The following is a 115,343-nucleotide window of genomic DNA, read 5'->3' as shown; positions in this document are numbered from 1 at the left end:
GTTCCATTTCTTTCAGCTTGGCGATCAGTTCTTTGGTCTTCGGCGCTTCGATGCCGAATTTCTCGACAACGATCAGGCGCTCTTGACGTACCAGCTCGGACAGGATGCTACGGATAGCGCCGCGGTACATCTTCTTGTTTACTTTCTGGCTGTGATCTTGCGGCTTAGCAGCAAAGGTCACACCACCGGAACGCCAGATGGGCGAACGGATGGAGCCAGCACGGGCACGACCAGTACCCTTCTGACGCCACGGCTTTTTGCCGCCACCAGACACTTCAGAGCGAGTCAGCTGCGCACGAGTACCCTGACGGGCACCAGCGGCATATGCAACGACGACCTGGTGAACCAGAGCTTCGTTGAATTCGCGCCCGAAGGTAGTCTCGGAAACTTCAAGAGCGCTCTTGGCGTCTTTCATTACCAATTCCATTACTATCTCCTCAGACGTTACGCTTTGACGGCAGGTTTGACGATCACGTTGCCGTTGGTTGCACCCGGTACTGCGCCTTTGATGAGCAGCAGGTTGCGTTCAGCGTCAACACGAACCAGTTCCAGGTTCTGAGTCGTTACACGCTCAGCACCCATGTGACCAGCCATCTTTTTGCCCTTGAATACACGGCCCGGGGTCTGGTTTTGACCGATGGAGCCAGGTACACGGTGGGACAGGGAGTTACCGTGGGTCATATCCTGGGTGCGGAAGTTGTGGCGCTTTACAGTGCCCGCAAAACCTTTACCCTTGGATGTGCCGGTAACGTCTACCATCTTAACGTCAGCGAGAAGATCTACTTTCAGCTCGCTACCAACAGTGAAAGTTTCACCGTTGTTCAGGCGGAATTCCCACAGACCGCGACCGGCTTCTACACCAGCTTTGGCGAAGTGGCCAGCTTCCGGCTTGGTCACACGGCTGGCTTTTTTGGCGCCAGTGGTAACCTGAATAGCGTTGTAGCCGTCGGTTTCTACAGATTTGACCTGAGTTACACGGTTAGCTTCAACTTCGATAACAGTCACCGGGATAGAAACGCCATCTTCAGTGAAGATGCGAGTCATACCCACTTTGCGACCTACAAGACCGATTGTCATTGTTATCAACCTCTTTCCGTAATTAACCCAGGCTGATCTGGACGTCTACACCAGCTGCCAGATCCAGACGCATCAGGGCGTCTACGGTCTTGTCAGTCGGCTCAACGATGTCTACCAGACGCTTGTGAGTGCGGATCTCGTACTGATCACGCGCATCTTTGTTGACGTGCGGGGAGATCAGGACGGTGAAGCGCTCTTTGCGAGTCGGCAGCGGAATAGGACCGCGAACCTGCGCGCCGGTGCGCTTTGCAGTTTCAACGATTTCCGCAGTGGATTGATCGATCAGGCGATGATCAAAAGCCTTCAGGCGGATACGGATTCTTTGGTTCTGCATTGACAGAGCTCCAATAGATAAAAGAACATAAATCAACACCGCCCGACCGAGATTACTCCCGCCAGAGGTGCGATTTTTCACGTTTCCCCCCATATCGGGAGGACTGTATGGCTGGCGACACGTAAACGGGAAGCTCAGCAAGCAGACATATCGTCTGGCATGCCTCATGGGCAAGCGGAGGGCATTATACGGATTTTTTCAATTCGCGCAAGAGAAGGCGGACAGATTGTGCGCAATTTTGTGTGGCGGATGGATCTCGCCGGCGATCGCTCCCCTGCCCGCTACAAGGCGGTAACGACAATGTTGCAAACAGGCTGATAGACTGCCCCCTTGCCTCAGTCAGCGGAACGACCCCGATGCTCAAGAATCAGAAGAAAGCCTATCAATACGGACTCTGCGCCGTCGCCCTCTGGTCGACGGTAGCCACCGCCTTCAAGATATCCCTCGCCTACTTCGAGCCTGTGCAGTTGCTGCTGGTCGCCGCCATCACCTCGACCCTGACCCTGGGGTCCATCGTTGCGATCCAGGGCAAGCTGCCACTGTTGTTGAGCTATCTCAGGGCCCGCCCCTTCTACTATCTGGCCCTGGGGGTGCTGAACCCCTTCCTCTATTACCTGCTGCTGTTCAAGGCCTATGATCTGCTGCCGGCGCAACAGGCCCAGACCCTCAACTACACCTGGGCCATCACCTTGAGCTTGCTAGCCGTCCCCTTCCTCGGCCAGAAACTGCGTCGCCGTGACGGTGTGGCCATCGTGCTTGGCTACTTCGGCGCCCTGGTGATCGCCACCAGGGGAGATGTGTTCGGCCTGCAGTTTGACAGCCCGCTCGGTGTGACGCTGGCCCTGGTCTCGACCCTCATCTGGGCAGGCTACTGGATCCTCAATACCCGCAATCAGGGGGACCCCATCGTCAGCCTGCTGCTCGGCTTCCTCATCAGCCTGCCATTCATCGTGGTGGCGACCTGGCTGCTCGCCGACTTTGCCATGACCGCCTGGCAGGGCTGGCTCGGTGCCATCTATGTGGGGCTGTTCGAGATGGGCTTCGGCTTCGTGCTCTGGCTGATGGCCCTGCGCCACGCCACCAACACGGCTCCCATCAGCAACCTTATCTTTATCTCGCCGTTTGCTTCGCTGGTGCTGCTCAATCTGTTGATCGGTGAGAGCATCCACCCCGCCACCCCCATAGGGTTGGCACTGATCGTCGCCGCCCTGCTGATCCAGCAACTCAAATACGGCAGGCGCTACCGCAAGACGGCCGAGCCACAAGCCTGACAATGCTGAAGGGCGCATCCACGGATGCGCCCTTCGTTCAATCCATCCACTCCAGCGGCTGGTGCTTGGGTAGCCGGATCTCCACCAGCAAGCCTCCCAGCTCGGAGCGGCCCAGCCTGATGGTGCCGTGGTGCTGGGATACTATCTTGGCGACTATGGCCAGCCCCAGGCCACTGCCACCGCCGGTACGTGCCACATTGCCCTGGGTAAAGGGCTTGAGCACCCGGGAGTAGTCCTGCTCCGCGATCCCGGGGCCATTGTCAGAGAGCCGCAGCCGGACCCAGTGACCATCGTCCTTCAGCTCGGCCTGCAGCCGGGTCGCGCCGTAACGCAGCGCATTGCCCGACAGGTTGTTGAGGATGCGACGGATGCTGATGGGATGGCAGGCCACCCGCACCGCCTGCTCCGGCAGTAGCAGCTCCACCTCCAGCCCCTGATCGGTCTGCATCAGCAACGCATCGTGGATGAGCTGGGTCAGGTCGATGGGATGGGCATCCAGTCCCTCGTTCGGGCGTATGTAGTCGATGAACTGATCTATGATGCCGTTCGACTCGTCGATGTCCGCATTGATGCTCTCCTTGAGATACTCATCCCCGGAGGACATCATCTCGGTCGCCAGCCGGATGCGGGTCAGGGGCGTGCGCAGATCATGGGAGACCCCGGCCATCATCAGGTTGCGCTCTTCGATAAGGCCCTTGATGGAGTGCGACATGTGGTTGAAGGTGCGGGTCAGGCGGCGCACCTCCCGCGAGCCGTGCTCTCCCAGAGCATCGGGGAACTGGCCCCGCGCCACGGCCACGGCCCCCGCCTCCAGATCTTCCAGCGGTCGCACCAGCTGGCGGGCAAAGCGCCATGCCGCAAACAGGGTCACCACCAGCAGCACGCTCATGTAGATGATGAGGGGCTCGATGTCGTCATCCTCGATCTCGGTCAGGGGGATGCGCACCCACATCTGGCTGGCCTGGGGTGGCTGGATCCAGATGATGTAGTGATCCTGAATCTCTACCCTCACCTTGGTCTTCCCCCCCAGCTCGCGGCTGATGCTCTCCTCCAGATAGGGGTAGGGTTTGGACTCCTTGAGTCCGTGCTGCTCCGCCTCGGTCTGGGTATAGATGTCACTGCCGGTCGCCACATAGACCAGTGCCTCGGCATCTTCGCTCAGCGCCAGCTGGTTGCTTTCAACCGGAAAGATGAGTTTGACCTGATTGGCCAGCAGATGACTGATCTGCTTGACGGTGGGCGCCAGCAGATAGTTGTAGAAGGTGGCGTAGGAGACAACCTGATAGACCACCAGCACGGCGGCCAGGAACCAGAGCATGCGGGAGAACATGCTACCCACTTTTTTCATTCCCCGTCACCGTCCGGCACGAAGACATAGCCCAGGCCCCACACCGTCTGCAGGTAACGGGGCTGGGCCGGATCCTGCTCCAGCAGGCGGCGCAGACGGGAGACCTGCACATCGATACTGCGCTCGGTGGCGGTGTATTCCCGGCCACGGGCCAGGTTCATCAGCTTGTCTCGGGAGAGCGGTTCGCGAGGGTGGCTCACCAGCACCTTGAGCACGGCGAACTCGCCGCTGGTCAGGGCCACCGGCTCGCCGTCCCGGCTCAACTCCCGGGTCGCCAGGTTGAGCTGATAGGCGCCAAAGCTCACCATCCTCTCGGCGGCGGACGGCGCACCGGGCAGCTCGACGGTATGGCGTCGCAACACGGCGCGGATCCGGGCCAGCAACTCACGGGGATTGAAGGGCTTGGGCAGGTAATCATCGGCCCCCATCTCCAGCCCGACGATACGATCCACTTCGTCCCCCTTGGCGGTGAGCATCAGCACCGGGATCTGGTTGCCGGCCTCGCGCAGACGGCGGCAGATGGATAGGCCGTCTTCCCCCGGCAACATCAGGTCGAGCACCATCAGGCTGAAATTCTCGCGGGTCAGCAAGCGATCAGCCTGCTCGCCATTGGCAACGCCCCGCACCACAAATCCCTGTTCGGTGAGGTAACGCTCCAGCAGGGAGCGTAGTTTCAGGTCGTCGTCGACCACCAGGACCTTGTATTGCTGACTCATTGCCACCTCTCTTCTCTGTCTCCTCCCAATACTAGGGCCCGCTCTGGCAACCACAAAGCATAAATATGTTACCGGTTATTACCCTTGGCCGGGGGTTCCCAGGGACAGGAAGGCTCCCAACGAGCCTCTCACCACGTGTTTCTGCTCGACAGTCAGACGACAATGGCTAAGATCCCGAGCAAGACGACGCAACCCGCCATCCAGGCAGCAGGGACTGATAAGCCCATGAAAACCAAACTCATCACCCGTGAAGGCTACAACCAGCTCCGGCAGGAACACGACACCCTGTGGCGCGAGGAGAGACCCGAGACCACCAAGAAGGTGGCCTGGGCGGCGAGCCTCGGGGATCGCAGCGAGAACGCCGACTACCAGTACAACAAGAAGCGGCTGCGGGAGATAGACCGCCGGGTCCGCTACCTGCGCAAGTGCCTGGAGGAGCTGACCATAGTCGATTACTCCCCCTCCCAGGAGGGCAAGGTGTTCTTCGGCGCCTGGGTCGAGGTGGAGAACGACGAGGGTGAGACCAAGCGTTTTCGCATCGTCGGCTATGACGAGATCTTCGGCCGCAAGGATTACATCTCCATCGACTCCCCCATGGCCCGCGCCCTGCTCAAGAAAGAGGTGGGGGACGAGGCCATGGTGCGAACGCCAGTGGGTGACGCCTGCTGGTACATCAATGAGATCAGCTATCCCAAGTAAGCCAGCGCTGGCCCAGGCTGCCAAATCGGCTGACGAGGCCAAGATGGACAGCATGCTCGGCCACAGGATGCGATTCGTGTCATTTTTGCCGGAGTGGCATCCCGCAGCCCGACCCCATATAGTGCTCACACCCGGCGCCTTGTGGCGCCAACCGGCCCGCGCGACAGTGGCCCGGCTGGTACCTTGAGTACCGCCGGGACAGACCCCCTGCCCGGCGACATCGCCTCGCGCCTGCCCGTTGACCAGGACCCGACCACAGAGACCACAGATGCACAGCCATGTAATTGAGAGACAGATTGCCGGTGAGCTGAATGCCCGCCCGGAACAGGTGCAGGCCGCCGTGCGCCTGCTGGATGAAGGCTCGACCGTTCCCTTCATCGCCCGTTATCGCAAGGAGGTGACCGGCGGTCTGGACGACAGTCAGTTGCGTACCCTGGAGAGCCGCCTCGGCTATCTGCGTGAACTGGAGGATCGCCGTCAGGTGATCATTCGCTCCATCGAGGAGCAGGGCAAGCTGACTCCTGAGCTGGCGCGCGAGCTGAAGGGTGCCGACAGCAAGACCCGGCTCGAAGACCTCTACCTCCCCTACAAGCCCAAGCGTCGCACCAAGGGGCAGATGGCCATCGAAGCCGGGCTGGAGCCGCTGGCCAACCTGCTGCTCACCGACCCCATGCAGGATCCGGAGCAAGCGGCGGCCCGCTTCCTCAATGCCGAACAGGGGATCACCGACAGCAAGGCGGCCCTCGACGGCGCCCGCTACATCCTGATGGAGCGCTTCGCCGAGCAGGCGGATCTCCTTGAGAAGCTGCGGGACTACCTGTGGCAGAACGCCACCCTGCGCGCCCGGGTGGTGGCGGGCAAGGAGCAGGAAGGGGCCAAGTTCAAGGACTACTTCGAGCACGACGAGCCGTTGCACAAGGCCCCCTCCCACCGGGTGCTGGCCATGCTGCGCGGGCGCAACGAGGGGATCCTCAATCTGGCGCTGGTCACAGGTGACGATGAGAGTGCCAGCCCCTGCGAAGGGATCATTGCCCACCACCTCAGGCTCAATCTGCAGAACCGCCCGGCGGACAAGTGGCTGCAGGGGGTGATGAGCTGGACCTGGAAGATCAAGCTGTCGCTCCAGATGGAGACCGAACTGATCGGCCGCATCCGCGAGTCGGCAGAGGACGAGGCGATCAAGGTGTTCGCCATGAACCTCAAGGATCTGCTGATGGCGGCTCCGGCCGGTATGCGCTGCACCATGGGGCTGGATCCTGGTATCCGCACCGGGGTCAAGGTCGCCGTGGTTGATGCCACCGGCAAGCTGGTCGATCACGCCACCATCTATCCGTTCGAACCGAAACGCCAGATTGATCAGAGCCTCAAGACCCTGAGCGAGCTGTGCCAGAAGCATAAGGTGGAGCTCATCAGCATAGGTAACGGCACCGCCTCCCGGGAAACCGACCGGCTGGTGAGCGATCTGTTCGAGCGCTACCCCGCCGCCAAGGCTCAGAAAATCGTGGTGAGCGAAGCGGGGGCCTCTGTCTATTCCGCCTCCGAGCTCGCCTCCCAGGAGTTCCCGGATCTCGACGTCTCGATCCGTGGCGCCGTCTCCATCGCCCGTCGCCTGCAGGACCCCCTGGCCGAGCTGGTCAAGATCGATCCCAAGAGCATCGGGGTGGGCCAGTATCAGCACGACGTCGGCCAGAGCCAGCTGGCCCGCCGACTGGATGCCGTGGTCGAGGATTGCGTGAACGCGGTCGGTGTGGATGTGAATACCGCCTCGGTCGCCCTGCTCAACCGGGTCTCCGGCCTCTCCCAGACGCTGGCCCAGAACATAGTCACCTACCGGGATGAGCACGGCGCTTTCAAGAGCCGCCAGCAGTTGCTAAAGGTGAGCCGGCTCGGCCCCAAGGCGTTCGAGCAGTGCGCCGGCTTCCTGCGCATTCGCGGCGGCAGCAATCCCCTCGACAGCTCGGCGGTGCACCCGGAGTCCTATCCGGTGGTGGAGCGGATCCTCGCCAAGCTGGAACAGACAGTGGAGAGCCTGCTCGGCAACAGCAGCCTGCTGCGCAGCCTGAAGCCGGCCGACTACACCGACGAGCAATTCGGCGTGCCCACAGTCACCGACATCATCGGCGAGCTGGACAAGCCGGGCCGCGACCCGCGCCCCGAGTTCAAGACCGCGACCTTCAAGGAGGGGGTTGAGCAGATCAGCGACCTGGTGCCCGAAATGGTACTGGAAGGGGTGGTCACCAATGTCACCAACTTCGGCGCCTTCGTCGACATCGGCGTCCATCAGGACGGCCTGGTGCACATCTCCTCCCTGACCAACCGTTTCGTCAAGGATCCCCGCGAGGTGGTCAAGGCGGGCGACATCGTCCGGGTCAAGGTGCTGGAGGTGGATGCACCGCGCAAGCGCATCAGCCTGACCATGCGCCTCGACGAGAAAGCGGGACAACCCGCCCGCAAGCCGACGGAATCCCGCCCATCGGGTACAAGCAGCGCCAGACCCAGGCAGGAGCCGAAACAGGGCGCCCCTGCCGGTGGTGCCATGGGCAACGCCTTCGCCGCCGCCCTCTCCAAGATGAAGAAGTGACGTTCCTGAATGACAAAAGCCCCGCGAGGGGCTTTTTACTGGGCGTCAGGCAGGCGACGGATTTTGAATCCACCGGATCCGGCCTCTCAGATGTCCTGGCTGAAGGTCTGACGAGGGGCGGGTCTGACGGCCTGCTGGTAGTGCTGGGCTATCACCTGATTGCGCCTGTCCATGTAGGCGCCAAGCGGCCCAATGGCAGCGCCTCTGGCGTCCATCAGCTCCTTGCGGGCCTGAGCTTCTTTGGCGGTGGCGGCGCGGGCCACGCTCAGATCCTGTGACGAGGGTTCCGCCGGTGCCAGGGCGGCGGCACGCACCTGCTGCATCTTGGCGAGTGTGGCAGCCGGATCGCCATGGACGACACCGATGTCGATGGCCACTTCACCCCCGGTGGCGTAACGCTTGCCATCCGGTCCCTGGGAAAACTGGTAGCTGGGGCTGCCCGCATGCTCGCCGCCTGCCATCTGGTGCGCCTGCTCGTGCTTGCGCACCTCGAGATCCCGCTCCACCAGCGCGGCCAGCTGGCGTTGCTGCCTCTGTTGCTCCTGCTGTTCGGGATCCTGCTGCTGCCTCCTCTGGCTATCCTCCCCCGTGGCCTCGACGAAGCGATGGGACGGGGTCGCCGGGCTGGCCTGTGCATTATCCCGGGTCGAAGCGGCGGGCGGATTGGCCTGGGTTGCTCTGGACTTCTCTTTCTGGGAAGCAACACCGGACTCGGCGTTGGACGCCTCGCTCTGGCGGCTGGGAGGCACCAGTTCTGCGCGGCGGTTATCAGTCTGCGCCGATTCCGTCTGCGGTTGCAGTTGATTCGGAATGATGGGCGGCAGGCTGACGTTGATGTTCATCTCACACCTTGATGTCGATCAGGGTACCCAGCATGTCACTAGCGGTCTGGATCACCTTGGCAGCGGCGCCGGCATGCAGCTCGGCCACCTTGAGATTCACCAGCTCGTCTGTCACCTGTACCTGATCACCCGCCGGGGTGTTGAGGCGGGCGAGCTGACCGGATGCCTGACCGGCCAGTTGCTCGGCCCGCTGGAATCCCTGTACGCCCGTGGTCATGGCAGAATCGATACGCATCGGCTCACTCCTTTCATGGTTGGCTAATTATCCACCACCTCGAGGCGTTATTGAAGCATGTCGCTCAAGGATCAGCCAATGAACTGTCGCAACAGGGTGATGAAAGGCTCTGGATGGGAGATGAAGGGGGCGTGGGAGGCCTTCTCCAGCACCAGGCTGCGGCTCGCGGGATAACGCTCGTCCAGCAGCGGTATGGCCGCCTTGGGCACCAGGGAGTCCAGCCTGCCATAGATGCGCAGCCAGGGCAGATCCAGACCGACCAGCTCATCCCGCAGATCCACGTCGGCCAGCAGGCCGAGACCCGCCTCCAGCGCGGCAAGCCGGGGAGCCGGACGCTCTGCCAGCCAGTGGCGCAACTGGCGAATGTCGTTTCTGGCATGCTCGCTGCCCATGGCCTGGATCGCCAGGAAGCGCTCTATGGTCTGCATGAAGTCCCCCGCCAGCATCTGGTTGAACCCAGCAAGCACCTTGGGGGCTATCCCGGGCCAGTCTTCGCGGGCCATGAAGCAAGGGGAGCTGGCGACAGTAATGAGGGAGTGGAGGCGCTCAGGTCGGGTCAGGGCCAGCTGGCTCGCCACCAGACCGCCGAGGGACCAGCCGAGCAGATGGCATTTTTCCGGCAGGACTGTGGCAACCTGCTCCGCCAGCCAAGGCAGGGTGTACTCACTCCCCTCGTGCAGAGGGCTGTTGCCAAACCCGGGCAAGTCCACCAGGTGCAGCCGATAGTGGGCCGCCAACTGCTGGGCAATACCGTGCCAAACAGCACCATTCATGCCCCAGCCATGCAACAACACCAGGTCCTGACCCTGGCCAAACCGCTCAACCGATACGCTCATCTAGACTCAAGATCCCTGTTCATCTGCTTGGAGCCTGCATGTTAAAGCGGCTGCTCGCCAAAGCAAGTCCGATCCTCGGCAGCCGGTCCGACTGGCTCGGCCTCTGCCTGCTCTGTCGCCAGCCCTGTGATGATCAGCCTCTGCTGTGTAGCTGGTGCCAGCAGTCCCTGCACCAGCCTTGCCGCAAATGCAGGCTGTGCGCGGCCCCCTTGCCAGAGCACCATGCAGGAAACGAGCTGCTGTGCGGACGCTGCCAGCGCAGGCCCCCGCCCTGGGAGCGGCTGCAGGTGATAGGCGACTATCAGCTCCCCTACTCCCTGCTCATTCCCCGACTGAAATACTCGGGCCAGATCCTGCTGGCGCCGTTGCTCGCCCAACTGCTGGCCGACCATCTGGAGGGAGACGATCCTCCCGAGGCCATCATCCCCGTTCCCCTGCACTGGTGGCGCCAGTGGTGGCGCGGCTTCAATCAGGCAGAAGAGATAGGAACCGCCCTCGGCGAGCTCACCGGCATCCCCTGCGACACCCGGCTGCTGCGCAGGATCAGGGCCACTCCGCAGCAAACCCGGCTCAGTGCCGGCCAGCGCCGGCGGAACCTGCGCGGCGCCTTCCAGATAGCGCCCCACCATTACCGTCACGTGGCCCTGCTCGACGACGTGGTCACCACGGGGGCCACCGCAGGTCAGCTCACCCGGTTGCTCCATGAGAGCGGCATCGCCAGGGTAGAGGTGTGGGCCATCTGCCGCACCCTGAGACACATCAAGTAGCCGGGACTGCAACGGGAACGATAGGCGGCGCCCTGCCACCTCGTCACGAGACAGTTACGCTCAAGGCCGGATGCCGTGACCATCGACACGCTACCCAAGCCCCGCCAAGCGAGTTATCATGAATACCCTAGTCGTACACTCAGGTTTATGAGGATAGTGATGATCAGCATTTCCGACACCGCCCAGGCCCACTTCCGCAAGTTGCTGGAAAAGCAGCCTGATGGCACCAACATCCGGGTGTTTGTGGTCAATCCGGGAACCCAGAATGCCGAGTGCGGCGTATCCTATTGCCCACCCGACGCGGTCGATCCGGAAGATCAACACCTGCCCTTCAGCGGCTTCGACTGCCTGGTCGATCCCCTGAGCGCCCCTTACCTGGTCGATGCCACCATCGATTTCGTTACCGATCAGATGGGCTCACAGCTCACCCTCAAGGCGCCAAACGCCAAGATGCGCAAGGTGGCCGACGATGCGCCCCTGGCCGACCGAATCGAGTATGTACTGATGTCTGAAGTGAACCCCATGCTGGCCGGTCACGGTGGCAAGGTGACCTTGATTGACATTACCGACGACAAGCTGGCGATTTTGCAGTTTGGTGGTGGTTGCAACGGCTGTTCTCAGGTGGATTACACCCTGAAAGAGGGGATCGAGAAGCAGCTGCTGGAGAAATTCCCGGGCGAGCTCAACGGCGTGAAGGATGCCACCGAGCACCAGCGTGGCGATCACTCCTACTACTGATTTGTTGCCATTTCGGCGCAAAGAAAAGGCCCCGCCAGCTGGCGGGGCCTTTTGCATTCTGCGGCGGGCTGATCACTCGTCCTTCTTGTCTCGCGACAGCAGGGCGATGGCCGCCTCTTTCGGGTTCTTGCCTTCGTACAGCACCTTGAAGATCTGCTCGCAGATGGGCATCTCGACGCCACAACGGGCCGCCAGCAGATGCACCTCCTTGGTGTTGCGATAACCTTCCACCACCTGACCGATCTCGGTCATGGCGGTTTCCACCGACTTGCCGGCCCCAAGGGCCAGACCGAAGCGACGGTTGCGCGACTGGTTGTCGGTGCAGGTCAGCACCAGATCCCCGAGCCCGGCCATCCCCATGAAGGTCTTGGCATCCGCACCCAGTGCGGCGCCGAGGCGTTGCATCTCCACCAGGCCCCGGGTGATGAGCGCGGTTCTGGCGTTGGCACCAAAGCCCAGCCCGTCGGAGAGACCGGCACCGATGGCGATGACGTTCTTGACCGCCCCGCCCAGCTGCAGACCGATGAAGTCCGGATTGGTATAAACCCGGAACGAGCGGCCGCAGTGCAGCAGTTGCGAGAGATCATCGGCAAAGTCGTCGTGGGTCGACGCAACCGAGATGGCGGTCGGCAGGCCGGCGGCCAGCTCCCTCGCGAAGGTCGGACCCGAGATCACCGCCAGCGGGATAGTCTCCCCCAGCACGTCACGGGCCACGTCCTGCAACAGGCGGCCGCTGTCCGGCTCCAACCCCTTGGTGGCCCAGGCGATACGGGTATCGGGGCGCAGGAAGGGTTTGACCCGGGCCAGCACCTGACCGAACACATGGCTCGGCACCACCAGCAGCAGCACGGGTGCAGCCTGCACCGCCGCTTGCAGATCCGCAGTCAGCTGCAGATCGGCGGGAAAAGGAACATCAGGCAGAAACGCCTTGTTGCAGCGATCTTGTTCCAGCTCGGCGACATGGGCGGGATCGTGACCCCACAGCAGGGTCGGATGGCCGTTGCGCGCCAGAGAAATGGCAAGGGCGGAGCCATAAGACCCCGCCCCCAAGACCGAGATTGCGATCTGGTCGGCCATTATCAGGCTTCCGCAGTCGCCTGCTGGGCCTGAACCTGTGCCATGTGCTGGGCAAACAGGGCGTCGAAGTTGACCGGTGCCAGGTTCAGCTGCGGGAAGGAACCCTTGCTCACCAGGTTGGCCACGGCTTCGCGGGCATAGGGGAACAGAATGTTCGGGCAGAAGGCGGCCAGGCAGTGTGCCAGCTGCGGCTCCGGCAGGTTGCCGATGGTGAAGATACCAGCCTGCTGCACTTCACACAGGAAGGCAGTTTCGGTTTCCAGCTTGCAGGTCACGGTCAGGGTCAGCACGACCTCGTACACGCCGTCAGCCAGGACATTGGTCTTGGTGTCCATGTCCAGCTTGACGTCCGGCTGCCACTCTTTCTGGAAGATGTGCGGAGTATTGGGGGCTTCGAAGGAGACATCCTTGGTGTAGACACGCTGGATGTGGAATTCCGGTTGCACTTCCTGATTGTTGATTTCGTCAGCCATTTCGTTTGATTCCTTTTTAAGAAAATAGGTGGGCGCAGGCCCTTAAATCAGCGTTTTTTGGTCACCGGCAGATTATCTGCACGCCATTGGGCCATGCCACCGCTGAGCACATATACCTGTTTGAAACCGGCCTTGCTCAGTTGGCGACCCGCGCCACCAGCGGTCATCCCCGACTCGCACACCACTATGATGGGGGCATCTTTGTGCTTTTCAACCGGGCCCAGATTGTTCGCCTGGATCTGGGTGAGGGGCAGGTGATGGGCACCGGCCAGATGACCCTTGGCAAACTCATCCTGACTGCGAATGTCCACCACGATGGCATTTTCACGGTTGATCAGCAGGGTGGCGCCGTGATTGTTCACCGCCTTCACCGGAGAAAAACGAGCACGCACAGTGGTATACACCAGGGTGCCTGCCAGGCCGAACCAGGCTGCTGCCAGCAGCGGGTTGCGGGCCGCAAAATCCAAATACTCTTGCATCTTCTACTATCCAGGGACCAAGACAAGGGCCCGAGTATACATGGGGCCCTTGATAAGATCAGCCATCTTGGCGGCAAAGCGAGAGCAAGCTCCCATCAGGGATGGCCCGTCCCAAAACCGGCTTGGGGAAGGGCTGCCACCCGCTTCGGGAGAGAGACGCCAGGGGGAGAACCCTGCACAAAGACAAGCCGGCAACATGCCGAAAACAGTGGGATAACAGGTAAAAACAGAGGTGGAAGAGGGACTTGGCTATCAGGTGACTATTTCGGCAGATGTAGTAATATTACGCTAGTTTCACTTCCCGCAATTCATTCCTATCCGAGAGGACATAGTCTTATGTCAACAGCTAAGAAACCTTTGGTTCTGGTCATCATGGACGGTTGGGGCTACAGCACCAAGCAAGAGCACAACGCCGTTGCCGCCGCCAAGACCCCGAATCTGGATCGCCTGGCCCGTGACTACACCAGCACCCTGATCTCCGGCTCCGGCCTGGACGTGGGTCTGCCGGACGGCCAGATGGGCAACTCCGAAGTGGGCCACGTCAACATCGGCGCCGGTCGCATCGTCTACCAGGAGCTGACCCGCATCTCCAAAGACATTCAGGACGGCGACTTCTTCCAGAACGTCGAGCTGGGCAAGGCTGTTGACACCGCCGTGACCAAAGGCAAGGCCGTGCACATCATGGGCCTGATGTCCCCGGGTGGCGTACACAGCCACGAAGAGCACATCATGGGCATGATCGAAATGGCCGCCAAGCGTGGCGCCGAGAAGATCTACTTCCACGCCTTCCTGGATGGCCGTGACGTACCGCCGCGCTCCGCCCAGTCCTCCATCGAGCTGTTCGACGCCCTGTTCGCCCGTCTGGGCAAGGGTCGTTTCGCCTCCATGATCGGCCGTTACTTCGCCATGGACCGTGACAATCGTTGGGATCGCGTGCAGCAAGCCTATGACCTGATGACCCAGGGCAAGGGCGAGTTCACCGCCGACAGCGCCAGCGAAGCCCTGGCCAATGCCTACGCCCGCGACGAGAACGACGAGTTCGTCAAGGCCACCCGCATCGGTGACGCCGCCCCGATGGAAGACGGCGATGCGCTGATCTTCATGAACTTCCGTGCCGACCGTGCCCGCGAGATCACCCGCGCCTTCGTCGACAGCGACTTCACCGGCTTCGCCCGTGCCGCCACCCCGGCCCTGAACTTCGTGATGCTGACCGAGTACGCGGCCGACATCAAGACTGCCTGCGCCTACCCGCCCACTGCCCTGCTGAACACCCTGGGTGAATGGCTCGCCAAGCAGGGCAAGACCCAGCTGCGCATCTCCGAGACCGAGAAGTACGCCCACGTCACCTTCTTCTTCAACGGTGGCGAAGAGTCCTGCTTCACCGGCGAAGATCGCGAGATCGTCGCCAGCCCGAAAGTGGCCACCTACGACCTGCAGCCGGAGATGAGCTCCGAAGAGCTGACCGACAAGCTGGTCGGCGCCATCAAGAGCGGCAAGTACGACGTCATCATCTGCAACTACCCGAACGGCGACATGGTTGGCCACACCGGTGTGTTCGATGCGGCCGTCAAGGCTTGCGAAGCTGTTGACCACTGCATCGGTCGCGTCACCGAGGCCCTGGCCGAAGTCGGTGGCGAGTGCCTGATCACCGCCGACCACGGTAACGCCGAGAAGATGCTGGACGAAGAGACTGGTCAGGCGCACACCGCCCACACCAATCTACCGGTTCCCCTCATCTATTTCGGTCGCAAGGCCGAGGTGCAGGAAGGCGGCAAACTGTCCGATCTGGCCCCGACCATGTTGACTCTGATGGGTCTGCCTGTCCCGCCGGAAATGACTGGCAAGCCCCTGATGATTCTGAAATAATCCTGCCCCATGCGGGGATGCGAAGTTATTTCACAGAAAACCAGTCGCGTCGGCCTGTTGGCCGGCGCGCTGTTTTTTTGCCTGATCGGCGGCGCCGGCACGGCCCAGGCTGCGAACCAGCAGCTGGGGGCCATGCAGTCCGAGATCAAGGAACAGCAGAAGACCCTCAAGCTCAGCAAGCAAGAGCTTGCCAAGCTCAACACCCAGCTCAAGGCTGACGAGCAGGCCATCTCGGCCGCCGCCGCCAAGCTGGATCAGACCAGACTGCAACTGAAGCAGAACCAGCAGAAGCTGGCCGAGCTGCAGCAGGACAAACTGGCGCTGGAACAACAAGCGAAACACCAGAAACAGTTGCTGGCCAAGCAGGCGGAAAGCGCCTTCCAGGCGGGCAACCACGACTACCTCAAGCTGCTGCTGAACCAGCAGGACCCGGCCAAGCTGAGCCGCTCTCTCGATTACTACGACTACCTCAACAAGGCCCGCATCGAGGCCATAGACGCCCTGCGCGCCACCCGCAACAAGCTGGCGAAAAACCAGCTGGCCACCAAAGAGACCGAGACTAGGCTGCAGACCCTGCTGAGTGAACAGCAGCAGCATCACCAGAGCCTGCTGGCCAGCCAGCAGAGCCGTGCCAAGGTGCGCAACCAGTTGCAGCGGTCGGTGCAAAACGACGAACAGAAGCTCACCAAGCTGGTCAAGGCAGAGAAGGCCCTGAAGGCGCGGCTGGAAGAGCTGCGCCGTCAGCGGGAAGAGCAAGAACGCCGCGAGCGCGCCGAGCGGGAGCGCCTCGCCAAGATCAAGGCCGAGCAGGAGCGCCAACGCCGCCTGGAGGCGCAGCGACTGGCCGCCGAGCAGAAGCGGATTGCCGAGCAACAACGGATCGCGGCACAGCAGCGACAGGCCGGCGAACAGCAAAGGCTCGCCGCCGAACAACAGAGAGTCACCGAACAGCAGAACCGGGTGGCGAAGCAACAAGCCGCCGCACGCAGCAGCAGCACCAAGGCAAGTGGCAGCTACAACGGCCTCAGCACCAACGGCAGCCTGCGCTGGCCGGTACAGGGCCCCATCCTCATCTCCTACGGCTCGCCGCGCACCGCCGAGCTCAAGTGGAAGGGCACCCTGATAGGCGCAAGCGAGGGAACCCAGGTCAAGGCAGTCGCCCCTGGCCAGGTGGTCTATGCGGACTGGCTCGACGGCTTCGGCATGCTGCTGGTGATCGATCACGGCCGCGGCTACATGAGCCTCTACGGTCACAACCAGTCGCTGCTGCGTCAGGTGGGCCAGAGCGTGGAACAGGGCGAACCCGTGGCCCTGGTCGGCGACAGCGGCGGTCAGGACAGACCCGGTCTCTACTTCGAGATCCGTTACCAGGGCGAGGCCATCAACCCGACCAAGTGGCTGGCCAGACGCTGAGCCAGCCCCCTCATCCCCAGCCCTTCTCCCGTGAGGGGAGAAGGGTGCAAAAGTCGGCAACATCGCTTCGTTTACCACTTCACCTAACAGAAAGCCTGCATCTCGCAGGCTTTTTGCTTTACAGGGGAAGAGCAACGCCGCCCACCCCCGTTGATGAAAACTTACCTCTTTTCCACCCCGCTCAGGGGAAGACCACCAGCCCGATCTGCTCCAGCAGCCCCTGCTGCTGCTCTTCATTGATCTGCACGCCATCCAGGTTGACCCGGCGCAGATCCAGCCCGGGCAGGTCGCACTGGCGCAGATCGCAGCCCTGCAGGTTGAAGCTGGTCCAGTCGATCTGACCAAACTCGGAGCCGCTCAGATCGGATCCCGCCAATGAGGCCCCCAGCAGGCTGGCCCCCTGCCAGCGGTTGCCGCCGAGCGCGCACCTCTCCAGCAGGCAGCCGTCGAAGTTGGCGTAGCTGAAGTTGTTGCCGGTCAGATGGGCCTCGCAGAAGTAGCTCTTGACGGTGATCTGGTTGGCAAAGCTGGCGTGGGCGAAGTTGATGCCCATGGCCTGGCAGTCGCGCATCTCCAGCCCCAGGCACTGGCTGCGACTAAAGTCAGCCAGGGTGAGGTCACAGCGCAGGAAGCTCGCCTCCCGCAAATCGCAGCCCTGCAACTGGCAGCCGAGCTCGCGCTCCCGCTCATAGAAGCTGCAGTCGACGAAGCGGCTCTCCCCCAGATCCAGCCAGGAGAAATTGCAGCCGACGAAGCGGCACTCCGAGAACGATTGCCCCTCCACCTCCTGCTGCTCGAACCTTTTCCCCTCGAAGCACTTGCCCTTGATCATCCCCAGCCTCTCCTGTGATGGCGTCATATGCTGACTTTTTTGCGCAAAAACGGTAATGTTACCTGTAACATTCTTTGCCGGATCCCGAGATGAACGACACCCGCAAGCGCCGCCCCACACTGCAGGACATCGCCGACCTGACCGGGGTCACCAAGATGACCGTCAGCCGCTACCTGCGTGACCCGTCCGCCGTGGCCGAAGGCACCCGTGAGCGAATCGCCGCGGCGGTGGAGGAACTCGGCTACATCCCGAACCGGGCACCGGACATGCTCTCCAATGCCACCAGCAAGGCGATCGGCATCCTGATCCCCTCCCTCTCCAACCAGGTCTTCTCGGCGGTGATCCACGGCATAGAGGCGGTGACCCGGCCCGCCGGCTACCAGACTCTTCTGGCCCACTATGGCTACAGCCCTGAGCGGGAAGAGGAGCAGGTCGCCTCCCTGCTCTCCTACAACGTGGATGGCCTCATCCTCTCCGACACCCAGCACACGGATCGCACCCGCAAGATGATCGCCACCGCTGGCATTCCCGTGGTAGAGACCATGGATCTGCCGCTCTCCCCCATCGACATGGTGGTCGGCATGGATCACCGGGCCGCCGCCCGGGCCATGGTAACAGAGATGCTGCGCCGGGGACGGCGCAAGGTGGTCTATCTGGGGGCGCGCCTCGACGTGCGTACCCAGCTGAGGATGGAGGGCTACTACCAGGCGATGGCGGACTTCGGCCTGAATGGCCAGCACCTGCTGACCGAGCAGTCCTCCAGCTTCACCCTGGGGGGCCAACTGCTGGAGCAGGCCATGGCCCGCTATCCCGATCTGGACGGCCTGTTCTGCACCAACGACGACGTGGCGGTCGGTGCCCTGCTGCAGTGCCAGGCCAAGTGGATACCCGTACCCCAGCAGATCGCCATTGCCGGCTGCAACGCCCTCGACATCGGCCACGCCATGACCCCCAAGCTCGCCAGTATCAGCACTCCGCGCGAGGCCATCGGCCGCGAGGCGGCCGCCATGCTGCTGGCCCGGCTCAATGGGCAACCCCAGCCAGAAACCTGCAAGGATATTGGCTTCTCCCTCTATGTTGGGGAGAGTCTGGGATAATCCCCTCCCTCACAGACTAGAGTCACGCCGATAGCAAACAGGCCACCCAAGGGTGGCCTGTTTGGTTTTTCTGCACAACTGATGCTTAGCGTTTAACCATTTCAACCGCTTCGCGGGAGAGACGGGTCACCTCGTCCCAGTTGCCGCTCTTGACCGCATCGGCGGGCAGCATCCAGGAGCCGCCGACCGTGGCCACGCATTTCAGCGCCAGGTAGTCGGCGACGTTCTTCGGGCCTATGCCGCCGGTGGGGCAGAACCGTACCTGGGGCAGGGGGGCGGCGATGGCGGAGAGCGCCTTGGTGCCGCCGTTCGCCTCGGCCGGGAAGAATTTGAGGTGGTCGTAACCCGCTTCCAGCGCCTGCATCACCTCGGACGGAGTGGCCACCCCCGGGATCAGCGGCGCCGTGCTCCTGGCCGCATGGGCCAGCAGGGCCGGGGTCATACCCGGGGAGATGACGAAGCGGGCACCGGCGGCAACGGCGGCGTCAAACTGCGCGCAGTTGAGCACGGTACCGGCACCGACCATGGCATCCGGCATCGCCTTGGCGATCAGAGCGATGGCCTCGAGGGCCACCGGGGTGCGCAAGGTGATCTCGAACACAGAGATGCCGCCGGCCAGCAGCGCCTTGGCCATCGGCAGGGCCTGCTCCAGGTCGTTGATGACCATCACGGGCACCAGGGGGGAGGCGGCAAACACCTCGGCAGGGGTCACTTTCCAGTTCTGCATAGCTCTTCCTCAGTCAAAGATGGTGGCGCCGCACTCGGCGCTCGATACCGCGCGACGCATCACGCTGAACAGTTCACGGCCCCACCCCTCTTGTTCCAGGGTGAGGTCGATCTCGGCCTGGGTACGGCCGCTCAAATCGGTCAGACAGTCGAGGCGACCACTGTCGGCGTCCACCCGCAGCAGATCGCCATCCTGCAACAGGCCTATGGCCCCGCCATGCAGCGCTTCCGGGGTGACATGGATGGCGGCCGGGATCTTGCCGGAGGCGCCGGAGAGACGGCCATCGGTGACCAGGGCCACCTTGTGGCCCGCCTTCTGCAGGTTGCCGAGCACCGGCATCAGCTTGTGCAGTTCCGGCATGCCGTTGGCGGCCGGGCCGTTGTGGCGCACGACGATGACGGCGTCCTGATTGAGATCCCCGGCCTTGTAGGCCGCCTCCACCGCGTGCTGGGAGGAGAAGACCCGGGCCGGCGCTTCAATCACCCGGTATTCGGGGGCGACCGCCGAGACCTTGACCACGGCGCGGCCCAGGTTGCCACTGAGCAGCTTGGTGCCACCTGTGGCCTGAAACACGCTGCCAGCGACGGACAACACGCTCGGATCCGTGCTCTCCCCCACCGGCTGCCACACCAGCTTGCCCTCCACCAGCGCGGGGCGGCTCAGGTAATCCTGCATCTCGCCAAACACCGGGGTGGCATTCAGGTGGATCAGGTCCGCCTCCGCCAGACGGCGCATCAGGCCGGGCACGGCCCCCGCCTGCTCGAAGGCGTTCACGTCAGCCGGGCCGTTCGGGTACATGCGCACCAGCAGCGGCACCACGTCGGAGAGATCGCTCAAGTCGTCCCAGGTCAGCTCCAGGCCGGCGGCGCGGGCCAGCGCCACCATGTGGATGCTGTGGTTGGTGCTGCCACCGGAGGCGAGCAGGGCCACCAGGCCGTTGACCAGGGCGCGCTCGTCCAGCACCTGGCTCAGGGGGCGGTAGGCCGGGGAGCCCGGGATCATGGCGCTGATGCGGCGGGCCGCCTCCTCGGTGAGGGCGTGGCGCAGCTCGCTGTGGGGGTGGACGAAGGCGGAGCCCGGCAGCATCAGCCCCATGGCCTCGAACACCAGCTGGTTGGTGTTGGCGGTGCCGTAGAAGGTGCAGGTGCCGGCCGAATGGTAGGCGCCGCACTCCATCTTGAGCAGGGCATCGCGGCCCACTTCGCCGGCGGCGTACTGCTGGCGCACCTTGACCTTCTCGTCGTTGCCTATGCCGCTCGCCATGGGGCCAGCGGGCACGAAGGCGGTGGGCAGGTGAGCGTGGGAGAGGGCCCCCATGATCTGGCCCGGGGCTATCTTGTCACAGATGCCGAGCAGCAGAGTGGCGTCGAAGGTGTTGTGGGAGAGGGAGACGGCGGTGGCCTGGGCGATGAGATCCCGGGAGAACAGGGACATGTCCATCCCCGGCTGGCCCTGGGTCACGCCGTCGCACATGGCGGGCACGCCGCCGGCGACCTGGGCGCTGTGGCCGAGTCCGGCCAGCGCCCCCTTGATGATGTCCGGGTAGCCCTGATAGGGCTGATGGGCGCTCAGCATGTCGTTGTAGGCGGTGACGATGGCCACGTTGGCGCGGGTCATGTCGAGGATGCGCCCCTTGTCATCACAGCTGGAAGCGGCCACGGCGTGGGCCAGGTTGCCGCAGGAGAGGGAGGCGCGGGTCTTGCCCTGCTCGGCCTGGCGCTGGATGCGGGCCAGGAAGGCCTGGCGGCGAGCGACACTGCGCTCGCGGATGCGGTTGGTCACTTCGGTGATCACGGGATGGGTCATAGGATTGTCTCCAACACGGAAATACGGACGCGATCGACCGGGGCCGGGCGCGCGAAATGGCTCATTGCACCTGTGCCAGGGCGGTGACAGCGCGGTCGACCACCTGCTCGAAGGTGCCATCTATGTCGACGCGAAACACACCGGCCTCACCATCCGGCCGCTCCAGGGTCTCAAACTGACTTTTTACCATGCCTTCCCGCATGAAGTGACCCTGGCGTGCCCGCATCCGGTCGAGAATGAGGGACTGGCTGCCGTCCAGAAACAGGAAGTGCACCGATTCGTTGCCCTCGCGGATCTGGTCGCGGTACTGCTTCTTGAGGGCAGAGCAGACGATGACGCCAAGCTCGTTCTTCTGCTCCAGGCTGTAGGCCGCATCGCGGATCCGCTCCAGCCAGGGCGCCCTGTCTTCGTCGTTGAGAGGGTTGCCGCCCGCCATCTTCTGGATGTTGGCGCGGGGATGCAGATCATCACCGTCGATGAACTTGGCGCCCAGGGCGCTGGCCACCTTGAGGCCTATGCTGGACTTACCACTGCCACACACACCCATCACGATAATGCTCTTGCCCGTCATTATTTGACCTCTCTCTCACTTTTCAAAAAACGTTTGTCTGATGGGTTCTAAGTTATCACGTTACCGGTAACATGTTACCGGTAACGTTGTGCAATGTGAAGTGGAGCACAGAAATGTGCAGAACAACTACTAGAACCATTTGAGGACATTTTATGGACGGAGCGATGAACACACCCGATGTCGCCTACCTGCTCTCGGTAGCCGCTGGCGCTATCGTCATGCTGCTGGTGCTGATCATGCGATTCAAGGTACATGCCTTCGTGGCATTGACCCTGGTCAGCATGCTGACGGCCCTGGCCACCGGGGTCACCTATGACCAGGTGATCCCCACCATGCTGACCGGTTTTGGCGGCACCCTGGCCTCGGTCGCGCTGTTGGTCGGCCTCGGGGCCATGATAGGCAGGATCCTGGAGATGACGGGGGGCGCCAAGGTGCTTGCCGACACCCTGATCAACCGCTTTGGCTCCCACCGAGCACCCTTCGCGCTGGGGGTCGCCTCCCTGCTGTTCGGCTTCCCGATCTTCTTCGATGCCGGCCTCATCGTCATGCTGCCCATCATCTTCAGCGTGGCCAAGCAGTTCGGCGGCTCAGTCCTCAAATATGCCCTGCCCTCCGCCGGTGCGTTCGCGGTGATGCACGCCTTCCTGCCACCGCACCCGGGCCCGGTGGCCGCCAGCGAACTGCTGGGTGCCAACATAGGGCTGCTCACCATAGTGGGTCTGCTGGTCGCGCTGCCGACCTGGTATCTGGGTGCCTATCTGTTCGGGCTCTGGTCCGGCAAGAAGTTTGAGCTGCCCCTGCCCCCGAGTTTCACCGAGACCGCCGAGCGACTCTCCGACAAGGCGCCGAGCTTCGGCCAGGTGATCTCCATCCTGCTGCTGCCGCTGGTACTCATCTTCATGGATACCGGCCTCAACACCCTGGGCGTCATGGGTGTCATCGACAAGGGTGCGGACTGGGTCAACGTGCTGCGCATGGTCGGCAAGACCCCGGTGGCCCTGCTCATCACTGTGCTCTATGCCCTCTGGCTGTTCCGTCAGACCCAGGGCAAGGTGCAGCTCGAGAAGTTCTGCAACGACGCGCTGGCCCCGGTCTGCGCCGTCATCCTGGTGACGGGTGCCGGTGGCATGTTCGGCGGCGTGCTGCGTGCCAGCGGCATCGGCACGGCCCTGGCTGACGTGCTCTCCGACACCGGCATGCCGGTGATCCTGGCCGCCTTCCTGGTTTCCACCGCGCTGCGGGTGGCCCAGGGGTCTGCCACTGTAGCCCTGACCACCACGGCCGCCCTGATGGCGCCGACGGTCGCGGCCACGGCCGGGCTGAGCGATCTGGACCTGACCTTCATCGTCATCGCCATCGCCGGTGGGGCAACCGTGCTCTCCCACTTCAACGACTCCGGCTTCTGGCTGGTCAGCCGCTTCCTCAACATGGACGAGAAGACCACCCTCAAGACCTGGACCGTGATGGAGACACTGCTCGGTACCATCGCCTTCCTCATCGTTGCCATGGCAAGCATCGTCTTCTAAACCCACCATATCGGGGCCGCATCTGCCGGCCCCGATATGGCGTTGCATCGACTTTTTACGGATTCTTGCTTGGGCCCGTCGCCACAGATTGCTAGAATTGCCTATTCATCGCCCCGAGTGGAACGCTTCATCCCGTGATTTCAGGCTTCTCTATGCATTCATCGGCACATTATCGACAGTTGCTGGCACGTTTACCCCAGATCGCGGTTGCCGCAGATCAGTTCCAGGTACTCAACAGCGCCAAGGATTTCAAGAGCCGTATTCTCTCGCTCATCGCGGGCGCGACCCAGCGTATCTATCTGATCGCCCTCTACCTGCAAGATGACGAGGCGGGACGGGAAATCCTCTCCGCCCTCTACGCCGCCAAGCAGCGCAACCCCGCCCTCGACATCAAGGTCTTCGTCGACTTCCACCGTGCCCAGCGCGGTCTGATCGGCAAGGGCAAACAGGGGGGCAACCACCTGATGTATCAGGCCATGGCCGCCCGCCATGAACACCAGATAGAGATCTACGGCGTGCCGGTCAAAGGCCGCGAGCTGCTCGGCGTCCTGCACCTCAAGGGCTTCATCTTCGACGACATCCTGCTCTACTCAGGTGCCAGCCTCAACGACATCTATCTGCACCAGCAGGAGCGCTATCGCTTCGATCGCTATCACCAGATCCACAGCCAGGCCCTGACCCGCAGCATGGTCAACTACGTGGATGACGTCTTCCTCAAGAGCGAGGCCGTGCAGCGGCTGGATCGCCCTGGTATCCCGGGCGCCAAGCAGCTCAAGGGGCAGATCCGCCGCTTCAAGCACAACCTGCGCACCAGCCAGTACCGATTCGAGAGCATACCGGCCAACAGCCAGGAGATCGCCATCACCCCCATGGTGGGCCTGGGCAAGCGCGGCAACCAGCTCAACCGGATGATCCGCAACCTGGTGCGGGCCACCGAGCGGGAGATCTTCATCTGCACCCCTTACTTCAACCCCCCCAAGGAGTTGAACAAGGACGTGGAAGCGCTGCTCAAGCGCGGCTGCAAGGTGACCATAGTGGTGGGCGACAAGACTGCCAACGACTTCTTCATCCCGCCGGAGGAGAAATTCTCCACCATAGGCGGCCTGCCCTATCTCTACGAGACCAATCTGCGTAAGTTTGCCGAGCGCAACCAGCACCACATCGACAGCGGCCGTCTCAATCTGATGCTCTGGTGCTGTGACAAGAACTCCTATCACCTCAAGGGGATCTTCGTGGACGAGGAGTGGGCCCTGCTCACCGGCAACAACCTCAATCCCCGCGCCTGGGCGCTGGATCTGGAGAACGGCCTGCTGGTGCACGACCATCACCACCACCTGCGCACGCGCTTCCAGGAGGAGCGCGACTGCATCCTGGCCCATACCCGTCGCATCAGCCACTTCGATCAGATCGAGCAGATCAAGGATTACCCCGAGCAGGTACGCAAGCTGCTGGCCAGGATCCACAGGGTCAGGGCCCATATTCTGCTCAAGCGGATCATCTAAGCCCTGTCCGCCTCCCCTGTCTGCCCCTCCAAAGGCCTCCCGTGTTCGGCAGGCCTTTGTCGTATGCGCCCTCTCGCCCCGCCCGGGGAGCCCCTGCCGCTGCAACGCGGCTTGCATCGAGGCAGCAACAACCCCTATCATCTGGACATATTTACAGTGTTTTCGGGCATCTAATTGATGAAATTGGATAAAATTCCTCTCGATAGCCTCAAGGGTGTCGGCAGCAAGATGCTGGAGAAGCTCGAGCGGCTGGGGCTGGCCACGGTACAGGATCTGCTGTTCCACCTCCCCCTGCGCTACGAGGACCGCACCCAGGTGTGGCCCATCGGCGATCTGCCCCCCGGGCTGCACGGCGCCGTCGAGGGCGAAATCCAGGACACCCAGCTGGTCATGGGGCGCCGCCGCATGCTGGTGTGCCGCATCAGCGACGGCACCGGCAGCCTGACCCTGCGTTTCTTCAATTTCACCGCCGCCCAGAAAAACAGCCTGGCCCAGGGCCGCCTGATCCGCTGCTTCGGCGAGGCCCGTCCCGGCAAGTACGGACTGGAGATGGCCCACCCCGAGTACAAGCTGCTCGGCGAGGAGCAGGCCGGCCAGACCGAAGAGGCGCTCACCCCCGTCTACCCGACCACCGAAGGCTTGCGCCAGCTCAGCCTGCGCAGCCTCACGGATCAGGCGCTGGCCCAGCTCGACCTCTATGGCGTCGAGGAGTTGCTGCCCGCCGGCCTCTACCCCCAGCAGATCGATCTGGCCGCCGCCCTGAAGCTGCTGCACCGCCCGCCCCCCTCGGTGGCGCTGGCCCTGCTGGAGAGCGGTCAGCATCCGGCTCAACAGCGACTGGTGCTGGAAGAGCTACTGGCCCACAACCTCTCCGTCCTCAAGGTGCGCGCCCAGGCGCAGACCCAGCTGGCCCGCACCCTCAAGCCGGCCCCGGCTCTGGTGGAAAAGCTGCTAAGCGCCCTGCCCTTCACCCCAACCGGCGCCCAGAACCGGGTGGTGGCGGAGATAAGCCAGGATCTGCAACGCAGCCATCCCATGATGCGGCTGGTGCAGGGGGACGTGGGCTCAGGCAAGACCCTGGTGGCGGCCTTGGCGGCCCTGCAAGCCATAGGCAACGGCTGCCAGGTGGGGCTGATGGCGCCGACCGAACTCTTGGCCGAACAACACGCCATCAACTTCGCCCACTGGCTGGAACCCCTCGGCATCAAGGTGGGCTGGCTGGCGGGCAAGCAGAAGGGCAAGGCGCGGGAGGAGGCGCTGGCCGCCATTGCCGACGGCAGCGTCAAGATGGTGGTGGGCACCCACGCCATCTTCCAGGAGCAGGTGGTGTTCCAGCGCCTGGCCCTGGTGATCATCGACGAACAACACAGATTCGGGGTGCACCAGCGCCTCGCCCTGCGGGAGAAGGGGGAGCGGGAGGGGGTGCATCCCCATCAGCTCATCATGACCGCCACCCCTATTCCTCGTACCCTGGCGATGACCGCCTATGCGGATCTCGATACCTCCGTCATCGATGAACTCCCCCCCGGTCGTACCCCCATCACCACGGTCGCCCTGCCCGACAGCCGCCGTCAGGATGTGATCGAGCGGGTCAAACTCGCCTGCGAGGAGGGCAAGCAGACCTACTGGGTCTGCACCCTGATCGAGGAGTCCGAGGTGCTGGAGTGCCAGGCCGCCGAAGACACGGCCGCCGAGCTGCAAGCCAGGCTGCCCGGCCTGCACATAGGCCTGGTCCATGGCCGGATGCGCCCGGTCGAGAAGCAGAGGGTGATGGAGGAGTTCAAGGCGGGCATATTGCAACTGCTGGTCGCCACCACCGTCATCGAGGTGGGGGTGGACGTGCCCAATGCCAGTCTGATGATCATCGAGAACCCGGAGCGGCTGGGGCTGGCCCAGTTGCACCAGTTGCGCGGCCGGGTCGGCCGGGGGTCTGTGGCCTCCCACTGCGTGCTGCTCTACCATGCCCCCCTCTCCAAGACGGCCCAGAGCCGGCTCGGGGTGCTGCGGGAGACCAACGACGGCTTCCTGATCGCCCAGCGCGATCTCGAGCTGCGCGGCCCGGGGGAACTGCTCGGCACCCGCCAGACCGGGTTGGCGGATCTCAAGATCGCCGATCTGGTGCGGGATCAGCCGCTTATTCCCCAGGTGCAGAAGATGGCACGCTTCCTCATGGACCGTCATCCCAACCATGTCGAACCGCTGATCCGCCGCTGGCTCGGCCTGCGGGATCACTACTCAAACGCCTGACAACACACCCCAAAACAGGAGGAAAGCATCCATGAATTCCTGGCTACGCGCCCTGCTCTATCTGTTTGCCTTCCTGCTGCTATTCGTCTGGGTCGGCCTCGGTCTGTTCGACGCCGAACGGGCCAAGGGCCCCATCGCCGGCTGGATCAGCCAGCAGACCGGCGTGCCTGTCACCATAGGCCGGCTGGTGTTCAACCCGCTTCACCCCTACACCCTGCTGGCGGAGCAGGTGCAATACGGGGATGCGGTGCAGCTGGAGAAGATCTATCTGGAGATAGACAACATCGACTGGCTGAACCGGGACGTGCGCATCGCCCACCTGGATCTCATCCGCCCCGTCATCAAGCTGCCGCTGCCGAACCAGCTGCCGACCCTGCCGGTGCACTCCCTCACCATCAGCGACAGCACCATAGACAACCTGAGCCTGTACAGCGAGGCCCTGAACCTGCGCGGCCTGAGCGCCACCCTGAGCGACTGGGAGCTGATCGATCCGAAACGCCAGCCCCAGGCCAACCTGACCCTGGGCATCAACCAGCTGGAGACGCCGCAGCTCACCCTGGCCCGCCTCAGCCTCAAGGGGCGACTGGAGGGGCAGGTGCTGAGCACGGACAAGCTGACCACCAACCTGTTCGAGGGTCTGCTGGAAACCGGCATGGTGCTGAACTGGCCAGAGCGCAGCCTGCAACTGCACGATCTGAAGGCCCGTGGCATGCGGGTAGAGCTCGGCGATCTCCCACAGGGTGAGTTTCCCCTGCGCCGCATCACCCTGGACCGGGGCCAGCTCGATCGGATCAGCGTCAATGCCATAGAGCAGGAGCTCTCCATCAACAACTTCAGCGGTCAGCTCACCGCCTTCGACTGGCAGGCCGGCAACCAGCCAAGCGGCTATCTCTCCGGCACCCTGGCGGATCTCGGCCGCGGCCTGTTCCAGCTGGAAGCCATCGAGGGCAAGCTCGCCTTCTCCCCCCGGCAGATCGATGCCGAGCTGCAGGGCAAGGCATACGAAGGGGAGTTCAATGTCGAGTTTGCCCTCGACACCCAATTGCAAAAGCTGACCCTCAAGGACATGGCCCTGAGCGGCATGGACATCAGCCTGCCGGAAGGATGGTGGCAGGAGTGGCAGGGCTGGCGCCCCCAGCAGATCGACGTGCGCAAGCTGGCCTTCGACAAGCTCAAGGTGCTCTCCTTCGACGATGCACTGCCCCTCTCCCTGACTGGCTGGCAGCTCTATCTGAGCGATCTCAGCCTGCGAGGCACCCAGCCGGGCCCGCTGCTCGGCCGTACCCGCATCGAGAGCAAGTGGTTCGAGCTGGTGTGGGACGGCTTGAGTGCCCGCAACGGCGTGCTGGACGGGGAGCTGACCCCCAGCACCTGGCAGCTCAACAGGCTAAGCAGCGAGCTGCCGGATGAGGGCTCCCTCAGCCTCAGCGGCCAATGGGGCAAGGTGCCCGGGCAGGAGAGCCGCCTGCAACTGCAGGGCAAGCAGCTGGATCTGGAGAAGTGGGGCGAACTGCTCCATGCCCCCGTCTCGCTGGCGGGCAAGGTGGATCTGGAGACGGATCTGCAGGCCGATCTGGCCCCCCAGCCGGAGCAGACTCCCGGCAACTGGCGCCGCACCCTGCAGGGCAGCCTGAGCCTGGAGGCCAGGGATCCCTTCTGGGACAAGGTCGGGATAGACCCGCTGCTGGACAACTGGTTCAAGGAGGCGACCCCGCCCACCCTGACTCCCGAGACCCTGTGGCAGGCGATGCAGCAGGGGGATACCCCCTTCTACCACATCAGGCTGAAGGCCAGGGCTGAGCAGGGCAAGCTGCAGATCGAGCAGGGCGGGGCTTCCACCATCACCCACCTGCTCGGGTTGCAGGGCGGGATCGATCTGGCCAGCGACCAGTGGCAGCTGGATCTCGGCGTGCTGAACAAGCGGCGCTGCGCCGAGCTGCTGGCGCGATGGCGAGGCCCCCTTGAGAGCCCGGCCCTTGAATGGCGATTCCCGACCCAAGAGGCATACTGCGACTGGGAGGCGGGCGTACGCTACCCGGCCCAGGGACGCAGCGGCCCGCTTTGGCGTCCACCACAGCCCAAGCCGGCAGCGCAATAACGAACAAGGCCTCATCATGAGGCCTTGTTGCTAACGGATGCCAGACGACGGGGTCAGTGCCCCGCCCGCTTGATGGGCAGCACCACGTACTGGCCGACAAACTCCACCGCCAGCTTGCGGCCGCTGAACAGCTGCACCCGCAGGCTGAACTTGGCGGACTCCCCGTTCTTTAGCGGCGCCAGCACGGCGGGCATCCCCTCCCGGGCGACCCTGGCCTCAGGCTCCTCGCTCACGGGTCTGTAGTATTTGATGTTGCCCTCCGCCAGCACAGTATCCCCGCCCAGACCGGCCTCCTTGAGTTGCAGCCAGATGAGGCCCCAGCCCGCCAGCACGCACTGGCTGTAAATGCTGCCGGCAAACATGGTGTCGTGGACGTTGAGGTTGGCCGCCAGGTTGGCCTTGAGGTGGAAGGTCTGGCCATCGTAGTGGGTGATGTGCACCCCCATCTTCTCGCTGATGGGGATCCCTCTCGACCAGCGGGTGGTGAGATCCTGACACCACTCGGGGCGATACTGTATGGTCTGCAGCGGACTGATGGATTTGATCATCTGACGATGGGGAATGCGGCCGAAGGAGACGGGCCCCTCACCCACCTCGAGAAAACCGCACCTGCGATAGAACTCCACCGCCTCCTGGCGGGCGTTCATCACCAGCCGTTTCACCTTCTCGTCACGGGCCAGCTGTTCGAGATCCTCCACCATGCGGGCTCCCAGCCCCTGACCGCGAAACTCCGGACGCAGCGCCATAAAGCGGATCTGGGCCTCGTCACCCCCGATGAAGAGGCGGCCGACGGCGATGGGGGTGCCGTCTTCGGCCAGCATCAGCCGATGAATGGCGACGGTATCGTATTCGTCACGCTCGGAGCCCACGGGCAGATTGAAAGGCTTGCGCAGTAGTTCCCAGCGCAACTGGTAGTAGGCATCCAGCTCCGCTGGTGTTTCTGGGGTGACTACCCGGTACATAAAGAGATCCTTGAGTTTGCGCCGACGGGCAGATTGAAGGGCTTGCGCAACAATGCCGCCCGGCGCAGCGGGTAGCAAGCATCCAGCTCCGCTGGTGTTTGAGGGGTGACCACCCGGTACATAGCGACATCCTTGAGTTACACTGGTCGAAAGCCATCTTGCCGTGCAAATTCATGGACTTCAATCTGCAAGCGTACCAAGCCGATCACTTATTGCACCTCAGCGCCAAACCCGAACGCCGCCTCTCCATCCTGGAAAATGCCCGCCACCGCTGGCTGGAAATGGACGGCGTGGTGCAATCCGCCATGAGCCTGAGCCAGCCGGAATACCTCTGCCTGCCCCATCAGCAGAGCATCGCCGAGCGGCTGCCCGCACAGGCGAGCCGGATCCTGGAGCTGGGGTTGGGAGGCGGGGATCTCACCCGTCATCTGGCGGTGCGCTGGCCGAAGGCACGCCACGACTGCGTGGATCTGGACGCCGAGATCCTCACCCTGTTCCAGCAGTTTTTCCTGCCCTCGACTGGAGGTGCGCCACGGTTGCACCACGCCGATGCACTGCACTTCCTGCTGGAGAGTCGGGAGCAGTACGACCTGGTGCTGCTGGACCTGTTCAGCCAGGACGGCAATCCCCTGCTGCTGTTCCAGGCTCCCATCTATCAGGCGCTGGCCAACTGCCTGTGCGGCACCCTCATCATCAATCTGCTGCCACGGACCCATCTCGAACTGGCGCAGGCCAAAAAGCTGGCCGAGGAGTGGATAGGCCCCACCACGGCCCACGGGGTGCCGGGCTATCGCAACGTCATACTGCACGCCACCAATCTAGGCACCTAGGACCTGCTGCGAGCCCTCACTCTTGCTGGCGGGTCGCCACGAGAGCCCTCGGCAGGGTGAACAGCTAGCGCAACCCGGGCGCCAGCAATGACGCCTACACCTGCAGCCAGAAGGTCACGGGACCGTCGTTGAGCAGCCTGACTTTCATGTCGGCGGCAAAGCGTCCCGTCTCGGTCGGCACGCCGCTCTCCCTGGCCCGGGCAACGAAGTAGTCGTAGAGCCGCTCGGCATCGCTCGGGTGGGCTCCGCCGGAGAAGCTGGGTCGCATCCCCTTGCCGGTCTCCGCCGCCAGGGTGAACTGGGAGACTACCAGCAAGCTGCCCCCGACCTGGCCCACATTGAGGTTCATCTTGCCCTCTGCATCGGAGAAGATGCGATAGCCACTCACCTTGTGCAGCAGCTTGTCGGCCTTGGCCTCATCGTCCCCCTGCTCTACCCCGAGCAGTACCAGCAGCCCTTGCCCTATGGCCCCGGTCACTTCTCCCTCGACGGTCACGCTGGCCTCGGATACCCGCTGAATCAATGCAATCACATCCCTCTCCTCTCAAAACAGAACGACCGCCGCCGTCGTCATGACGGGAGCGGTCGTTGATGCTACCAATAAATACCCTGCCCGGGCCAACGCCTTTCCCACCCGGGGTCCGGCACACGATGGAAGGCAGGCCTCAGGCCAGCTCCTCTGCTCCCGGTTTCTCGTATTCCCCCAGGCAGGCGGTGGTCTCGGCGCCGAGCAACACCACCAACCAGCTCAGATAGACCCAGACGAACAGAATGGGGATGGTCGCCAGGGCGCCGTAGATGGCCTGATAAGAGGGAAAGTTGGTGATGTAGATGGCGAAGCCGCGCTTGGCCAGTTCGAACAGGGTTGCCGCCACCAGGGCGCCGATCAAGGCGTGGGTCAGCCGCACCTTGCAGTTGGGCACCACAGTGTAGATGAGCAGGAAGCCGAACACCGAGAACAGGAACGGCAGGCTGCGCAGCACCAGATAGCCGGCGCCAAACAGGCTGTCAGCGGCAAACAGCTTCAGCGACAGTATGTAGGAGGAGATAGCGAGACTGGCCCCGATGAGCACGGGGCCTAGGGTCAGGATCATCCAGTACATGGCGAAGGCCTGAGCCAGCGGTCGATTCTGGGTCGAGCGCCAGATGTAGTTGAGGTTCTTGTCGATGGCCGAGATCAACATCAGGGCCACCACTATCAGGGCGCCGATGCCGACCGCAGTGGTGTTGGTGGCATTGGCCACGAAGCCGTCTATGTATTCCTTGAGCATCTCGCCGGCGGTGGGCACGAAGTTGTGATAGACGAACTGTTCCATCTGCTGTTTCAGGGTCTGGAAAACCGGGAAGGCCGACATCATGCCGAACACCACGGCAACCATGGGCACCAGAGAGAGCAGGGTCACATAGGCCAGGTAGCCGGCGGTGACCGTCAGCCTGTCCTGCTGGAAACGGCCCCAGACAAACTGGGCGAAATGGGCACCATCGTGGCGCAAGAAGGAGAGTGCGTGGGCCAGGCGGCCGCGGATTTGCTGCTGCATCTTGATTCTCGTAAGCGTCATCATGCAGATATTGTGTCAGATAGGGTGCCCATCTGACCACCCATGAGCCGGTTCGGTGTCATCCCGGAGGCGAGAAGCTACCACGCGACCATAAAAAAAGAGGCCATAAGGCCTCTCTTTGGTCTGTCGATGAACAGCTATCGATCAAGCACGACCGGCGCGCTTGCGATCCATCTCGGTCAGCAGTTTCTTGCGGATACGGATGGCCTTCGGCGTGATCTCGACCAGCTCATCGTTGTCGATGAACTCGAGAGCCTGCTCCAGGGTCATGCGGATCGGCGGAGTCAGCACCTGGGCTTCGTCGGTACCGGAGGCACGCATGTTGGTCAGCTGCTTGCCTTTCAGGCAGTTGACGGTCAGGTCGTTGGAACGGGAGTGGATCCCGATCACCTGGCCTTCGTACACTTCGGTCGCGTGACCGATGAACAGACGACCACGGTCTTGCAGACCGAACAGGGCGAAGGTCAGGGCCTTGCCGGTAGCGTTGGAGATCAGCACGCCGTTCTGACGCTCACCGATGCTGCCACCCTTGTGCGGACCGTAATGGTCGAAGGTGTGGTACAGCAGACCGGTACCTGAAGTCATGGTCAGGAACTCGGTCTGGAAGCCGATCAGACCACGGCTCGGGATCATGAAGTCGAGACGGACACGACCCTTGCCATCCGGGGTCATGTTGGTCATCTCGCCCTTACGCAGGCCGAGTTGCTCCATGACGGAACCCTGGTGGATCTCTTCTACGTCCACGGTAACGGTTTCGAACGGCTCGTGCAGAACGCCGTCAACGGTGCGCAGGATAACTTCCGGACGGGATACCGCCAGCTCGTAACCTTCGCGACGCATGTTTTCGATCAGGATGGACAGGTGCAACTCACCACGGCCGGAGACGCGGAACTTGTCCGGATCTTCGGTCTCTTCCACGCGCAGGGCCACGTTGTGGACCAGCTCCTGGTTCAGACGCTCCAGAATGTTGCGGGAGGTCACGAACTTGCCTTCTTTGCCGGCGAACGGTGAGGTATTGACCTGGAAGGTCATGTTCACGGTCGGCTCGTCAACGGAGAGCGGCGGCAGGGCTTCGACGGCATTGTTGTCACAGATGGTGTCGGAGATCTTCAGCTCGCCCAGACCTGTGATGGCGATGATGTCGCCCGCTTGCGCGTCGGCCACTTCGGTACGGGACAGACCCAGGTAACCCAGCACCTGACCAACCTTGCCGGTACGGTTCTTGCCGTTGGCACCGACGATGGTGACCTGCTGGTTGGTCTTGACGCGACCACGGGTGATGCGGCCGATACCGATAACACCCACGTAGGAGTTGTAGTCCAGCTGGGAGATCTGCATCTGGAAGCCACCGGCGGGGTCACCCTTCGGCTGCTCGACGTTGTCAACGATGGCCTGGAACAGGGGTTCCATGTTATCGGACTCGACGCTCTGGTCCAGGGTGGCCCAACCGTTCAGTGCAGAGGCGTAAACAACCTTGAAGTCCAGTTGCTCATCGGTGGCACCCAGGTTGTCGAACAGGTCGAATACCTGGTCCATTACCCAGTCAGGACGCGCACCCGGACGGTCGATTTTGTTGATGACAACGATAGGCTTCAGACCCTGGGCGAAGGCTTTCTGGGTCACGAAACGGGTTTGCGGCATCGGACCGTCAACGGCGTCGACCAGCAGCAGCACGGAGTCAACCATGGACATGACGCGCTCAACTTCACCACCGAAGTCGGCGTGACCCGGGGTATCGACGATGTTGATGCGGTAGTCATTCCAGCGGATCGCAGTGTTCTTGGCGAGAATGGTAATACCACGTTCCTTTTCCAGATCGTTGGAATCCATCAGACGCTCTTGACCATCAGTGGTACGGTCCAGGGTTCCAGACTGCTGCAGCAGCTTATCAACCAGGGTAGTTTTGCCGTGGTCTACGTGCGCAATAATCGCAATATTGCGTAAATTCTCTAACATTCTCGCCTCAATCACCGGGTAAAATTGGGCGCTAATTGTACTCTCGCCTTTGTGATCTGCCTAGCATAATTGCAGACCATTCGCGCACAACAGGGGATCAGGATCATAGACCCCATGCTGAAAGCCTGCTTAGATGGTGGCTGATCGTGCTGGCGCACCACGATGGTGCACCAAAACGATCCAAGGTTGCACCACTTTGAAGCGCAACCAAGCATGAAAGCGGGTGTCCCGGCAGCCTGAAACGGTGCAAATGCCCTGAAATCAAGCTGTCACAAACTTGGCACGATACTGGCTTATGTGAATGTGATGACGCATTCACCCAAAGAGTTTTAACACCGGAGGTTACTTAGCATGTCAGCCCAGAACGTTTTGGCCCTGATCCAGGAACACGAAGTCAAGTTTGTTGATCTGCGTTTTACCGACACCAAGGGTAAAGAGCAGCACGTATCCATTCCCTCCCACCAGGTCGACGAAGACTTCTTCGAAGACGGCAAGATGTTCGATGGCTCCTCCATCGGCGGCTGGAAGGGCATCAACGAGTCTGACATGGTGCTGATGCCGGATCCGGCCTCCGCCAAACTGGACCCGTTCACCGAAGAGACCACGCTGAACATCGTCTGTGACGTGCTTGAACCTGCCACCATGCAAGGCTATGACCGCGATCCGCGCTCCATCGCCAAGCGTGCCGAAGATTTCCTGAAAGCCAGCGGCATCGCTGACACCGTGCTGTTCGGGCCGGAGCCGGAATTCTTCATGTTCGACAACATCACCTTCTCCAACACCATGGGCCACAGCTTCGTGAAGATCGAATCCGAAGAAGCTGCCTGGAACTCGGGTACCGAGTACGAGCACGGCAACAAGGGTCACCGTCCCTTCGTCAAGGGTGGTTACTTCCCGGTTGCGCCGGTTGACTCCTCCCAGGACATCCGCGCCGCCATGTGTCTGGTGCTGGAAGAGATGGGCCAGGTCGTTGAAGCTCACCACCACGAAGTGGCCACTGCCGGTCAGAACGAGATCGCCACTCGCTTCAACACCCTTACCCTGAAGGCCGACGAAGTGCAGGTCCTGAAGTACGTGATCCACAACGTGGCCCACGCCTACAACAAGACTGTCACCTTCATGCCGAAACCCATGTTCGGTGACAACGGCTCCGGCATGCACTGCCACCAGTCCCTGGCCAAGAACGGCGTCAACCTGTTCGCCGGCGACCTGTACGGCGGTCTGTCCGAGATGGCACTGCACTACATCGGCGGCATCATCAAGCACGCCAAGGCCATCAACGCCTTCGCCAACCCGACCACCAACTCCTACAAGCGTCTGGTGCCGGGCTATGAAGCCCCTGTGATGCTGGCCTACTCTGCCCGCAACCGCTCTGCCTCCATCCGTATCCCGGTGGTGCCGAGCCCGAAAGCTCGCCGCATCGAAGTCCGCTTCCCGGATCCGGCTGCCAACCCCTACCTGGCCTTCGCAGCCCAGCTGATGGCCGGTCTGGACGGCATCATCAACAAGATCCATCCGGGCGATGCCATGGACAAGAACTTGTATGACCTGCCGCCGGAAGAAGCCGCAGAAGTGCCGACCGTTGCCGGTTCCCTGGACGAAGCCCTGTCCGCACTGGATGCTGATCGCGAGTTCCTGACCCGTGGCGGTGTGTTCAGCGACGACTTCATCAACTCCTACCTGGAGCTGAAACAGCATGACGTGGATCGTGTCCGCATGACCCCGCACCCGCTGGAGTTCGAGCTGTACTACTCCGTCTAATCCGGTGTCCTTGCTTCATCATGATAAACCCGCCATCTGGCGGGTTTTTTATCTAAGGGGCTGAAATATCATGACTCATGGCATGATGCCTCAGAGTCGTCCGGCTCATCGAGTCCATGCTTCACCGCACATCCGACAATAGGCCCGACATTTTTTTCTCTGATAGGATTAAGGTGAACCCCGTCAAGGAGAGATGGATGAAAAAAGTACACCCGACATGGACGCTGGGCCTCTTGCTGATGATCTCCTGCACCGCCCAGGCGGCCAGAGTCTATTCCTGGATAGACTCCCAAGGGGTGACCCATTACACAGACGCCCCTCCCCCCGGCAAGAACGCCAGGGAAATCGACCTGCGGGTCTCCCCCCTCATCGGCACCTCACCCCATTCGGTTCAGGTTGATGATTTCAACCATCTGACCGGTGTCGATGCAAGGAAGGCCCTGGAAGCCGCCCCTCTGGAGATAGAGCTGCTCTCCCCCGAGCCGGGCAGCACACTGCGCGACAACACGGGCAACATCGTCTTCCAGGCACAGGTCCATCCCCAGGCGCCGGTGCAATATGACGTACGCCTGCTGCTGAACGACAAGGCCATTCCCCTCGTTCACAACAGCCTGGCCATCCGGGTGGAGAACCTGGATCGTGGCGCCTACGAGGCGCGGCTCGAGCTGCTCGCCAAAGACGGTACGATCCTTGCTAAATCCAAAGCAGCCACCTTTTACCTGCATAGAACGACTGTGAATCAGGCTCCCAAAGCCACCCCCAAGGCCAATTAGGGGTGATGTGACGCACCGATGCGGGTAAACTCAATGCACCATATCGGTGCACAATAGGTGTAAAGCACCGTTTTAGGGAGAAACCTGTGCCAACCCGCCTGGATCACGCCAAGACACTCTTGGACAACCTGCTGACCGCCGTCATCCTGATGGATGAACGGCTCTGCATTCAATTCGTCAACCCGGCGGCCGAACAGCTGCTGTCCCTCAGCGAACGGCGACTGATCGGGATCGAACTGCCCCATCTGCTGGAGCACATTTCCCTCGACCTGCAACGATTCAAACAGTGCCTCATTTCAGGGCAGGGCTTCACCGACAGCGAAGTCACCCTGGTGGTGGAGGGAGAGCCCAGGCTGGTGGAGATCAGCGTAAGCCCCATGGCCGACCACGAGCAGCGGTTGATGGTGGTGGAGCTGCGCAAGATCGATCAGCAGAAGAAGATCAGCCAGGAGCTGCAGCAACATGCCCAGCAGCAAGCCGCCAAGGAGCTGGTGCGCGGGCTGGCCCACGAGATCAAGAACCCCCTCGGGGGCCTGCGCGGCGCCGCCCAGTTGCTGCAAAAGGAGTTGCCGGACCCCGCTCTGCGCGAATACACCGGCATCATCATAGAGCAGGCCGACCGCCTGCGGGTGCTGGTCGATCGTCTGCTCGGCCCCCAGCGGCCGGGACGCCATCAGATGCACAATGTGCATTCGGTGCTGGAGCAGGTGCGCCGCCTGGTGGATCTGGAACTGCCGCCCCAGATCCGCATCGAGCGGGATTACGACCCCAGCATTCCCGAGTTCGAAATGGAGCCGGACCAGCTGCAGCAGGCGTTTCTCAACATAGTCCGCAATGCCGCCGAGGCCCTCGGCGATCAGACCGGGCTCATCCGCATCAAGACCCGCACCGCCTTCCAGATCACCATCCACGGTCAGCGCTACCGCCTGGCCGCCGAGATCAAGATCATCGACAACGGTCCCGGCATTCCCGATGCCATTCGCGACACCCTCTTCTACCCCATGATCACCGGCAAGGAGGGAGGCACAGGCCTCGGCCTCTCCATCGCCCAGAATCTGATCGATCAGCACAAGGGACGCATAGATTGCATCAGCTGGCCCGGCCACACCGAATTCACCATCTACCTACCACTTCGCAAGTAAGGGAACCTCATGACAGCAAAAGTGTGGATCGTCGATGACGACAGCTCCATCCGGTGGGTCCTGGAGCGCACCCTTGGCAGCGAAGGCTTCGAATGCGAGAGCTTTGCTGACGGCGAAGCCCTGCTGAGCTCGCTGGAGATGCGCTCACCGGACGTGATCCTCTCCGATATCCGCATGCCCGGCATCGACGGCCTCAGCCTGCTGGAGCAGATCCATCGCCGTCAGGCGGATCTGCCCATCATCATCATGACAGCGCATTCGGATCTGGACAGCGCGGTCAACGCCTACCAGCGCGGCGCCTTCGAATACCTGCCCAAGCCGTTCGACATCGACGAGGCAGTCACCCTGGTGCGCCGCGCCGAAAATCATCTGAAAGAGCAGCGTACCAAACGCAAGGCGCGCCAGCAGGAGGCCACCACCACCCCGGAGATCATCGGTGAGGCCCCCGCCATGCAGGAGGTGTTTCGCGCCATCGGCCGACTGTCGCGCTCCAGCATCTCGGTGCTGATCAACGGCCAGAGCGGCACCGGCAAGGAGCTGGTCGCCCATGCTCTGCACAAGCACAGCCCGCGCGCCCACAAGAATTTCATCGCCCTCAACATGGCCGCCATCCCGAAGGATCTTATCGAATCCGAACTGTTCGGCCATGAGAAGGGGGCCTTCACCGGCGCCAACAACATACGTCACGGCCGCTTCGAGCAGGCAGACGGCGGCACTTTGTTTCTCGATGAGATAGGTGACATGCCCCTGGACGTCCAGACCCGGTTGCTGCGGGTGCTGGCGGACGGCCAGTTCTACCGGGTAGGCGGCCATCAACCGGTGCAGGTGGATGTGCGGATCATCGCCGCCACCCACCAGAATCTGGAGAAGCGGGTCGCCGACGGCGAATTTCGGGAGGATCTGTTCCACCGCCTCAACGTCATCCGCATCCACATTCCAGCCCTCAAGGAGCGACGAGAGGACATACCTCAGCTGGCCCAGCACTTCCTGCTCAGAGCCGCCAAGGAGCTGAACGTGGAGGCCAAGAGCCTGCACCCCGATACCCAGACCTACATCAGCCGCCTGCCCTGGCCGGGCAACGTGCGCCAGCTGGAGAACGTCTGCCGCTGGCTGACCGTGATGGCGTCGGGCCAGGAGGTGCTGGTCGGCGATCTGCCCACAGAGCTGCTGACCCCCATTACCAGCACGGCGGAACCAGGCCAGCCCGCGCTGACCGGTGGCTGGCAGCAACAACTACAGGACTGGGTGGGCGCCAAGCTGGCGCTGGGGGAGACCGACATCCTGGCCGATGCCATGCCCCAATTCGAGCGGATCATGCTGGAGACGGCGCTGGAGCACACCCATGGCCACAAGCAGGAGGCCGCCCGCCTGCTCGGCTGGGGTCGCAATACCCTGACCCGCAAGCTCAAGGAACTCGACATTCCCTGAGTTCTCGGGAAAAACGATTCCCATCACGCCTTGAGGGAAAGCCTGACCAATCACACCCCGTTTGCCCGCAAACGGGGTATCTTTTTCAAGATCCCCGCCTAGAATGACAGGCTTTCCAACCCGACTCGCAGAAGGCGCCACCATGATTGACAGATCCCTCCCCCTGACCGACCTGCACCGCCATCTGGATGGCAACATCCGTCCGCAGACCATTCTCGAGCTGGGTCGCCTGCACAACATCCCGCTGCCAGCCGATGAGCTGGAAGCCCTGCGCCCTCACGTGCAGATCGTCGAGAACGAGCCGAGTCTGGTGGCCTTCCTGAAGAAACTGGACTGGGGCGTGGCCGTGCTGGCCGATTACGACGCCTGCCGCCGAGTCGCATACGAGAACGTGGAAGATCTGCTGCGTGCGGGTATCGACTATGCCGAGCTGCGCTTCAGCCCCGCCTACATGGCGATGGCCCACAAGCTGCACCCGCAGGGGGTGGTGGAAGCCATCATAGACGGCGTGGCCACCGGCAGCCGCGACTTCGGCATCAAGACCAACCTGATCGGAATCATGAGCCGCACCTTCGGCACCGAACAGTGCAACAGGGAGCTGGCAGCCTGCCTGGCCCATCGCGACAAGCTGGTCGCCATCGATCTGGCCGGTGATGAGCTGGGCTTCCCGGGGGAACTGTTCACCGACCACTTCCGCAAGGTGCGGGATGCGGGCATGCGGGTGACGGTGCACGCCGGTGAAGCGGCCGGCCCCGAGAGCATGTGGCAGGCCATTCGCGATCTCGGCGCCGAGCGTATCGGTCACGGCGTCAAGGCCATCCAGGACCCGGCCCTGATGGCCTATCTGGCGGAGCACCGCATCGGCATCGAGTCCTGCCTTACCTCCAACATCCAGACCACCACGGTCGCCAGCCTCAGCGATCACCCGATCCGCCAGTTCCTGGCCGCTGGCGTGCTGGCCTGCCTCAACACAGACGATCCCGCTGTGGAAGGCATCGACCTGCCCCACGAATACGAGGTGGCCGCCCCGGCCGCCGGTATGACTGCGGATGAAATCCGCACCGCACAGCGCAATGGTCTGATGTTGGCCTTCCTGAGCGAGGCCGAGAAGGCCGAACTGAGCGCCGGCGCGGCTCAGCGCTGAGTGCTGGCAAGCCAAATAAAAAAACCGCCGAGAGGCGGTTTTTTTATGTTCAGCGCCGACCAACGGCTTAGATTACCCGGGAGAACTGCTGCTGACGCGCCTTGCTGCGCAGGTAGGCGTCGAAGCACATGCAGATGTTGCGAATGAGCAGCTGACCGGTGGAGACCACCTCCAGTCCGTCGTCGTTCATACGCACCAGGCCATCATCGATGAAGGTCTGCAGCAGCTTGAGGTCCTCGGCGAAATACTCCTTGAAGACCAGGCCATGGGCCTGCTCGACGGCGGCGAAGTTCAGGGAGAAGTCGCAGATGAGGCGTTTGATCACCTCGCGGCGGATCAGATCGTCCCGGTTGAGGGAGCACCCCTTCCACTGGGCATGGCCCAGCTCGTCAACCTGGGCGTAATAGGTTTTGAGATCCTTCTGGTTCTGGGAATAGGCATCCCCCATCATGCTGATGGAAGAGACCCCCAGCCCCAGCAGATCGCAATCCCCCTGGGTGGTATAGCCCTGGAAGTTGCGATGCAGCTTGCCCTCGCGCTGGGCCACCGCCAACTCGTCATCGGGCTTGGCGAAGTGATCCATGCCGATGAACTGATAACCCTGACCGGTGAGGAAGGCGATGGTGTCCTGCAGCATGGCCAGCTTCTCCCGGGGGGCCGGCATGTCTTCCTCCTTCAGCTTGTGCTGGGCGGCGAAGCGGCTCGGCAGATGGGCATAGTTGAAGATGGAGAGGCGAGCCGGATCCGTTTTGAGCACCTCCTCCAGAGTGTGGTGGAAGCTCTCCCGGTTCTGGTGCGGCAGGCCGTAGATGAGGTCGAGATTGGTGGAGCGGAACCCCAATGATCGGGCGCGCTCCAGCATGGCGCGGATGAAGTCGTTGTCCTGCTCACGGTTGACCGCGACCTGGACCGCCTTGTTGAAATCCTGCACGCCGAGGCTGATGCGGTTGAAACCGAGCTCCCGCAGCACATCCAGCATGGAGAGTTCGATCTCGCGCGGGTCGACCTCGATGCTGATCTCCCCTGCGTCCGCAAACTGGAAGTGCTCCCGCAAGATGGCCATCAGGCGACGGGTTTGCCCCTCGTTCAGGTAGGTGGGGGTACCGCCGCCCCAGTGCAGCTGGGTCACCAGCCGGTCCTTGAACAGGGGGGCCTGTGCCTTGATCTCCTGCTCGAGGTAATCGAGGTATTGATCGGCCTTGTGCTGGTGACGGGTGATCACCTTGTTGCAGCCGCAGTAGTAGCACAGCTTGTGGCAGAAGGGGATGTGCACGTAGAGCGACAGATTGCGCGCCGGATACTGGCCCGCGGCCTGGACGAAGTCCGGATAACCGAAGCCCTCGTTGAACTCCAATGCGGTGGGATAGGAGGTGTAACGTGGGCCGCTGTAGTTATATTTCTCGATCAGGGCCTGATCCCACACAATCTGTTCTGCTTGCACGCTTGCTTCCTCTTTCTTTGTTATCCAGGGCTCACCGGCTTAACTGAAAGTCCTTCAGTCGGGCGACATCCTTGAGGATCTGCGCCTCCAGCTCGGCCTCGTAGCCGCTGCGCTCGAGATCCATCTTCATCACTTCGTTGCGCTTGAGGGCTCGCCTCGCCTCGTGAGTCGGCATCTCCTTCACCTTCTCGTAGAGGCCATAGAGACCGGGGAATTCACTGGCGAAGGCTCGCCCTTCCTTGATCTGCAAGGCATCCAGCAGGTTGGTCAGCCGGATGGCTCCCTCCGAGTAGTCGCACTGACCATCCCGTACCGCATGGGCGATCACCCTGACGCTGTCGAGGATGCGCTCGTTGCGGGCCGCAATGGCCTGTCGCTGCATGTTGTGCTGACGCTTGAGACGCGCCAGCAGGGTGCCGGCATAGACAGCCAGCCCCAGCAAGACAAGGCCCCCCAGCAGGGCGGCCAGCATCCATCCACTCATCACTTCTTCTTCGGCTCGGGCTTGGGTTCAGGCTGATAGTCAACCTGGCTGAAACGCTCCCACAGCTCCTCCTCGGAGGCCGGCTGTCTCGGCTCTTCATACTCGACGTCATCAAAATCACCGTCGTCATCTTCGTCGGTGTCTATGATGCCGAGCTCGTCCATCAGCTCCTGATAGCGATCGACACGCTGATCGACCCAGGCCTGCTCGGCCGCTTCCAGGGTTTCACCGGCATCAAGTCGATCCAGCAGATCGTTCAGGCGATCATCATTCTCGATGGAGGCCAGCTCCTGCTCGGGTGTCATCACCAACCTCTTCTCTTTTTGCGGCTTGGGGGCCACCGGCTTGCTCTGCTTCTCTTCCACGATCAGCACAACCGGCTTGCGGGAGCCGATACGCGGATCCTTGGCCTGCTTGCCATTGCCGCCCTTGTTGCCCTGCTCGACCTGCTGACGGGAGCCCGCCTTCAAGCCCTTGCGCTTGGCGGCGCGTTTGCGCTCACGGCCTTCCAGGGCACTGGCATCTGATTCTTTACGCTTGCCGGTAGGCTTGCGGGTGGGTTGTTTGGCCGACATGAATGACTCCGACAAATAACTGGATTGAAACCCCCGGGATTGTTTCGTCCGGGGAGGATGCTGAAGCGGGGAACAGTAAATCTGGAACAAGAGTGGGATCCCGCACCAATTCGACCATATTGGGTCACTGAACACCGCAGGATCGGCATCCTCTGGGCATGTTGCTGGTATTTTGACACAGAATGCCTTGGCGGGTTAATGACTCAACAGAAAAAAGGCAGCCTAAGCTGCCTTGATCCTGTCATGCGAGTCCCATTTCCTTGCTGCAAATCGCCTTATCCCTGGGCGTACCTCTGCGCATCATGTCGTTGGGTCTTCCTGACCCTTGTTGCTCGATCCTGAATGTGCGTGTGCTTGTCTAACCCATGCTGACAACATCCGGTCATCTTTCTGGGGTGGTTGCCTCCCGCAGCCCCGCTCATCCCTGGCGGTCACCATCCTGGTCTTTGACTCCGTAGCTCATCACTTGCCTGCTGAGCCGACTCCCTGTCCACCCCGGCACGAACCGACAGCTCGTCCGGTCATTCCATACGCTCACTGTAACAATTTCGCAGTAGGGCTCAATCCACTCGGCATTCTTTCAAACGAAGATAAGTGGCCATCTCATTTTTAACGTATTGAAAGTTATAGCTTCTGCATCGAAGGCTTAACACTGTTTCAGCCCCGACCGGACTCGGAAATGGGGGATCTCTTACAACAATGCAGGGCATTTGCAGACATGGCGCCGGAAGTCCCAAAAAATAACAGGGAACCTTGATAGTTCCCTGTTATTTTCAACAAGATAGATTCAGGACCCTATCAGTGCAGACCCGCCACGTATTTGGAGAGCGCCTCGATGTCCTGATCCGTCAGCTTCTTGGCTACATCCCGCATCATGCCATTGGGGTCATTGTCACGGGCTGCCGCACGGAAGGCAGTGAGCTGCGCCTTGATATAGGCAGGGTGCTGCCCGGACAAGCTGGGATACTTGGCCTGCTCGACGCCGGAACCGCGCGGACCATGGCAGGCGGTACAAGCGGCCAGACCACGTTCCATGTCGCCTCCCATATAGAGCGCCTTGCCTGCGGCAACCACGTCATCGGGCACGGCAACCGGAGTCACCTTCTGGCTGGAGAAGTAGGCGGCCAGGTCGTCCATGTCCTGATCGGACAGAGGCAACGCCATGGGTCCCATGATGGGAGCAACCCGACCAGTTTGGCCAGAAGCTGCAGCCTTCAGTTCAACTAATTGTTTTTTGATATATGATGCGTGCTGACCAGCAATCTTGGGATACATGTCGACTGGGCTGTTGCCGTCCGGTCCATGACAGGCCGCACAGACGGCAGCCTTGGTTTGTCCCGCAGCGGCATCGCCCTTGGCTTGTGCCATCCCAGTTACGCCAACCATCAGAGCAAGTGTAATGACTAGGTTCTTCATGGCGTTCCAACTTTCTCGTTATTAGACTTCCAGATCCCATGCCGCTGAAGGCATGTTAAAATAAACGCGTTTAAGCGACGCCATTTTACACGATTTCACAAAAAAGTAACTCTATAACCCTCTATCTCTATGGGGAATTTACGTTGGATACACAAACTCTGAATTTCAATAAGGTGCATTTTGTGACCAGCGCACCCGACATCCGTCACCTGCCAAATGATGGGGGTGTCGAGATTGCGTTTGCCGGGCGTTCCAACGCCGGTAAATCATCTGCATTGAATACCTTGACCAAACACAAGAACCTGGCACGGACCAGTAAGACACCGGGTCGTACCCAGCTGATCAACCTGTTTGAACTGGAGCCGGGCAAGCGCCTGGTCGACTTGCCGGGCTACGGTTATGCGCAGGTTCCGCTGGAAATGAAGCTCAAGTGGCAGAAGTCACTGGCTGAATACCTGCAGCGCCGCGAATCCTTGAAAGGTCTGGTGATCCTGATGGACATTCGCCATCCGCTCAAAGAGACCGACATGAACATGCTGGAATGGAGCTCACACCGCGAATTGCCGGTGATGCTGCTGCTGACCAAGGCAGACAAACTGAGCCCGGGTCCCCGCAACAATCAGGTGATAAAGGTGCGCCAGGCAGTAGCCGAACTGGGTCCGCAGATCCAGGTTGAAGCTTTCTCCTCCCTCAACAACATAGGTGTCGAGAAGTTGGCCCAGACTCTGAGCGGCTGGTATCTGTCCAATGCCGAAACCACTCAGACCGACATAGAAGAAGACCACCAGATCGAGGAGTAAGTCACTCCTCTTCTTGCTGCAATGAGCGGAGTTGGCCCTCCGCTGATTGAAAGACTTTCAGTTTTCTCCTGCCCGGGCTAGCCCCCACGTCCCCTTCTGTTACAACCCATCCCTATAGCTTATAAGTCTTTTTAATCAGAGAGATAGAAATTAGGCTGTTGTAAAAATTAACTTTCCCCCTCCTTGACACCGTTTTCTTTGTTCCCGCCAGACAAGCCGGGAATAATACCGAGCATCAACAAAACTGAAAATTTATTACAAGAAAGGAATAGGAAGGGATAAAAATGAGGCCAGTCTCGCTGTCGCGGGCCGGCCTGAAGAAATGAGTTCAAAAAATTGGGAAAAAGCGAGTTCTCGAGAACAAAGACGATTGGTTTCCCTCAAGAAACATCCCTATTCTAACAAAAGATTACTCAATTTAAAGCATTTACTCTAAAAGATTTGCATAAAAAAACACCCCGACGATGACTCATCGGGGCTGCTATTCAGCCACATTCAATTACGTGAAATAAAAGGTCTGAAAGATAGAACATCTTACCTCTGTACCCTACGCTGATAACTGTACAGCAAAGCAGCAGAAAGTGAAAGTAATTTATGTAATTTAGTTTCACTTAAAATGGGCGGGGGTAAATTTCTATATTTTTCAAATGGATAAAAAAATCCCCAGTATAAATACCGGGGAGTTATAAAGGTGACTAGCTAGCACTTCCTCAACTATCTAGTTAGTCAGCACCATTTCGCACAAGTTCCGCTGCTTTGAGAAAAAACTTGATAACCGCGAACGATGCAAGCTTGAAAGCACAGTAACCCATTGTTATTTATCGATTTAAATCCCACTTAAAATGGTGACAACTTCACGCCCCTACCTGCGGGGAGCACTCTCCCCGAGGAAGAGAGATGTTCTGTTCAGAAACCAGAGGGTGAAGTTGCCAGAGCCCGTCTGCCGGACTGCACATTCACGGTTGTTCCACTCCCCACCGGATTGATAAGCGAACCGACCTACAAGGTGCCCAGGTTGCGCTTCAGCTCTCTCAACACCTGCTTGGTACCAGGCCGGATGCCGCGCCACACGGTAAAGGCTTCGGCGGCCTGTTCCACCAGCATGCCGAGCCCATCCATGGTCTGACGGGCACCATGCTGCTTGGCCCAACCGATGAAGGCCGTGTCCGTCGCACCGTACATCATGTCGTAAATGGCGATATCAACGTGGATCAGGGCAGGCGCCAGCGGTGGCAGCTCCCCTTGCAGACTGGCGGAGGTGGAATTGATGATGAGATCGAACGGCCCAGTCAACTGCTCATAGGTCTGGGCGGTCACGGGCCCCAGATCGTGAAATTCGGCAGCCAGCTGCTCCGCTTTTGCGTGCGTGCGGTTGGCGATGACCAACTCGCCCGGCCTCTCCGCCAGCAGTGGCGCCAGTGCACCGCGAGTCGCACCGCCGGCCCCCAGCAACAGGATCCGGCTGCCTGCCAGCGTCACCCCATGGGATTTGAGATCGGCTACCAGCCCGGCGCCATCGGTGTTGTCCCCCAGCAGCACACCATCATCCGTCAGCTTGATGGTATTGACCGCTCCTGCCCGCTTGGCCCTTGGACTGAGTCGATCGACCAGGGCGAATGCCTGCTCCTTGAAGGGCACTGTGACATTGCACCCCTTGCCTCCCTGGGCAAAGAAGCTGCGCAGGGTAGCAGCAAACTCGTCGACGGCGGGCTCGGCCAGCCCATACTCCAGCTCTTGCTGGGTCTGTCTGGCGAACAGGGTATGAATGAAGGGGGACTTGCTGTGGCGCACCGGGTGGCCAAAAACCAGATAACGATCCATCAAAGAGTTCCATCAGAGGGTCATCACCCGATTTAACGGGTTTTCTCAGTCGGGAACAAGCCGAATATCGGCCAGTAAAAAGGGGCCCGTCATGGCCCCTTGAGTCACAGCCACTCTCGTGGTGTGAGGTAGTCGGTATAGAGCAAGGCCTCGGGGCTGCCCGCCTCCGGCTGCCAGTCATACTCCCAGCGGGCCAGGGGTGGCATCGACATCAGGATCGACTCGGTGCGTCCACCAGTCTGTAGCCCGAACAGGGTGCCCCTGTCATACACCAGATTGAACTCCACGTAACGACCGCGGCGATAGAGCTGGAACGCCCGCTCTCGCTCGCCATAGGGCAGCGCCCTGCGTTGCTCGACGATGGGCAGATAGGCATCGAGATAACCCCGACCTACTGCCTGCATAAAGGCGAAGCAGTCGGCAAAGGGCCAGCGGTTCAGATCATCGAAGAAGAGGCCACCCACCCCCCGGGTCTCGTTGCGATGCTTGAGGAAGAAGTAGCGATCGCACCAGGATTTGAACTCGGGATAGATCTCCGCACCAAAGGGATGGCAGAGATCACGGGAGACCTGATGCCAGTGCTGCACATCCTCGGCAAACGGATAGAAGGGTGTCAAATCGAAACCGCCGCCAAACCACCAGATGGGCGCCTCGCCCTCTTTCTCGGCGATGAAGAAACGGACGTTGGCATGGCTGGTCGGCACATAGGGGTTGTGTGGATGGATCACCAGCGAGACCCCCATGGCCTCGAACTTGCGGCCAGCCAGTTCGGGGCGGTGAGCGGTCGCCGACGCCGGCATGGCATCGCCATAGACATGGGAGAAGTTGACCCCGCCCTGCTCGATCACAGCACCATGGCGTAGCACCCTGGTACGGCCTCCACCACCGCCTTCGCGGCGCCAGGCATCCTCCACAAAGTGTCCGGCGCCGTCAGCCTGCTCCAGTCCCCGACAGATCTCGTCCTGCAACTGCAGCAGGAAGGCCTTGACCTGGGCTACATCCGGTTTGCTCATCTTGTCTCCAGTCAGGCAGGATCTTGATCGTCCCGTCCATTTTATATTGTGGTGTCACGCCATGAGCACATCGCCCGTCATGACTGCAAATCAGGCACTTGCCACCCCTCAGGAGGGACGAATGATGGCGCCGGTACGGGCGTCCTTGATCTCGGATGGATTGGCCTGCCCCCCTACCTCACCGGGCAGGATATAGGCCAGCTGACTTGCCAACGCATCACCAATGTCCACGACCCGACGGGCAGGCTCCTCGCCGGTCAGGTTGGCACTGGTAGAAACCAGTGGCTTGCCAAAGGCACGGCACAGGGCCTGCACCTGAGGATGGGCCGTAACGCGCACAGCCAGGGTATCGAACTGACCCGTCAGCCAGGCCGGCGTGGTCGCACGGGCAGGCATGATCCAGGTGAAGGGGCCGGGCCAGCTCGCCTGCACACGAGCAAGCTGCTCGCTGCTGAGCTGACTCAGGTCGATGTAATCCTGCAGTTGGGTCAGATCGGCGGCGATCAGGATCAGGCCCTTCTCCACCGGACGCTGCTTGATGGCCAGCAGGCGCCGTACCGCAGCCTCGGAGTCGGGATCACATCCCAGACCAAAGACGGCCTCGGTGGCATAGGCGATCACCCCTTCGCGGTGCAGGGCGGCCATCGCTTGTTCAAATTCGTTTGGCATAGAAAAAATGCGACAGCCGGGCTGCCACCTCTCATCACTAGGTTGTAAGTTGAACCGACATGAGGGCACCCTGGTGCCCTCACCTCTTCAGTACATTCGGACGTCTGACCCGCCAGAGCGCCAGCTCATCACCGGCCACTGCAACGCCTGTGATACCGAGCCACATGCGCAGGCCAAGAGGCTGGCGGCGAGGATCGGCGCCCAACGACACGGCCGTAAAGGGGCGGTTCACGGCAAGGTGATAAATCCAGATGAAACACTCCCTTGCCAGCAAGCTGCCTGCGGGCTTATGGCGGCAGGATTATACCCGCTCAATCTGATGACAGCATTTCTTTTGCGGGCAGACCCAGCGCAGACTCCCTCTCACTTTCTTCTCAATCATGATGCCCCAGCCACACTCTGGGCAGGGCATGGGAACAGGCTTGTCATTTACCACGTACTTGCAGTGAGGATAGGCATCACAGGAGTAAAACTGTTTGCCATAACGGGAGGTGCGGCTCACCAGATGGCCCTTGCCACACTCTGGGCAGAGGATCTGGGTATCGTCGCTCTCCTGCAGGGACTCGATATGCTGGCAGGCCGGATACAGGGTACAGCCCACGAACAGGCCGTAGCGCCCCTTCTTGATTGCCAGTGGCTGGCCACAATCTGGGCAGGCCGATCCTTCGAGCACCTTTTCGATGTCGCGGCCGGAGGACGTCAGGGAACGAATAAAATCACAGGAGGGGTAGGCCGAACAGCCCAGGAAGGGGCCATGCTTGCCCTGACGGATCACCAGCTCGGCACCACACTGCGGGCACGGCTCGCGCTCGAATGCATGTTCGTGGGCAGAAAAGAGGTGATGATCGATTTTTGACATGGGCCGCGCCTTGGAATCCAGATGGCCTGAATTCTACCAGCGCGGCACCGGACTGTCAGTGAATGACACCGTCTGACTCGTCAAACACCAGCTCCTCCATCTGCTGGTAGGCATTCTCACTGCCCGGGACGTTGAACAGCACCATCATGACGACCCACTTCAGGTCATCCAGCTCGATATCCGGCTTGTCCAGCTCCAGCAAGCGCTCGATACAGATCTCGCGAGTTTCGGCGTTAAGCACCTGGGCCTGTTCCAGGAACAGCAGGAAACCACGGCACTCGGTGCTGAGGCGAGCCAGCTCTTGCGGGGCGTAGATCCGCATCGAACCTTGCGCACTGGCGGTGACATACACCTCCCGCTCGCTATCATGCAGATTGGCCAGTCGTTCCAGCCAGTTGAGCGCCTTTTCAATCTCCTCCTGATTGAATCCGGCCCGGCTGAGTTCGTCGGTGAGTTCATCCTGCTCGACCATCACATCTGCATCGCTGTGGATGTAGGTCTCGAAAAGGTACATCAATACATCAAACATGATTCGCCCTCCTCGCTCTGACGTATCCACCGGCTACCGCCATCACTGCACCGGCCAGCTCCAGCTCTACCAACCTGCCCAATACCACTTCGACAGGAAGCTGGGCCCGCTCGGCCACGGTATCCACGCTCGTGGTCTCATAATCTACGTTATCCAACAAATCAGCATAAGGCAATTCGCTATTATGCAATGGCTCGGGAGAAGGGTTCGCCAGCCTCTTTAATGGCACAAGGGCAGGCAGCTCTTCCATGACATCAGCCGCATTCAATACCAGCTTGGCCCCTTGCTGAAGCAGACGATTGCACCCCGCGGCCTGGGTATTTTGCGGCGCACCCGGTACGGCAAAGACCTCACGGCCCTGCTCCAACGCATAGCGGGCCGTGATGAGTGAGCCGCTTTGTTCGGCCGCCTCCACCACCAGCGTGCCCAGCGACAGGCCACTGATGATGCGATTGCGGCGAGGGAAATGTTCAGCCAGCGGTCCCTGGTCAGGCGCCAGCTCGGAGACAAGCAGGCCGCCGTGCTCGAGGATCTGCATCGCCAGGCCCTGATGGCGCTTTGGATAGAGACGGTCAAGCCCGGAGCCCAGCACCGCCAACGTCACACCGCCCGATGCCAAGGCCTGCTGGTGACAGATTCCATCGATACCTAGCGCCAATCCTGAGGTGATCGCCAGGCCGTTTTCCACCAGTTTGGCGCACAAACGGGCGGCGTTGTCCTTGCCGGCATAGGTGGGATGACGGGTACCTACCATCGCCAGCTGTGGCAGGGAAAGGGCTGCGAGATCCCCACGGCAATAGAGCAGCAAGGGGGCGGCGGGGATCTCTTTGAGCAAAGCAGGATAGGCGGGGTCATCGAGACAAAGGAGGTGATTGCCAGGCGTTTCGGCCCAGTTCAGCCCCTGCTCCACCACGGGTGACGGCCATCTCAGCTGCCGGAGTTGGGCAGATTGCAGGCCAAGCGATCTCAGTACACCATCATCACAGCCAAACAGGGCGTCGATGTCGCCGTCGAAATGCGCTAGCAGACGGGAGGCGGTGACCGGACCGATACCGGTCACCGCATCCAGCGTCAGCCACAGCGACAGCCGCCCGAGTGGAAGTGGCACGTCAGAAATTGCTGACCTGATAACCCGAGCTGACCAGATCCTGGCTCTGCAGGATGAGGCCATAACTCAGCTTGTCATACACCTTGAACAACATGACCCGGGCAATCGCTTCGGCAGGCAGGGTCGATTTGCCAGCTGAGTGAAACGCCTTGTCATAGACGGAAGCATATTCCCGATATGAGACCTTGCCATTCTTGTCCACCATCTCGGCACCGGGACGCAGGATCTCGAGCACATCGCCAGGAGCTATCTGATCGCGCGACCCCTTGTTGATGAGGACAATGTCAAACTTGCCTCCCCCGCGCACCTTGCTCGGCAACTCGATCACATAACCGGGGGAAATAACCGGCGCCGCCTTTGGCATAAAGACGGCAGAGAGGCTCTCCTGCGGTGGCAACGGGATGACCTTGTCTCCCTGATACACCTCGCGCCTGCTGTGCGTCAGAGTGACTCTGGTGCTGTCGTTCGCCAAGCGGTCCTCCGCGCGCGCAGTACCGACGAAAATCGCCTCCTGACCGAGCTGCTCGCCGGTCAGTTTGTCCTTGTAAGTCACCCCAGGGCGATAGATACCATAACTCTGACCCAGATTCAGCGCCCCCTGCACATAGAGGGTGTCCCCCTCCAACATGCCGATATGCTTGTCGTTATTGCCAAGCACATAGGGCAGATCCTTGCTCTGCTGGCTGTCGGCCAGAATGTGATCGGTCTGCAGGAAGGGCACTATCTCGCTGAGAGGCAGGGTCGGAATGGGGTTGGCCTTGTTCTCGTAGCGATTCCTAGGGGACAGGCGAATAACCTGCTTGCCGCCCTGGCTGGCCTTACCCAGACGCGGCTCGCCATTGACCCAGCTCAGTTGCAGCACGTCACCTGGGTAAATCCAGTGTGGATTGGCAATCTGGGGATTGATGTTCCAGAGCCGTGGCCAGAGCCAGGGTTCGGCCAGATACTGACCCGAAATATCCCAGAGAGTATCCCCCTTCTGCACCACATAACTCTCGGGATAGCCGGATTTCAGTGTCAACTGCTGTGCCATGGCACCATTGGCCAGGGCTGTCGCCAGGCAGGCGAGGATGATTTGCTTCAGATGCATAACACTCCCTGTTACTTCTGCACGCAAAGTGTTGCTGTTTTTTGTCGACGTAAATGACTAGAATTACGTCAATATTGACTGCGTTTATATGAAACTAAAGAAAAAACTATGGCCATTCTAGATGTATTGCGTTTCCCCGATGAGCGCCTGCGTACAGTCGCAGCCCCTGTCGAGACCATTACACCCGAGTTACAACAGATTGTAGATGATATGTTCGAAACCATGTACGCGGAGGAAGGCATAGGCCTAGCCGCGACTCAGGTCGACATTCATCAGCGCATCATCGTCATCGACGTCTCTGAAGACCGTGAAGATCAGCTGGTGCTGATCAACCCCGAGATCCTCGAGCAGTCAGGCAGCACCGGCATAGAAGAGGGTTGCCTCTCCGTGCCCGGCAGCCGGGCTCTGGTGCCACGCGCAGAGTGGGTCAAGGTCCGGGCGCTGGATCGCCATGGCAAGCCATTCGAGCTGGAAGCGGACGATCTGCTCGCCATCTGCATCCAGCATGAGATGGATCATCTGGTCGGCAAGCTGTTTGTGGATTACTTGTCCCCGCTCAAGCGCCAGCGCATCCGTCAGAAGCTGGAAAAAATGGCCCGTGAAGATCGCAAAGTCCTCTGAGGATCTGCACCATTGAACAAGCTGAAACTGATTTTTGCCGGCACCCCCGACTTCGCCGCCCGTCACCTGGCGGCGTTGTTGTCTTCCGACCATGAGGTCGTTGCCGTTTACACCCAGCCCGACAAGCCGGCTGGCCGTGGCCAGAAACTGACCGCCAGCCCGGTCAAGGAACTGGCGCTGGCCCACGCTCTGCCTGTCTACCAGCCGGCGTCCCTGCGCAATGAAGAGGCGCAGGTCGAGCTGGCCGCCCTCGGCGCCGACCTCATGGTGGTGGTGGCCTACGGCCTGATCCTGCCCAAGGCGGTACTCGACACCCCGCGGCTGGGCTGTCTCAACGTGCACGGCTCCCTGCTGCCACGCTGGCGTGGTGCCGCACCTATTCAGCGCGCCATCTGGGCGGGCGATGCCGAAACCGGCGTCACCATAATGCAGATGGATGTGGGGCTGGATACCGGCGCCATGATCCGCAAGGTGAGCTGCACCATCGCCAGTGATGAAACCTCCGCCAGCCTCTATGACAAGCTGGCCGAGCTGGGCCCGCAGGCGCTGGTCGACACCCTCGATGCCATGGCCGCCGGCAACACCGCGGCCGAGGTGCAGGACGACGCGCTGGCCAACTACGCCCAGAAGCTCTCCAAGGAAGAGGCCCGCATCGACTGGTCCATGGAGGCCGTCGCCATCGAACGCTGCATTCGCGCCTTCAATCCCTGGCCCATCAGCTGGTTCGAGGTCGCGGAACAGACCATCAAGGTGTGGCAGGCCGAGGTCATCGACAGCGACCATGGCCAACCCGTCGGCACCCTGCTCAAGGCCGACAAGCAGGGGATCGACGTCGCCACCAGCAAGGGGGCGCTGCGTCTGCTGACCCTGCAACCGCCCGGCAAGAAGGCCATGTCCGTCCCGGATCTGCTCAACTCTCGCCGCGACTGGTTTGCACCCGGCACGCAATTGAACTGAATTGACACAAGCGGGGCCCAGGCCCCGACTTGCGCATCTAAGGTAACGCTATGAAAACACGTGCACAGGCTGCTCTCGTTATTCAACAGGTGCTGGATCAGGGCCAATCCCTCTCCGCTGTTCTGCCTGCTGCCCAGGAGAAGGTGGCGCCTCGCGATCGCGCCCTCCTGCAAGAACTCTGCTACGGCACCCTGCGCTGGCTGCCTCGCCTCGATGCGGCGGTGAGCGAGATGATGGACAAGCCGCTCAAGAACAAGAGTCGCATCTTTCACTATCTGATCCTGGTCGGTCTCTATCAGCTCATCTACACCCGCATTCCGGCTCATGCCGCTGTGGCCGAGACCGTCAATGCCGTCAAGCTGCTCAAGGGCACCTCACTACGTGGCCTCATCAACGGCGTGCTGCGCAACTTCCAGCGCAGCGCCGAAGTCATATTGCTGCGCATCGACCGGGTTCCCAGCATTCGTCTTGGTCACCCCGAGTGGCTCACCAAGCGCCTGCGTCAGGCCTATCCCGACGATTGGGAGTTCATCATGGAGGCCAACAACCAGCGCCCTCCCATGTGGATCCGCAACAACAGCCAGCGCCAGAGCCGCGAACAGATGCTGGCCCGCATGGCCGAAGTGGGCATCAATGCGGTGGCAGGCGAAGAGGGGGAGGATTGCATCCTGCTGGAGCGCCCCTGCGATGTGACCAAGCTGCCCGGTTTCGAAACCGGTGACTGCTCGGTACAGGACGGCGCCGCCCAGCAGGCTGCCCGCCTGCTCGATCCCCAGCCGGGTGACTGGGTGCTGGACGCCTGCGCCGCCCCCGGCGGCAAGACGGCCCACCTGCTTGAGCTGCAACCCGCCCTCGCCGGTGTGGTCGCCGTGGATGCCGACGAACACCGCCTCACCCGGGTGCAGGAAAATCTGGACCGCATCGGTCTCACCGCCCGGGTGATCCACGGGGATGCCAGTACACCGGATCTGTGGTGGCCCGAGGGCCAGTTCGACCGCATCCTGCTGGATGCTCCCTGCTCCGCCACCGGCGTCATCCGCCGCCACCCCGACATCAAGTGGCTGCGCCGGGATCAGGACATCCGCGAGCTGGCCGAGCTGCAGCGCCGCATCCTGAGCGCCCTCTGGGGCAAGCTCAAAAGCGGCGGCACCCTGCTCTATGCCACCTGCTCGGTGCTGCCGGAAGAGAACCGCGACCAGATCCGCGCCTTCCTGGCTGACACCAAGGACGCCCGTCTGGTGCCGCTGCACGAGCAGGACAACCCGGATTGCCCGGGTCGCCAGTTCCTGCCCGGCGAGGCGGAGATGGACGGCTTCTATTATGCCAAGCTGATCAAGCTGTAGGCCGTGCAGCCGGATGATGAGTCCGGGCGACAGGCTGGCTTGCCTCGTTTCGAAGCAACAATCTTGAGTAAGATGTCCATATGAAAATCATCATTCTGGGTGCAGGTCAGGTGGGTGGCACGCTGGCGGAAAACCTCGCCGGCGAGAACAACGACATCACCATAGTCGACACCGACAGCGACCGCCTGCGGGAGCTGCAGGACAAGTTCGACCTGCGGGTGGTGAACGGCCACGGCGCCCACCCCAGGGTGCTGCGCGAGGCGGGGGCCCAGGATGCGGACATGCTGGTCGCCGTCACCAACAGTGACGAGACCAACATGATCGCCTGTCAGGTGGCCTACTCCCTGTTCAACACCCCGAACAAGGTGGCGCGGATCCGCTCCCCCGCCTATCTGGTGGAACGGGATCGCCTGTTCTTGCCGGAATCCGTGCCGGTAGATCACCTGATCGCCCCCGAGCAGCTGGTGACCGACTATGTGCGTCGCCTCATCGAGTATCCGGGCGCGCTGCAGGTAGTTGACTTTGCCGGTGGCAAGGTGGGTCTGGTGGCCGTCAAGGCCTACTACGGCGGCCCGCTGGTGGGCAATGCCCTCTCCACCCTGCGGGATCACATGCCGAATATCGAGACCCGGGTGGCCGCTATCTTCCGCCAGGGCCGCTCCATCCGCCCCCAGGGCACCACCATCATCGAAGCGGATGACGAGGTGTTCTTCGTCGCCGCCGCCGGTCACATCCGCGCCGTGATGTCCGAGCTGCAACGCCTCGAGAGCCCCTACCGTCGCATCATGATCGTCGGTGGCGGCAATATCGGTGCCGGCCTCGCCCGCCAGCTGGAGAAGCGCTACAGCGTCAAGCTGATAGAGCGCAACCAGAAACGGGCGGAGCAGCTCTCGGAGATCCTGGAGAACACCATCGTCTTCTGTGGCGACGCGGCGGATCAGGAGCTGCTGGCGGAGGAGCATATCGACCAGATCGACGTCTTCATCGCGGTGACCAACGAGGACGAGGCCAACATCATGTCGGCCCTGCTCGCCAAGAAGATGGGTGCCAAGAAGACAATGGTGCTGATCCAGCGCGGCGCCTACGTTGACCTGGTGCAGGGAGGCTCCATCGACATCGCCATCTCGCCCCAGCAGGCCACCATCTCGGCCCTGCTGACCCACGTGCGCCGTGCCGACATCGCCAACGTCTACAGTCTGCGCCGCGGCGCCGCCGAGGCCATCGAGGCCATCGCCCACGGTGACGAGAACACCTCCAAGGTAGTGGGCAAGACGGTGGGTGAGCTCAAACTGCCGCCCGGCACTACCATAGGCGCTGTCGTGCGCGGAGATGAGGTATTGATCGCCCACGATCGCACCCAGATCCAGCAGGATGACCACGTGGTGATGTTCCTGGTGGACAAGAAGTACATCCCGGAAGTGGAACGCCTGTTCCAACCCAGCCCTTTCTTCCTGTAAGCCCTACATGCAACAGGCAACGACATTCAGACCCGGACATTTCCCAGAGGGAAGGTCCGGGTCTTTTTTCAATCAACGACCAGGTTATCTTGCATGATCAAGCTGCGTCCCATCGTCTTCACCCTCGGGCTGGTGCTCTCCAAGCTGGCCCTGTTCATGTGGCTGCCCACCCTGCTGGCACTGCTCACCGGCTCAGAAGGCTTCGTCGAGTTTCTCAAATCCGTGCTGATCACCCATGGCGCCGCCCTGATCTGCCTGCACTACGGGCGCAAGGTGGAGTTTCATCTCGGGGTACGGGAGATGTTCCTGCTCACCACCTCGGTCTGGGTGGTTGCCTGCATCTTCGGCGCTCTGCCGTTCGTCTTCATCACGCACATCAACTTTGCCGACGCCTACTTCGAGACCATGTCCGGCGTCACCACCACGGGATCTACCGTGCTGTCAGGGCTGGACGGCATGGCCCACAGCATACTGCTGTGGCGCTCCATCCTGCAGTGGCTGGGGGGCGTGGGCTTCATCGTGATGGCGGTGGCCGTGCTGCCCTACTTAAACGTCGGCGGCATGAAGCTGTTCCAGACCGAGAGCTCCGATTGGTCCGACAAGAGCGCGCCGCGCGCCAAGACGGTCGCCAACAACATAGTGGTGGTCTATCTGGTGCTCTCCATGCTCTGCTTCCTCGCCTACTGGGTGAGCGGCATGACGCTGTTCGAGGCGGTCAACCACGCCATGACGACGCTGAGCACCGGGGGATACTCTACTTCGGATCAGTCCATGTCCCACTTCTCCAACTCGGCGCACTGGATCGGCACCCTCTTCATGTTCCTCGGCGGCCTGCCCTTCCTGCTCTATGTGCAGGCGCTCTCCCGCCGTGACAACAGCCTGCTGCGGGATGCACAGGTGCAGGGCTTCTTCTGGCTCATCGTCTGGGTGACGGTCGTCGTCACCTTCTATCTCTGGGTAAGGGATATTTACGGCTTCATGGATGCCTTGCGCATCAGCAGTTTCAACATCGTCTCCGTGCTCACCACCACGGGTTATGGCCTCGGCGACTTCGGCACCTGGGGGCCCCTCACCAGTATCATCTTCATGATCCTGCTGGCGCTCGGTGCCTGCTCCGGTTCCACCTCCGGCGGCCTCAAGATCTTCCGGGTGCAGGTGGCCTTCGCCCTGTTCAAGAAGCAGATGCGCCAGCTGATGCACCCCTCAGCCGTGTTCCCGCAAAAATACAACGGCCGCCCGGTCAACGACGCCATCATCCGCTCCATGATCTCCTTCGTGCTGGCCTACTTCGCCATCATCTTGCTGATCGCCGCCCTGCTGGCCGCCATCGGCCTGGATCCCCTCACCGCCATCTCGGGCTCCATCACGGCGGTGGCCAACGTGGGCCCCGGCATGGGACCGGTCATTGGTCCCAGCACCAACTTTGCCAGCCTGCCGGATTCGGCCAAGTGGATACTGTCGTTCGGCATGTTGTTGGGACGGCTCGAGATCCTGACCGTGGCGGTGATCTTCTTCCCCTCCTTCTGGAAGCAGTAGGACCTCACCGGCACGGGACGACAAAAAGGGCAGACCGCAGGCTGCCCTTTTTGTCTGCTTTCGACCACCTCAATCGGCGGACTCTTCCCGCTCCAGCGCACGGTTGACCAGGGACTCAGGCAGGGGCTTGGTGACCTCGACTCCCAGCTCGCGAAAACGCTCGGCCTGGGCGATCAGGTTGCCACGGCCGTTGACCAGTCGCCCCATCGCCTTGTCGTAGCTCTCCTGCGCCTTGTGCAGGCTGCCCCCCATCTGCTGCATCTCCTCCACGAACAGCCGCAGCTTCTCGTAGAGGCGACCGGCCCGCTCCGCTATCTGGCGCGAGTTCTGGTTCTGCCGCTCGTACCGCCACAGGTTCTCTATGGTGCGCAGCGCCACCATCAGGTTGGTGGGGCTCACCAGCAGGATGTTGTGATCCAGCCCATAGCGCACCAGGGAGGGGTCCGCTTCGAGGGCGGTGAGGAAGGCAGGCTCCACCGCCACGAACATCAACACATAGTCGAGGGTGCGCACCCCGGGCAGTTGCTGGTAATCCTTGCGGCCCAGCTCGCGGATGTGGTTTCGCACCGAGGTGACGTGCTCCTTGAGCGCCACCGCCTTCTCAAGCTCGTCATCCGAGTTGTACCAGCGCTCATAGGCGGTCAGCGACACCTTGGCATCGATGATGATGTCTTTGTCCTGGGGCAGGTGAACGATGACGTCCGGCTGATAGCGCTTGCCCTTGTCCACCTCGATGTTGACCTGGGTGTGGTACTCGTGGCCCTCCCGCAGGCCGCATTCGCTGAGGATCCGCGCCAGCACCACCTCCCCCCAGTTGCCCTGCTGCTTGCTGTCCCCCTTGAGCGCCCGGGTCAGGGCCGCCGCCTCTTCGGTCATGCGGGCGTTAAGCTCGGCGAGGCGCTCCAGCTCGAACTTGAGGCTGTGACGCTGGGCCGTCTCCTGGGCGTGAGTCTCCCCCACCTGGCGACGAAAGCCCTCGAGCTGCTCTTTCAGCGGTGTCAGCAACAGATCCAGGCTGTTCTGGTTCAGTTCGCGGAAGTTACCTGAGTTTTGTTCGAAGATACGATTGGCGAGGTTTTCGAATTGCTGGCTGAGGCGAGCCTCCGCCTGCTGCTGTAGTTGCAGCTTCTCGGCGCTGGCGATGCGCTCGCTGCGCAGGGTGGCTTCGGCATCCTTGAGGCGGGCGGTGAGCTTGAGCAGCAAGGCCTGCTGCTGCTCCAGCTTCTGCTGGCCCAGCATCTTCTCATCCTGCAGTTCGTCGAACCTGTCCTGCAGCGCCTGATGACGCTCCTCGGTCAGCAGGGTCTCCTCACGGGCTGCGCGACGCCCCGCCAGCCAGCCGAGGAGCAGGGCGAGCAGACCCGCCAGCAACGCAGGCAGCCAGGTCGTCATCGGGATCATCGCCGGCTCCGCTGACGCAGAAAGAGTTCGAGGTAACGGTTGAGCAGCAACCAGAACAGGACATAGATGAGATAGGCGGCCAGCACCACCCACTTGTGACTATTGACCCCGGTGTCGAGCTCGGTGAACTCGATCTCCTTGATGCGGCAATAGGCCCACATCAGCAGGGGGAAAATATACAGCAGAGAAGCACGCCACAGAAATAACCACATGAGTTCATCAGATCCCGCAAAAAGACTCGCCTAGCTTACACAAGGGCAACCCGGCTTGCGATCCTGACCAGCGCTATTCTCTGGCTTGCCGGCAGAAAATTGGCTAAAATTAACCCCTAATAGGTATAGAGGTGGGCATGACTCATTTTTTCTGTCGCTGGCTGACGCACGCACTGGGGGGGCCCCGCAAACCGGACATGGTTTGCCACGAAGCGCGCCCGCCCTGGGCCATCGAAGAGTCGCAATTCCTCTCTCTCTGCCGCCGCTGCGGCGAGTGTTTCAAGGCCTGCCCCAACGGCCTGCTCAAGCCTGCCGACCAGCCCGAATATGCAGGCACCCCCATCGCCGGCACCCCTGTGCTGGATCTCGCCTGTGGCCAGTGCAGCTACTGTGGCAGCTGCGCCAGAGCCTGCCCCACCGGGGCGCTGGATCTGCGGCTCGGCCGCCAGGTACAGACCCGAGTGCGGATAGAGGCGAGCTGTCAGGCCCGTAAAGGCTTCTACTGCCTGCTGTGCGAGGATGCCTGCCCCCAGCAGGCGATCAAGGCCAGCAGCGAGGGGGTGAGCGTCAACATGGCGGCCTGCGACGGTTGCGGCGCCTGCGGCCTCGCCTGCCTGCACGGCGCCATCACTCTGATCCCCCAGCTCTGACGGCTCCGGCATCCCGACGCCCCCACATCCGTCCCCAGCATGCATGCCAGACAGCAAAAAGGCCCCTCGGGGCCCTTTCACCGTCATGACCCTCAGGCCATGGTCAGGATGTTATCCTGCTCTATCCCCAGCAGGTGGCACAGCCGGGTCGGATCCCGCACCGCATCCGCCAGGGTGTATTCCCCCAGCACTTCGAGGAAGGCGTTCATGGCGCGGCGCAAGATGCCCTGAATGCGGCAGCCGCCGGAGAGGCGGCAGTTCTCGCGCTTGCAGTCCACCGGGCATAGCACGTGCTCCATGTCCATCACCACATCGCGCAGGTTGATGGAAACGGCGGAGCGGCCGAGACGGATGCCGCCATGCTTGCCACGTACCGTTTCGATGTACCCCTTGATGCCGAGCTGATGCACTATCTTGACCACGTGGTTGCGGGAGATGGCGAAGGTGTCGGCCACTTCCGTGATGGTCGACAGGCGATCACCGGGCTGGATCGCCAGAAACGTCAGGGTACGCAGGGCATAGTCGGTAAATCGTGTGAGTTGCATGGTCGCACTTGCCTCTTACTACAAGCCAGAAATCAGGACGACAGCCAGTGGCCAGAGAGGTGAGACTGCACGTGCGCCCGCACAGGTGTCGCGTCTTCAGCCGGGTCGTGGAGTGACAAGGTTAAGAGCAGCTCTGGCGGGTGTCGACGAAGATGTACATAAATCGACACTTTCTTTGATTGATCGCAAACTTGCCGGCTCGGGGCGGGGTTTTGGCCATTTCCGGCGGCTAAATTCCATTGGCAGGCACAGGGCTACAGTCCGGCGAACGGGACGGTTTGCGGCTGTCAGTGGGGATGCTTCAGCCAGGTTTTCAGGGCCTGGGAGGGGATGGAGCTTTCGGAGGCCACCGCGAAGGCGCCCCAGTCCACCGCGCACTGCAGGGCATCCCTCATCGCCATGCCGCGGGCCAGACCGTGGATAAGGCCGCCGGCAAAGGCATCCCCCGCCCCCGTGGTGTCGACCACGGACACAGGCCGCGCCGCCACCCGCACCTGCTCCTCGCCGTGGATGGCAACGGCCCCTGCCTTTCCCTCGGTCAGCACCAGCCATTCGAGCTGATCCCCTGCGAGTTGGCGGGCATGCTGCCAGGGGTCGCCCACCTCGGCGAGATCGGCGCGGGAGGCCACCAGCACATGGCAGGGGCGGCGAGCCTGCCCGCCCTTGGGATACTGGGCCACCACGAAACTCTTGCCCAGCATCTGGCGCATGTAGCCGATGATGGCGGTGCCGGGGTAGTTCACATAGAGGCAGTCCACCCCCTCCAGCGGCATGTCGCCGGGCAGATCCGGGCGACGTGGCCGCCTCAGAATGGTCCGCTCCCCGGTGGAATCCACCAGCACCAGCAGTTCCCCCGTCTCGCCGCCGAAGCGCTCCACGTGGGAGCAGTCCAGCCCATGGCCCGCCGCCTGCTCCAGCAGCCAGTCGCCTGTATCGTCCAGCCCGATGCGGGAGGCAATGATCACCTCGTGCCCAGCCCACACCAGCCCTATGCCGGTGTTGGCGGCGCCGCCGCCGAGCCTGCGCCCCTGATCCACGTATTGCAGGCGCGCCCCGGCCACCAGGGGTTCGGCCAGGGAGAGCACATGATCACAGTTGAGATTGGCAAGCAGCAGGATGCGGGACATGGGGACCTCGGCAGGGCGGGCAGGATCCGGCACCCAGCGGCACCGGATCTGTCACGGAAGACGACTCAGTAGACGGGCAGCTCCACCCCGACCAGCAGTTCGTCGATGCGCGCCTGGGTCGGCTGCTGCATCACGTTCTGGATCATCTCCTTGGTGAGATGGGGGGAGAAGGAACTGATGAAGTCATACATGTAGTTCTGCAAGAGGATGCTCTTGCTGAAGCAGAGCTGGGCCGGGCAGGGCTCGAACAGGTGCTCCAGATTGATGGCCACTAGGCCGGGGGCATCGGTGTCGTTGGCCACCAGCGACGAGATGATGCCGATGCCAAAGCCCAGCTCCACGTAGCGCTTGATGACCCCCGCATCCATCACCGTCATGTAGTAGTTGGGACTGAGGCCGGCCGCCTGGAACACCCTGTCCTGCACCTGACGCCCGGTGGCGCCACTCTCGTAGCTGAGGATGGGGTACTGGCAGAGCTGCTCCAGGGTCGGTTTCTTCACCTTGGCCAGGGGGTGATCCTGGGGCACCACCAGCGACAGGGTCCAGAGATAGGCGGGCAGCGCGATCAGCTCCTTGTCGAAGCCTATCTCGTGGGCAACGATGGAGAAATCCGAGTAACCCTTGCTGATCTGCTCCTTGGTAGCCGACATCACGGGGTGCAGGTGGAACGAAATCTTGGGGTACTTCTTGGTGAAATAGGTGACGCTTTTCGGCAGCAGGTAGCGGGCTATGGTGTGGGTGGTGTGGATGTTGAGGGTGCCCACCGTCGGGTCCAGATACTCCCGGGAGATGGCCTTGATCTTGCTCTCTATGTTGAGCATGGCCTCGGCGCACTTGATGATCTCCTCCCCCACAGGGGTGATCCTGTGCAGGTGCTTGCCGCGACGCTCGAAGATGCGCACCCCCAGCTCGCTCTCCAGCAAGCCGATCTGCTTGCTCACCCCAGGCTGGCTGGTATAGAGCGCATCGGAAGCGACGGAGACGTTGAGATTGTGGTCCCGCACCGCGATCAGATACTTCAACTGCTGTAGTTTCAAGGTTGCACCCTCACAGGCTGGCGCGGCTGTCGTCAGATGGACAAGGCCGCCACAAATGGCGGCCAGTGTACCATCCGAACTCGGCATATCACCGCTTGATCCTTCATTTTGCCACAAAATCTAGCATCTGCAGGGTGGTTATGACAAACGGACGCTCAGCGCACGGCAGGCCCGACCGGCAGCATGCCGAGGAACTGCAGCAGCCACTGCATCATGGTGGCCGAGTCCACTTCTCCCTCCAGGGAGGAGAGGCTGCTCTGGTAGTGTTCGTCGGGCAACCGATCCCGCCGCCGCTCGATCAGCGCCCGGTTGTACTCCACCGAAAACTCCGGATGACCCTGGATGGCGACTATGTGATCCCCCTGCAGGAACATGAAGTTCGGGCAGAAGTCGTTGCCCGCCAGCAGGGTCGCCCCCGGGGGCAGCTGCGCCACCTGATCCTGATGACTGGCCAGGATCCGTATGGTTTCGAGCCCCGGCTGCATCCAGGGTTTCGCCTCCTGCATGGGGTGAACCGAGACACCCAGCCCCCAGCCCTTGGTGGACTTCACCACCTCTCCCCCCAGCGCCTGGGCGATCACCTGATGGCCGAAGCAGATGCCAGCCAGCTTGACGTTGGCATCGTGGGCCCGCCGGATCCAGTCGCGCAGCGCCAGGATCCAGGGGATGTCGCTGTAGGCATCGTGGCGCGAGCCTGTAATGAGCCAGGCATCGCACTCGTTCAAGTCGCTCGGCAGCTCGCCGTCGAGTGCCGACCAGACCCTGTATTCCAACGCCGGGGCCAGGGCCCGGAATCCCTTGATAAACATCTCGGAGTAAACGGGGCCAAAACTCCCAACCAAGTCGGGGTCCAGCCGGTCACAATCGAGAATTCCCAGTCGCATCTGTTACTCCTTCACAGGGATAGCGAGACACGCCGGCGGACTCCTTCCGCCGGGCCATGCCAGGGCTAGCTGCTGCATGTTGATCATTTCATGGTCGGCATGGAGAACTCGGCACCGGCCCGCAGGCTCTGGGGCCAGCGTGCTGTCACTGTCTTCATCCGGGTATAGAAGCGCACCCCGTCCGGCCCGTGCATGTTGAGCGGCCCGAAGATGGACCGCTTCCAGCCACCGAAGCTGTGAAACGCCATGGGCACCGGAATGGGTACGTTCACCCCTACCATACCGACCTGAACCCTTGTGGTGAAGTCCCTTGCGGTATCCCCGTCGCAGGTAAAAATGGCGGTGCCGTTGCCGTACTCGTGTTCGTTGATGAGGCGCAGGGCCGTCTCGTAGTCCGGCGCCCGCACGATGGCGAGCACGGGGCCGAAGATCTCCTCCCGGTAGATGCGCATCTCGGGGCCGACCCGGTCGAACAGACTGCCGCCGATAAAGTAGCCCTCACCGTGACTGACACCGCGACCATCGACCACCAGTTCAGCCCCCTCTGCCACCCCCTGATCCACGTAGCCGCGCACCTTGGCCAGGTGTTCGCGGCTGATGAGCGGCCCCATCTCGTTCTCCGGGCTCTGACCCAGACCGGGCCCGACCCGCAGGGCCGCCACCAGAGGCGAGAGTTTAGCGACCAGCGCATCGGCGGTGGCATCGCCGACCACCAGAGCCACCGAGATCGCCATGCAGCGCTCGCCGGCCGCACCGTAGGCCGCCCCCATCAGGGCGGAAACCGCCTGATCGAGATCCGCATCCGGCATCACCAGCATGTGGTTCTTGGCACCGCCCAGGGCCTGCACCCGCTTGCCGTGGGCCGAGGCGGTGGCATAGATGTACTGGGCGATGGGGGTGGAGCCGACGAAAGACACCGCCTGTACCCGTGGGTCGGTCAGCAGCACATCCACCACCTCCTTGTCGCCGTTGACCACATTGAGCACCCCGTCCGGCAGACCCGCCTGCTTGAGCAGTTCGGCCATGCGCAGGGCCAGAGAGGGATCCTTCTCTGACGGCTTGAGGATGAAGCTGTTGCCGCAGGCCAGCGCCACCGGGAACATCCAGAGCGGCACCATGGCCGGGAAGTTGAACGGCGTGATGCCGGCGCAGACCCCCACCGGCTGCATCATGGAGTGGCTGTCCACCCCCCGGCCTACGTTGAGGGAGTGCTCCCCCTTGAGCAGATGGGGAATGCCGCAGGCAAACTCCACCACCTCCAGCCCCCGGGTCAGCTCCCCCTGAGCGTCGGAGAACACCTTGCCGTGCTCGCGGCTGATGAGGCGGGCCAGCTCGTCCCTGTGCTGCTCCATCAGCTCCTTGAAGCGGAACATCACCCGTGCCCGCACCAGCGGCGGGGTCTGGGACCAATCGGCGAAGGCGCGCTCGGCGCTGGCGATGGCATCGAGGCACTCGGCAGCGGTGGAGAGGGCCACAGTGCCCTGCTGCTGGCCGGTGGCCGGATCGAAGATGGCGCCGAAACGCTCGCTGCGGCTCTCTGTGGTTTCGCCGTCGATGAAGTTGTCGATCCTGTAACTCATAAATCCTCCGTGATGGGTCATTCGCGTCATTCCTGCGCGCGGCCGTGGGCATCAGGCACAGGAAGAGGGCGCCCGACGGGCGCCATGCAATCGGGTGAAACGTTATTCCTGGGTCTGCAACACGTCCTGCAGCAGGGTGAAGAGGTCGTCAATCTGGCTGCGCTCGATGATGAGGGGTGGCGACAGGGCTATGATGTCGCCGGTCACCCGGATAAGTGCCCCCTTCTCGAAGCAGCGTACAAACACCTCGTAGGCGCGCTTGCCCGGCGCGTCTGGTAGGGATTCGAGCTCTATGCCCGCCACCAGACCGTAGTTGCGCACATCTTTGACATGCTTGCAGCCCCTGAGGGAATGGGCCGCCCCCTCCCAGTAGCCGGCCAGATCGGCGGCGCGAGTCAGCAGATTCTCGTTGCGGTAGATCTCGAGCGTCGCCAGACCTGCGGCGGCGGCCACAGGGTGACCGGAATAGGTGTATCCGTGGAACAGCTCGATGGCCCCCTTGCCTGCGGCCATCATGTCGTCATAGATGTGGTTCTGTACCAGCACCGCGCCCATGGGAATGGCGCCGTTGGTGAGCCCCTTGGCGCAGGTGATAAGGTCGGGGATGACGTCGAACTCCTGGGCGGCAAAGGCGGAGCCTAGGCGACCGAAGCCGGTGATCACCTCGTCGAAGATCAGCAGGATGCCGTGTTTGGTGCAGATCTCCCTCAGCCGCTTGAGGTAGCCCTTTGGCGGCATGATGACGCCGGTGCTGCCAGCGATAGGCTCGACGATGACGGCCGCTATGTTGCTGGCGTCATGGAGGAAGACGATCTTCTCCAGCTCGTCGGCCAGGGTGAGATCTTCCTCCGGCAAACCCCTGGTGAAGGCATTTTTCCCTATGTTGAGGGTGTGGGGCAGGTGATCCACCCCCCCAAGCAGGGAGCCGAACCACTTGCGGTTGCCGGGAATGCCCCCCACCGAGATGCCGCCGAAGCCGACCCCGTGGTAACCGCGCTCGCGGCCGATCAGCCGGGTACGGGTGCCCTGACCGCGGGCCCGCTGCCAGGCCAGCGCTATCTTGAGCGCAGTGTCGACGGATTCGGAGCCGGAGTTGGTATAGAAGACGTGGCCGAAACCCTTGGGGGCTATCTCCACCAGCCGGTTGGCCAGCTCGAACGGCAGAGGGTGTCCCATCTGGAATGTGGGGGCGAAATCGAGATGGGAGATCTGCTGGGATACCGCCTCGGCAATCTCGCGTCGACCATGGCCCGCGTTGCAACACCAGAGCCCGGCAGTGCCATCCAGTATCTTGCGGCCATCCTCTGAGTGATAATACATCCCCTCTGCCGACTTCAGGATGCGCGGCGCCGCCTTGAACTGCTGGTTGGCGGTGAAGGGCATCCAGAAGGCGGACATGTCGGGGGTATTGATGTCGCTAATCGGTTTCATGGTCACCTCATCCTTAAGGCGTTTAGTAACACTTGGCTGATGCCTATTAAATTAAACACCTGAGTTCCTAAAAAGGGGCGGTTTATCGCCCCTGCTTGGTGTCACCCCCTCGGGGTGGTATAAGATATTTAACACAATTTTAATAATAGTAAACAGTCAAGGAGTGTCTATCGATGGATATCGGTCACCGCCTCAAGGCGGTTCGCACCAAGGCGGCCCTCTCCCAACGCGAGCTGGCCAAGCGCTCCGGTGTGACCAACGGTTTTATCTCCCAGATCGAGAAAAATCAGGTGAGCCCCTCGGTCGCGTCGCTGCGCAAGGTGCTGGAAGGCATCCCCATGTCGCTCGCCAGCTTCTTCACCGATGAGACGGAGATGGATTCCGAGGTGATCTTCCGCGCGGATGACATGCCGGATCTCGGCACCCACCCCATCAGCTATAGATTGGTGGGCCACAGCCGGGCCAACCGCGCCATCGGCATGATGCAGGAGGTACTGCCCCCGGGGGCCGACACCGGCGACGACATGCTGAGTCACGAGGGGGAAGAGTGCGGCATCGTCATCAGGGGACAGGTGGAGGTCACCGTCGGCGAGCAGGTACACCTGCTGGCCCCCGGGGATGGCTACTACTTCGACAGCCGCACCCCGCACCGCTTCCGCAACGTGGGGGAGCAGGAGTGCGTGCTGATCTCGGCCAACACCCCGGCCAGCTTCTGATCCCCATGGGTGGCCAGGGCCGCTCGCCCCTCCACGAGACGGCCCTGCAGCCTGGGTAAGGTCCGCCGCAGATCGGGGCCTTTTCTCGAGCACGGAGCGGCAAGTGTTTAATGAATTGTTACAAGATGGATTTACAAGCGGCAGGATGTTTAGCATATTGATACGCGAAGACGTTTTTTGCCGGTTCAAGGAGTGAACATGAGTGACCTGACCCTGGCCCAGTGGCAACACAAGGCCGCCCATCTGACCCTGCCCTCGCAAGCCTTTATCGATGGCAGCTACCGGGATGCCGTCAACGGCGCCACCTTCGATTGCATCAACCCGGCCAACGGCCAGTTGCTGACCAAGGTGGCCTCCTGCGACGCTGCCGACGCCGAGCTGGCGGTGCAGGCCGCCCGCGCCGCCTTCGATGACAAGCGCTGGAGCGGGCTCTCCCCGAAACAGCGCAAGCTGATCATGCAGCGCTTCGCCGAACTGATGCGCCTCAACCAGGTGGAGCTGGCCCTGCTGGAGTCCCTGGACATGGGCAAGCCCATCGGCGATGCCATGGGCTATGACGCCCCCGCCGCCGCCAACTGCATCGCCTGGAACGCCGAGGCCATCGACAAGATCTACGATCAGGTCGCCCCGGTGGAAGAGTCCGCCCTGGCCCTGGTGACCCGGGAGGCGCTCGGGGTGGTGGCCGCCATCGTCCCCTGGAACTTCCCCCTGGTGATGGCCTGCTGGAAGCTGGGCCCGGCGCTCGCCACCGGCAACTCCGTCATCCTCAAGCCGTCCGAAAAATCCCCCCTCACCGCCCTGCGCATCGCCGGCCTAGCCAAGGAGGCTGGCATCCCGGACGGCGTCTTCAACGTGCTGCCGGGCTTTGGCCACACAGTGGGCGAGGCGCTGGCCATGCACATGGACGTGGACTGCATCACCTTCACCGGCTCCACCAAGATCGGCAAGCATCTGGTGCAGTGCTCCGGCAAGTCAAACCTCAAACGCGCCTTTATGGAGTGCGGTGGCAAGAGCCCCAACATAGTGCTGGCGGACGCGCCTGATCTGGACGCCGCCGCCAGGAGTGCCGTGGGCGCCATCTTCTACAACCAGGGCGAGGTGTGCACCGCCGCCTCCCGCCTGCTGGTGCAGAACAGTATCAAGCCGCAATTCATGGAGCGCCTGCTGGCCCATGCCCGCGAGTGGATAACCGCCAACCCGCTGGATCCCGCCACCCGCATCGGCGCCATGGTGGACGGCATTCAGATGGAGCAGGTGCTCAACTACATCGCCATCGGCCAGCAGGAGGGCGCCAGACTGCTGCTGGGGGGCAAGCGCACCCACACAGAGAGCGGCGGCTTCTATATCGAGCCCACCATCTTCGACGACGTAACCCCGCAGATGCGCATCTTCCGAGAGGAGATCTTCGGCCCTGTACTGGCGGTGACCGGCTTCGACACGCTGGAAGAAGCCATCGCGCTGGGCAACGACACCGACTACGGTCTGGCCGCCGCGATCTGGACGGCGGATCTCAACAAGGCGGTGAAAGGCTCCCGCGCCCTGCGCGCCGGCACCGTGTTCGTCAACAACTGGGATGGGGGCGACATGACGATGCCGTTCGGCGGCTTCAAGCAGTCCGGTAACGGTCGCGACAAGTCACTGCACGCCCTGGAGAAATATACCGAGCTGAAAAGTACCTGGATCCAGCTCGATTAACGTCGAATATGACGAGATCAGGCAATAAAGGGGGAGAAATCCCCCTTTTTCATTTTTACCCTTTCCTCAACAGCTTCAATCGATATAATCATCAAATAGACAAGCCCTTAAATATAAAGATAAAAATGCTGTTTTTTCTGGGAAGTGTACTGTTTCTGGTGGTGGGCCTGCCGCTGCTCTTCTTCATGCTGGGCGAGGGTGAGGCCTATGTGACCTGGGGTCCCTGGATCTCCGCCATCGCACTCATGCTGTGGCTGCTCATGGATGTAGAGAAGATCCGCCGCGGCGGTCGGCGCTGAGTCGATTCCATGCTGTAAAAATCTCGCCAAACGGCATTTATTAACTTCTTTCCCCCCAAAAGGATCGCTACACTGACTTTTTGCGATGTTTTCCAACATCCGACTCTCCAGTGAAGGTTATCCGCATGCAGCAACAGATCCAGCGCCAGGGCATCATCTATGCCCTGTGCGCCTATACCCTTTGGGGCCTGGCGCCCATCTATTTCAAGACCATTTCCGCCGTCCCGGCCGCCGAGATCCTGACCCACCGCATGATCTGGTCCTGCGCCCTGCTGATGGTGCTGACCCTGATCGGCCGCCAGTGGCACAAGGTGCAGGCGGTGTTGCGCCAACCCAGGGTGCTGCTCACCCTGGCCTTCACCTCGGTCACCGTCGGCGGCAACTGGCTGCTGTTCATCTGGGCCATCAACAACGGTCACATGCTGGATGCCAGCCTCGGCTACTACATCAACCCGCTGTTCAACGTGCTGCTCGGCATGGTGTTTCTGAGCGAGAAGCTGCGTCGCCTGCAGTGGTGGGCGGTGGGACTGGCGGTGATAGGGGTTGCCGTCCAGCTCATCGCCTTCGGCTCCCTGCCCTGGATAGCCCTGGTGCTGGCCTCGAGCTTCGCCATCTATGGCCTGATCCGCAAGAAGCTGGCCCTGGATGCCCTCACCGGCCTGCTGATCGAGACCATGATCATGTTGCCGCCGGCCGCCATCTACCTCTGGGGATTCGCCGACAGCCCCACCAGCCACCTCACGCAAAACGACTGGCACCTGAACCTGCTGCTGATCGCCGCCGGGGTCGTGACCACGGCGCCCCTGCTCTGCTTCACCGCCGCCGCCACCCGGCTCAAGCTCTCCACCCTGGGCTTCTTCCAGTACATAGGCCCCAGCCTGATGTTCATCCTGGCGGTCACCCTCTACGGGGAGGCGCTGGCGCTGGACAAGATGATCACCTTCGGCTGCATCTGGAGCGCTCTGATGCTGTTCAGCCTGGACGGGTTGCGCAGCGGCAAGCGGCGTCAGGGGGCCGGTTGAGCAGCCGAATGCCCGGCCACTGCAATAATCTACAAGCCAGGAGTCGGCTTTCGGGTTATCAATAGGCCATGAGCGCCTCTCCATCCCGCATCCATTACTGGCAATCCCGGCTGCTGCCGGGAGTTGAACTCTCCCACTCCCATCACAGGGAGTTCAGCTATGGCCGCCACGTGCACCTGGACTACCACATAGGTCTGGTGCAGCAGGGCGGCCAGAAGTTCATCCACAAGGGCAGCAGCCACAACCTGGTGCGCGGCCAGCTCTCCACCGTCAACCCTGACGAGATGCACGACGGCCTCAGCCTGCTGCCGGAAGGGTACGAGGTACGGGTGTTCGCCATCGCCCCTGAGCAGCTGGCCCGCTGGCTGCCGGACAGCCCGGAGCCCTTCTTCGATCAGGGCTTGCAGCGCCGACCCGACCTCTATCAGGGCTTCGCCCGGCTGCACATGTATCTGGATCAACCCGAGCCCGATGCCCTGCTGGCGGAGAGCCAGCTCTTGGCCCTGCTCGGCGAGCTGCTGCACCTGGCACCGGAGCGCCATGCCCTGGCGGATCCCCAGATAAGGTTCCTGCGCGACCATCTGCTGGGCCAGCTGGACGGGCACCACAGCCTGGAGGATCTGGCCGCCCTGTTCGGGCTGGATCGCTTCGCCTTCCTCCGTCAGTTCAAGAAGAAGACCGGCATGACCCCCTACGCCTGGCTCAAGCGGCTGCGTCTCGAGCGCGGCAAGCTCCTGCTCGCCCGTGGCCTGCCGGTGAGCGAGGTGGCACTGGCGGTCGGTTTCTTCGATCAGAGCCACTTCCACCATGGTTTTCGCCAGGCGTTCGGGCTGACCCCGGCGGACTACCGTCAGCAGATGCTCCCCAGCTGACCAACCCCACTGCAATCTTTTACAAGCCAGACCCTGCCCCCATCCCCCATGCTGCTGCCTCATCTTTGTAGCGAGGTATGCCATGCTCACCAGCCTGTTTCTGACCATAGGTCTCATCCACCTGATCGCTCTGGCGAGCCCGGGCCCGGATTTCGCGCTCATCCTGCGCACCAGCCTGCACAGGCCCACGGCGCTCGGGGCCGCGCTTGGCATCGCTATCGCCATCCTGCTGCACGCCACCCTCAGCCTCACCGGCATCAGCCTGCTGATCGCGAGCCAACCCTGGCTGTTCCTGGCGGTGAAGGTGGTGGGTGCCCTCTATCTGGGCTGGCTCGGCTGGGGAGCAATCAAGGCTGCGCGCCGCAACTCCGCCACCCAGGCACTGCGGGCTGGCGGTGAGTTGCAGGGCTGGAACCGGGGGCTCAGAGCCGGGATCGCCACCAACCTGCTCAACCCCAAGGCGCTGCTGTTCTTCATGGGATTGCTGGCGGCCATGGTGACACCCCAGGTGGATGGCCTGACCCGGGGCCTGCTGATCCTGGAGCTCTTCCTGCTCTCCCTGGCCTGGTTCGGGCTGCTGGCCTGGAGCCTCTCCACCGCCCGGGCTCAGCACCTGCTAAGCCGGGTGCAACGGCCCCTGAACCTGGTCACAGGGCTGCTGTTCGGCGCCGTCAGCCTCTCCATCCTGGTGGAGCTGGCCGGTGAGGCGAGCGCCTACATCTGAGCAATGCAAGCCACCCCCATCCCCGAGCGGGGCGAGCAGCGGCTCGGCCGAGTACAACGGCCTGCTGTTCGGTATCACCGGCCCAGTCTCTCCATCCTGGAGGAACTGGCCGGGGAGGTGAGTGCCTACATCTGAGCCATGCGGGCCAAGCCCGCCGTCAAGCGGGGTGGTATCGGACTCATTGTGGGATTAGGATGCACGCCTTCACCACAATAACGTTACGGATGTATCGGCATGACTCGACAATGGTCGCTTCCCATAGTGGCACTCGCGGGGGGAGCCTTGCTCTGGCTCGGCACCACCTTCGACATGAAGTGGGCCCTGATGGCCCTCATCGGCTTCGGTTTCGGCTTCACCCTCTCCTTCAGCCGCTTCGGCATTGTATTCGGCTGGCGCGAGATGCTGACCAGGCGCAACAGCTACTACGTGCGGGTGCACCTGCTCACCATCGCCATCGAGATCCTGCTGTTCACCACCTTCCTCTCCTTCACTCACGCCCTCTTTGGCGATGCCATGGTGGGCAACGTCATGGCCATTGGCGTCCCCTTCATCGTCGGTGCCTTCCTGTTCGGCATCGGCATGCAACTGGCGGGGGTCTGCGCCACCGGCACCCTCTACTGCTGTGGCGAGGGGCAACCCCGTTTCTGGCTGGTGCTGGTCTGCTACGGCATAGGCACCCTCATCAGCAACCAGTTTCGTCCCGAGCTGGAGGCCAGCTTCTCCAGCCAGGTGGTGCTGGCCCGGGATCTGACCGGCAATCTCTGGAGCGGCATGCTGCTCAACCTGGCGCTGGTCGCCCTGCTCTTCCTGCTGTTTCGCAAGAGCGAACTCAATCGCACCGGTGAGGTGAAGCCCATCTTCGGCGGCGGCAACCTGTTCTGGCGCGACGGCCGCTTCACGGTGCTGACCGGCGGCATCCTTATCGCCCTGCTCAACTCTGCCGTGGTGGCCCTGCACGGTTCGGCCTGGACCATCACGGGCGCCGTCTATGACATGGCGCTGCGCGGCGCCTCCCTGTTCGGCCTGTTCGAGGGCAACCCCAAGCTGGCCCAGCCGCTCTTCATCAACCCCATGGTCGGCATGTTCTGGCTGGGGATCCTGGGGGCGGCGCTGGCCCGTTGCCTGAGCGGCGGCGGCAATCACACCCCGATCCGCATAGGCAACAGCCTGGCGGCCATCATAGGTGGTCTGTTGATGGGGATGGGGGCCATGTACAGCGCCTGCAACCTGGGCGGCTTCTTCGACGGCACGGCGTCGGGCAGCCTGCACGGTTGGGTCTGGATGCTGATGGCCCTGGCGGGCAGCATCATAGGCATACGTCTGCGGCCCCTGTTCAAACTCTGATGCAGTAACGGGATGGCGCGGTTGACGCCATCCCGTCAATCTCCCTCCCCTTTATCCCGCCAATTACGGCGCCAGAGGCTGGACACGCCGCCCTGGTCACTCCCCCCGTCGCTTCACCTTGCGCAGGTAGAGATATCCCTCCCCCGGGCTGCCCCAGCGCTGGCGGGCGCCGTTGTCATAGGCCCTGTCCAGCAGCCTGACGCTGTTGGGGCCTATCCAGAGGTACTGCACCAGGGTAGTGGCGCCGCCAAAGTCGGTGGCACAGCTGCCGACCTTGCTGTGGCCCGCGAACTCTCCGCTGGCCTGACGGGTCAGCCAGATCTCGCAGCCCTGGCGCAGGGAGAGTTGTTGCGGGGTGAGGGAGTCGAGCAGTTCGGGCTGACGCCAGGCGCCGGCGAAGTCGGTGGCCCTCGGCATGGTCAGCTCGGCCATCAGGATGCGGCCATCGGGCAGCGGGGAGAAGCGGTAGATGCGCTGACGGAACGGGCGCACCGCCCGCTCGCTCAGGAACTGCTCGGCATAGACCCAGCGAAAGGGGCCTTCCCCGGGCCAGATCTCCACCAGACGCAGCTCGGCGCTGGTGAAACGCGGGTCGTAACCGGCCTGCTCCTGGCTGGAGAACTCACCGGTAAACCAGGAGAGAAGCGGCTCCATCTTCCCCTGCACCGGCGACGAACTGGCCACGAAGGGAACGGGGTTGGCCCACACCAGGCAGGCGTAAAACAACCCCAGCAGGGCCACCATCAGCTTTGTCATCGAATCCTTCCGAGTCGCTTGCATGGCGGCGATTATATGAGCGAACGGCGACAATAACCTCAACCTTGATCAACTCCTTACCAATACGCTGAAAAATCACTGTGTTAGCGAAGAAGTGCGACGCAGGACCGCGATCATGGCCACGGCAAGGCCAGAGCCCGAAACGTCCCCCTCCCCCTGCCACCTTACGCCGTTTGTCCCCGCTGAGAACGCTCCGCTGTGCCAGACTTGACGGTGGCTGACTGGCGCATCGGGTCTCCTTGATCTTGCACTGGGCCGCTTCCATGCTCATGTTTCAACGTGCATCCAGAGAACCACCTATGAACTCACCCCGTTTTTCCCCCATAGATCCCATCTCCCGCTACTCGGAGATCCTGTTCGGCCTGCTGATGGTGCTCACCTTTACCGGTTGCTTCAATGCGTTCGAGGCGGGGCGCGCCGAGGTCAGGGATCTGCTGATCGCCGGCATCGGCTGCAACATCGCCTGGGGCATTATCGATGCCATCGTCTACCTCATCACCACCCTGACCGAGCGGGGCCGAGCCCTGCGGTTGTTGCAGCAGTTGAGCCTGCTGACACCCGGTGATGAGAGGGGCATAACGGCGCTGCGAGACGCCCTGCCCGGCCCGCTGGCGGCGATCTGCCGCGACCCTGAGCTCAGGGACTGGCAGGTGCGTTTGCAGCAACACCCCGAACTGGGCCAGGGGGGCATCTGGCGCTGGAATGACCTGCTCAACAGCCTGGGGGTCTTCTTCATGGTGTTCCTCTCCACCTTCCCCGTGCTGCTGCCCTTCTTCTTCATGCAGGATCCCGTTCCGGCCCTGCGCCTCTCACACACCATCGCCCTGCTGATGCTGATGGGAATTGGCTACGGGCTGGCCCGCTATGCCGGTTCACCACGCCCCCTGCTGATCGGCGTGATCTTCGCAGTCGCGGGCGTCGCCATCGTACTGCTCACCATCGCCCTGGGCGGTTGAGGAGAAGCGCGGCGGGAGGCTTGCCCCTTGTTCCCCATCCGGCCAGCGGCCAACTTCGGCATGGGCGACTATTCTTGCTGCGGACCAACCGAGGAGGAGCCCCTCATGACGACAGGAATTGTGACCCTGCACCGCGTACTCAAGGCCCCGCCGATGCGGGTGTACAGAGCCTTTATCGAGGCGGACGCCCTGGCCAAGTGGCTGCCGCCCCATGGCTTCACCTGCCGGGTAGAGCAGCTGGAGGCCCGCGTCGGCGGCACCTTCAGGATGGCGTTCTTCAATTTCGGCAACGGCCACAGCCATGCCTTCGGCGGCGAGTATCTCGATCTGGAACCGGGCAAGCGCATCCACTATACGGATCGCTTCGACGACCCCAATCTGCCGGGGGAGATGCACGTCACCATCACCCTCACCCAGGTGCTGTGCGGCACCGATCTCGCCATCGAACAGGCAGGGATCCCGGCAGCTATACCGGTCGAGATGTGCTACCTCGGCTGGCAGGAGTCCCTGACCCAGCTCGCCGCCCTGGTCGAACCCGAGATCCCGAACGAATAACCCGGCACCATCCCGGGGATGTCGGGCCCGCAAAAAAGCAAAGAGCCTGCCGGATGGCAGGCTCTTTTCATGTGCAATGCCCAGCACTCATTGCAGGTTCAGGCCGCCCAGGTAATCCCGCTTGCCCAGATCCACCCCGGCCTGGCGCAGCAGGGCATAGGTCATGGTCAGGTGGAAGTAGAAGTTCGGGATGCCGTACTCGTGCACGCAGCTGTGACCGTCCATCCCCTTGCCACCGGCCCAGTAGGGGTAGTAGTGGCCACTCGCATACTGGCTGAAATCAGCCTCCAGCTTGCTCTGCAGATAGACGATGGTCTTGGCCACGTGGGCGCGCAGATCCGCCATGGTTTTGGGATCATCCCCCAGCACCGGCGGCTCGCTCAGGCTGGCGGTAGCGACCACGGCGCGAGCGCTGTCACAGCAGATCAGCACCTGCTTGGCCAGCGGCAGCATGTCGACGATGAGGCGCTCATTGAAGAAGTTCTCCACATTGAATTTCTTCGCCTCGGCGTGGGCCTCGGCCTTGGCCAGACACTGGTCCAGGTTGGTCAGCATCTTGATGAACTGGGCGGCGATATCACGATTCATAATGCACTCTCGGTTGGTTGAAGGCGGTAAAACGAGCGACTCCACTATAGCGCATCCCCCTCGCAGTTCGAGCCCGGAGAGATGAAAAGCGGGGGCACCCTCCCCGCCCTGCGACAGGCAGTGGCGGCCTCGGCGAGGCACCCGTTGCCAGCGCACCCGGGCTGCCCGCCACCCCGAGTCCCTCTTTCCCCTTTTTTTGATCTGTGACAGGCATCTCGTTTTTCGATGGGCGTAGTCTGGAGCCCGTTGCCCCGGCACGGGCCGGGGCGCCAATCCCACAAGGAGAATGCCATGAAGATCTACGATCGAAACCGCAATGTGCTGACCCTGGGCCAACGGGTTATGATTGCCGCCACCGGTGCGGTCGACACCCTGAAGGAGGCGCACACCGACAACCTGACCCCCTATGAGGCGGAGCATGAGAAGTGCGTGCTGCTGGCGAACAGCCAGGAGCGTTACGCCCCCATCGAGTTGATTAGACTAGGCTGATCCCGCTTTCCGTCACCCTACTCTTTACAATTCACCCGGCCGCCGCGCCCTGTCGGTGGCCGGGTTTCTGACTCCCATCTGTTTCTTCGAGATGTGCTCGCGTCATATTCCCGTTATCTGGCGTCGATGGCTTATCCAACAGAGTGGAGGCCCCAGCTTCCCCGCTCCCCAGGATGTTGCCCGCCACCGGACGGCACGAGTCACTTGCATAATGGAAGTAAGGACCGTATGGTTACTTCCATTATGCAAGTAACCTGATGGCACAACATGCGCAAGAAGAGTCTGAGTGAACAGCAGTGCCCCATCGCCCGCAGCCTGGATCACGTCGGCGAATGGTGGAGTCTGCTGATTATCCGCGATGCCATGCATGGCCTGTCGCGCTTCGATGAATTTCAAAAGAGCCTTGGCATCTCCCCCAACATACTGACCCGACGCCTGACCGCCCTGGTCGAGGGGGGCCTGATGGAGAAGCGGCTCTACTCCGAGCGCCCCCCTCGCTATCAATATGCACTCACCCCCCGCGGCCAGGATCTCAGCGCCGTGCTGATCGCGCTGCTCACCTGGGGCAACAACCACCTGGCGCCCGAGGGGGCCAGCATCCAGCTGAAGGATGCCCAGACGGGCGAACTGGTCGAGCCCATGCTAGTGGACAGGCGCACCGGCCAGGAAATTTCACCCTCGCGCCACACACTGGTGCCGGGACCGGCCGCCAGTGACGGCATGAAGCAGCGTCTGTGCCATGGCAATGGCGTGATGAGCGGCGATAACCCTTCGAGACAGGAATCAGAGTCATGAACGCACATCGTATCGTGGTGACGGGAATGGGAGCGGTGACCCCGCTTGGATATGGGGTGGAAACCGTGTGGCAGCGACTGCTGGCGGGCCAGTCCGGCTTGCGCCGCCTGCCGGAGGTCTTCACCGAAGGGCTGGCCGCCAAGGTGGGCGCCATGGTGCCGACCCTGGCCGAGGATCCCCTGGCCGGGTTTGACCCCGATGCCGTGGTGTCGACCAAGGAGCAGAAGAAGATGGATCGCTTCATCCTGTTTGCCATTGCCGCAGCCAAGGAGGCCCTGTCGCAAGCCAACTGGGCCCCCGAGACGGCGGAGCAGCAGGAGCGCACCGCCACCATCATCGCCTCTGGCATCGGCGGCTTCCCCGCCATCGTCGATGCGGTGCGCACCACGGATGAGCGGGGACCGCGTCGCTTGTCCCCGTTCACCATCCCCTCCTTCCTGGTCAACATGGCGGCGGGCCATGTCTCCATCAACTTCGGCTTCAAAGGCCCGCTCGGAGCACCGGTCACGGCCTGCGCCGCCGGGGTGCAGGCCATTGGCGACGCCGCCCGCCTCATTCGCTGCGGTGAGGCCGACATCGCCATCTGTGGCGGGGCCGAGGCCACCATAGACCGCGTCAGCCTGGGCGGGTTTGCCGCGGCTCGCGCGCTGTCGTCCGCCTATGCTGATGACCCCGAAGCGGCCTCCCGCCCCTTCGATGTCGACCGCGACGGGTTTGTGATGGGCGAAGGGGCCGGGATCCTGGTGATTGAGTCCCTGGAACACGCCCTGGCCCGGGGCGCCACCCCCATAGTGGAGCTGGTGGGGTATGGCACCAGCGCCGATGCCTATCACCTCACCGCCGGCCCGGAGGATGGAGACGGCGCTCGCCGCGCCATGATGGCGGCCCTGGCTCAGGCCGGCATCCAGGCTGCGGATGTCCAGCACCTCAATGCCCATGCCACCTCGACCCCGGTGGGTGACAGGGGGGAGCTCGCCGCCATCAAGCGCGTATTTGGTGACAACAACCAGATAGCGGTGACTTCCACCAAGTCCGCCACCGGCCATCTGCTGGGGGCCGCCGGGGGGATAGAGGCCATCTTCACCGCGCTTGCCATTCGTGATCAGAGAGTGCCTGCGACCCGCAACCTGCAACAAGCCGACCCCCTCGCCGACGGCGTGGACATAGTGCGGGGCGCGGCCCGTGACATGGGGATCGAGCACGCCATCTCCAATGGCTTCGGTTTTGGCGGCGTGAATGCCAGCGTGCTGTTCAAGCGCTGGCAGGGGGCCTGATCTCGCCGGCGACTGGGCAGCTTGCCGTTGACTGACCTGTCGGCGAACGCCTCGCCGACACTCTTCATCTTGGGACACCCACCTTTTTGAGCTCGACCGCCAACCACTGCAACACGCACAACAAGATGGGTGTCCCAGATTTCCTGTTCAAAAAGATGGGAGACCCGGACTTCCGCCTCCCAGATCTCCTGCCATAAAAAGACCCAAACTGAAGGGCTCAGTCTGGGTCAGGTTGCGAGTCAGTTGACTAGCAGAGGGTCATCATTTGCTGCTGATATCGTCCAGGATCAGCAGCTCGGGATCCACACCACCGACACTGTCAGACAGGGCCGCGGCTGTCAGCACCTGACCATTGACCAGGGTGACCGGCAGGGGACCGATGACCGGGGTCTTGTCACCCGAGGCCGTGACGGTGACATAGTAATCCCCGGCAGCAAGGGCAAGATAACCACTGTCAGCCTTGAAGGGTACGGCGCTGAGCGCCGGTGACGCACCGCTGATGTCCGACCCCGCAGTCAGGTAGACGTCCACCGCCGGTGCCGTGGGGGCGGCATGGAGCACACGCAGTTGTGCCTCTGTCGCCACCACACGACCGCTGTCGGTCAGCAGCAAGGGCTCTATGGTTTCACCGGATGGGTCCAGCAACTGACCCACGGCAAACAGGGAGTAGCGGGCACCCGCCTTGAGCGGCACGTCGCTGGCATTGATGACTTCCGGTGTAGTGGCTCCGGTTGGCGTGACCACAAAGTCATAATCGCCGGCGGCCAGGCTCAGGTAGGAGGTGTTCGCCTTGAAGGCCAGTCCTTGCAGCGGGGCCGCAGTCGGCGCAACGCCTTTCACCCAGATATCGACGGCAGGGGCATCAGCGACGGCATGGACCCCCCTCAGCTGAGCCTGCTCATCGGTAGACAAGATGGGGGTGGCGCCAGCATCACCGATGGCAAGCAGTTGTACCGGGCTTGGCCCCGCCCCCAGGTTGTCGATCGCCGCCATCAGCAAGTCGGTACCCGCGTTGAGCGTCAGCGGGCCAGAGTCATACACCACATCGCTGCTGCCCGGTAGCGTCAGCCTGATCTGGTATTCGCCTGCTGGCAGGGTGAGGGGGTCGCTATAGGTCTTGAACGGTATATTGGCCAGCGTCGGACTGGTCAGGGTGGCCCCCGGCGCGGTGACATGGATGTCGACGGCCGGTGCACCGGGTGCGGCATACACCACCTGCACACGAATATCGCCTCCCGTTGGTGCCTGGTTCGGCCGCTCAATCACCAACGGGCCGAAGGCGGTATCCCCGCTCCCCGCCAGTTTGCCCACCGCCAACACGTCGTACTGAGTGTCGGGTTTGAGGTCGAGGGACACCGGGCCTATGACGGTCGAGGTGCCGCTCGGCAAGATCCCGTCCACCGCCACCTCGTGGCTGCCAGCGGCAACCGGCTTGAGCCCGCTGCTTGAGCCATAGTCGACGGCCGTCAGGAAGGCAGCCCCATCGACATTGACATTCACCTTGGGGGCATCAGGGGCTAAGTGGCTGATCCTGATGGCGGCATTGGGCGGACTGCTGTCATTTTCACTGCCTCCGCATGCGGCCAGACCCAATACCATAGCTAGTGCGGCACAACGTCGAATCCATTTCATCTGGTCATTCTCCATTGGTTGGTCCCCACGGGCATATGCAGCTCGCTAATGACTGGATCATCACCCTTTGCTTTTTATTTGCTCAGGCGGTGGCGCGGCATGGACGGCAGACATCCCCTTCCCCGCTCCAGGCCCTGTCACGCCAGCAGAGAGCGCCTCGCTCACATAGCGGGAGTTCCTGCCCCCTCTCCCCCTACCATTCATTACTGCCAGTGAATTTTCATATCAACCGAGTGCCATTTCAGTGAACACCCCACCGCCCTAGACTGTTTCTCGAACCTTAACGAGGAGTCTTGTATGAAACTCACCCATATCCCGTTGCTGGCTGGCACCCTCGCCTCGGCCTTCTCTTTCAACACCTTCGCCGGTGACCTTGTCTCGGTGCAGTTCAGCAACTCTTTTTCTTGGGACACCCACCTTTTTGACAGCGCTTTACCTCTGTTCTTGACTGAAAGGGAAATCGCAGGAGGTTGCCATGACCATTGCCCGTTCCCGTCAAATCAGTCTGCAAGATACGCCCTACTACCACGTGGTCAGTCGCTGCGTGCGACGGGCCTTCTTGTGCGGCGAAGATGCCCATTCCGGCCAGAGTTACGAGCACAGGCGCCAATGGGTGGTCGACAAGCTGGGGCAGTTGTCACGGCTGTTTGCCATCGGTGTCTGTGCCTACGCGGTGATGAACAATCACTATCATCTGGTGCTCAAGGTTGAACGAGATATCGCCATCCACTGGAGTGAGCAGGAAGTGGCCGAGCGTTGGGCCGCACTATTTCAGTGGCCCCTGCTGGTGCGACGCTGGTACCAAGGAGAATCCCTGATTGAACCGGAGCTGATGGTCGTACAACAGCTAATCGCCCAATGGCGTGAGCGACTGCATTCCATCAGCTGGTTTGTTCGGTTGCTCAATGAAAACCTGGCCCGCCAGGCCAATCAGGAGGATGGTTGCAAGGGCCATTTCTGGGAAGGGCGCTTCAAGAGCCAGGCCTTGCTCACCGAGTCAGCCCTGCTGGCCTGCATGGCTTACGTCGACCTCAATCCGATACGGGCAGCGATTGCCGACAGACCCGAAGAGAGCGACTACACCAGCATCAAGCAGCGCCTCGTGGACCAACAACCTGCAGCATCGTTGCCACCTCTGTTGCTGCCGTTTTCCAGCCAAGGCAAGCCAGATGACCTGCCCTATGCCTTTCTCGATTATCTGGCGCTGGTCGACTGGACAGGGCGAGCCATCAGAAGCGACAAGCGCGGTCATATTCCGGTTCACCTTGCGCCCATACTGGTGCGGCTGGGGTTGGATGAAGCTCGCTGGCTGAAACAGGTGACACTGTTTCGGCGGCAGGGCATCAGAGTGGTGGGTGACAGAGAACATTGCCGGCTGTTCGCACAGCACTGCGGCCAGCGGCGATGTCACCAGCTACCTGTTTGAACTGTTTGAATCGCTAGTTCCCGCGTCACATCACACCCCGGCATGTCACCCGATGCCGGGCATGACATTGCCTGAACAAGAGGCTTTTTAGCCCAGAACAGCCACCTTGTTGCTCCCGCTCCAACCCTCAAGCCAACTATCCGTCATCGCATCACCAATCTGGATACGGCTTACTCAAAAAGGTGGGTGTCCCATATTTTTTCTCAAAAAGGTGGGTGTCCCAAATTTCTGCCGTTCGCACAGCACTGCGGCCAGCGGCGATGTCACCAGCTGCCTGTTTGAATCGCTAGCTCCCGCGTCACATCACACCCCGGCATGTCACCCGATGCCGGGCATGACGTTGCCTGTTTAGGCCAGAACAGCCACCTTGTTGCTCCCGCTCCAACCCTCGAGCCAACTATCCGTCATCGCATCACCAATCTGGATACGGCTTACTCAAAAAGGTGGGTATCCCAGATTTTTTGGCTCCCGCTCCAACCCCCGAGCCAACTATCCGTCATCGCATCACCAATCTGGATACGGCTTACTCAAAAAGGTGGGTGTCCCAGATTTTTCTCCCGATCCAACCCTCGAGCCAACTATCCGTCATCGCATCACCAATCTGGATACGGCTTACTCAAAAAGGTGGGTGTCCCAGATTTTACTGCCATCGTTATGTGGCGAGTGGCATCTATCCACCAGATTGGTGCGGGTCGGTGGATGGGCCGTTGGGGGGATTGGAGTAAACCCTGAAAAGAAATTTTCCATCGAGATCATCCAATTACTCTTTACTAATTGAATATATGTTCTTATTTAAGGATATATGGCCTGTCTTTTGTTAAATCGAATAAATTAATAAAAAAAGGACCATCTATATTTCTCTCAATGCCGATTTTAATGCCGGAGGAATTTGTACAAAAAAAGTCAAAGTGATAGCGCGGATGAATCTTTGCATTAGAATTAACAACATCATCATCAAATCTAAAGTATCCGTGCTCTTTTAATAGAAGCGATGATAGCATGTCTGAATATATTATAGCCTCATTAAAGTCAAGACCAAAACTCTCATGAAGAGAATATACCACGCTGTCATTACAGTATGTCCCTTCTCGACAAGTATTTATAGCATTTCTTAGATAAAAGATTGTAGCAGTGTCCATAGTCAGCCCAAATTCATCATAATTAAAAACAATGTTATAACCATGATCAATTAATTGAAAAGGTAAGCTCATGGTAAAGAAACCATCAGGTTTCCTTACCAATACCCTCTTAACATCCCCGGTGAATATTGCTAAATCAAAACCCATTGAGTTATCAACACGAGAATCAGGGCTACTATTTATTATGTCTATAACATTTAATAAGTTTTCTAAATTACTATAAGTATCTCTCACGGCAACAAACCGTGTCATGTGAGATTGAGATATACCACCAAAGAAATATGTACTCATAACACTTTATTCCTTTGATATTCAAGTTCGATTAAACCAAGAACATATTCAGTATCATAGTCATCAATTTCTGACAGCATTGCTGAGACACGGCTTATTATTTTGGCGATAAGTCTTGGTGTTGACTTACGTCCAGAACAATATTTTCTAACAAGTGTCTCTAATGAAAGCGCTTCATCTAAGACAATGAAATCTTTTTGTTTTTCTATCTCTTCTTGAGTTGGAAGCCTAACATCCATATAGTTATTTTTGGTTAGAAAATCCAAGCCATCATTAATGTTTTGCAGCACAACCTTGTCTGTGGCATTACCAAGAATCAAGTGGCTCTCCAAGAAAGAGCGAGCCATCATTGTGTACAATGCATTTCTAAAAGAAGAGCTTCTACTCAGATTTTTTGCAAAGCAAATAACAAAAGGAAACTCCAATCCTTTAGCATTATTTATGTTGGATATGAAAAACTTATTAGCTTGTCTTGACTTGCTCTCAAATGAAACATTGGAATCCCACCCAAGACTTGATTTTACCTTCCTAACAAGCTTGGAAACCTCATCATAAATATATCTTTCTGTATCTAAAAATATTACTGCAACATCCCCTTGTGTTAATGTAGGATGTCTGATTTTTATTCCATTTATTATCTCAATGAATTTATTACATAAATCATCGTCACCATCAACTCCATGTAATGATGTACTCTTAAAGTCCTGTGGTATGTCTTCAAAGCGTCTTAGAGGATCCCGCGAAAGATGAACACGCCCATTAAGCTCTCTATGGTTATAACCACATGCATCCCATTCAGGATTTTTTAACCAACGAAGTACCGGTTTTTCATACAGCCCCATACCTAATGCATGTGAAAACATGAGGTTTTTAGGGTCAGTTCTATAGCATTTTTTCAACACCATATCTGCACGATTAACATTGTCTGCTATTGGTCTAAATATATTCTGGAAAACATCGCCTGCGATAAAAACTTTTTTCTCAGTAACTAATTCACACAGTTCAATAAAACTTTGTGGAAAATCTTGACTTTCATCAATAAAAATATAATCGAAAGCCTTCTCTTTGTCCCATCTCTTCGCTTTAATATCATCAATGGCTTTGTTACAAAGCCATTCAAATGTCCCAGATGAAAATGTTCCAAAAGGAATGTCATAATAATGACAGATGTAGCGATACATGCCTGAACTAGGATCCCTCCCACTCCCCCAAGAATGGAAACAAAAAAGTTTATTGCCCCAATCTATTTGTCTTTCGACTCTCATAAAGTCAAAAAACTCAGGTATCCTACTTTTCATCGTAGATGCTAAAATTTTATTAAAACACGTAAATGCAATTTTTGCTTCAGAGTGCTTTGAATATATTTCTTTAAGCTTGTGGAGTAACAGCTCTGTTTTTCCTGAACCAGCAAGCCCCTGAATAACATATTTTTTGCCAAATCCAGCCTTGAATACGAAACTTGTCTGGTCTGTGTCAAATAGAATTATCTTTGATTTTACAGAGTCTAAAATGTTATCTGCATCCAAATTAACCTTAGACATATCATTAATACTTCCCACTATTAATGATATAATTAAGTCTACAATCCGAGCTTCCTTTTTATCTAACTTTAAATTTTCAAATGAAAAACCCTGAAGTTCTACCGCCTCAAACAAATCCTCCCACTTTTTCTTTCTACCTATCTTATCTCGGTATTTAAATTTTTCAGATAGATATGCGACGTCCTCAAGAAAATCATCCACGTACTCTTCAAACGCATCCTTATTACCATCAATATTTACAAAGCAGGGCTTAATACCGGCAGAAAAAATTACAATTGCGTTTTCATAATCATAACTGGAGTCATCTTTTGAAAGAGGACGACAAAGGACATATGTTTGCTTTTTCTTAGACTTGGCATAATGGTCAATTACAGATTTAATACCTGATTTTTCTGCAAGAACTAAAGCTTCATCAGAATAAAAACAATAATTAGACATGAGTTAAGCCTTCCTGTTAAGAATCCCTTGGTCTTATCAACTAAGAGTATCAATAAACAACATCAATAATCTAGAGTCGTAAGATCGAATAGCGAAATACATTCAAACGATCGCTTTCATTAAGAATGTCGCAATGTTCGATAGATCAAATCAACCCAGCCTAAAGCCGGGTTGGTGTAGTTAAAAGGCAAAAAGATCAGAACGCGTTCCATCTGGCGTAGGCTGTCACCAGCCGCTTAGCGCCGACGTCATCGAACTGGCTCTGCTGCACTTCGTTCTGACCAAAGCGACCATACAGGATACCTCCAACTCAAAGGCAGGCACGGTTTTGATCCCCCTCCTAACCGCCGAGGATCAGAGGCAACGTCAGGGACGCCATCAGGGATGATGGCGTAGCCGCAGCCGGCACAGGGATGTGCCGTCTGCGGCGGCCCGTCCGACGTTGGCTCTGAACTGAGGGCACTGGCGAAGCCAGCGGATTGGCGGGGGTGGCCTTTCTTTTGGTGACTTTTCTTTGGCCACGCAAAGAAAAGTTACTCGCCCCAGCCCGAAGGGCGGGCGAAACCCTGTCGAGGGCCACGCCCTCGCGTCCTGCACGGCGCCAGCCGTGCTGCCAACAGCCAGCCATACCATATACCCATGACGCGAACGTCCGATTACGCTTCGCTAATCGAACCTACAGTCCTGACAAAAAAGGAGCCATCGGCTCCTTTTGCTATTGATGGCGGGTGCGCTGCGCCTTACAGCGCCTCAAGGCGGGCATACGCCGTCACCAGCCACTTGGCGCCGACGTCGTCGAACTGGATCTGCACCCGGCTCTGCTGGCCGACCCCTTCGAAGTTGAGCACTATGCCTTCCCCGAATTTCGGATGGAGCACCCGCTGGCCGAGCTTGATGCCGCTGGCGTCGAAGCTCTGCTGCACCTCGTTCTGGCTGAAGCGGCCGTACTGGGTGGGGCGGCTGACCTGGGTGCGCAGCCGGATCTCTTCCAGACACTCGGCGGGCATCTCGCGGATAAAGCGGCTCGGCTTGTGGAACATCTCGCGGCCGTAGATGCGGCGGCTCTCCGCATAACAGATGTAGAGCTTCTCCATGGCGCGGGTCATGCCCACGTAGCAGAGGCGCCGCTCCTCCTCCAGGCGGCCCGACTCCTCGGTGGATTGCTGGCTGGGGAACATGCCCTCTTCCACGCCGACCAGCAGCACCAGGGGGAATTCCAATCCCTTGGCGCTGTGCAGCGTCATCAGCTGCACCGCATCGGCGTATTCGTCCGCCTGATTCTCGCCGGACTCCAGCGCCGCATGGGCGAGGAAGGCCGACAGATCGCTCATCTCCTCCAGCTCGTCCGGGCGCTGGTACTGGCGGCAGGCGGTGACCAGTTCGTCCAGGTTCTCTACCCGCGCCTGGGACTTCTCGCCCTTCTCCGCCAGGTACATCGCCTTGAGGCCGGAATTCTGGATGGCGATGTCCGCCTGCTGGTGCAGGGGCAGCATGCCGACCTGTTCCTCCAGCGCATCGATGAGATCGACAAAGCCGCGCACCGCGTTACCGGCGCGACCGGTCAGCACCTTGTCGTTGAGCAGGGTCTTGGCGGACTGCCACAGGTTCTGGCCCTGATCGCGAGCGTTGTTGCGCAGAATTTCCAGGGTGCGATCGCCGATGCCGCGGGTCGGGGTGTTGACGACCCGCTCGAAGCTGGCGTCGTCGCCTCTGTTGTTGATGAGGCGCAGGTAGGCCATGGCGTCTTTGATTTCCTGGCGCTCGAAGAAGCGCAGGCCGCCGTAGATGCGGTAGGGCATGGCGTCCTGCATCAGCGCCTCTTCCAGCACCCGGGACTGGGCGTTGGAGCGATAGAGGATGGCGCAGTCGGCGAGCAAGCCGCCTTTTTCTTTCCAATCCTTGAGGCGGCCCACCACGAAGCGGGCCTCGTCCACCTCGTTGAAGGCAGCGTAGAGCGAAATCGGCTCGCCCTCGGCGCCCTCGGTCCACAGCTCCTTGCCGAGCCGCTCCGAGTTGTTGGCGATGACGCTGTTGGCGGCTTTCAGGATATTGGCGGTGGAGCGGTAGTTCTGCTCCAGGCGTATGGTCTGCGCGCCCTCATAGTCGGTCAGGAAGCGCTGGATGTTCTCTATCTTGGCGCCGCGCCAGCCGTAGATGGACTGGTCATCGTCGCCGACGATCATCACCCGGCCTGTGTCGCCAGCCAGCATCCGCAGCCAGGCGTACTGGATGCCGTTGGTATCCTGGAACTCGTCCACCAGTATGTTCTGGAAGCGGTCGCGGTAGTGCTCGAGGATGTGCGGCTTGTTCAGCCACAGCTCGTGGGCGCGCAGCAGGAGTTCTGCAAAGTCCACCAGCCCGGAGCGATCGCAGGTCTCCTGATAGGTCTTGTAGATCTGCTGATAGGTGCGGGTGACGGGGTCGCCGTAGAGGTCGATGTCGCCGGGGCGCAAGCCTTCGTCTTTCTTGCCGTTGATGTAGCCCATCACGGCGCGCGGGGCCCAGTGCTTCTCGTCGAGGTTGAGCGCCTTGATGACGCGGCGGATCAGGCGGTACTGGTCATCGGAGTCGAGGATCTGGAAATCCTGCGGCAGACCCGCATCCAGATGGTGAGCCCGCAGCAGGCGGTGGGCGATGCCGTGGAAGGTGCCTATCCACATGCCGCGCACACCGTCACCTATCACTTTTTCGACCCGGCCGCGCATCTCGGCCGCCGCCTTGTTGGTAAAGGTCACGGCGATGATGGAGAAGGGTGAGCAACGCTCCACCTGCATCAGCCAGGCGATACGGTGCACCAGCACCCGGGTCTTGCCCGAGCCGGCGCCCGCCAGCACCAGCAGATTGCTGCGAGGGGCCGCCACCGCGTCTCTTTGCTTGTCGTTGAGCCCGTCGAGCAGGGTTGAAACGTCCATCACCACTCCTGTTTATTTATACAGGCGGGGATTATACGGCCTGAGGCGTCAGAGACCAAGTCGAGGTGCGGCACCGGCTCGCCCCTGCCGACAGAAGCGGTCTGGCCGCTGGATTTGGTGCCGATAGAAACCACTTTTTTCATCGAAAGAGGAAAACGCTTGCGCATAACCTCATGAATAGAAACACAAATGTCGTTTGAAGCCTATTAATCACAGCATTTAACTCTGCAAACAAACCTAAAAACAAACACTTATAAAGCAATTTGCTTATATTTCAAACCGTTAACGCAAACGTTTTTCCTCTATGATCCCCTTGACCCACAGGCTGGCTCACTTACAGTTAGCCAGCGTGCTTTATGACCTGCCAAGACAGGTTGTGGACCCTCACATAACAATCAAGGATACGATCGTGACTAAAGTGCTCAAGCTGGCCACCGTGGCCGCCCTCACCCTCGCTGCCCTTTCTGCCCAGGCAGCCTCCGAGCCCGCCGTCATCTATGACACCGCTGGCAAATTCGACAAGTCCTTCAACGAAGCCGTGTTCCGCAACGGCGTCGAAGTCTACAACAAGGACAAAGGCGTCAAGGTCAAGGAGTTCGAGCCCCAGAACGAAGCCCAGCGCGAGCAGGGTCTGCGTCGTCTGGCCAGCCGTGGCAACGGCCCCATCGTCGCCGTCGGCTTCAACATGGGTTCCGCGGTAGAGAAGGTGGCCACCGAGTTCCCGAACACCCAGTTCACCATCATCGACATGGTGGTCGACAAGCCGAACGTCCAGTCCCTCATCTTCAAGGAGCATGAAGGTTCCTTCCTGGTGGGTGCCCTGGCGGCCATCGCCTCCAAGAGCGGCAAGGTCGGCTTCGTGGGCGGCATGGACATCCCGCTGATCCGCAAATTCCAGTGCGGCTACGAGCAGGGTGCCAAGTACATCAATCCGAAGATCGACGTGTACCAGAACATGACCGGCTCCACCCCGGCGGCCTTCGCCGACCCGGCCAAGGGTGCCGAGCTCGCCAAGTCCCAGTTCGCCAAGGGCGCCGACGTTGTCTATGCCGCCGCCGGCGGTACCGGTATCGGTGTCTATCAGGCTGCCAAGGATGAAGGCAAGCTGGCCATCGGCGTGGATTCCAACCAGAACCACCTGCAACCGGGCACCATGCTGACCTCCATGGTCAAGGATGTTGGCCTGGCCGCGTACAAGAGCTGGGATGACGCCGCCAAGGGCAGCTGGAAGCCGGGCATCCAGACCCTGGGTCTGGCCGAAGGCGGTGTTGACTGGGCGCTGGACGAAAACAACGCCAAGCTGATCACCCCGGAGATGAAGGCCAAGGTCGAGAGCATCAAGGCCGACATCATCGCCGGCAAGATCAAGGTGCACGACTACATGAGCGACAACTCCTGTAAGTACTGATACTGCGAGTACCAAGTCTCTGCTACGACTCTCAACCCAGACCGGCCCGCACGGGCCGGTTTTTAGTCTCTACTTCATGACCCGCAAGGACTGCATCATGGACCAGACAGATCGCTATGCCATCGAATTAAGAGGTATCGATAAGCGCTTTGGCGAGGTTTACGCCAACAAGCAGATCGACCTTCAGGTTCGTAAAGGCAGCATTCACGGCATCGTCGGCGAAAATGGCGCCGGCAAGTCGACCCTGATGAGCATCATCTACGGTTTCTACCACGCCGACAAAGGCGAGATGCTGATCGACGGTAACCCCTTCAAACCCCATGGCTCCCAAGATGCGATTGCCGCAGGGGTGGGCATGGTGCACCAGCACTTTATGCTGGTGAACAACTTCACCGTGCTGGAGAACGTCATTCTCGGCGCGGAAAACGGCTGGCACCTGGGCAAGAGCCTGGCGGCGGCCGAGAAACTGCTCGGCGAGCTGGCCCGGGACTATGGTCTCGAGGTGCCGCTGCACGAGAAAGTCGAGGATCTGCCGGTGGGCCTGCAACAGCGGGTCGAGATCCTCAAGGCGCTCTATCGCGGCGCCCGCATCCTGATCCTCGACGAGCCCACCGGGGTGCTGACCCCGCAAGAGGCGGATCACCTGTTCGAGGTGCTGAAAAAGCTGCGGGATCAGGGCGCGACCATCATCCTCATCACCCACAAGCTGCGGGAGATCCTGGCCATCACGGATCAGGTCTCCATCATGCGCCGGGGGGAGATGGTGGCCCACGTCGCCACCAAGGATACCGACAAGGAGCAGCTCGCCGAGCTGATGGTGGGCCGCAAGGTGCGCCTCAAGGTCGACAAGGGCACCGCCCAGCCGGGCGAGGCCAAACTCAAGGTCGATGGCCTCTCTTATGTCGATGACGCCGGGGTGGAGCGGGTCAAGTCCGTCAGCTTCGAAGTGCGCGCCGGGGAAGTGGTCGGCATCGCCGGGGTCTCCGGCAACGGCCAGTCCGAGCTGCTCAGCCTGCTCGGCGGCATCCTCAAGCCCAGCAAGGGCAGCTTCACCATCGCCGGAGCCCAGAGCCACGAGGTGAGCCTGAGCCATCCGGCCGATCCGGAGCGGGTGCGCAACTTCGGCCTCGGCCACATCCCGGAAGACCGCCACAAGATGGGGCTCATCAATCGCTTCGAGGCGAAAGAGGCCTTCATCCTCGGTTATCACCGCCGCCCGCAATACAACAAGGGCTGGCTGCAGGACAAGGAGGCGATCCGTCAGGATTGCCAGGCCAAGATGGAGAAGTGGGACGTGCGCCCGCCGAGCCCGGAGCACAAGACCGCGAACTTCTCCGGCGGCAACCAGCAGAAGCTGGTGATCGCCCGGGAAGTGGAGCAGGACCCGGATGTGCTGCTGGTCGGCCAGCCGACCCGGGGCGTCGACATCGGCGCCATCGAGTACATCCACCAGCAGATCATCGCCATGCGCGACAAGGGCAAGGCGGTGCTGCTGGTGTCGGTGGAGCTTGACGAGATCATGAGCCTGTCCGACCGCATCCTGGTCATCGCCGACGGCCGCATCGTCGGCGAGCTGGACGGCGCCAAGGCGGATGAGCGCACCATAGGGCTGATGATGGCTAACATAGTGCCTGACGAGATTGCCAAGGAGGCCCACTGATGAGCCAAGTACGTATTCCTGCCTGGATCTCCGTGGGCGTGCTGCCCGCGGTCAATATCCTGCTGGCCTTCCTGGTGTCGGCCATCCTGTTCTACTACCTCGACATCAACCCGGTCGATGCCGCCGAGATCATGTGGTACGGCGCCTTCGGCACCGGCGAGGGCATAGGCTTTACCCTCTACTACGCTACCGGTTTCATCTTCACCGGTCTGGCGGTGGCGGTGGCCTTCCACGCCGGCCTGTTCAACATCGGCGGCGAGGGCCAGGCCTATATCGGCGGCCTGGGTGTGGGGCTGGTCTGTCTGCTGCTCGGGGACGTGCTGCCGTTCGCCCTGCTGCTGCCGCTCGCCATCATAGCCGGTGGCCTGTTCGGTGCGGCCTGGGCCTTCATCCCGGCCTGGCTGCAAGCCAAGCGGGGCAGCCACATCGTCATCACCACCATCATGTTCAACTTCATCGCCGCCTCCCTGATGGCCTACCTGCTGGTCGACGTCTTCAAGCCGCCAGGATCCATGGCCACAGAGAGCAAGGTGTTCGCCGTGGCGAGCTGGCTGCCGAAGATGAGCGAGCTGGCTGCCGGGTTCGGTGTGGAGATGCCGAACAGCCCCCTCAATATCAGCTTCGTCTGGGCGCTGATCTGTGCGGCCCTGGTGTGGGTCTTCATCTGGCATACCCGCTGGGGCTACGAGATCCGCTCGGTCGGCGCCAGTCAGAGCGCCTCCGCCTATGCGGGCATCTCCTACCCCAAGGTGGTGATCCTGGCCATGGTGATCTCCGGCATGCTGGCGGGCTTCTTCGCCCTCAACGTGCTGCAGGGTGAGCTGCACCAGATCAAGCTCAACTTCGTGGAAGGCTTCGGCTTCACCGGCATAGCGGTGGCCCTGATGGGTCGCAACCACCCGGTCGGCGTCATCATCGCCAGCCTGCTGTTCGGCTTCCTCTATCAGGGGGGCGCCGAGCTCAGCTTCGAGTTCGGGGTGGATCGCAACATAGTGGTGGTGTTGCAGGGTCTGGTGATCCTGTTCTGCGGCGCCCTCGAGCACATGCTGCGTCCGCGCATCGAGCAGGCCTACCTGGCGTTTGCCAACCGCTCAACCGCACAAGTGAAGGGAGTCTGATCATGTTCGAAATGCTGATCCTGATGCTGGACGCGACCATACGTACCGCGCCGCCGCTTATTCTGGCGGCCATGGCAGGCATGTTCTGCGAGCGCTCCGGGGTGGTCAACATCGCCCTGGAAGGCAAGTTGCTGGCGGCGGCCTTCGCCAGTGCGGCCGCGGCCGCCATCTCTGGCTCCGCCTGGATTGGGCTGGGTGCCGGTGTGGGGGTTTCCATCCTGTTCGCCCTGCTGCACGGCTTCGCCACCATCACCCACCGCGGTGATCAGGTGGTGAGCGGCATGGCCATCAACATACTGGCGGCCGGTCTGACCGTCACCCTGGGCCGTTACTGGTTCGATCAGGGGGGCCAGACCCCGGCACTCTCCGGCGATGCCCGCTTCGCCCCCATCGACCTGCCCTTCGCCAAGGAGCTCTATGACGTGCCCGTCATCGGCCAGCTCTACAGCGAGCTGCTGAGCGGTCACTCCCTGCTGGAGTACGTGGCGTTCGCCGCCGTGCCCCTGGCCTGGTGGGTGCTGTTCCGTACCCGCTTCGGCCTGAGGCTGCGGGCGGTGGGCGAGGCCCCGGCGGCGGTGGATACCGCAGGTATTTCCGTGGTGCGGATGCGCTACACGGCGCTCATCATCGGCGGCCTGCTGGCGGGGATCGGGGGCACCTATCTGGCGGTGGCCCAGACCGCCCAGTTCATCCCCAACATGAGCGCGGGCAAAGGCTTCATGGCGCTGGCGGCGCTGGTATTTGGCAAGTGGCGCCCCTGGAACGCCATGGCGGCCTGCTTGCTGTTCGGCTTCCTCGATGCTGTCGCCATCCGGTTGCAGGGGGTCAGTATCGGCGACTTCCCGATCCCGGTGCAGGCCATAGAGGCGCTGCCCTACATCCTGACGGTCTTCCTGCTCGCCGGCTTCATCGGCAAGGCGGTGGCGCCCAAGGCGCTCGGCACCCCCTACGTCAAGGAGCGGGAATAGCGTTCCGCCCATACCAAAAATGCAAGAAGGCCCACGAATGTGGGCCTTTTTTTGTGTGGTTCATCGCGCTTTGGCGCCTCAGTTTATCTTGCCCATCTCGATGGCGAAGCTGGTGGCCAGCTGGGCGAACTTGAGGGCGTGGGCAGCCGAGGGATCCGAGTTCTGCAAGGTGTCCTGGGCGGTGTGGATCTTGGGGTTGTAGTCGTTGAAGCGCGACTCGAACGGCATGGCGGCCGGGTAGCCCTGATTGTGCCAGGAGGCGTGATCCGAGCAGCCATAACCGCAGCTGTCATAGCCGTAGCGGATCTGGGGCAGATAGGCGTCGAGCAGCTGGGCCAGATAGCCGGTCAGCCCCTGGTCGGCGTAGTCGGTCATGAAGACGATGTCTTCCGCTGAGCCCTGGTAGTTGGTCATGTCCAGTTGCAGTGCCGCCAGCACCTTGGTGTTGGCCGACTTGTAGCGGGTGGCGATATCCTTGGAGCCGCGCAGCCCCACCTCTTCCGCCGCATAGCCGATGAACTGCAGGGTGCGCTCCGGCTGGCGACCCTGCTCGGCGATGACCCTCAGCACCTCGGTCAGGGTGGCGATGCCGGAGGCGTCATCGTCGGCGCCCGGTGCCAGGGTGCGGCTGTTGGGTGCGGAGCCTGCGGTGGAGTCGAGGTGACCGCCGAGTACCACCACTTCGTCCGGGTAGCGGCTGCCCTTGAAGGTCAGCACCACGGATTGCTGCGGATAGCCGCTGTGCTTGACCCGGCTGACGCTGGCCCAGGGCAGAGTCGCGCTCAGGGTCTGCCACTGACCGGCTACCCAGTCCGCCGACTGCACCCCTGTGGTGGTGGTGTAGTAGCGGTTGCGCCAGCTCGAGAGCTGGCTGATGGTGCCGACTATCTTGCCCTGATCCAGATGGGGCAGCAGCCGGTTGACGCTGGCCCCCTGGGTCAGCGGCGGGGCGCTGAACAGGTTCTGGCTGATGGGTTGGGCCATGCTCTGCAGGGCGTCGGCCAGGGTGCTGTGCACCACGTAACCGCCGCAGCGCTGGTGCCCTTCGTGCATCAGGTGGGAGAGGGTGCCAAGCTCGCTCGCCTCGACCTGGGCCAGCTGGATAGGGGCGCCGCTGGCGCTGAACAGGGGGGCCAGCCTGGCCTTGACCTGTTTGAGTTCGACGCCGCTGTCGGCACCGACCGTGATCCAGACGGGTTCGGCGGCCTGTGCGGCGAAGGGCAGCAGGGGGAGCAAGAGGGCGGTCAACAAGGGTTTCATATCGGATCCTTCCAGATAGAGTGGCGGGCAAATGTGCCAAATGGGTGTCATAAGACGACCGGTCCAGTCTAGCCAAGGAGGCTGAGCGGCGAATTTGCCCGTCTGGTGCGGCCGTCCCCCCGTCCGGTGGGGGCCGCTGCAGGATCTGCTGTCTACTGCGCCGGTACCGGGGGGGCGGACGGAGCTTTGTGCTGGCGAGGGGGTTCCATACGGAGTGCTCGCCGGACAGGACGATGACAGCCCAGGCTGGGGGGCTGACAAAGGGAGTCAAACTGTGCCATATCGGCGCGGATAGCCGAGGGGGCATCCATGATGACGCCCCTTGCAGTGATGACCTGCTTCAGGACTGTCCTTCCAATACCCAATGGAGACAGCGCCTTTTTTATGAGGCGCGTGTTGTCATCCGGGCGTCAGCCTATGGGGCGCACCAGCGCCGGCTGGGCGGGATCGCTGAGCCGTTCGGCGAGGTAGTCCACCAGCAGCCGCACCTTGGGGGAGAGGTGGCGATTGTGGGGATAGAGGGCCCAGATCCCCTCCTCTGGCGCCCGCAGCTCCGGCAACAGTTCGATGAGATCCCCCCGGACGAGGTGGTCGCTCACGTAGTAGTCCGGCAGCTGGATGATGCCGATCCCCTTGAGCGCCGCGTCCAGCAGGGCGTGGCCGCTGTTGCAGTGGAGCAGGCCGCGCACCCGCACGCTGTGGGGACGACCGTCCAGGGTGAAGTGCCACTCGTCGCCGTTGCCCACCAGACAGGTGTGACGGGCCAGCTCCGAGAGGCTGTTGGGGATGCCGTGACGGGCGGTATAGGCGGGGGAGGCACACACATAAGGCACCCGCTGGGCCAGCTTGCGGGCCACCAGAGTCGAGTCCTTGAGGTGGCCGAGACGGATCGCCAGATCGAACCCCTCGTGCACCAGATCCAGCAACTGGTTGGTGAGGTTGAGGGTCACCTCCAGCTGGGGGAAGCGCACCATGAAGTCGTTCACCAGGGGGGCGATGCGACTCTCGCCATAGGAGACGGGGGCCGTGATGCGCAGCGACCCTTGCGGCACCGCCTGATGGCGCCCCAGAGCCAGCTCCGCCTCGTAGAGGTTGTCCAGCAACTGACGACAGTGGCGAAAGTAGATCTCGCCGAGCTCGGTGAGCCGCACCTGACGGGTGGTGCGCAGCAGCAGCTTGGCCTGCAACCTGTCTTCCAGCTGCGCCACCTGACGGCTGACCTGCGCCACCGACACCCCCAGCTTGCGCGCCGCCGGGGTAAAGCCCCCCTGCTCCGCCACGCTGACAAATTCACAGACCCCTTCCCAGCCGAACATTATTACCTGTGTGTAAAAGTGATTTGATATTTAGCCTTATTATCACCAAATCGGCGGGAAACTACACTGAATGTCCGAACTCATTTCCGTTCACCCACACAACCACGAGGACATCATTCATGGCACAGGTTCAGAGCATCAAGTGTAAAGCCGCCATCGCCTGGGGACCGGGTCAGCCCCTCTCCATCGAAGAGGTCGAGGTCATGCCGCCCCAGGCTGGCGAGGTGCGGGTGCGGATCGTCGCCACCGGCGTCTGCCACACCGATGCCTTCACCCTCTCAGGGGAAGATCCGGAAGGGGTCTTCCCCTGCATCCTGGGCCATGAGGGGGGTGGCATCGTCGAGTCCGTCGGCGAGGGCGTCACCAGCGTCAAGGTCGGCGATCACGTGATCCCGCTCTACACCCCCGAGTGCGGCGAGTGCAAGTTCTGCAAGTCCGGCAAGACCAACCTGTGCCAGAAGATCCGCGCCACCCAGGGCAAGGGGCTGATGCCGGACGGTACCACCCGCTTCTCGAAAGATGGCCAGCCCATCTATCACTACATGGGCACCTCCACCTTCAGCGAATACACTGTGCTGCCGGAGATCTCCATCGCCAAGGTGGATCCGGCCGCCCCCCTGGAAGAGGTCTGCCTGCTGGGCTGTGGCGTCACCACCGGCATCGGCGCCGTGATGAACACCGCCAAGGTGAAGGAGGGTGAGAGCGTCGCCATCTTCGGGCTGGGAGGCATAGGCCTCTCCGCCGTCATAGGCGCCCGTCTCGCCAAGGCCGGCCGCATCATCGCCATCGACATCAACGAGAGCAAGTTCGAGCTGGCCCGCAAGCTGGGCGCCACCGACTGCATCAACCCGAACGATTACGACAAGCCCATCCAGGAGGTGATCGTCGAGATGACCGACGGCGGCGTCGACTTCTCCTTCGAGTGCATCGGCAACGTCAAGGTGATGCGCGCGGCGCTCGAATGCTGCCACAAGGGCTGGGGTGAATCCGTCATCATAGGTGTGGCCGGTGCCGGCCAGGAGATCAGCACACGTCCGTTCCAGCTGGTCACCGGCCGGGTCTGGCGCGGCAGCGCCTTCGGCGGAGTGCGCGGTCGCAGCGAACTGCCGAGCTATGTGCAGCGCTACATGCAGGGGGAGTTCAAGCTGGACGACTTCATCACCCACACCATGGGGCTTGAGCAGATCAACGAGGCGTTCGATCTGATGCACGAAGGCAAGAGCATCCGCACCGTCATCCACTACTGATCCCATGAGAGCCCCGCCCATCGATGAATGTGCGGGGCAGAGGAGTTCGTCGATGAATCTGGACATCATCAGCAGCAACAAGAGCTTCGGTGGCTGGCACAAGCAGTATCGCCACCGCTCCACCGTACTCGACTGCGAGATGCGCTTCGCCATCTATCTGCCGCCCCAGGCCCTCACCGGCCAGAAAGTGCCCGTGCTCTACTGGCTCTCCGGCCTCACCTGCACCGACGAGAACTTCATGCAGAAGGCGGGGGCCCAGCGCATCGCCGCCGAGCTCGGCATCGCCCTGGTGGCGCCGGACACCAGTCCGCGCGGCGAGGGCGTACCGGACGACCCCGGCTACGATCTCGGCATGGGGGCCGGCTTCTATGTCAACGCCACCCAGCACCCCTGGCGGGCGCACTACCAGATGTATGACTACGTCACCCGGGAGCTGCCCGAGCTCATCGAGACCCACTTCCCGGTCTCGACGAGGCGCGCCATCAGCGGCCACTCCATGGGGGGCCACGGTGCGCTCATCGCCGCATTGCGCGAGCCCGGCCGCTACCGCTCGGTGTCGGCCTTCAGCCCCATCAGCCACCCGAGCCGCGCCCCCTGGGGCCAGAAGGCGCTCGGGGCCTATCTCGGCAACAACCCATTGCTGTGGCAGGAGTGGGATGCCTGCCAGCTGCTGCGCCACCACGACTGCCAGCCCTTGCCAACGCTGGTGGAAGTGGGGCTGGACGATCCCTTCCTGACGGAACAGCTCGGCATCGATGCCCTGGCCGAGATAGCGGCCGCCAAGGCCTGGCCCCTCGAGCTCCATCGCCATGCCGGCTATGACCACAGCTACTACTTCGTGGCGAGCTTCATCGAGGCGCACCTGCGCTTTCACGCCAGCCACCTCGGCGACCCGGCCCGGGAGTGATGCGAGCCACAGGCCTGCCAAAACACATCAAAAAAGGCCCTGCGGGGCCTTTCTTCTATTGCTGGTTTTCATCGCCGGAGCTCAGCTCCCCAACCGGCTCACCTGACCCGAGCCCGCGATCTCGCTCTTGAGCTCGGGATCCCCCCAGTAGCTGACCGAGCCAGAACCGGCGATCTCTATCTTGAGCCGCGACTGGGCACGCACCTCGACCTCGCCACTGCCGGCGATACTCACCTCAACCTCCTCGCTGGCGAGCCCGGCTCCCTTGACGCCACCGGCTCCCGCGATGTTCAGCTCCATGGCCCTGACCGAGCCCTCCCCCAGATCCAGATTACCCAGACCGGCGATGTTGCCCTCCAGCCGGTTCAGCACCAGCCCGCTGGCGACGATATCACCCGTGCCTGCCACCGACAGCACCAGCTCATCCCCCTTGAAGTCACGCAGCTCGCCATTGCCGATGCCCGCCAGCGCCAGCTCATGGAGCTCGGGCAGGGTGATGGTGATCTCCAGCGGCTCGCTGGGGGCCAGTCGATAACCCTCCTTCACCTCTATCTCCAGCTTGTCGTCTTTCTCGCTCAGCGTCAGGTAGGGCAACAGGTTCTCCTGCCCCCGGATATGGATGCCGCGCGCCTCCCCCGCCACCAGCTGGATGTTGGCAGGCACCCCCGCCAGTACCCGGGTCACCTCCCGGCCCAGGGGGTGCTGCTGCTCCACCAGGGCCCCGGCCCCGCTCACCTTGACGTCATCCTGCCAGCTGCAACCACCCAGCCCCAGGGCCAGCACGGCTCCCATCATCCATTTCATCGCCACTCTCCTCGTTGTATGTTGGCAAACGCGATTCTTGGTCCGCGCAGCCCGGTGAAGGGGCAATTGCAAACCACATGCCACAGATCCAAGGCTATGAATTTCAACTGAAAATCAGATTTCATGTTCACTACACCCTTCATCTTTGAGAGCCATTCAGACCATATGTTGGTCAAACTCACCATACCCGAACGGGGGGATCCTGCCTGCTGACAGGGTTGCCCACAGCCGGGAGAGGAAGTTTTTGGTTGCCGCCCCGGTCTGTTGAGCCAATAGTGATACCTTGTGCGTATAGAGCTCTCCACCGATGCATTTGTCACTGCCTACAAGGAGTCAGAGCGTGACCCAAGTCAGCCACCCATTCGCCAGCCCAGGCGGCCTGCCAGCCCCGACCCGTACCCTGCGGCTCGACGGCGACGATCCCGAGCACAAGCGTCACGAGCTGCTCAACTACTTCTGTCAGACCTTCGATCTCTACGACAGCCTGTTTGACTGCCTGGCCGATGAGCGGGCCTGGTTCAACAAGGCGATCCCCCTGCGCCACCCCCTCATCTTCTACTACGGCCACACCGCCGCTTTCTTCGTCAACAAGCTGCTGGCGGCGCGCCTCATCGAGAGCCGTCTCGATCCACGCATCGAGGCCATGGTCGCCATCGGCGTGGACGAGATGAGCTGGGACGATCTGGACGAGACCCACTACGACTGGCCCAAGGTCACCGAATTGCGCAGTTATCGGGCCAAAGTCCGCACGCTGGTTTGCGACTTCATCCGGCGGATGCCGCTCACCCTGCCCATCGACTGGCAGAGCCCGGCCTGGGTCATCCTGATGGGGATAGAGCATGAGCGCATCCACCTGGAGACCTCCAGCGTGCTGATCCGCCAGTTGCCGCTGGCCTGGGTGCAGCAACAACCTTATTGGCCCGCCTGTACCGAGGCACGCCATCGGCGTGACGAGGTACCCACCAACGGCTTGCTGCCGGTGGCGGGGGGCAGGGTGCGCCTCGGCAAACAGGATGCCACCTACGGCTGGGACAACGAATATGGCGAGCGCCACATCGAGCTTGCCCCCTTCCAGGCCAGCCGCATGCTGGTGAGCAACGCCGAGTACTTCGAATTCGTGCAGGCGGGTGGCTATGAGACCCGGGCCTGGTGGGACGACGAGGGCTGGGGCTGGTGCCAGTATGCCAGGGCGCGCATGCCCAGCTTCTGGGTCGGCGACCCCGGCGAGCCCGAGCAACTGCAACTGCGGCTGATGACCGAGCAGGTTGCCCTGCCCTGGGACTGGCCGGTGGAGGTGAACCAGCTGGAAGCTGCCGCCTTCTGCCGCTGGAAAGCGGCCCAGACCGGGCTGCCCATCCAGCTGCCGAGCGAGGGAGAGTGGGCGCTGCTGCGCGAGCAGGTGCCCGGGGATCAACCGGACTGGCTGGAGGCCCCCGGCAATATCAACCTGGCCCGCTTCGCCTCTTCCTGTCCTGTGGATGCCTTTCCGCAGGGCAGCTTCTTCGATCTGGTGGGCAACGTCTGGCAGTGGACCAGCACCGCCATCGACGGCTTCGAGGGGTTCAAGGTGCATCCGCTCTACGACGACTTCTCCACCCCCACCTTCGATGGCAAGCACACCCTCATCAAGGGCGGCAGCTGGATAAGCACTGGCAACGAGGCGCTCAAGTCGTCCCGCTACGCCTTCCGCCGCCACTTCTTCCAGCATGCGGGCTTCCGCTATCTGGTCTCCCGTTATCAGGAACCCGTTATCGTGAATCCTTATGAAACCGACGCGCTCGTGGCGCAATACCTCGACTTCCAGTACGGCCCGACCCACTTCGGGGTAGCCAACTACGCCAGCACCCTGGCCAGCCTTGCCAGCGAGCTGTGCAGCAACCACCAGCGCGCGCTGGACATCGGCTGCGCCACCGGCCGCGCCAGCTTCGAGCTGGCCCGCCACTTCCAGCACGTGGACGGAGTGGACTACTCGGCCCGTTTCATCGACGTGGCGCTCGCACTCGCCAATCAGGACAGCTTCCGCTATACCCTGCCCCTGGAGGGGGAGCTGGTGGAGTATTGCGAGGCACGCCTCTCCCGCCATGATCTCGGCCGCGAGCAGGCCGAGCGGGTCCACTTCAGCCAGGGGGATGCCTGCAACCTCAAGCCCAGATACGATCACTACGATCTGGTGCTCGCCGCCAATCTGATAGACCGGCTGCGGGAGCCCGCCCGCTTCCTGCGCGACATTGCTCCCAGACTGCGCAGCGGCGGCCTGCTGGTACTCACCAGCCCCTACACCTGGCTGACCGACTACACCCCCAAGGCGAACTGGCTCGGCGGCATCCGGGAGAACGGCGAGGCCCTCTCCACCCATCAGGCGCTGCAACGGCTGCTGGCAGCGGAGTTCGAGGAGCTGTGCCCACCGAGAGACGTCCCCTTCGTCATCCGCGAGACAGCGCGCAAGCACCAGCACACGGTGGCCCAGCTCACCGTCTGGCGTAAACGCTGACTACGCTGCAAACGAAAGAGGGAGGCCCATGGCCTCCCTCTCTTTTATCCGGGTATCTTATCCCTCCTGGATCTGGGGCAGGGCCTCCTGCTCGCGGTAGCGGCGGGCCAGCACGGCGCAGACCATCAGCTGGATCTGGTGGAAGATCATCAGCGGCAGCACCATGACCCCGACGCTGGCGGCGGGGAACATGACGTTGGCCATGGGCACACCATTGGCGAGGCTCTTCTTCGAGCCGCAGAAGACGATGGTGATCTCGTCCGCCCTGTTGAAACCGAGGCGGCGGCTGATCCAGACGTTCCAGCCCAGTACCAGGGCCAGCAATACGCAGCTCAGCAGCACTATGCTGGCCAAGTCATACCAACCTACTTGATGCCAGATCCCCTGCACCACGGCCTCGCTGAAGGCCACATAGACCACCAGCAGGATGGAGCTCTGATCCAGCTTGCCGATCAGCGGCCGATGGCTGTCGACCCAGCGGCCGATGAGGGGCCGCGACAGATGGCCCACCACGAAGGGCAGCATCAGCTGCACCATGATGGCCTGAATGGAGTGCCAGGTGTCGACCCCCTCCCCCTGCACCTGGATCATCAAGCCCACCAGCACCGGCGAGAGGAAGATGCCGAGGATGCTGGAGGCCGAGGCGCTGCAGACCGCCGCCGACACATTGCCCCCCGCCATGGAGGTGAAGGCAATGGCCGACTGCACGGTGGCGGGCAGGGCGCACAGATACAAGAAACCGAGGTAGATGGCCGGACTCAGCCACTGGGGCACCAGCGGCGTGAGCAAGAGCCCGAGCAGCGGGAACAGCAGGAAGGTGCTCGCCATCACCACCAGATGCAGCCGCCAGTGACCGAGCCCTGCCAGCAGGTTCTGGCGCGACAGCTTGGCGCCATGCATGAAGAACAGCAGCGCCACCGCCAGCTTGGTCAGCAGCGCGAACCAGACGGCCACCTGGCCCTCGCAGGGGAAGAAGGAGGCCAGGGCGACCACCACAATCAGTACAGAGGTAAAGGGATCCAGACGCACGAGCGGTCTCCGGTGAAAGCAGATCCCGTCCCCTCGCGGGGCCGGTGATCGGGGACGACAGGAAACACAACAGGAGCTGTGGCACAGCTCCTGTTGAAACGAATCCCCAGCTTACCCCGATAAAGGGGAGGCGCAAAGTTGAGCGACTCCCCTTTATCTGCCGGAAATTAAGCAAGCCCGGCTGGCCACCGGATCCGGCCAGCCTTGTGCTTCAACTCTGCTTGGCCAGCTTGCCGCCAGCTGTTCCGGTTGCCTGCTTGCAGGCTTGGCGCTTCTCGAAACGGGAGATCCACCAGTAGGCCAGCGCCGAGAAGACCGCGGTCATGAAGACGTTGATGAAGAAGGCGCGCACCAGATCCACCCCGCTCGGGAAGGCAGAGGCGCTCATGCTCACCACGAAGATGGCGATCAGCACCGACACCACCGCCATGCCGAAGGTGCGCGATCCCATGCGGAAGTCGCGGGGGGTGTCGTCATGTTTCCAGCGGAACACGAAGTAGGCCACCATGATGAAGATCGGCGGCAACATGGCGGTACCGGCGGTGAGGTTGATGGCGGTGTTCATCATCTGTTGCACCGACTCGGAACCGAAGCCGTTGACCACCAGCATCGCGAACACGAAGGCAAACTGCCACCAGGCGGCGCGCACCGGCACGCCGTGCTCGTTGAGCTGGGTGGTCTTCTCGCCGTAAACCCCCTGCGGGATCTCGGAGAAGTGGATCTTCACCGGCGCCGAGGTCCACATCATCATGGAGCCGAACATGGCGATGAAGAGCACCACCCCGACTGCGCGGCCCACCAGGGTCTCGGAAAGCCCGAAGTACTGGGCCATGCCGGTGAAGATCTCCACCATGCCGCCAGCATAGGTGAGGCTCTCGCGCGGCACGAACACGTTCACCAGCAGGGAACCCAGCGCATACATGGCACCGATGACGATACCGGCGGTGATGATCACCTTGATAAAGGACTTCTGACCGCCCTTCACGTCATTGAGATAAGCCGCTGCTGTTTCGGCACCGCCCGCCGCCTGGAAGATCCAGCACATGATGCCCAGCGTCGCCCAGTTGACGGTGGGAGTCATGGCCTCCAGCGTGATGGGCTGTGCCGCCACATGGTCACCACCGAGGGCCATCAGGGCACCCAGCACATAGATGGCGAACAGGGCAAAGACGCCGTAGGCCACCAGTTCGGCAATCTTGCCAAGCCAGCTCGCCCCCTTGGTGGAGATGTGGGTCGCCGCCGCAAACAGCACGATGGAGATGATCGAGGTGACGGTCGGCGAGAAGCTGTACTCATATCCCAGCATGGCGTAGGAGGCGTAGGCGATGACGTTGGGCAGCAGGGAGACAAACCAGAACAGGTTCACAAACCAGTAGAGGAAGGAGCCCAGATAGGCCATACGGGTACCGAGGGGCTTCTTGAGCCAGTCGTACATCCCCGACTCGGAGTTTTTGTTGGCCGAGACGAACTCGGCGATGATGAAGACGAAGGGGATGAAGTAGACGAGGGTCGCCAGCAGGAAGATGGGGGCCGAGCTGAGCCCCAGCTCGATGTTGTTGTTGACAATGTTGCGCACGTTGAACACGGCGGCAAAGGTCATCGACAACAGGGCAAACTTGCCTATGGTGCCGCGTACGGATTCAGACATATGTCCTCCAATGGACTCGCGCTCCCTGCGGGTAACGCTGTGACTCTGTGATGTGTTCGGCAAGGGTCTGTCGGCCCCGCGCTTTACTCTCTTGTTATGATCGGGCCGTTTGGACGGCCTCGTTGGTGAACCGGTGCAGTCTCCCGTACCGGCTCGCAATACCAGTCAAACGATGGGGGTGCCCGGCGCCATGGGCACCCGGGGCTGCAACAGCACGCTCTGGCTCTCGTCCGGGGTCTCGGCGCAGAGCAACATGCATTCGGATCGCTCGCCGCGCATCTTGGTCGGCTTGAGGTTGGTCAGCACCACCACCTCGCTGCCCATCAGCTCATCTTCGCTGTAGTAAGGCACCAGACTGGTGACGGTCTGCAGTGGCCGCTCGCCACCCACGTCAATCTGGACGATGTAGAGTTTGTCGGCACCGGGGTGGCGCACCACCTCCAGCACCCTGCCCACCTTCATCTCGACCCGTTTGAATTCGGCAAACTCGATCGTCTCGCTCATGCTCTTCTCCTTTTCTGGTTCAACAGTTTGCGGGTGGCCAGTGGCCACCCGGTTTGATGAGGAGCCAATGCAGTGCCTATGGCGTCTGGATGACGGCCTGCGCCGCCGGCTGGGCCTCTTTCGCGCGCGCGTCAGCACTCAGGGAGGCTTCGTAGCGGTTGTATTTCCACCAGGCGAAGCCGAGGAAAATCACGATCCCGCCGACGTTGTAGAAGATGATGGTCATGATGTCGGCGCCGGTCGGGAAGGTGGAGGCGAGGAAGCCCACCGAGAAGATGGCGATCAGCACCGACACCACGGCGATGCCAGTGGTGCGCGAACCCATCTTGAAATCCCGTGGCAGGTGATCCAGCTTCAGGCGCAGATTGAGGTAGGCCAGCATGATGAACAGCGGCGGCAGCATGGAGGCGGCGGCGGTCATGTTGATGACGGTGTTCATCAGATCCTGCGCCGTGTTGGAGCCCAGGGTCGGGATCACCATCAGCGGCAGCACGATGAGGTACTGGATCCAGGCTGCGCGGGCGGGCACGCCGTTCTCGTTCAGCTCGACCGTCTTCTTGCCGAAGATGCCGGCCGGAATTTCGGAGAAGAAGATCTTCACCGGGGTCGCCGTCCACATCAGCAAGGAGCCGAACATGGCGGTGAAGGAGACCAGACCCACGAAGCGATTCATCAGCACGGTGGGCAGACCGAAATGGGCCGCCAGCCCCTCGAACACCTGCACCGAGCCACCGGTAAATTTCAGGGTGTCGCTATGGACAAACACGTTGATCAGCAGGGAGGCGATGGAGTAGAGCACACCAATGAAGAGCCCGGCGACGATGATCACTTTCACGAAGGATTTGGAGCCCCCTTTCACGTCATTGACGTAGACCGCCACCGACTCGGCGCCACCGGCCGCCATAAAGATCCAGGTGGTGATGCCGAGGAAGGCCCAGCTGAAATCGGGGACCATGGCCTCTACCGTGATGGGGTCAGCCGGTTGTACACCACCGACTAACGCCACACCTGCCAGCAGAATGTAGGAGAGGGTCAGCAGCAGCATCAGGGACGAGGTCACCGAGGTGATGGGGCCAAGCAGCTTGGCGCCATTGGTGGAGACATAGGTGGCAAAGGCAAACAGCACCATGCTTAAGAAAGTGGTCGCCAGCGGGGTGAAAATGTATTCGTAGCCGAGGAAGGCATAGGAGGCGTAGGCGATGACCCGCGGCAGCAAGGAGGTGAAGAAGAACAGGTTCACGAACCAGTAGGTGTAGGCGGAGATAAAGGCCCAGCGACCGCCGAGGGAGCTCTTCACCCAGGCATAGACGCCCGCTTCGGAGTTCTTGTTCAGTGATACGAATTCCGCAATGATCAGACAGAACGGAATGAAGTAAAAAATGGTGGCCAGAAAGAACATCGGGGCCGAGGCCAGACCGATTTCGATGTTGTTGTTGATGACGTTGTTGAAGCTGAATACCGCCGCGAAGGTGAGCGACAGCAGACCAAACTTGCCTATCGTATTGCGTTTGGAATCAGACATGGTGCATCTCCAGACCTGTAGTTATCTCAGCGAAAGAGCGGGGCGTGGTTTGTAGGGTGTGCCCCGCCCTTCCGGCTTTTATCAGTGCAGAACCAGCGGCTTGTTATTTGTTCTTGAAGTAGCCGCCTTCGACGGTGACCTTGATGATCAGCTTGCGCACCGGCCCGTCGCCGACGAACCGGTAGGCCTCGTCGTTCTCGAAGATCACCACCTGACCGTTGCCGACTTTCTGGCGCTCACGCACCTCACCGGCCAGCCACTCGCGATCCGTGGTGTCGTCATAGCCCTGCTCGACACCCAGCTCGCGCTTGGCAGCCCACTCCACCGTCTCTGTCCCTTCCAGGTAGTAGTGAACGTCGAAGTAGCGGCGCTGCCCCTCAAACAGGGAGGTGGCCGGGCTAGCCCCCTCCTGCAAACGGTAGGTGAGGGAGTCACCGATGGAGTGGCAGATGCCGGGCTTGAGGTTGGCCAGGTTGTTGATGGCCTCCACGCAGCGGCCCCACTTCTTGCCCTCCCGGTAGATATTTTTGAACAGGGTCAGGTTGTCCAGGGTGATCATGCGAGGTTCCTCCCGCCGTTGATGGTGAGATCGAGCCCGGCCAGCGCAGCCGGATTGAGGTTGCCACGGTCGATGGGCAGCAAAGTCAGGCCGAAGCTGAACGGCTCGAAGCGCACCCGCCAGGAGTCCAGCACCTCGGAACCCCAGGAGTTGGAGCCGAGCCCCAACACCTTGTGATCCAGATTGAGGGTGAGATAACCGCTCGGCTCCAGCTCGTTGATGTGCTGCGCCGCATGGATATGCTCCCAGCTGTAGGGCCAGACGCTCAGGTTGATGGGGGCATCGGGCCGCACGTAGAGACCGGCGCCGTGGCGGTTGGTCAATGTTGCCCAACGCACCTGCTGGCGGTTGCCGTTGTCCTGCGGGAAGGGGTAGTGCTCCCACATCTCGCCCACCGTACTGTTGAAGCGGTCTATCCAGTTGCTCTGGCGGCTGTCCTGATAGTTTTCACCCGGTCCCATGCCGTAGTAGTGCACCCGGTCGAGATCCTGACGAATACCCAGCTCGAAGCCGATCTTGGGAATGATGTCGTCATAGCCGCCGTAGGACTGACCGGAGAGTGCCACATGCAGCTGGCCGTTCGGGCTCAGGGTGTAGACGTAGCGGCAACTCATGCCGAAGTCGAACACCGGGGGCGCGATCAGGCTTTCCACTGTCACCTCGACCGCATCACCCAGCTGACGCCAGCTCAGAGTGCGGAAGTGCTCCTGCATGATCTGCAGGTGGTTCGGGTGCCACAGGCTTTCGTACTCCTGCTTGTGGTTGTCGATCATCGGCTTGAAGAAGGTAAGGCGCGGCGACCGTTCAATCAGCTCGATACCGTCCTGCTGCCAGCTCACCAGCTTGCCGTCGAGGCGCGAGAAGCGCAGGGCAAAGCCGCTGCCGCTCAGGGTCAAATCGATCCGCTCATCGACAATCTGCAACGCAGTGGCGTTGGGATTGGCAAAGGGCTGCAGCTGACGAGTCGATGCCTTCAGCTGGAACTGATACTGGCCCAGCTCGTGCTCCGCCGCGCTGTAGCGGGTGGCGGTGGCCTTGATGACCCGCAGCTGGACGAAGGTTTCCCGCCCATCAAGTGTGGGCAGTTCAAGCTGCAGTTCGGTGATGGCACCGGGAGCCACCCCTTCCAGCCGGATTTGCTGGCTCGCCAGCAGCTCGCCCTCGGCCTTCACTTCAACCAGCAGACGGATATCGTCGAGAGTGGAGAACCAGTAGCGGTTTTCCACCGCCAGCTTGCCGCTGACCAAATCCAGCGCCCGCACCTTGACCGGGCAGATCACCTGTTTGTACTCGCGCAGGCCCGGCCCCGGGGTCTGATCCGGATAGATGAGGCCATCCATGCAGAAGTTGTAGTTGTTGGGGTAGTCGCCGTAGTCGCCACCGTATTTGTAAACGGCACGCCCCTGCTCGTCCTGATCCAGAATGCCGTGATCACACCACTCCCAGATGTAGTGGCCCTGAATGTGGGGATGGCGGTCGAACACCTGCTGGTATTCGCTGAGGCCACCCGGACCGTTGCCCATGGCGTGGGCGTATTCGCAGATAATGCGCGGCTTCTCCATCGGGAACTCGCCGAAGCAGTTCATCTGCGAGACGCGGGAGTACATGGTGCTCACCACATCCACCACCTCGGCATCGCGATCCTCTTCGTAGTGCACCAGTCGGGTCGGGTCGATCGCCTTGCAGCGCTGGTACATGGCTCTGATGTTGCAGCCATAGCCGGACTCGTTACCCAGCGACCAGATGATGATGGAGGGGTGGTTCTTCTGGGCGTGAACGTGGCGCTCGATGCGATCCACGAACACCGGCTCCCAGAAGGGGGCGTCGGTAATGCGGCTGAGATCGCCGACGTTGGCAAAACCGTGGGTCTCCACGTCGGTCTCAGCCATCACGAACAGACCGTACTGGTCGCACAGCTCGTAGAAGCGCGGGTCATTCGGGTAGTGGGCGGTGCGCACCGAGTTGAGGTTGTGCTGCTTCATCAGCACGATATCGCGTTCAACACGGTCCATACCGACCGCTCGGCTCTTGAGGTGATCGTTGTCGTGACGGTTCACCCCGTGCAACTTGAGGTAGTGGCCGTTGACGTAGAAGAGACCATCCTTGACCTTGATTTCACGCACCCCAACCCGCTGCGGGATCACTTCCAGCAGCTCGCCCTGACCGTTGTAGAGGGAGAGTTGCAGCTGATAGAGGTAAGGGTCTTCGGCGCTCCACAGATGGGGGTTGGCCAGATCCAGCGTGAAGCGGCAATCACACTTGCCGTCGATGGAGAGATGGTCGAGCGAGCCGCTGGCGATCTCGCGGCCCTTATCCAGCAGCGACCAGACCAGACGGTGATCACGGGCGGGCGCCCCCAGATTTTCCAGCTGGATGTCGCAGCTCAGGGTGGCGCTTTGATTATCATCGGCCAGCGCGGTGCGAATGAAAAAGTCCTGCACATGGGCGGCCAGTTTGCCCACCAGATAGACGTCGCGGAAGATCCCCGCCATCCACCACATGTCCTGATCTTCGATGTAAGTGGAATCGGCCCACTGCATCACCCGCACCGACAGCAGGTTCTCGCCAACCTTGGCGTAGGCGCTGATATCGAACTCGGCGGTGAGGCGGCTGCCCTTGCTGAAGCCAACGTAGTGACCATTCACATAGACCTCGAAGTAGGTCTCTACCCCGTCAAACTTGATGATCACCTGCTCGCCATCCCAGGCCGGGCTCAGCGTGAAGCTGCGCTGATAGGCGCCGGTGGGGTTGTTGGTCGGCACGAAGGGCACGTCGATGGGGAAGGGAAAACCTTCGTCGGTGTACTGCAGATTGCCATGCCCTTCCATCTGCCACATGTTGGGTACGGTGATCTGGCCCCACTCACTCATGGGGCTGTGGTAAAAGGCCTCCGGCACCTGCAGGGGGTGGTCGAAGTAGTGGAACTGCCACTGACCGCTAAGGCTCAGAAAACGGCGGCTCAGCTCGCGCTGCATGGTGGCCGCCAGCGCGTGGTCGGCATAAGAGAAGAAGTAGGCACGCGGAGCCAGTCTGTTTTCACCAACGAATTGGACGTTTTCCCAGTTATTCACATGTCCTCCCGGAACAAGGCAACTTTGACTGGGTGAACTCTAGATAAACATTTACTAAATATCAGTTTTGGATCGGTAAAGTTTTAACCTAATCACAATGGCTGGATGGTTTTGTGAGTGAGATCAGAATCGGAGGATAAAAGGGGATAAGGCAGGCAGCGATGGCATGGATGTTGATAAATGCAGGCAAAAAATGGCTGAAACCACCGTAAAACAATGCATTATGAATTTATCAGTAGAAATAAGAGAGAGAGTTATGAAGGGATGAGGCCGCGCCACCGCAAGATGACGCGACTAAAACAGAATTTATTTTACTAAAATCAACGAGTGGTGCCACGCAGGGTCAGGCGGCTCGGCACCAGTACCCGAAGAGGAATATCACGTTCGTCACGCAGCCGTTCGACCAGCAGATTGACCCCCTGGGAGCCCATCAACTCGGAGTGGATCCGCACAGTGGAGAGCGGCGGGAAGGTGAACTTGGCGGTCGGAATGTCGTTGACGCTGATCAGCTCAATCTGCTGGGGAATCGCCAGCCCCCTCTCGTGGATGGCCCGCAGCACCCCAATGGCGATGGAGTCGGAGGCGACGAACAGCGCCTTGGGCCAGTCCCCTGCCAGCATCTCTTTTGCCAGTCGGTAGCCGGAGGCGCTGGAGAAGTCCCCGCGATAGAGATCGCTCTCCTGCACCACCCCCAGCCGCTGACCGTAGTCGAGGAAGGCCAGTTCACGGAGATCCGGCGCCTCATCCTGACCCCCTATATAGCCGATGCGGCCATGCCCCTGGGCGATGAAGAAGTCCACCACCTGCTGGCTGATGAGCGCCAGATCCACATCCACGGAGTCACATTCCCCCTGGGAGCGGCAATCCACGAACACCAGCTGGGCAGAGAGAGAGTGGAGCGCTGCCAGGCGCTCCTCAGGCAGGTGGCCGATAACCAGGATGCCGTCGACGGCGGAGAGCTCACGCCCCTCGGCGCCGTTGTAGAAATGGGTCAGCTCTATGTTGAAGCGGGCGCACTGGGTCTCGATGCCATAGCGAATGGCGAGATAGTAGGGGTCGTTGACCTCTGTGCTCTGGGGGTAGGCATAGACCGCCAGAAAGTGCAGCTTGCTCTTGTGCACCCCCTTGCGGGCGCTACTGGTCTTGTACTCCAGCCGCTCGGCAATCTCGAAGATCTTCTGCCTGGTCTCTTCCTTGACACTCAGCGTCGGATCTTCATTGAGCACCCGCGACACAGTGGCCTGGGACACCCCCGCCTCCTGTGCAATTTCCTTCAACGTGGCCATGCATACTCCTCTGGCGATGACTCCCGACAATACCTGACCAAGAGTAACGGGCAAGCCGCTGACAGCCCAGCATTTTTACTAAAAGAAGCCGGACTGCATCGAAAAAATCCCAAAGCAAAAAGGCCTCCCGAATGGGAGGCCTCTTCTAAATAGGTGCCTGACAGTGTCCTACTCTCGCATGGCGAATGCCACACTACCATCGGCGCTACCGCGTTTCACTTCTGAGTTCGGCATGGGATCAGGTGGTTCCACGGCGCTATTGCCGTCAGGCAAAAGCTGTATTACTTAATAATGGTGCTGATACCCAGAGTCGAACTGGGGACCTCATCCTTACCAAGGATGCGCTCTACCAACTGAGCCATATCAGCACACTAACCGGTAAAGACCGCACTGTGTGCGCTATCTAAATCTTTTGTCCAACACAACCTGACGTTGTATCGCGACCAACTACATCGCTGTAGTTGCTTAATTGAAGCCTGGCAGTGTCCTACTCTCGCATGGCGAATGCCACACTACCATCGGCGCTACCGCGTTTCACTTCTGAGTTCGGCATGGGATCAGGTGGTTCCACGGCGCTATGGCCGCCAGGCAAATTCTTAATCTAGAAAGCTGACGTGAGTAACGACACGGCTGGTTTGCCTTGTCATTATCACTGAATTTGTAAGTAGTCTCGCACTTGCTACAAGGCCCAGAACACTTCTTGGGTGTTGTATGGTTAAGCCTCACGGGTAATTAGTATGGGTTAGCTCAACACGTCGCCGCGCTTACACACCCCACCTATCAACGTTGTGGTCTCCAACGGCCCTTTAGGACCCTCAAGGGGTCAGGGATGACTCATCTCAGGGCTCGCTTCCCGCTTAGATGCTTTCAGCGGTTATCGATTCCGAACTTAGCTACCGGGCAGTGCCACTGGCGTGACAACCCGAACACCAGAGGTTCGTTCACTCCGGTCCTCTCGTACTAGGAGCAACTCCCTTCAATCATCCAACGCCCACGGCAGATAGGGACCGAACTGTCTCACGACGTTCTGAACCCAGCTCGCGTACCACTTTAAATGGCGAACAGCCATACCCTTGGGACCGACTTCAGCCCCAGGATGTGATGAGCCGACATCGAGGTGCCAAACACCGCCGTCGATATGAACTCTTGGGCGGTATCAGCCTGTTATCCCCGGAGTACCTTTTATCCGTTGAGCGATGGCCCTTCCATTCAGAACCACCGGATCACTATGACCTACTTTCGTACCTGCTCGACCTGTCCGTCTCGCAGTTAAGCTGGCTTATGCCATTGCACTAACCTCCTGATGTCCGACCAGGATTAGCCAACCTTCGTGCTCCTCCGTTACTCTTTGGGAGGAGACCGCCCCAGTCAAACTACCCACCAGGCACTGTCCGCGAGCCCGATTCAGGGCCCTGCGTTAGAACATCAAACATACAAGGGTGGTATTTCAAGGACGGCTCCAGCGCAACTGGCGTCACGCCTTCAAAGCCTCCCACCTATCCTACACATGTAGGTTCAATGTTCAGTGCCAAGCTGTAGTAAAGGTTCACGGGGTCTTTCCGTCTAGCCGCGGGTACACCGCATCTTCACGGCGAATTCGATTTCACTGAGTCTCGGGTGGAGACAGCATGGCCATGGTTACACCATTCGTGCAGGTCGGAACTTACCCGACAAGGAATTTCGCTACCTTAGGACCGTTATAGTTACGGCCGCCGTTTACCGGGGCTTCGATCAAGAGCTTCGCTTGCGCTAACCCCATCAATTAACCTTCCGGCACCGGGCAGGTGTCACACCCTATACGTCCACTTTCGTGTTTGCAGAGTGCTGTGTTTTTGATAAACAGTCCCAGCCATCTGGTCACTGCGACTCCCAACTGCTCCATCCGCAAGGGACTTCACTGTCAAGAGCGAACCTTCTCCCGAAGTTACGGTTCTATTTTGCCTAGTTCCTTCACCCGAGTTCTCTCAAGCGCCTTGGTATTCTCTACCCGACCACCTGTGTCGGTTTGGGGTACGATGACTTGTAATCTGAAGCTTAGAGGCTTTTCCTGGAAGCAGGGCATCAATGGCTTCACCACCGTAGTGGCTTCGTCTCGTGTCTCAGTGTTGTGTCTCCGGATTTGCCTAGAAACACCACCTACGCACTTTCACCAGGACAACCGTCGCCTGGCCCACCTAGCCTTCTCCGTCCCCCCATCGCAATTACAAGTCGTGCAGGAATATTAACCTGCTTCCCATCGATTACGCCTTTCGGCCTCACCTTAGGGGTCGACTCACCCTGCCCCGATTAACGTTGGACAGGAACCCTTGGTCTTCCGGCGAGGAGGCTTTTCACCCCCTTTATCGTTACTTACGTCAGCATTCGCACTTCTGATATCTCCAGCATACCTCTCGATACACCTTCGCAGACTTACAGAACGCTCCCCTACCACTCACACATAAGTGTGAATCCGCGGCTTCGGTGCCTGGTTTGAGCCCCGTTACATCTTCCGCGCAGGCCGACTCGACTAGTGAGCTATTACGCTTTCTTTAAATGATGGCTGCTTCTAAGCCAACATCCTAGCTGTCTGAGCCTTCCCACATCGTTTCCCACTTAACCAGAACTTTGGGACCTTAGCCGGCGGTCTGGGTTGTTTCCCTCTTCACGACGGACGTTAGCACCCGCCGTGTGTCTCCCGGATATTACTTACTGGTATTCGGAGTTTGCATGGAGTTGGTAAGTCGGGATGACCCCCTAGTCCAAACAGTGCTCTACCCCCAGTAGTATTCGTCCGAGGCGCTACCTAAATAGCTTTCGGGGAGAACCAGCTATCTCCGAGTTTGATTGGCCTTTCACCCCCAGCCACAGGTCATCCCCTAACTTTGCAACGTTAGTGGGTTCGGTCCTCCAGTTGATGTTACTCAACCTTCAACCTGCCCATGGCTAGATCACCCGGTTTCGGGTCTACACCTTGCAACTAGACGCCCAGTTAAGACTCGGTTTCCCTACGGCTCCCCTATACGGTTAACCTCGCTACAAAATGTAAGTCGCTGACCCATTATACAAAAGGTACGCAGTCACCCCGAAGGGCTCCCACTGCTTGTACGTACACGGTTTCAGGTTCTATTTCACTCCCCTCACAGGGGTTCTTTTCGCCTTTCCCTCACGGTACTGGTTCACTATCGGTCAGTCAGGAGTATTTAGCCTTGGAGGATGGTCCCCCCATATTCAGACAGGATGTCACGTGTCCCGCCCTACTCGATTTCACTTCAAGGTCGTTTTCATGTACGGGGCTATCACCCTGTATCGCTGGCCTTTCCAGGACCATTCCACTAACTTCCAAGAAACTTAAGGGCTAATCCCCGTTCGCTCGCCGCTACTGAGGGAATCTCGGTTGATTTCTTTTCCTCGGGGTACTTAGATGTTTCAGTTCTCCCGGTTCGCCTCGTTGCACTATGTATTCATGCAACGATACCTAGCTTATGCTAAGTGGGTTTCCCCATTCGGAAATCTGTGAGTAATAGCGTCTCTTACCGACTTCTCACAGCTTATCGCAGGTTAGTACGTCCTTCATCGCCTCTGACTGCCAAGGCATCCACCATGTACGCTTAGTCACTTAACCATACAACCCCAAGAAGTGTCGTCGAAACGACGCGACTTGTTGTTGTACAACAAGGACCAAAATAAATTTTGGTTTTCGCCAAGAAGTTTCCAAAGCACTTGTAACAAATGTTTGAGAACTACTTTTTAAATCAGCTTTCCAGATTGTTAAAGAGCATGTT

Annotated in this window: 99 protein-coding genes, 1 tRNA gene, 3 rRNA genes and 1 pseudogene (1 of these 104 cut by a window edge); 45 read left to right on the top strand and 59 right to left on the bottom strand. The window is 61.0% G+C overall.

Annotation, left to right across the window (positions count from 1 at the left end; genetic code table 11):
- The 3 genes in view from rplD to rpsJ are tightly spaced (at most 22 nt apart) and all read right to left on the bottom strand, a layout consistent with a single transcriptional unit that may run on beyond the window.
- Positions 1-427, bottom strand: the 5' portion of a protein-coding gene (rplD, locus tag KI797_RS01045; RefSeq protein ID WP_025325386.1) for a 50S ribosomal protein L4. It extends 179 nt beyond the left edge of the window; 427 of the gene's 606 nt are visible here — the first part of the coding sequence; its start codon is at positions 425-427; its stop codon lies off the left edge, out of view.
- A 17-nt stretch (positions 428-444) separates the two neighbouring features.
- On the bottom strand, positions 445-1,077 hold the full coding sequence (gene rplC, locus KI797_RS01040; RefSeq protein WP_025325385.1) for a 50S ribosomal protein L3: 633 nt from the start codon (positions 1,075-1,077) through the stop codon (positions 445-447).
- Positions 1,078-1,099: 22 nt separating this feature from the next.
- Positions 1,100-1,411 (bottom strand): 30S ribosomal protein S10, encoded by a 312-nt coding sequence (gene rpsJ / locus KI797_RS01035; protein ID WP_005307944.1) that lies wholly within the window; start codon positions 1,409-1,411, stop codon positions 1,100-1,102.
- A 356-nt stretch (positions 1,412-1,767) separates the two neighbouring features.
- Between rpsJ and KI797_RS01030 the strand changes: the two genes are divergently transcribed.
- Positions 1,768-2,682, top strand: coding sequence for a DMT family transporter (locus KI797_RS01030; RefSeq protein ID WP_161506797.1), 915 nt, complete (start codon positions 1,768-1,770; stop codon positions 2,680-2,682).
- 37 nt (positions 2,683-2,719) lie between these two features.
- On the opposite strand, the gene envZ is transcribed toward KI797_RS01030, so the two are convergent.
- Both envZ and ompR read right to left on the bottom strand, forming a co-directional pair.
- Positions 2,720-4,030 (bottom strand): two-component system sensor histidine kinase EnvZ, encoded by a 1,311-nt coding sequence (envZ, locus tag KI797_RS01025; RefSeq protein WP_161506796.1) that lies wholly within the window; start codon positions 4,028-4,030, stop codon positions 2,720-2,722.
- Positions 4,027-4,746, bottom strand: a complete 720-nt coding sequence (gene ompR / locus KI797_RS01020) for an osmolarity response regulator transcription factor OmpR (protein WP_043133193.1) — start codon at positions 4,744-4,746, stop codon at positions 4,027-4,029. The genes envZ and ompR overlap by 4 nt, the downstream gene beginning before the upstream one ends.
- Positions 4,747-4,971: 225 nt before the next feature.
- Here ompR and greB point away from each other — a divergent pair, with 225 nt between their 5' ends.
- Both greB and KI797_RS01010 read left to right on the top strand, forming a co-directional pair.
- On the top strand, positions 4,972-5,445 hold the full coding sequence (greB, locus tag KI797_RS01015) for a transcription elongation factor GreB (RefSeq protein ID WP_043133195.1): 474 nt from the start codon (positions 4,972-4,974) through the stop codon (positions 5,443-5,445).
- A 268-nt stretch (positions 5,446-5,713) separates the two neighbouring features.
- Positions 5,714-8,026 (top strand): Tex family protein, encoded by a 2,313-nt coding sequence (locus KI797_RS01010; protein ID WP_226171077.1) that lies wholly within the window; start codon positions 5,714-5,716, stop codon positions 8,024-8,026.
- Between the two features lie 86 nt (positions 8,027-8,112).
- Here the strand turns inward: KI797_RS01010 and KI797_RS01005 are convergent, their stop codons facing one another.
- The 3 genes from KI797_RS01005 to bioH all read right to left on the bottom strand — a co-directional run bounded on the left by KI797_RS01005 (position 8,113) and on the right by bioH (position 9,939).
- Positions 8,113-8,868, bottom strand: coding sequence for a putative metalloprotease CJM1_0395 family protein (locus KI797_RS01005; protein WP_226171074.1), 756 nt, complete (start codon positions 8,866-8,868; stop codon positions 8,113-8,115).
- 1 nt (position 8,869) lies between these two features.
- Entirely contained in the window at positions 8,870-9,103 is a 234-nt protein-coding gene (locus KI797_RS01000; RefSeq protein WP_005328516.1) for a flagellar hook protein FlgE, read from the bottom strand.
- A gap of 71 nt (positions 9,104-9,174) precedes the next feature.
- Entirely contained in the window at positions 9,175-9,939 is a 765-nt protein-coding gene (gene bioH, locus KI797_RS00995) for a pimeloyl-ACP methyl ester esterase BioH (RefSeq protein ID WP_005328517.1), read from the bottom strand.
- Between the two features lie 38 nt (positions 9,940-9,977).
- Between bioH and KI797_RS00990 the strand changes: the two genes are divergently transcribed.
- A complete protein-coding gene (locus KI797_RS00990) occupies positions 9,978-10,706 on the top strand; it encodes a ComF family protein (protein WP_005328520.1) in 729 nt (242 codons plus the stop codon).
- Between the two features lie 159 nt (positions 10,707-10,865).
- The gene (gene nfuA / locus KI797_RS00985) at positions 10,866-11,444 is read left to right on the top strand and encodes a Fe-S biogenesis protein NfuA (RefSeq protein ID WP_033129997.1); all 579 of its coding nucleotides are present in this window, start codon (positions 10,866-10,868) and stop codon (positions 11,442-11,444) included.
- Between the two features lie 72 nt (positions 11,445-11,516).
- Here nfuA and gpsA read toward each other — a convergent pair whose 3' ends face one another.
- Genes gpsA through KI797_RS00970 form a run of 3 tightly spaced genes read right to left on the bottom strand, consistent with a single transcriptional unit; the run spans position 11,517 to position 13,473 of the window.
- A complete protein-coding gene (gene gpsA, locus KI797_RS00980) occupies positions 11,517-12,521 on the bottom strand; it encodes an NAD(P)H-dependent glycerol-3-phosphate dehydrogenase (protein ID WP_025325374.1) in 1,005 nt (334 codons plus the stop codon).
- A 2-nt stretch (positions 12,522-12,523) separates the two neighbouring features.
- Positions 12,524-12,994, bottom strand: a complete 471-nt coding sequence (gene secB, locus KI797_RS00975) for a protein-export chaperone SecB (RefSeq protein ID WP_005328525.1) — start codon at positions 12,992-12,994, stop codon at positions 12,524-12,526.
- 47 nt (positions 12,995-13,041) lie between these two features.
- The gene (locus KI797_RS00970) at positions 13,042-13,473 is read right to left on the bottom strand and encodes a rhodanese-like domain-containing protein (protein ID WP_005328526.1); all 432 of its coding nucleotides are present in this window, start codon (positions 13,471-13,473) and stop codon (positions 13,042-13,044) included.
- A 336-nt stretch (positions 13,474-13,809) separates the two neighbouring features.
- On the opposite strand from KI797_RS00970, the gene gpmM reads away from it, so the two are divergent.
- Positions 13,810-15,339 carry a 2,3-bisphosphoglycerate-independent phosphoglycerate mutase gene (gene gpmM / locus KI797_RS00965; RefSeq protein WP_226171071.1) on the top strand — a complete coding sequence of 510 codons (1,530 nt, stop codon included), beginning with the start codon at positions 13,810-13,812 and terminating at the stop codon, positions 15,337-15,339.
- Positions 15,340-15,348: 9 nt separating this feature from the next.
- Entirely contained in the window at positions 15,349-16,752 is a 1,404-nt protein-coding gene (locus KI797_RS00960) for a peptidoglycan DD-metalloendopeptidase family protein (protein ID WP_226171069.1), read from the top strand.
- A 181-nt stretch (positions 16,753-16,933) separates the two neighbouring features.
- On the opposite strand, the gene KI797_RS00955 is transcribed toward KI797_RS00960, so the two are convergent.
- A complete protein-coding gene (locus KI797_RS00955) occupies positions 16,934-17,584 on the bottom strand; it encodes a Qnr family pentapeptide repeat protein (protein ID WP_226171066.1) in 651 nt (216 codons plus the stop codon).
- Between the two features lie 89 nt (positions 17,585-17,673).
- On the opposite strand from KI797_RS00955, the gene KI797_RS00950 reads away from it, so the two are divergent.
- Positions 17,674-18,681, top strand: coding sequence for a substrate-binding domain-containing protein (locus KI797_RS00950; RefSeq protein ID WP_226171063.1), 1,008 nt, complete (start codon positions 17,674-17,676; stop codon positions 18,679-18,681).
- Between the two features lie 85 nt (positions 18,682-18,766).
- Here KI797_RS00950 and KI797_RS00945 read toward each other — a convergent pair whose 3' ends face one another.
- From KI797_RS00945 to KI797_RS00935, 3 genes are all read right to left on the bottom strand, one after another.
- Complete coding sequence (locus KI797_RS00945) at positions 18,767-19,408, bottom strand: bifunctional 4-hydroxy-2-oxoglutarate aldolase/2-dehydro-3-deoxy-phosphogluconate aldolase (protein WP_043133215.1); 642 nt, start codon at positions 19,406-19,408, stop codon at positions 18,767-18,769.
- 9 nt (positions 19,409-19,417) lie between these two features.
- Entirely contained in the window at positions 19,418-21,214 is a 1,797-nt protein-coding gene (gene edd, locus KI797_RS00940; RefSeq protein ID WP_226171060.1) for a phosphogluconate dehydratase, read from the bottom strand.
- A gap of 61 nt (positions 21,215-21,275) precedes the next feature.
- Positions 21,276-21,785 (bottom strand): gluconokinase, encoded by a 510-nt coding sequence (locus KI797_RS00935; RefSeq protein WP_226171058.1) that lies wholly within the window; start codon positions 21,783-21,785, stop codon positions 21,276-21,278.
- A 164-nt stretch (positions 21,786-21,949) separates the two neighbouring features.
- Between KI797_RS00935 and KI797_RS00930 the strand changes: the two genes are divergently transcribed.
- The 4 genes from KI797_RS00930 to KI797_RS00915 all read left to right on the top strand — a co-directional run bounded on the left by KI797_RS00930 (position 21,950) and on the right by KI797_RS00915 (position 29,158).
- A complete protein-coding gene (locus tag KI797_RS00930) occupies positions 21,950-23,311 on the top strand; it encodes a GntP family permease (protein ID WP_226171055.1) in 1,362 nt (453 codons plus the stop codon).
- Between the two features lie 152 nt (positions 23,312-23,463).
- Positions 23,464-24,813 (top strand): CDP-diacylglycerol--serine O-phosphatidyltransferase, encoded by a 1,350-nt coding sequence (gene pssA / locus KI797_RS00925; RefSeq protein WP_161506781.1) that lies wholly within the window; start codon positions 23,464-23,466, stop codon positions 24,811-24,813.
- Positions 24,814-24,990: 177 nt separating this feature from the next.
- A complete protein-coding gene (recG, locus tag KI797_RS00920) occupies positions 24,991-27,060 on the top strand; it encodes an ATP-dependent DNA helicase RecG (RefSeq protein ID WP_226171052.1) in 2,070 nt (689 codons plus the stop codon).
- 31 nt (positions 27,061-27,091) lie between these two features.
- Positions 27,092-29,158: an AsmA-like C-terminal region-containing protein gene (locus KI797_RS00915; RefSeq protein ID WP_226171049.1), complete on the top strand. Its 2,067-nt coding sequence runs from the start codon at positions 27,092-27,094 to the stop codon at positions 29,156-29,158.
- A gap of 53 nt (positions 29,159-29,211) precedes the next feature.
- Here the strand turns inward: KI797_RS00915 and KI797_RS00910 are convergent, their stop codons facing one another.
- Both KI797_RS00910 and KI797_RS21185 read right to left on the bottom strand, forming a co-directional pair.
- Positions 29,212-30,120: a bifunctional GNAT family N-acetyltransferase/hotdog fold thioesterase gene (locus KI797_RS00910; RefSeq protein ID WP_161506778.1), complete on the bottom strand. Its 909-nt coding sequence runs from the start codon at positions 30,118-30,120 to the stop codon at positions 29,212-29,214.
- 17 nt (positions 30,121-30,137) lie between these two features.
- Positions 30,138-30,242 (bottom strand): annotated as a pseudogene (locus tag KI797_RS21185) (GNAT family N-acetyltransferase); the annotation flags it as partial.
- A 51-nt stretch (positions 30,243-30,293) separates the two neighbouring features.
- On the opposite strand from KI797_RS21185, the gene KI797_RS00905 reads away from it, so the two are divergent.
- The gene (locus tag KI797_RS00905) at positions 30,294-30,950 is read left to right on the top strand and encodes a spermidine synthase (RefSeq protein ID WP_226171047.1); all 657 of its coding nucleotides are present in this window, start codon (positions 30,294-30,296) and stop codon (positions 30,948-30,950) included.
- Between the two features lie 94 nt (positions 30,951-31,044).
- Here KI797_RS00905 and dtd read toward each other — a convergent pair whose 3' ends face one another.
- The 3 genes from dtd to typA form a co-directional block, all read right to left on the bottom strand.
- The gene (dtd, locus tag KI797_RS00900; protein WP_226171045.1) at positions 31,045-31,482 is read right to left on the bottom strand and encodes a D-aminoacyl-tRNA deacylase; all 438 of its coding nucleotides are present in this window, start codon (positions 31,480-31,482) and stop codon (positions 31,045-31,047) included.
- A 133-nt stretch (positions 31,483-31,615) separates the two neighbouring features.
- Positions 31,616-32,488, bottom strand: coding sequence for a virulence factor BrkB family protein (locus tag KI797_RS00895; protein WP_042648881.1), 873 nt, complete (start codon positions 32,486-32,488; stop codon positions 31,616-31,618).
- A gap of 165 nt (positions 32,489-32,653) precedes the next feature.
- Complete coding sequence (gene typA, locus KI797_RS00890) at positions 32,654-34,465, bottom strand: translational GTPase TypA (RefSeq protein WP_041206669.1); 1,812 nt, start codon at positions 34,463-34,465, stop codon at positions 32,654-32,656.
- A gap of 351 nt (positions 34,466-34,816) precedes the next feature.
- On the opposite strand from typA, the gene glnA reads away from it, so the two are divergent.
- From glnA to add, 5 genes are all read left to right on the top strand, one after another.
- Positions 34,817-36,226, top strand: coding sequence for a glutamate--ammonia ligase (gene glnA, locus KI797_RS00885; protein WP_025325354.1), 1,410 nt, complete (start codon positions 34,817-34,819; stop codon positions 36,224-36,226).
- Between the two features lie 197 nt (positions 36,227-36,423).
- Complete coding sequence (locus tag KI797_RS00880; RefSeq protein WP_226171043.1) at positions 36,424-36,999, top strand: DUF4124 domain-containing protein; 576 nt, start codon at positions 36,424-36,426, stop codon at positions 36,997-36,999.
- Between the two features lie 86 nt (positions 37,000-37,085).
- Positions 37,086-38,141: a nitrogen regulation protein NR(II) gene (gene glnL, locus KI797_RS00875; RefSeq protein ID WP_042648883.1), complete on the top strand. Its 1,056-nt coding sequence runs from the start codon at positions 37,086-37,088 to the stop codon at positions 38,139-38,141.
- A 9-nt stretch (positions 38,142-38,150) separates the two neighbouring features.
- Positions 38,151-39,569 (top strand): nitrogen regulation protein NR(I), encoded by a 1,419-nt coding sequence (glnG, locus tag KI797_RS00870; RefSeq protein ID WP_041206666.1) that lies wholly within the window; start codon positions 38,151-38,153, stop codon positions 39,567-39,569.
- 142 nt (positions 39,570-39,711) lie between these two features.
- On the top strand, positions 39,712-40,713 hold the full coding sequence (gene add, locus KI797_RS00865; protein ID WP_226171041.1) for an adenosine deaminase: 1,002 nt from the start codon (positions 39,712-39,714) through the stop codon (positions 40,711-40,713).
- Positions 40,714-40,780: 67 nt separating this feature from the next.
- Here add and hemN read toward each other — a convergent pair whose 3' ends face one another.
- From hemN to KI797_RS00845, 4 genes are all read right to left on the bottom strand, one after another.
- On the bottom strand, positions 40,781-42,154 hold the full coding sequence (hemN, locus tag KI797_RS00860; RefSeq protein ID WP_226171039.1) for an oxygen-independent coproporphyrinogen III oxidase: 1,374 nt from the start codon (positions 42,152-42,154) through the stop codon (positions 40,781-40,783).
- Between the two features lie 31 nt (positions 42,155-42,185).
- Positions 42,186-42,626 carry a DUF2489 domain-containing protein gene (locus tag KI797_RS00855; protein WP_226172953.1) on the bottom strand — a complete coding sequence of 147 codons (441 nt, stop codon included), beginning with the start codon at positions 42,624-42,626 and terminating at the stop codon, positions 42,186-42,188.
- An 11-nt stretch (positions 42,627-42,637) separates the two neighbouring features.
- Positions 42,638-43,213, bottom strand: a complete 576-nt coding sequence (gene yihI / locus KI797_RS00850) for a Der GTPase-activating protein YihI (RefSeq protein ID WP_182786877.1) — start codon at positions 43,211-43,213, stop codon at positions 42,638-42,640.
- A gap of 798 nt (positions 43,214-44,011) precedes the next feature.
- A complete protein-coding gene (locus KI797_RS00845; RefSeq protein WP_041206664.1) occupies positions 44,012-44,629 on the bottom strand; it encodes a c-type cytochrome in 618 nt (205 codons plus the stop codon).
- 143 nt (positions 44,630-44,772) lie between these two features.
- On the opposite strand from KI797_RS00845, the gene yihA reads away from it, so the two are divergent.
- Entirely contained in the window at positions 44,773-45,429 is a 657-nt protein-coding gene (gene yihA, locus KI797_RS00840; protein WP_043132202.1) for a ribosome biogenesis GTP-binding protein YihA/YsxC, read from the top strand.
- A gap of 999 nt (positions 45,430-46,428) precedes the next feature.
- Here yihA and aroE read toward each other — a convergent pair.
- The 7 genes from aroE to KI797_RS00805 form a co-directional block, all read right to left on the bottom strand.
- Positions 46,429-47,250, bottom strand: coding sequence for a shikimate dehydrogenase (gene aroE, locus KI797_RS00835; protein WP_171273028.1), 822 nt, complete (start codon positions 47,248-47,250; stop codon positions 46,429-46,431).
- Between the two features lie 104 nt (positions 47,251-47,354).
- Positions 47,355-48,263, bottom strand: coding sequence for an oxygen-dependent coproporphyrinogen oxidase (gene hemF / locus KI797_RS00830; RefSeq protein WP_005326199.1), 909 nt, complete (start codon positions 48,261-48,263; stop codon positions 47,355-47,357).
- A 108-nt stretch (positions 48,264-48,371) separates the two neighbouring features.
- Complete coding sequence (locus KI797_RS00825) at positions 48,372-48,932, bottom strand: Sua5/YciO/YrdC/YwlC family protein (protein ID WP_042650115.1); 561 nt, start codon at positions 48,930-48,932, stop codon at positions 48,372-48,374.
- Between the two features lie 301 nt (positions 48,933-49,233).
- Positions 49,234-49,791, bottom strand: a complete 558-nt coding sequence (locus tag KI797_RS00820; RefSeq protein ID WP_042650116.1) for a DNA topoisomerase family protein — start codon at positions 49,789-49,791, stop codon at positions 49,234-49,236.
- 55 nt (positions 49,792-49,846) lie between these two features.
- A complete protein-coding gene (locus KI797_RS00815) occupies positions 49,847-50,320 on the bottom strand; it encodes a DUF494 family protein (RefSeq protein WP_041206662.1) in 474 nt (157 codons plus the stop codon).
- Positions 50,313-51,428: a DNA-processing protein DprA gene (gene dprA / locus KI797_RS00810; RefSeq protein WP_226171037.1), complete on the bottom strand. Its 1,116-nt coding sequence runs from the start codon at positions 51,426-51,428 to the stop codon at positions 50,313-50,315. The genes KI797_RS00815 and dprA overlap by 8 nt, the downstream gene beginning before the upstream one ends.
- 1 nt (position 51,429) lies before the next feature.
- The gene (locus KI797_RS00805; RefSeq protein WP_226171035.1) at positions 51,430-52,518 is read right to left on the bottom strand and encodes a LysM peptidoglycan-binding domain-containing protein; all 1,089 of its coding nucleotides are present in this window, start codon (positions 52,516-52,518) and stop codon (positions 51,430-51,432) included.
- 108 nt (positions 52,519-52,626) lie between these two features.
- On the opposite strand from KI797_RS00805, the gene def reads away from it, so the two are divergent.
- From def to KI797_RS00780, 5 genes are all read left to right on the top strand, one after another.
- Positions 52,627-53,139, top strand: coding sequence for a peptide deformylase (def, locus tag KI797_RS00800; RefSeq protein WP_025325337.1), 513 nt, complete (start codon positions 52,627-52,629; stop codon positions 53,137-53,139).
- Between the two features lie 12 nt (positions 53,140-53,151).
- A complete protein-coding gene (gene fmt, locus KI797_RS00795; RefSeq protein ID WP_226171032.1) occupies positions 53,152-54,096 on the top strand; it encodes a methionyl-tRNA formyltransferase in 945 nt (314 codons plus the stop codon).
- Positions 54,097-54,146: 50 nt separating this feature from the next.
- Positions 54,147-55,439 (top strand): 16S rRNA (cytosine(967)-C(5))-methyltransferase RsmB, encoded by a 1,293-nt coding sequence (gene rsmB, locus KI797_RS00790; RefSeq protein ID WP_226171029.1) that lies wholly within the window; start codon positions 54,147-54,149, stop codon positions 55,437-55,439.
- Between the two features lie 80 nt (positions 55,440-55,519).
- Entirely contained in the window at positions 55,520-56,896 is a 1,377-nt protein-coding gene (trkA, locus tag KI797_RS00785) for a Trk system potassium transporter TrkA (protein ID WP_005326185.1), read from the top strand.
- A gap of 93 nt (positions 56,897-56,989) precedes the next feature.
- The gene (locus KI797_RS00780; protein ID WP_005326184.1) at positions 56,990-58,432 is read left to right on the top strand and encodes a TrkH family potassium uptake protein; all 1,443 of its coding nucleotides are present in this window, start codon (positions 56,990-56,992) and stop codon (positions 58,430-58,432) included.
- Positions 58,433-58,501: 69 nt separating this feature from the next.
- Here KI797_RS00780 and rmuC read toward each other — a convergent pair whose 3' ends face one another.
- Positions 58,502-59,833, bottom strand: coding sequence for a DNA recombination protein RmuC (rmuC, locus tag KI797_RS00775; protein ID WP_182786889.1), 1,332 nt, complete (start codon positions 59,831-59,833; stop codon positions 58,502-58,504).
- Positions 59,830-60,045 carry a hypothetical protein gene (locus tag KI797_RS00770; RefSeq protein ID WP_025325331.1) on the bottom strand — a complete coding sequence of 72 codons (216 nt, stop codon included), beginning with the start codon at positions 60,043-60,045 and terminating at the stop codon, positions 59,830-59,832. Before KI797_RS00770 ends, rmuC begins: the two co-directional genes overlap by 4 nt.
- 137 nt (positions 60,046-60,182) lie before the next feature.
- Here KI797_RS00770 and KI797_RS00765 point away from each other — a divergent pair, with 137 nt between their 5' ends.
- Positions 60,183-60,695, top strand: coding sequence for a ferredoxin-type protein NapF (locus KI797_RS00765; protein ID WP_043132220.1), 513 nt, complete (start codon positions 60,183-60,185; stop codon positions 60,693-60,695).
- Positions 60,696-60,787: 92 nt separating this feature from the next.
- Here the strand turns inward: KI797_RS00765 and KI797_RS00760 are convergent, their stop codons facing one another.
- The 6 genes from KI797_RS00760 to KI797_RS00735 form a co-directional block, all read right to left on the bottom strand.
- Positions 60,788-61,240, bottom strand: coding sequence for an Rrf2 family transcriptional regulator (locus KI797_RS00760; RefSeq protein ID WP_005326180.1), 453 nt, complete (start codon positions 61,238-61,240; stop codon positions 60,788-60,790).
- 287 nt (positions 61,241-61,527) lie between these two features.
- A complete protein-coding gene (locus KI797_RS00755; protein WP_182786890.1) occupies positions 61,528-62,367 on the bottom strand; it encodes a PfkB family carbohydrate kinase in 840 nt (279 codons plus the stop codon).
- Positions 62,368-62,432: 65 nt separating this feature from the next.
- On the bottom strand, positions 62,433-63,404 hold the full coding sequence (locus KI797_RS00750) for a LysR substrate-binding domain-containing protein (RefSeq protein ID WP_005326177.1): 972 nt from the start codon (positions 63,402-63,404) through the stop codon (positions 62,433-62,435).
- Positions 63,405-63,559: 155 nt separating this feature from the next.
- On the bottom strand, positions 63,560-64,288 hold the full coding sequence (locus KI797_RS00745; RefSeq protein ID WP_041206657.1) for a glutamine amidotransferase-related protein: 729 nt from the start codon (positions 64,286-64,288) through the stop codon (positions 63,560-63,562).
- Between the two features lie 83 nt (positions 64,289-64,371).
- A complete protein-coding gene (locus KI797_RS00740) occupies positions 64,372-65,868 on the bottom strand; it encodes a CoA-acylating methylmalonate-semialdehyde dehydrogenase (RefSeq protein ID WP_182786892.1) in 1,497 nt (498 codons plus the stop codon).
- A 102-nt stretch (positions 65,869-65,970) separates the two neighbouring features.
- Positions 65,971-67,299 (bottom strand): aspartate aminotransferase family protein, encoded by a 1,329-nt coding sequence (locus KI797_RS00735; protein ID WP_182786894.1) that lies wholly within the window; start codon positions 67,297-67,299, stop codon positions 65,971-65,973.
- 173 nt (positions 67,300-67,472) lie between these two features.
- On the opposite strand from KI797_RS00735, the gene KI797_RS00730 reads away from it, so the two are divergent.
- The 7 genes from KI797_RS00730 (at position 67,473) to KI797_RS00700 (ending at position 73,971) form a co-directional block, all read left to right on the top strand.
- Positions 67,473-68,015, top strand: a complete 543-nt coding sequence (locus KI797_RS00730) for a cupin domain-containing protein (protein WP_005326169.1) — start codon at positions 67,473-67,475, stop codon at positions 68,013-68,015.
- A 198-nt stretch (positions 68,016-68,213) separates the two neighbouring features.
- On the top strand, positions 68,214-69,710 hold the full coding sequence (locus KI797_RS00725; protein ID WP_226171026.1) for an aldehyde dehydrogenase: 1,497 nt from the start codon (positions 68,214-68,216) through the stop codon (positions 69,708-69,710).
- Between the two features lie 125 nt (positions 69,711-69,835).
- Entirely contained in the window at positions 69,836-70,009 is a 174-nt protein-coding gene (locus KI797_RS00720; protein WP_163138165.1) for a hypothetical protein, read from the top strand.
- A gap of 125 nt (positions 70,010-70,134) precedes the next feature.
- Positions 70,135-71,031, top strand: a complete 897-nt coding sequence (rarD, locus tag KI797_RS00715; RefSeq protein ID WP_042650128.1) for an EamA family transporter RarD — start codon at positions 70,135-70,137, stop codon at positions 71,029-71,031.
- Positions 71,032-71,099: 68 nt separating this feature from the next.
- Positions 71,100-71,903, top strand: a complete 804-nt coding sequence (locus tag KI797_RS00710) for an AraC family transcriptional regulator (protein ID WP_042650129.1) — start codon at positions 71,100-71,102, stop codon at positions 71,901-71,903.
- An 82-nt stretch (positions 71,904-71,985) separates the two neighbouring features.
- Positions 71,986-72,627, top strand: coding sequence for a LysE family translocator (locus KI797_RS00705; protein WP_226171023.1), 642 nt, complete (start codon positions 71,986-71,988; stop codon positions 72,625-72,627).
- A gap of 234 nt (positions 72,628-72,861) precedes the next feature.
- Complete coding sequence (locus KI797_RS00700; RefSeq protein ID WP_226171020.1) at positions 72,862-73,971, top strand: YeeE/YedE thiosulfate transporter family protein; 1,110 nt, start codon at positions 72,862-72,864, stop codon at positions 73,969-73,971.
- Between the two features lie 96 nt (positions 73,972-74,067).
- Here KI797_RS00700 and KI797_RS00695 read toward each other — a convergent pair whose 3' ends face one another.
- Positions 74,068-74,727: a chromophore lyase CpcT/CpeT gene (locus KI797_RS00695; protein WP_226171018.1), complete on the bottom strand. Its 660-nt coding sequence runs from the start codon at positions 74,725-74,727 to the stop codon at positions 74,068-74,070.
- 320 nt (positions 74,728-75,047) lie between these two features.
- Here KI797_RS00695 and KI797_RS00690 point away from each other — a divergent pair, with 320 nt between their 5' ends.
- Entirely contained in the window at positions 75,048-75,704 is a 657-nt protein-coding gene (locus KI797_RS00690) for a VIT1/CCC1 transporter family protein (protein WP_226171016.1), read from the top strand.
- Between the two features lie 105 nt (positions 75,705-75,809).
- Entirely contained in the window at positions 75,810-76,259 is a 450-nt protein-coding gene (locus KI797_RS00685) for an SRPBCC family protein (protein ID WP_226171014.1), read from the top strand.
- Between the two features lie 87 nt (positions 76,260-76,346).
- Here KI797_RS00685 and KI797_RS00680 read toward each other — a convergent pair whose 3' ends face one another.
- Positions 76,347-76,847 carry a DUF1993 domain-containing protein gene (locus tag KI797_RS00680; RefSeq protein ID WP_042650133.1) on the bottom strand — a complete coding sequence of 167 codons (501 nt, stop codon included), beginning with the start codon at positions 76,845-76,847 and terminating at the stop codon, positions 76,347-76,349.
- 291 nt (positions 76,848-77,138) lie between these two features.
- On the opposite strand from KI797_RS00680, the gene ydfZ reads away from it, so the two are divergent.
- The 3 genes from ydfZ to fabF all read left to right on the top strand — a co-directional run bounded on the left by ydfZ (position 77,139) and on the right by fabF (position 79,405).
- Complete coding sequence (ydfZ, locus tag KI797_RS00675; RefSeq protein WP_043132242.1) at positions 77,139-77,336, top strand: putative selenium delivery protein YdfZ; 198 nt, start codon at positions 77,139-77,141, stop codon at positions 77,334-77,336.
- A 267-nt stretch (positions 77,337-77,603) separates the two neighbouring features.
- Entirely contained in the window at positions 77,604-78,131 is a 528-nt protein-coding gene (locus tag KI797_RS00670) for a winged helix-turn-helix transcriptional regulator (RefSeq protein WP_226171012.1), read from the top strand.
- Entirely contained in the window at positions 78,128-79,405 is a 1,278-nt protein-coding gene (gene fabF, locus KI797_RS00665; RefSeq protein WP_226171010.1) for a beta-ketoacyl-ACP synthase II, read from the top strand. Before KI797_RS00670 ends, fabF begins: the two co-directional genes overlap by 4 nt.
- A gap of 261 nt (positions 79,406-79,666) precedes the next feature.
- Here fabF and KI797_RS00660 read toward each other — a convergent pair whose 3' ends face one another.
- Complete coding sequence (locus tag KI797_RS00660) at positions 79,667-81,004, bottom strand: DUF4397 domain-containing protein (RefSeq protein WP_226172948.1); 1,338 nt, start codon at positions 81,002-81,004, stop codon at positions 79,667-79,669.
- A gap of 508 nt (positions 81,005-81,512) precedes the next feature.
- Between KI797_RS00660 and KI797_RS00655 the strand changes: the two genes are divergently transcribed.
- Positions 81,513-82,463: a transposase gene (locus KI797_RS00655; protein ID WP_226171008.1), complete on the top strand. Its 951-nt coding sequence runs from the start codon at positions 81,513-81,515 to the stop codon at positions 82,461-82,463.
- A 788-nt stretch (positions 82,464-83,251) separates the two neighbouring features.
- Here KI797_RS00655 and KI797_RS00650 read toward each other — a convergent pair.
- From KI797_RS00650 to uvrD, 3 genes are all read right to left on the bottom strand, one after another.
- Positions 83,252-83,893 carry a hypothetical protein gene (locus KI797_RS00650; protein WP_226171006.1) on the bottom strand — a complete coding sequence of 214 codons (642 nt, stop codon included), beginning with the start codon at positions 83,891-83,893 and terminating at the stop codon, positions 83,252-83,254.
- Entirely contained in the window at positions 83,890-85,872 is a 1,983-nt protein-coding gene (locus KI797_RS00645) for a DEAD/DEAH box helicase (RefSeq protein ID WP_226171003.1), read from the bottom strand. Before KI797_RS00645 ends, KI797_RS00650 begins: the two co-directional genes overlap by 4 nt.
- 740 nt (positions 85,873-86,612) lie before the next feature.
- On the bottom strand, positions 86,613-88,784 hold the full coding sequence (gene uvrD, locus KI797_RS00640; protein WP_226171000.1) for a DNA helicase II: 2,172 nt from the start codon (positions 88,782-88,784) through the stop codon (positions 86,613-86,615).
- 409 nt (positions 88,785-89,193) lie between these two features.
- Between uvrD and KI797_RS00635 the strand changes: the two genes are divergently transcribed.
- From KI797_RS00635 to KI797_RS00620, 4 genes are all read left to right on the top strand, one after another.
- A complete protein-coding gene (locus tag KI797_RS00635) occupies positions 89,194-90,192 on the top strand; it encodes a BMP family lipoprotein (protein ID WP_182786909.1) in 999 nt (332 codons plus the stop codon).
- A 97-nt stretch (positions 90,193-90,289) separates the two neighbouring features.
- Positions 90,290-91,852 (top strand): ABC transporter ATP-binding protein, encoded by a 1,563-nt coding sequence (locus KI797_RS00630; protein ID WP_041206643.1) that lies wholly within the window; start codon positions 90,290-90,292, stop codon positions 91,850-91,852.
- A complete protein-coding gene (locus KI797_RS00625) occupies positions 91,852-92,970 on the top strand; it encodes an ABC transporter permease (protein WP_041206642.1) in 1,119 nt (372 codons plus the stop codon). The genes KI797_RS00630 and KI797_RS00625 overlap by 1 nt, the downstream gene beginning before the upstream one ends.
- A 2-nt stretch (positions 92,971-92,972) precedes the next feature.
- A complete protein-coding gene (locus KI797_RS00620; RefSeq protein ID WP_226170997.1) occupies positions 92,973-93,938 on the top strand; it encodes an ABC transporter permease in 966 nt (321 codons plus the stop codon).
- Positions 93,939-94,016: 78 nt separating this feature from the next.
- Here the strand turns inward: KI797_RS00620 and KI797_RS00615 are convergent, their stop codons facing one another.
- Positions 94,017-95,198 (bottom strand): M28 family metallopeptidase, encoded by a 1,182-nt coding sequence (locus KI797_RS00615; protein WP_226170995.1) that lies wholly within the window; start codon positions 95,196-95,198, stop codon positions 94,017-94,019.
- Between the two features lie 410 nt (positions 95,199-95,608).
- The gene (locus KI797_RS00610) at positions 95,609-96,514 is read right to left on the bottom strand and encodes a LysR substrate-binding domain-containing protein (RefSeq protein ID WP_171273004.1); all 906 of its coding nucleotides are present in this window, start codon (positions 96,512-96,514) and stop codon (positions 95,609-95,611) included.
- Positions 96,515-96,633: 119 nt separating this feature from the next.
- Here KI797_RS00610 and KI797_RS00605 point away from each other — a divergent pair, with 119 nt between their 5' ends.
- On the top strand, positions 96,634-97,761 hold the full coding sequence (locus KI797_RS00605; RefSeq protein ID WP_161506744.1) for an S-(hydroxymethyl)glutathione dehydrogenase/class III alcohol dehydrogenase: 1,128 nt from the start codon (positions 96,634-96,636) through the stop codon (positions 97,759-97,761).
- A gap of 52 nt (positions 97,762-97,813) precedes the next feature.
- A complete protein-coding gene (gene fghA, locus KI797_RS00600; protein ID WP_171273002.1) occupies positions 97,814-98,668 on the top strand; it encodes an S-formylglutathione hydrolase in 855 nt (284 codons plus the stop codon).
- Between the two features lie 81 nt (positions 98,669-98,749).
- Here fghA and KI797_RS00595 read toward each other — a convergent pair whose 3' ends face one another.
- On the bottom strand, positions 98,750-99,472 hold the full coding sequence (locus KI797_RS00595) for a GIN domain-containing protein (protein ID WP_182786919.1): 723 nt from the start codon (positions 99,470-99,472) through the stop codon (positions 98,750-98,752).
- 307 nt (positions 99,473-99,779) lie between these two features.
- Here KI797_RS00595 and ovoA point away from each other — a divergent pair, with 307 nt between their 5' ends.
- Positions 99,780-101,963 carry a 5-histidylcysteine sulfoxide synthase gene (gene ovoA, locus KI797_RS00590; protein WP_404801070.1) on the top strand — a complete coding sequence of 728 codons (2,184 nt, stop codon included), beginning with the start codon at positions 99,780-99,782 and terminating at the stop codon, positions 101,961-101,963.
- Positions 101,964-102,020: 57 nt separating this feature from the next.
- On the opposite strand, the gene KI797_RS00585 is transcribed toward ovoA, so the two are convergent.
- The 11 genes from KI797_RS00585 to KI797_RS00535 form a co-directional block, all read right to left on the bottom strand.
- Positions 102,021-102,992 (bottom strand): bile acid:sodium symporter family protein, encoded by a 972-nt coding sequence (locus tag KI797_RS00585; protein WP_226170991.1) that lies wholly within the window; start codon positions 102,990-102,992, stop codon positions 102,021-102,023.
- A gap of 211 nt (positions 102,993-103,203) precedes the next feature.
- Positions 103,204-104,640, bottom strand: coding sequence for an amino acid permease (locus KI797_RS00580; RefSeq protein ID WP_226170989.1), 1,437 nt, complete (start codon positions 104,638-104,640; stop codon positions 103,204-103,206).
- A gap of 165 nt (positions 104,641-104,805) precedes the next feature.
- Positions 104,806-105,144 (bottom strand): tRNA-binding protein, encoded by a 339-nt coding sequence (locus KI797_RS00575; protein WP_171272997.1) that lies wholly within the window; start codon positions 105,142-105,144, stop codon positions 104,806-104,808.
- A gap of 76 nt (positions 105,145-105,220) precedes the next feature.
- Complete coding sequence (locus KI797_RS00570; protein ID WP_226170987.1) at positions 105,221-106,666, bottom strand: amino acid permease; 1,446 nt, start codon at positions 106,664-106,666, stop codon at positions 105,221-105,223.
- A 103-nt stretch (positions 106,667-106,769) separates the two neighbouring features.
- Positions 106,770-107,225 (bottom strand): beta-galactosidase subunit beta, encoded by a 456-nt coding sequence (locus tag KI797_RS00565; RefSeq protein WP_226170985.1) that lies wholly within the window; start codon positions 107,223-107,225, stop codon positions 106,770-106,772.
- Positions 107,222-110,296, bottom strand: coding sequence for a beta-galactosidase subunit alpha (gene ebgA, locus KI797_RS00560; RefSeq protein ID WP_226170982.1), 3,075 nt, complete (start codon positions 110,294-110,296; stop codon positions 107,222-107,224). Before ebgA ends, KI797_RS00565 begins: the two co-directional genes overlap by 4 nt.
- A gap of 320 nt (positions 110,297-110,616) precedes the next feature.
- Entirely contained in the window at positions 110,617-111,582 is a 966-nt protein-coding gene (gene ebgR / locus KI797_RS00555; RefSeq protein WP_226170979.1) for a transcriptional regulator EbgR, read from the bottom strand.
- A 155-nt stretch (positions 111,583-111,737) separates the two neighbouring features.
- A 5S ribosomal RNA gene (rrf, locus tag KI797_RS00550) occupies positions 111,738-111,852 on the bottom strand.
- A gap of 22 nt (positions 111,853-111,874) precedes the next feature.
- A tRNA-Thr gene (locus tag KI797_RS00545) sits at positions 111,875-111,950 on the bottom strand.
- Between the two features lie 106 nt (positions 111,951-112,056).
- Positions 112,057-112,171 (bottom strand): 5S ribosomal RNA (gene rrf, locus KI797_RS00540).
- Between the two features lie 122 nt (positions 112,172-112,293).
- Positions 112,294-115,183: ribosomal RNA gene (locus tag KI797_RS00535) — 23S ribosomal RNA — on the bottom strand.
- Positions 115,184-115,343: the final 160 nt, after the last annotated feature.

Source organism: Aeromonas media, from assembly GCF_020423125.1.
In the GTDB taxonomy this organism is placed as follows: Bacteria; Pseudomonadota; Gammaproteobacteria; order Enterobacterales; family Aeromonadaceae; genus Aeromonas; species Aeromonas media.
Note: the sequence above shows the minus strand (reverse complement) of the source record. Positions and strands in the feature narration are given on the sequence as shown.

Coding starts and splice junctions, on each gene's coding strand:
- rplC (WP_025325385.1), bottom strand. CDS start 1,077: ATGACAATCGGTCTTGTAGGTCGCAAAGTGGGTATGACTCGCATCTTC.
- rpsJ (WP_005307944.1), bottom strand. CDS start 1,411: ATGCAGAACCAAAGAATCCGTATCCGCCTGAAGGCTTTTGATCATCGC.
- KI797_RS01030 (WP_161506797.1), top strand. CDS start 1,768: ATGCTCAAGAATCAGAAGAAAGCCTATCAATACGGACTCTGCGCCGTC.
- envZ (WP_161506796.1), bottom strand. CDS start 4,030: ATGAAAAAAGTGGGTAGCATGTTCTCCCGCATGCTCTGGTTCCTGGCC.
- ompR (WP_043133193.1), bottom strand. CDS start 4,746: ATGAGTCAGCAATACAAGGTCCTGGTGGTCGACGACGACCTGAAACTA.
- greB (WP_043133195.1), top strand. CDS start 4,972: ATGAAAACCAAACTCATCACCCGTGAAGGCTACAACCAGCTCCGGCAG.
- KI797_RS01010 (WP_226171077.1), top strand. CDS start 5,714: ATGCACAGCCATGTAATTGAGAGACAGATTGCCGGTGAGCTGAATGCC.
- KI797_RS01005 (WP_226171074.1), bottom strand. CDS start 8,868: ATGAACATCAACGTCAGCCTGCCGCCCATCATTCCGAATCAACTGCAA.
- KI797_RS01000 (WP_005328516.1), bottom strand. CDS start 9,103: ATGCGTATCGATTCTGCCATGACCACGGGCGTACAGGGATTCCAGCGG.
- bioH (WP_005328517.1), bottom strand. CDS start 9,939: ATGAGCGTATCGGTTGAGCGGTTTGGCCAGGGTCAGGACCTGGTGTTG.
- KI797_RS00990 (WP_005328520.1), top strand. CDS start 9,978: ATGTTAAAGCGGCTGCTCGCCAAAGCAAGTCCGATCCTCGGCAGCCGG.
- nfuA (WP_033129997.1), top strand. CDS start 10,866: ATGATCAGCATTTCCGACACCGCCCAGGCCCACTTCCGCAAGTTGCTG.
- gpsA (WP_025325374.1), bottom strand. CDS start 12,521: ATGGCCGACCAGATCGCAATCTCGGTCTTGGGGGCGGGGTCTTATGGC.
- secB (WP_005328525.1), bottom strand. CDS start 12,994: ATGGCTGACGAAATCAACAATCAGGAAGTGCAACCGGAATTCCACATC.
- KI797_RS00970 (WP_005328526.1), bottom strand. CDS start 13,473: ATGCAAGAGTATTTGGATTTTGCGGCCCGCAACCCGCTGCTGGCAGCA.
- gpmM (WP_226171071.1), top strand. CDS start 13,810: ATGTCAACAGCTAAGAAACCTTTGGTTCTGGTCATCATGGACGGTTGG.
- KI797_RS00960 (WP_226171069.1), top strand. CDS start 15,349: ATGCGGGGATGCGAAGTTATTTCACAGAAAACCAGTCGCGTCGGCCTG.
- KI797_RS00955 (WP_226171066.1), bottom strand. CDS start 17,584: ATGATCAAGGGCAAGTGCTTCGAGGGGAAAAGGTTCGAGCAGCAGGAG.
- KI797_RS00950 (WP_226171063.1), top strand. CDS start 17,674: ATGAACGACACCCGCAAGCGCCGCCCCACACTGCAGGACATCGCCGAC.
- KI797_RS00945 (WP_043133215.1), bottom strand. CDS start 19,408: ATGCAGAACTGGAAAGTGACCCCTGCCGAGGTGTTTGCCGCCTCCCCC.
- edd (WP_226171060.1), bottom strand. CDS start 21,214: ATGACCCATCCCGTGATCACCGAAGTGACCAACCGCATCCGCGAGCGC.
- KI797_RS00935 (WP_226171058.1), bottom strand. CDS start 21,785: ATGACGGGCAAGAGCATTATCGTGATGGGTGTGTGTGGCAGTGGTAAG.
- KI797_RS00930 (WP_226171055.1), top strand. CDS start 21,950: ATGAACACACCCGATGTCGCCTACCTGCTCTCGGTAGCCGCTGGCGCT.
- pssA (WP_161506781.1), top strand. CDS start 23,464: ATGCATTCATCGGCACATTATCGACAGTTGCTGGCACGTTTACCCCAG.
- recG (WP_226171052.1), top strand. CDS start 24,991: ATGAAATTGGATAAAATTCCTCTCGATAGCCTCAAGGGTGTCGGCAGC.
- KI797_RS00915 (WP_226171049.1), top strand. CDS start 27,092: ATGAATTCCTGGCTACGCGCCCTGCTCTATCTGTTTGCCTTCCTGCTG.
- KI797_RS00910 (WP_161506778.1), bottom strand. CDS start 30,120: ATGTACCGGGTAGTCACCCCAGAAACACCAGCGGAGCTGGATGCCTAC.
- KI797_RS00905 (WP_226171047.1), top strand. CDS start 30,294: ATGGACTTCAATCTGCAAGCGTACCAAGCCGATCACTTATTGCACCTC.
- KI797_RS00895 (WP_042648881.1), bottom strand. CDS start 32,488: ATGCAGCAGCAAATCCGCGGCCGCCTGGCCCACGCACTCTCCTTCTTG.
- typA (WP_041206669.1), bottom strand. CDS start 34,465: ATGTTAGAGAATTTACGCAATATTGCGATTATTGCGCACGTAGACCAC.
- glnA (WP_025325354.1), top strand. CDS start 34,817: ATGTCAGCCCAGAACGTTTTGGCCCTGATCCAGGAACACGAAGTCAAG.
- KI797_RS00880 (WP_226171043.1), top strand. CDS start 36,424: ATGAAAAAAGTACACCCGACATGGACGCTGGGCCTCTTGCTGATGATC.
- glnG (WP_041206666.1), top strand. CDS start 38,151: ATGACAGCAAAAGTGTGGATCGTCGATGACGACAGCTCCATCCGGTGG.
- add (WP_226171041.1), top strand. CDS start 39,712: ATGATTGACAGATCCCTCCCCCTGACCGACCTGCACCGCCATCTGGAT.
- KI797_RS00855 (WP_226172953.1), bottom strand. CDS start 42,626: ATGCTGGCCGCCCTGCTGGGGGGCCTTGTCTTGCTGGGGCTGGCTGTC.
- yihI (WP_182786877.1), bottom strand. CDS start 43,213: ATGTCGGCCAAACAACCCACCCGCAAGCCTACCGGCAAGCGTAAAGAA.
- KI797_RS00845 (WP_041206664.1), bottom strand. CDS start 44,629: ATGAAGAACCTAGTCATTACACTTGCTCTGATGGTTGGCGTAACTGGG.
- aroE (WP_171273028.1), bottom strand. CDS start 47,250: ATGGATCGTTATCTGGTTTTTGGCCACCCGGTGCGCCACAGCAAGTCC.
- hemF (WP_005326199.1), bottom strand. CDS start 48,263: ATGAGCAAACCGGATGTAGCCCAGGTCAAGGCCTTCCTGCTGCAGTTG.
- KI797_RS00825 (WP_042650115.1), bottom strand. CDS start 48,932: ATGCCAAACGAATTTGAACAAGCGATGGCCGCCCTGCACCGCGAAGGG.
- KI797_RS00820 (WP_042650116.1), bottom strand. CDS start 49,791: ATGTCAAAAATCGATCATCACCTCTTTTCTGCCCACGAACATGCATTC.
- KI797_RS00815 (WP_041206662.1), bottom strand. CDS start 50,320: ATGTTTGATGTATTGATGTACCTTTTCGAGACCTACATCCACAGCGAT.
- KI797_RS00805 (WP_226171035.1), bottom strand. CDS start 52,518: ATGCATCTGAAGCAAATCATCCTCGCCTGCCTGGCGACAGCCCTGGCC.
- def (WP_025325337.1), top strand. CDS start 52,627: ATGGCCATTCTAGATGTATTGCGTTTCCCCGATGAGCGCCTGCGTACA.
- rsmB (WP_226171029.1), top strand. CDS start 54,147: ATGAAAACACGTGCACAGGCTGCTCTCGTTATTCAACAGGTGCTGGAT.
- trkA (WP_005326185.1), top strand. CDS start 55,520: ATGAAAATCATCATTCTGGGTGCAGGTCAGGTGGGTGGCACGCTGGCG.
- KI797_RS00780 (WP_005326184.1), top strand. CDS start 56,990: ATGATCAAGCTGCGTCCCATCGTCTTCACCCTCGGGCTGGTGCTCTCC.
- rmuC (WP_182786889.1), bottom strand. CDS start 59,833: ATGATCCCGATGACGACCTGGCTGCCTGCGTTGCTGGCGGGTCTGCTC.
- KI797_RS00770 (WP_025325331.1), bottom strand. CDS start 60,045: ATGTGGTTATTTCTGTGGCGTGCTTCTCTGCTGTATATTTTCCCCCTG.
- KI797_RS00765 (WP_043132220.1), top strand. CDS start 60,183: ATGACTCATTTTTTCTGTCGCTGGCTGACGCACGCACTGGGGGGGCCC.
- KI797_RS00760 (WP_005326180.1), bottom strand. CDS start 61,240: ATGCAACTCACACGATTTACCGACTATGCCCTGCGTACCCTGACGTTT.
- KI797_RS00755 (WP_182786890.1), bottom strand. CDS start 62,367: ATGTCCCGCATCCTGCTGCTTGCCAATCTCAACTGTGATCATGTGCTC.
- KI797_RS00745 (WP_041206657.1), bottom strand. CDS start 64,288: ATGCGACTGGGAATTCTCGATTGTGACCGGCTGGACCCCGACTTGGTT.
- KI797_RS00740 (WP_182786892.1), bottom strand. CDS start 65,868: ATGAGTTACAGGATCGACAACTTCATCGACGGCGAAACCACAGAGAGC.
- KI797_RS00735 (WP_182786894.1), bottom strand. CDS start 67,299: ATGAAACCGATTAGCGACATCAATACCCCCGACATGTCCGCCTTCTGG.
- KI797_RS00730 (WP_005326169.1), top strand. CDS start 67,473: ATGGATATCGGTCACCGCCTCAAGGCGGTTCGCACCAAGGCGGCCCTC.
- KI797_RS00725 (WP_226171026.1), top strand. CDS start 68,214: ATGAGTGACCTGACCCTGGCCCAGTGGCAACACAAGGCCGCCCATCTG.
- KI797_RS00720 (WP_163138165.1), top strand. CDS start 69,836: ATGCTGTTTTTTCTGGGAAGTGTACTGTTTCTGGTGGTGGGCCTGCCG.
- rarD (WP_042650128.1), top strand. CDS start 70,135: ATGCAGCAACAGATCCAGCGCCAGGGCATCATCTATGCCCTGTGCGCC.
- KI797_RS00710 (WP_042650129.1), top strand. CDS start 71,100: ATGAGCGCCTCTCCATCCCGCATCCATTACTGGCAATCCCGGCTGCTG.
- KI797_RS00705 (WP_226171023.1), top strand. CDS start 71,986: ATGCTCACCAGCCTGTTTCTGACCATAGGTCTCATCCACCTGATCGCT.
- KI797_RS00700 (WP_226171020.1), top strand. CDS start 72,862: ATGACTCGACAATGGTCGCTTCCCATAGTGGCACTCGCGGGGGGAGCC.
- KI797_RS00695 (WP_226171018.1), bottom strand. CDS start 74,727: ATGACAAAGCTGATGGTGGCCCTGCTGGGGTTGTTTTACGCCTGCCTG.
- KI797_RS00690 (WP_226171016.1), top strand. CDS start 75,048: ATGAACTCACCCCGTTTTTCCCCCATAGATCCCATCTCCCGCTACTCG.
- KI797_RS00685 (WP_226171014.1), top strand. CDS start 75,810: ATGACGACAGGAATTGTGACCCTGCACCGCGTACTCAAGGCCCCGCCG.
- KI797_RS00680 (WP_042650133.1), bottom strand. CDS start 76,847: ATGAATCGTGATATCGCCGCCCAGTTCATCAAGATGCTGACCAACCTG.
- ydfZ (WP_043132242.1), top strand. CDS start 77,139: ATGAAGATCTACGATCGAAACCGCAATGTGCTGACCCTGGGCCAACGG.
- KI797_RS00670 (WP_226171012.1), top strand. CDS start 77,604: ATGCGCAAGAAGAGTCTGAGTGAACAGCAGTGCCCCATCGCCCGCAGC.
- fabF (WP_226171010.1), top strand. CDS start 78,128: ATGAACGCACATCGTATCGTGGTGACGGGAATGGGAGCGGTGACCCCG.
- KI797_RS00660 (WP_226172948.1), bottom strand. CDS start 81,004: ATGGTATTGGGTCTGGCCGCATGCGGAGGCAGTGAAAATGACAGCAGT.
- KI797_RS00655 (WP_226171008.1), top strand. CDS start 81,513: ATGACCATTGCCCGTTCCCGTCAAATCAGTCTGCAAGATACGCCCTAC.
- KI797_RS00650 (WP_226171006.1), bottom strand. CDS start 83,893: ATGAGTACATATTTCTTTGGTGGTATATCTCAATCTCACATGACACGG.
- KI797_RS00645 (WP_226171003.1), bottom strand. CDS start 85,872: ATGTCTAATTATTGTTTTTATTCTGATGAAGCTTTAGTTCTTGCAGAA.
- uvrD (WP_226171000.1), bottom strand. CDS start 88,784: ATGGACGTTTCAACCCTGCTCGACGGGCTCAACGACAAGCAAAGAGAC.
- KI797_RS00630 (WP_041206643.1), top strand. CDS start 90,290: ATGGACCAGACAGATCGCTATGCCATCGAATTAAGAGGTATCGATAAG.
- KI797_RS00625 (WP_041206642.1), top strand. CDS start 91,852: ATGAGCCAAGTACGTATTCCTGCCTGGATCTCCGTGGGCGTGCTGCCC.
- KI797_RS00620 (WP_226170997.1), top strand. CDS start 92,973: ATGTTCGAAATGCTGATCCTGATGCTGGACGCGACCATACGTACCGCG.
- KI797_RS00615 (WP_226170995.1), bottom strand. CDS start 95,198: ATGAAACCCTTGTTGACCGCCCTCTTGCTCCCCCTGCTGCCCTTCGCC.
- KI797_RS00610 (WP_171273004.1), bottom strand. CDS start 96,514: ATGTTCGGCTGGGAAGGGGTCTGTGAATTTGTCAGCGTGGCGGAGCAG.
- KI797_RS00605 (WP_161506744.1), top strand. CDS start 96,634: ATGGCACAGGTTCAGAGCATCAAGTGTAAAGCCGCCATCGCCTGGGGA.
- fghA (WP_171273002.1), top strand. CDS start 97,814: ATGAATCTGGACATCATCAGCAGCAACAAGAGCTTCGGTGGCTGGCAC.
- KI797_RS00595 (WP_182786919.1), bottom strand. CDS start 99,472: ATGAAATGGATGATGGGAGCCGTGCTGGCCCTGGGGCTGGGTGGTTGC.
- ovoA (WP_404801070.1), top strand. CDS start 99,780: ATGCATTTGTCACTGCCTACAAGGAGTCAGAGCGTGACCCAAGTCAGC.
- KI797_RS00580 (WP_226170989.1), bottom strand. CDS start 104,640: ATGTCTGAATCCGTACGCGGCACCATAGGCAAGTTTGCCCTGTTGTCG.
- KI797_RS00575 (WP_171272997.1), bottom strand. CDS start 105,144: ATGAGCGAGACGATCGAGTTTGCCGAATTCAAACGGGTCGAGATGAAG.
- KI797_RS00570 (WP_226170987.1), bottom strand. CDS start 106,666: ATGTCTGATTCCAAACGCAATACGATAGGCAAGTTTGGTCTGCTGTCG.
- KI797_RS00565 (WP_226170985.1), bottom strand. CDS start 107,225: ATGATCACCCTGGACAACCTGACCCTGTTCAAAAATATCTACCGGGAG.
- ebgR (WP_226170979.1), bottom strand. CDS start 111,582: ATGGCCACGTTGAAGGAAATTGCACAGGAGGCGGGGGTGTCCCAGGCC.